Annotated in this window: 100 protein-coding genes; 43 read left to right on the forward strand and 57 right to left on the reverse strand. The window is 56.4% G+C overall.

The genetic code is table 11. From position 1 onward, the window contains the following. The 7 genes from Q334_RS0108415 to Q334_RS18515 form a co-directional block, all read left to right on the forward strand. A partial coding sequence (locus tag Q334_RS0108415) for an amino acid ABC transporter permease (RefSeq protein WP_027312820.1) occupies positions 1-528 on the forward strand: 528 nt, incomplete at its 5' end. A 10-nt stretch (positions 529-538) separates the two neighbouring features. Beyond that, on the forward strand, positions 539-1,288 hold the full coding sequence (locus tag Q334_RS0108420; RefSeq protein WP_035460446.1) for an amino acid ABC transporter ATP-binding protein: 750 nt from the start codon (positions 539-541) through the stop codon (positions 1,286-1,288). A 595-nt stretch (positions 1,289-1,883) separates the two neighbouring features. Beyond that, positions 1,884-2,075: a hypothetical protein gene (locus tag Q334_RS0108425; protein WP_027312821.1), complete on the forward strand. Its 192-nt coding sequence runs from the start codon at positions 1,884-1,886 to the stop codon at positions 2,073-2,075. A gap of 323 nt (positions 2,076-2,398) precedes the next feature. After that, on the forward strand, positions 2,399-2,983 hold the full coding sequence (locus Q334_RS0108430) for a DUF6151 family protein (RefSeq protein WP_027312822.1): 585 nt from the start codon (positions 2,399-2,401) through the stop codon (positions 2,981-2,983). A 148-nt stretch (positions 2,984-3,131) separates the two neighbouring features. Next, entirely contained in the window at positions 3,132-3,491 is a 360-nt protein-coding gene (locus Q334_RS0108435; protein ID WP_027312823.1) for a hypothetical protein, read from the forward strand. 81 nt (positions 3,492-3,572) lie between these two features. Further along, positions 3,573-4,103, forward strand: a complete 531-nt coding sequence (locus Q334_RS0108440; protein ID WP_027312824.1) for an REP-associated tyrosine transposase — start codon at positions 3,573-3,575, stop codon at positions 4,101-4,103. A 652-nt stretch (positions 4,104-4,755) separates the two neighbouring features. Beyond that, entirely contained in the window at positions 4,756-6,030 is a 1,275-nt protein-coding gene (locus tag Q334_RS18515) for a hemolysin family protein (RefSeq protein WP_035461190.1), read from the forward strand. Between the two features lie 26 nt (positions 6,031-6,056). Here Q334_RS18515 and Q334_RS0108455 read toward each other — a convergent pair whose 3' ends face one another. Next, a complete protein-coding gene (locus Q334_RS0108455) occupies positions 6,057-6,974 on the reverse strand; it encodes an MBL fold metallo-hydrolase (RefSeq protein WP_051527647.1) in 918 nt (305 codons plus the stop codon). A 102-nt stretch (positions 6,975-7,076) separates the two neighbouring features. On the opposite strand from Q334_RS0108455, the gene Q334_RS0108460 reads away from it, so the two are divergent. Beyond that, positions 7,077-7,928 carry a LysR family transcriptional regulator gene (locus Q334_RS0108460; protein WP_027312827.1) on the forward strand — a complete coding sequence of 284 codons (852 nt, stop codon included), beginning with the start codon at positions 7,077-7,079 and terminating at the stop codon, positions 7,926-7,928. Here Q334_RS0108460 and Q334_RS0108465 read toward each other — a convergent pair. The 16 genes from Q334_RS0108465 to Q334_RS0108540 form a co-directional block, all read right to left on the reverse strand. After that, positions 7,909-8,631 (reverse strand): DUF4336 domain-containing protein, encoded by a 723-nt coding sequence (locus tag Q334_RS0108465; RefSeq protein ID WP_027312828.1) that lies wholly within the window; start codon positions 8,629-8,631, stop codon positions 7,909-7,911. The two genes, Q334_RS0108460 and Q334_RS0108465, sit on opposite strands and share 20 nt — an antisense overlap. A gap of 13 nt (positions 8,632-8,644) precedes the next feature. Beyond that, entirely contained in the window at positions 8,645-9,691 is a 1,047-nt protein-coding gene (locus Q334_RS18520; RefSeq protein WP_051527648.1) for an OmpA family protein, read from the reverse strand. 153 nt (positions 9,692-9,844) lie between these two features. Further along, complete coding sequence (locus tag Q334_RS0108475) at positions 9,845-10,135, reverse strand: DUF3565 domain-containing protein (protein WP_376836951.1); 291 nt, start codon at positions 10,133-10,135, stop codon at positions 9,845-9,847. Then, complete coding sequence (nudC, locus tag Q334_RS0108480) at positions 10,108-11,064, reverse strand: NAD(+) diphosphatase (RefSeq protein WP_051527649.1); 957 nt, start codon at positions 11,062-11,064, stop codon at positions 10,108-10,110. The genes Q334_RS0108475 and nudC overlap by 28 nt, the downstream gene beginning before the upstream one ends. Beyond that, a complete protein-coding gene (locus Q334_RS0108485; RefSeq protein ID WP_245593672.1) occupies positions 11,057-11,344 on the reverse strand; it encodes a winged helix-turn-helix transcriptional regulator in 288 nt (95 codons plus the stop codon). Before Q334_RS0108485 ends, nudC begins: the two co-directional genes overlap by 8 nt. A 139-nt stretch (positions 11,345-11,483) precedes the next feature. Beyond that, entirely contained in the window at positions 11,484-12,887 is a 1,404-nt protein-coding gene (locus tag Q334_RS0108490) for a tryptophanase (protein WP_027312832.1), read from the reverse strand. 277 nt (positions 12,888-13,164) lie between these two features. After that, positions 13,165-14,640, reverse strand: a complete 1,476-nt coding sequence (xylB, locus tag Q334_RS0108495; protein WP_027312833.1) for a xylulokinase — start codon at positions 14,638-14,640, stop codon at positions 13,165-13,167. Positions 14,641-14,644: 4 nt separating this feature from the next. Beyond that, entirely contained in the window at positions 14,645-15,061 is a 417-nt protein-coding gene (locus Q334_RS0108500) for a GFA family protein (protein WP_035461192.1), read from the reverse strand. Further along, complete coding sequence (locus tag Q334_RS0108505) at positions 15,046-15,585, reverse strand: GNAT family N-acetyltransferase (protein WP_027312835.1); 540 nt, start codon at positions 15,583-15,585, stop codon at positions 15,046-15,048. Before Q334_RS0108505 ends, Q334_RS0108500 begins: the two co-directional genes overlap by 16 nt. Before the next feature lie 102 nt (positions 15,586-15,687). Next, positions 15,688-16,581, reverse strand: coding sequence for a helix-turn-helix domain-containing protein (locus Q334_RS0108510; protein ID WP_027312836.1), 894 nt, complete (start codon positions 16,579-16,581; stop codon positions 15,688-15,690). Positions 16,582-16,596: 15 nt separating this feature from the next. Beyond that, complete coding sequence (locus Q334_RS0108515; protein WP_051527651.1) at positions 16,597-17,409, reverse strand: L-iditol 2-dehydrogenase; 813 nt, start codon at positions 17,407-17,409, stop codon at positions 16,597-16,599. Next, entirely contained in the window at positions 17,406-18,800 is a 1,395-nt protein-coding gene (locus Q334_RS18525; protein ID WP_051527652.1) for a mannitol dehydrogenase family protein, read from the reverse strand. Before Q334_RS18525 ends, Q334_RS0108515 begins: the two co-directional genes overlap by 4 nt. Then, positions 18,793-19,896, reverse strand: coding sequence for an ABC transporter ATP-binding protein (locus tag Q334_RS0108525; RefSeq protein WP_027312838.1), 1,104 nt, complete (start codon positions 19,894-19,896; stop codon positions 18,793-18,795). The genes Q334_RS18525 and Q334_RS0108525 overlap by 8 nt, the downstream gene beginning before the upstream one ends. Before the next feature lie 12 nt (positions 19,897-19,908). After that, positions 19,909-20,739 (reverse strand): carbohydrate ABC transporter permease, encoded by an 831-nt coding sequence (locus Q334_RS0108530; RefSeq protein ID WP_027312839.1) that lies wholly within the window; start codon positions 20,737-20,739, stop codon positions 19,909-19,911. Between the two features lie 7 nt (positions 20,740-20,746). Continuing rightward, positions 20,747-21,607, reverse strand: a complete 861-nt coding sequence (locus Q334_RS0108535) for a carbohydrate ABC transporter permease (protein ID WP_027312840.1) — start codon at positions 21,605-21,607, stop codon at positions 20,747-20,749. A gap of 100 nt (positions 21,608-21,707) precedes the next feature. Further along, a complete protein-coding gene (locus Q334_RS0108540) occupies positions 21,708-23,015 on the reverse strand; it encodes an ABC transporter substrate-binding protein (RefSeq protein ID WP_051527653.1) in 1,308 nt (435 codons plus the stop codon). Positions 23,016-23,334: 319 nt separating this feature from the next. On the opposite strand from Q334_RS0108540, the gene ahpC reads away from it, so the two are divergent. The 4 genes from ahpC to Q334_RS0108560 all read left to right on the forward strand — a co-directional run bounded on the left by ahpC (position 23,335) and on the right by Q334_RS0108560 (position 32,361). Further along, the gene (gene ahpC, locus Q334_RS0108545) at positions 23,335-23,904 is read left to right on the forward strand and encodes an alkyl hydroperoxide reductase subunit C (protein WP_027312842.1); all 570 of its coding nucleotides are present in this window, start codon (positions 23,335-23,337) and stop codon (positions 23,902-23,904) included. A 171-nt stretch (positions 23,905-24,075) separates the two neighbouring features. Beyond that, positions 24,076-25,656, forward strand: a complete 1,581-nt coding sequence (gene ahpF / locus Q334_RS0108550; protein ID WP_027312843.1) for an alkyl hydroperoxide reductase subunit F — start codon at positions 24,076-24,078, stop codon at positions 25,654-25,656. A 403-nt stretch (positions 25,657-26,059) separates the two neighbouring features. After that, positions 26,060-30,889, forward strand: a complete 4,830-nt coding sequence (locus Q334_RS0108555) for an NAD-glutamate dehydrogenase (RefSeq protein WP_027312844.1) — start codon at positions 26,060-26,062, stop codon at positions 30,887-30,889. Between the two features lie 263 nt (positions 30,890-31,152). Beyond that, positions 31,153-32,361 (forward strand): aspartate aminotransferase family protein, encoded by a 1,209-nt coding sequence (locus Q334_RS0108560; RefSeq protein WP_027312845.1) that lies wholly within the window; start codon positions 31,153-31,155, stop codon positions 32,359-32,361. A gap of 74 nt (positions 32,362-32,435) precedes the next feature. Here Q334_RS0108560 and Q334_RS0108565 read toward each other — a convergent pair whose 3' ends face one another. Beyond that, entirely contained in the window at positions 32,436-33,239 is an 804-nt protein-coding gene (locus Q334_RS0108565) for a substrate-binding periplasmic protein (protein WP_051527654.1), read from the reverse strand. 167 nt (positions 33,240-33,406) lie between these two features. Here Q334_RS0108565 and Q334_RS0108570 point away from each other — a divergent pair, with 167 nt between their 5' ends. The 5 genes from Q334_RS0108570 (at position 33,407) to Q334_RS0108590 (ending at position 41,029) form a co-directional block, all read left to right on the forward strand. Then, the gene (locus tag Q334_RS0108570) at positions 33,407-34,450 is read left to right on the forward strand and encodes an acyltransferase family protein (RefSeq protein WP_051527655.1); all 1,044 of its coding nucleotides are present in this window, start codon (positions 33,407-33,409) and stop codon (positions 34,448-34,450) included. 256 nt (positions 34,451-34,706) lie between these two features. After that, entirely contained in the window at positions 34,707-36,284 is a 1,578-nt protein-coding gene (locus Q334_RS0108575) for a glucan biosynthesis protein (RefSeq protein WP_027312848.1), read from the forward strand. After that, complete coding sequence (gene mdoH / locus Q334_RS0108580) at positions 36,272-38,452, forward strand: glucans biosynthesis glucosyltransferase MdoH (RefSeq protein ID WP_051527656.1); 2,181 nt, start codon at positions 36,272-36,274, stop codon at positions 38,450-38,452. Before Q334_RS0108575 ends, mdoH begins: the two co-directional genes overlap by 13 nt. Before the next feature lie 155 nt (positions 38,453-38,607). Continuing rightward, entirely contained in the window at positions 38,608-38,907 is a 300-nt protein-coding gene (locus Q334_RS0108585; protein ID WP_027312850.1) for a DUF1244 domain-containing protein, read from the forward strand. Positions 38,908-39,019: 112 nt separating this feature from the next. Next, positions 39,020-41,029 carry a putative bifunctional diguanylate cyclase/phosphodiesterase gene (locus Q334_RS0108590; protein ID WP_027312851.1) on the forward strand — a complete coding sequence of 670 codons (2,010 nt, stop codon included), beginning with the start codon at positions 39,020-39,022 and terminating at the stop codon, positions 41,027-41,029. Positions 41,030-41,048: 19 nt separating this feature from the next. Here the strand turns inward: Q334_RS0108590 and Q334_RS0108595 are convergent, their stop codons facing one another. Beyond that, complete coding sequence (locus Q334_RS0108595; protein ID WP_211249520.1) at positions 41,049-42,332, reverse strand: NAD(P)/FAD-dependent oxidoreductase; 1,284 nt, start codon at positions 42,330-42,332, stop codon at positions 41,049-41,051. Positions 42,333-42,637: 305 nt separating this feature from the next. Between Q334_RS0108595 and Q334_RS0108600 the strand changes: the two genes are divergently transcribed. The 6 genes from Q334_RS0108600 to guaD all read left to right on the forward strand — a co-directional run bounded on the left by Q334_RS0108600 (position 42,638) and on the right by guaD (position 51,411). Beyond that, the gene (locus Q334_RS0108600) at positions 42,638-43,972 is read left to right on the forward strand and encodes a glutamine synthetase family protein (RefSeq protein ID WP_027312853.1); all 1,335 of its coding nucleotides are present in this window, start codon (positions 42,638-42,640) and stop codon (positions 43,970-43,972) included. 28 nt (positions 43,973-44,000) lie between these two features. Further along, positions 44,001-45,092 (forward strand): polyamine ABC transporter substrate-binding protein, encoded by a 1,092-nt coding sequence (locus Q334_RS0108605; protein ID WP_245593673.1) that lies wholly within the window; start codon positions 44,001-44,003, stop codon positions 45,090-45,092. A gap of 261 nt (positions 45,093-45,353) precedes the next feature. After that, the gene (xdhA, locus tag Q334_RS0108610; protein ID WP_027312855.1) at positions 45,354-46,793 is read left to right on the forward strand and encodes a xanthine dehydrogenase small subunit; all 1,440 of its coding nucleotides are present in this window, start codon (positions 45,354-45,356) and stop codon (positions 46,791-46,793) included. Then, positions 46,786-49,176: a xanthine dehydrogenase molybdopterin binding subunit gene (xdhB, locus tag Q334_RS0108615; protein WP_027312856.1), complete on the forward strand. Its 2,391-nt coding sequence runs from the start codon at positions 46,786-46,788 to the stop codon at positions 49,174-49,176. Before xdhA ends, xdhB begins: the two co-directional genes overlap by 8 nt. An 11-nt stretch (positions 49,177-49,187) precedes the next feature. Beyond that, positions 49,188-50,036, forward strand: a complete 849-nt coding sequence (gene xdhC, locus Q334_RS0108620) for a xanthine dehydrogenase accessory protein XdhC (protein ID WP_027312857.1) — start codon at positions 49,188-49,190, stop codon at positions 50,034-50,036. A gap of 70 nt (positions 50,037-50,106) precedes the next feature. Next, complete coding sequence (guaD, locus tag Q334_RS0108625) at positions 50,107-51,411, forward strand: guanine deaminase (protein ID WP_027312858.1); 1,305 nt, start codon at positions 50,107-50,109, stop codon at positions 51,409-51,411. Positions 51,412-51,458: 47 nt separating this feature from the next. Here guaD and Q334_RS0108630 read toward each other — a convergent pair whose 3' ends face one another. Continuing rightward, the gene (locus tag Q334_RS0108630) at positions 51,459-52,121 is read right to left on the reverse strand and encodes a TVP38/TMEM64 family protein (protein ID WP_027312859.1); all 663 of its coding nucleotides are present in this window, start codon (positions 52,119-52,121) and stop codon (positions 51,459-51,461) included. Between the two features lie 86 nt (positions 52,122-52,207). Between Q334_RS0108630 and Q334_RS0108635 the strand changes: the two genes are divergently transcribed. Next, the gene (locus Q334_RS0108635; RefSeq protein ID WP_027312860.1) at positions 52,208-52,744 is read left to right on the forward strand and encodes a cysteine hydrolase family protein; all 537 of its coding nucleotides are present in this window, start codon (positions 52,208-52,210) and stop codon (positions 52,742-52,744) included. 127 nt (positions 52,745-52,871) lie between these two features. Here Q334_RS0108635 and Q334_RS0108640 read toward each other — a convergent pair whose 3' ends face one another. Beyond that, positions 52,872-54,200 carry a YjiH family protein gene (locus Q334_RS0108640; RefSeq protein WP_035461196.1) on the reverse strand — a complete coding sequence of 443 codons (1,329 nt, stop codon included), beginning with the start codon at positions 54,198-54,200 and terminating at the stop codon, positions 52,872-52,874. Between the two features lie 406 nt (positions 54,201-54,606). Between Q334_RS0108640 and Q334_RS0108645 the strand changes: the two genes are divergently transcribed. The 6 genes from Q334_RS0108645 to Q334_RS0108670 all read left to right on the forward strand — a co-directional run bounded on the left by Q334_RS0108645 (position 54,607) and on the right by Q334_RS0108670 (position 62,795). Further along, complete coding sequence (locus Q334_RS0108645; RefSeq protein WP_035461198.1) at positions 54,607-55,053, forward strand: hypothetical protein; 447 nt, start codon at positions 54,607-54,609, stop codon at positions 55,051-55,053. Beyond that, positions 55,046-56,878 (forward strand): GMC family oxidoreductase, encoded by a 1,833-nt coding sequence (locus tag Q334_RS0108650; RefSeq protein ID WP_027312863.1) that lies wholly within the window; start codon positions 55,046-55,048, stop codon positions 56,876-56,878. Before Q334_RS0108645 ends, Q334_RS0108650 begins: the two co-directional genes overlap by 8 nt. Next, complete coding sequence (locus tag Q334_RS0108655; protein ID WP_027312864.1) at positions 56,871-58,670, forward strand: GMC family oxidoreductase; 1,800 nt, start codon at positions 56,871-56,873, stop codon at positions 58,668-58,670. The genes Q334_RS0108650 and Q334_RS0108655 overlap by 8 nt, the downstream gene beginning before the upstream one ends. A gap of 1 nt (position 58,671) precedes the next feature. Beyond that, the gene (locus Q334_RS19975) at positions 58,672-60,303 is read left to right on the forward strand and encodes a ferritin-like domain-containing protein (RefSeq protein WP_051527657.1); all 1,632 of its coding nucleotides are present in this window, start codon (positions 58,672-58,674) and stop codon (positions 60,301-60,303) included. Between the two features lie 11 nt (positions 60,304-60,314). Continuing rightward, on the forward strand, positions 60,315-61,181 hold the full coding sequence (locus Q334_RS19980) for a hypothetical protein (protein ID WP_051527658.1): 867 nt from the start codon (positions 60,315-60,317) through the stop codon (positions 61,179-61,181). Between the two features lie 66 nt (positions 61,182-61,247). After that, positions 61,248-62,795, forward strand: a complete 1,548-nt coding sequence (locus Q334_RS0108670; protein WP_027312866.1) for a GMC oxidoreductase — start codon at positions 61,248-61,250, stop codon at positions 62,793-62,795. A 51-nt stretch (positions 62,796-62,846) separates the two neighbouring features. Here Q334_RS0108670 and Q334_RS0108675 read toward each other — a convergent pair whose 3' ends face one another. After that, positions 62,847-63,788, reverse strand: coding sequence for a DUF2608 domain-containing protein (locus Q334_RS0108675; protein WP_027312867.1), 942 nt, complete (start codon positions 63,786-63,788; stop codon positions 62,847-62,849). A gap of 102 nt (positions 63,789-63,890) precedes the next feature. Here Q334_RS0108675 and Q334_RS0108680 point away from each other — a divergent pair, with 102 nt between their 5' ends. Then, positions 63,891-65,552 (forward strand): UbiD family decarboxylase, encoded by a 1,662-nt coding sequence (locus Q334_RS0108680; RefSeq protein WP_027312868.1) that lies wholly within the window; start codon positions 63,891-63,893, stop codon positions 65,550-65,552. Here Q334_RS0108680 and Q334_RS0108685 read toward each other — a convergent pair. Further along, complete coding sequence (locus tag Q334_RS0108685; protein WP_027312869.1) at positions 65,549-65,971, reverse strand: bleomycin resistance protein; 423 nt, start codon at positions 65,969-65,971, stop codon at positions 65,549-65,551. The genes Q334_RS0108680 and Q334_RS0108685 overlap by 4 nt on opposite strands. Before the next feature lie 115 nt (positions 65,972-66,086). After that, a complete protein-coding gene (locus Q334_RS0108690; protein WP_027312870.1) occupies positions 66,087-66,701 on the reverse strand; it encodes a LysE/ArgO family amino acid transporter in 615 nt (204 codons plus the stop codon). Positions 66,702-66,800: 99 nt separating this feature from the next. Between Q334_RS0108690 and Q334_RS0108695 the strand changes: the two genes are divergently transcribed. Then, positions 66,801-67,694, forward strand: coding sequence for a LysR family transcriptional regulator ArgP (locus tag Q334_RS0108695; RefSeq protein WP_027312871.1), 894 nt, complete (start codon positions 66,801-66,803; stop codon positions 67,692-67,694). Here the strand turns inward: Q334_RS0108695 and Q334_RS0108700 are convergent. The 5 genes from Q334_RS0108700 to Q334_RS18545 all read right to left on the reverse strand — a co-directional run bounded on the left by Q334_RS0108700 (position 67,691) and on the right by Q334_RS18545 (position 71,975). Further along, positions 67,691-68,179: a GNAT family N-acetyltransferase gene (locus Q334_RS0108700; protein WP_035461202.1), complete on the reverse strand. Its 489-nt coding sequence runs from the start codon at positions 68,177-68,179 to the stop codon at positions 67,691-67,693. The genes Q334_RS0108695 and Q334_RS0108700 overlap by 4 nt on opposite strands. After that, positions 68,169-68,684 (reverse strand): 2TM domain-containing protein, encoded by a 516-nt coding sequence (locus Q334_RS18540; protein ID WP_051527659.1) that lies wholly within the window; start codon positions 68,682-68,684, stop codon positions 68,169-68,171. The genes Q334_RS0108700 and Q334_RS18540 overlap by 11 nt, the downstream gene beginning before the upstream one ends. Before the next feature lie 93 nt (positions 68,685-68,777). Beyond that, on the reverse strand, positions 68,778-69,974 hold the full coding sequence (locus Q334_RS0108710) for a quaternary amine ABC transporter ATP-binding protein (protein ID WP_027312873.1): 1,197 nt from the start codon (positions 69,972-69,974) through the stop codon (positions 68,778-68,780). Then, positions 69,971-70,834: an ABC transporter permease gene (locus Q334_RS0108715; protein ID WP_027312874.1), complete on the reverse strand. Its 864-nt coding sequence runs from the start codon at positions 70,832-70,834 to the stop codon at positions 69,971-69,973. The genes Q334_RS0108710 and Q334_RS0108715 overlap by 4 nt, the downstream gene beginning before the upstream one ends. 112 nt (positions 70,835-70,946) lie before the next feature. Then, positions 70,947-71,975, reverse strand: coding sequence for an ABC transporter substrate-binding protein (locus Q334_RS18545; protein WP_035461204.1), 1,029 nt, complete (start codon positions 71,973-71,975; stop codon positions 70,947-70,949). A 247-nt stretch (positions 71,976-72,222) separates the two neighbouring features. Here Q334_RS18545 and Q334_RS0108725 point away from each other — a divergent pair, with 247 nt between their 5' ends. Both Q334_RS0108725 and Q334_RS0108730 read left to right on the forward strand, forming a co-directional pair. Further along, complete coding sequence (locus tag Q334_RS0108725) at positions 72,223-72,720, forward strand: MarR family winged helix-turn-helix transcriptional regulator (RefSeq protein ID WP_051527660.1); 498 nt, start codon at positions 72,223-72,225, stop codon at positions 72,718-72,720. Positions 72,721-72,982: 262 nt separating this feature from the next. Beyond that, positions 72,983-73,345, forward strand: coding sequence for a response regulator (locus tag Q334_RS0108730; RefSeq protein WP_027312876.1), 363 nt, complete (start codon positions 72,983-72,985; stop codon positions 73,343-73,345). Between the two features lie 35 nt (positions 73,346-73,380). On the opposite strand, the gene cysQ is transcribed toward Q334_RS0108730, so the two are convergent. Beyond that, positions 73,381-74,202 carry a 3'(2'),5'-bisphosphate nucleotidase CysQ gene (cysQ, locus tag Q334_RS0108735; protein WP_027312877.1) on the reverse strand — a complete coding sequence of 274 codons (822 nt, stop codon included), beginning with the start codon at positions 74,200-74,202 and terminating at the stop codon, positions 73,381-73,383. Positions 74,203-74,405: 203 nt separating this feature from the next. On the opposite strand from cysQ, the gene yrfG reads away from it, so the two are divergent. The 5 genes from yrfG to Q334_RS0108760 all read left to right on the forward strand — a co-directional run bounded on the left by yrfG (position 74,406) and on the right by Q334_RS0108760 (position 79,467). Next, positions 74,406-75,059: a GMP/IMP nucleotidase gene (gene yrfG, locus Q334_RS0108740; protein ID WP_027312878.1), complete on the forward strand. Its 654-nt coding sequence runs from the start codon at positions 74,406-74,408 to the stop codon at positions 75,057-75,059. Between the two features lie 5 nt (positions 75,060-75,064). Further along, positions 75,065-75,481, forward strand: coding sequence for a ribosome-associated heat shock protein Hsp15 (gene hslR, locus Q334_RS0108745; RefSeq protein ID WP_027312879.1), 417 nt, complete (start codon positions 75,065-75,067; stop codon positions 75,479-75,481). A gap of 99 nt (positions 75,482-75,580) precedes the next feature. Next, positions 75,581-76,468 (forward strand): Hsp33 family molecular chaperone HslO, encoded by an 888-nt coding sequence (hslO, locus tag Q334_RS0108750; protein WP_027312880.1) that lies wholly within the window; start codon positions 75,581-75,583, stop codon positions 76,466-76,468. Positions 76,469-76,755: 287 nt separating this feature from the next. Then, complete coding sequence (locus tag Q334_RS0108755; RefSeq protein ID WP_035461206.1) at positions 76,756-78,318, forward strand: phosphoenolpyruvate carboxykinase; 1,563 nt, start codon at positions 76,756-76,758, stop codon at positions 78,316-78,318. Positions 78,319-78,462: 144 nt separating this feature from the next. Then, the gene (locus tag Q334_RS0108760; RefSeq protein WP_027312882.1) at positions 78,463-79,467 is read left to right on the forward strand and encodes a hydrolase; all 1,005 of its coding nucleotides are present in this window, start codon (positions 78,463-78,465) and stop codon (positions 79,465-79,467) included. A 51-nt stretch (positions 79,468-79,518) separates the two neighbouring features. On the opposite strand, the gene lhgO is transcribed toward Q334_RS0108760, so the two are convergent. The 9 genes from lhgO to Q334_RS0108805 form a co-directional block, all read right to left on the reverse strand. Continuing rightward, the gene (gene lhgO, locus Q334_RS0108765) at positions 79,519-80,721 is read right to left on the reverse strand and encodes an L-2-hydroxyglutarate oxidase (protein WP_027312883.1); all 1,203 of its coding nucleotides are present in this window, start codon (positions 80,719-80,721) and stop codon (positions 79,519-79,521) included. Positions 80,722-80,726: 5 nt separating this feature from the next. Next, on the reverse strand, positions 80,727-82,880 hold the full coding sequence (locus Q334_RS0108770; RefSeq protein ID WP_027312884.1) for a TRAP transporter permease: 2,154 nt from the start codon (positions 82,878-82,880) through the stop codon (positions 80,727-80,729). A gap of 103 nt (positions 82,881-82,983) precedes the next feature. After that, entirely contained in the window at positions 82,984-84,006 is a 1,023-nt protein-coding gene (locus Q334_RS0108775; RefSeq protein WP_211249521.1) for a TAXI family TRAP transporter solute-binding subunit, read from the reverse strand. A 192-nt stretch (positions 84,007-84,198) separates the two neighbouring features. Beyond that, positions 84,199-85,059: an urea transporter gene (locus tag Q334_RS18550; RefSeq protein WP_051527661.1), complete on the reverse strand. Its 861-nt coding sequence runs from the start codon at positions 85,057-85,059 to the stop codon at positions 84,199-84,201. 98 nt (positions 85,060-85,157) lie between these two features. Beyond that, positions 85,158-85,967 carry an ABC transporter permease gene (locus tag Q334_RS0108785; protein ID WP_027312886.1) on the reverse strand — a complete coding sequence of 270 codons (810 nt, stop codon included), beginning with the start codon at positions 85,965-85,967 and terminating at the stop codon, positions 85,158-85,160. A 10-nt stretch (positions 85,968-85,977) separates the two neighbouring features. Further along, complete coding sequence (locus Q334_RS0108790) at positions 85,978-86,892, reverse strand: ABC transporter permease subunit (protein ID WP_027312887.1); 915 nt, start codon at positions 86,890-86,892, stop codon at positions 85,978-85,980. A gap of 10 nt (positions 86,893-86,902) precedes the next feature. Further along, positions 86,903-88,039 (reverse strand): ABC transporter ATP-binding protein, encoded by a 1,137-nt coding sequence (locus Q334_RS0108795; protein ID WP_027312888.1) that lies wholly within the window; start codon positions 88,037-88,039, stop codon positions 86,903-86,905. 80 nt (positions 88,040-88,119) lie between these two features. Then, positions 88,120-89,505, reverse strand: a complete 1,386-nt coding sequence (locus Q334_RS0108800) for a glutamine synthetase family protein (protein WP_051527662.1) — start codon at positions 89,503-89,505, stop codon at positions 88,120-88,122. Positions 89,506-89,624: 119 nt separating this feature from the next. Further along, on the reverse strand, positions 89,625-90,464 hold the full coding sequence (locus Q334_RS0108805; RefSeq protein WP_245593674.1) for a gamma-glutamyl-gamma-aminobutyrate hydrolase family protein: 840 nt from the start codon (positions 90,462-90,464) through the stop codon (positions 89,625-89,627). A gap of 237 nt (positions 90,465-90,701) precedes the next feature. Here Q334_RS0108805 and Q334_RS0108810 point away from each other — a divergent pair, with 237 nt between their 5' ends. From Q334_RS0108810 to gabT, 3 genes are read left to right on the forward strand one after another with little or no spacing between them, the layout of a single operon-like run. After that, the gene (locus tag Q334_RS0108810) at positions 90,702-92,201 is read left to right on the forward strand and encodes an aldehyde dehydrogenase (RefSeq protein ID WP_211249522.1); all 1,500 of its coding nucleotides are present in this window, start codon (positions 90,702-90,704) and stop codon (positions 92,199-92,201) included. Positions 92,202-92,218: 17 nt separating this feature from the next. Further along, positions 92,219-93,586, forward strand: coding sequence for an aspartate aminotransferase family protein (locus tag Q334_RS0108815; RefSeq protein WP_027312892.1), 1,368 nt, complete (start codon positions 92,219-92,221; stop codon positions 93,584-93,586). A 22-nt stretch (positions 93,587-93,608) separates the two neighbouring features. Next, the gene (gabT, locus tag Q334_RS0108820) at positions 93,609-94,889 is read left to right on the forward strand and encodes a 4-aminobutyrate--2-oxoglutarate transaminase (protein WP_035461210.1); all 1,281 of its coding nucleotides are present in this window, start codon (positions 93,609-93,611) and stop codon (positions 94,887-94,889) included. A 95-nt stretch (positions 94,890-94,984) separates the two neighbouring features. Here gabT and Q334_RS0108825 read toward each other — a convergent pair whose 3' ends face one another. The 7 genes from Q334_RS0108825 to Q334_RS0108855 all read right to left on the reverse strand — a co-directional run bounded on the left by Q334_RS0108825 (position 94,985) and on the right by Q334_RS0108855 (position 100,624). Further along, positions 94,985-95,491 (reverse strand): GNAT family N-acetyltransferase, encoded by a 507-nt coding sequence (locus tag Q334_RS0108825; RefSeq protein WP_035461212.1) that lies wholly within the window; start codon positions 95,489-95,491, stop codon positions 94,985-94,987. Beyond that, positions 95,488-95,760: a type II toxin-antitoxin system TacA family antitoxin gene (locus tag Q334_RS0108830; RefSeq protein WP_035461214.1), complete on the reverse strand. Its 273-nt coding sequence runs from the start codon at positions 95,758-95,760 to the stop codon at positions 95,488-95,490. Before Q334_RS0108830 ends, Q334_RS0108825 begins: the two co-directional genes overlap by 4 nt. A gap of 120 nt (positions 95,761-95,880) precedes the next feature. Continuing rightward, positions 95,881-96,309 (reverse strand): GFA family protein, encoded by a 429-nt coding sequence (locus Q334_RS0108835; protein ID WP_027312896.1) that lies wholly within the window; start codon positions 96,307-96,309, stop codon positions 95,881-95,883. 71 nt (positions 96,310-96,380) lie between these two features. Continuing rightward, a complete protein-coding gene (modC, locus tag Q334_RS0108840) occupies positions 96,381-97,451 on the reverse strand; it encodes a molybdenum ABC transporter ATP-binding protein (RefSeq protein WP_027312897.1) in 1,071 nt (356 codons plus the stop codon). Continuing rightward, positions 97,448-98,119 carry a molybdate ABC transporter permease subunit gene (gene modB, locus Q334_RS0108845; protein WP_027312898.1) on the reverse strand — a complete coding sequence of 224 codons (672 nt, stop codon included), beginning with the start codon at positions 98,117-98,119 and terminating at the stop codon, positions 97,448-97,450. Before modB ends, modC begins: the two co-directional genes overlap by 4 nt. Positions 98,120-98,122: 3 nt before the next feature. Next, positions 98,123-98,875 (reverse strand): molybdate ABC transporter substrate-binding protein, encoded by a 753-nt coding sequence (gene modA / locus Q334_RS0108850; RefSeq protein WP_035461215.1) that lies wholly within the window; start codon positions 98,873-98,875, stop codon positions 98,123-98,125. 126 nt (positions 98,876-99,001) lie between these two features. Further along, complete coding sequence (locus Q334_RS0108855) at positions 99,002-100,624, reverse strand: acyl-CoA synthetase (protein WP_027312900.1); 1,623 nt, start codon at positions 100,622-100,624, stop codon at positions 99,002-99,004. A gap of 255 nt (positions 100,625-100,879) precedes the next feature. Between Q334_RS0108855 and katG the strand changes: the two genes are divergently transcribed. Beyond that, positions 100,880-103,057 (forward strand): catalase/peroxidase HPI, encoded by a 2,178-nt coding sequence (gene katG / locus Q334_RS0108860; RefSeq protein WP_027312901.1) that lies wholly within the window; start codon positions 100,880-100,882, stop codon positions 103,055-103,057. An 87-nt stretch (positions 103,058-103,144) separates the two neighbouring features. On the opposite strand, the gene Q334_RS18555 is transcribed toward katG, so the two are convergent. From Q334_RS18555 to arsN2, 11 genes are all read right to left on the reverse strand, one after another. Next, entirely contained in the window at positions 103,145-103,753 is a 609-nt protein-coding gene (locus tag Q334_RS18555) for a nucleotidyltransferase family protein (protein ID WP_051527663.1), read from the reverse strand. 7 nt (positions 103,754-103,760) lie between these two features. Further along, positions 103,761-104,144, reverse strand: a complete 384-nt coding sequence (locus Q334_RS0108870) for a YciI family protein (protein WP_027312902.1) — start codon at positions 104,142-104,144, stop codon at positions 103,761-103,763. Positions 104,145-104,198: 54 nt separating this feature from the next. Beyond that, on the reverse strand, positions 104,199-104,597 hold the full coding sequence (locus Q334_RS0108875) for a VOC family protein (protein ID WP_027312903.1): 399 nt from the start codon (positions 104,595-104,597) through the stop codon (positions 104,199-104,201). A 115-nt stretch (positions 104,598-104,712) separates the two neighbouring features. Beyond that, the gene (locus tag Q334_RS0108880) at positions 104,713-105,960 is read right to left on the reverse strand and encodes an RNA polymerase sigma factor (protein ID WP_027312904.1); all 1,248 of its coding nucleotides are present in this window, start codon (positions 105,958-105,960) and stop codon (positions 104,713-104,715) included. Between the two features lie 221 nt (positions 105,961-106,181). Continuing rightward, positions 106,182-106,388 (reverse strand): cold-shock protein, encoded by a 207-nt coding sequence (locus Q334_RS0108885; RefSeq protein WP_027312905.1) that lies wholly within the window; start codon positions 106,386-106,388, stop codon positions 106,182-106,184. Positions 106,389-106,768: 380 nt separating this feature from the next. Next, a complete protein-coding gene (locus Q334_RS0108890; protein WP_027312906.1) occupies positions 106,769-107,182 on the reverse strand; it encodes a VOC family protein in 414 nt (137 codons plus the stop codon). Positions 107,183-107,261: 79 nt separating this feature from the next. Then, on the reverse strand, positions 107,262-107,675 hold the full coding sequence (locus Q334_RS0108895) for a helix-turn-helix domain-containing protein (RefSeq protein ID WP_027312907.1): 414 nt from the start codon (positions 107,673-107,675) through the stop codon (positions 107,262-107,264). Positions 107,676-107,771: 96 nt separating this feature from the next. Then, positions 107,772-108,188, reverse strand: a complete 417-nt coding sequence (locus Q334_RS0108900) for a VOC family protein (RefSeq protein ID WP_027312908.1) — start codon at positions 108,186-108,188, stop codon at positions 107,772-107,774. Positions 108,189-108,305: 117 nt separating this feature from the next. Next, entirely contained in the window at positions 108,306-108,683 is a 378-nt protein-coding gene (locus Q334_RS0108905) for a DUF2513 domain-containing protein (protein ID WP_027312909.1), read from the reverse strand. Positions 108,684-108,783: 100 nt separating this feature from the next. After that, positions 108,784-109,224: a hypothetical protein gene (locus tag Q334_RS18560; RefSeq protein WP_051527664.1), complete on the reverse strand. Its 441-nt coding sequence runs from the start codon at positions 109,222-109,224 to the stop codon at positions 108,784-108,786. Positions 109,225-110,023: 799 nt separating this feature from the next. Further along, positions 110,024-110,470 (reverse strand): arsenic resistance N-acetyltransferase ArsN2, encoded by a 447-nt coding sequence (gene arsN2 / locus Q334_RS0108920; protein WP_027312911.1) that lies wholly within the window; start codon positions 110,468-110,470, stop codon positions 110,024-110,026. Positions 110,471-110,770 lie beyond the last annotated feature (300 nt).

Raw genomic sequence — 110,770 nt, forward strand, 5'->3', positions numbered from 1 at the left:
GGCCGTATTGCCCGTAACCCCGCCATCCGTAATCTCTCCATCACCTATATCGAGATTATTCGTGGCACCCCCCTGCTGGTGCAGATTTTCATCTTCTACTTCTTTATCGGCACCGTACTGGAACTGGATCGCTTTACTGCTGGTGTGGCGGCCCTGGCGGTGTTTACCGCGGCCTATGTGGCGGAGATTGTCCGTGCCGGTATTCAGTCGATTCCCCCCGGTCAGATGGAAGCGGCCCGCTCCCTCGGCATGAGCTACGTGCAGGCGATGGTGTACGTCATCCTGCCCCAGGCCTTCAAGCGCACCCTGCCACCGATGGCCGGTCAGTTTATCAACCTGATCAAAGACTCCTCCCTGGTCTCGGTGATCTCCATTACCGATCTGACCAAAGCCGGGCGTGAAGTGGTCTCCGCCACCTTTGCCCCCTTCGAAGTCTGGTTCACCGTCGCCCTGCTCTATCTGGTGCTGACCGGTGGTCTGAGCTGGGCCATCCAGCGTCTGGAAAAGAAACTGGCCGCCAGTGATTAAGGAGCCCGCGATGAAACTTAACAACGCAGACAACATCATCGTTGCCGAAGCCGTCGACAAGATTTACCCCAATGGCTGCCATGCTTTGAAAAAGGTTGGCACCCAAATCAAACGCGGCGAAGTCGTGGTGATTATCGGCCCCTCCGGATCCGGTAAATCCACCTTCCTGCGTACCCTCAACCAACTGGAAACCATCAGCAGCGGCACCATCCACATCGATGGCACCGACATGTACGCCAAAAGCACCAACATCAACAAACTGCGTGAACACGTTGGCATGGTGTTTCAGAGCTTCAACCTCTTCCCGCATAAAACCGCGCTGGAAAACGTCATGCTCGCCCCGCTCAAAGTCTCCAAACGCCAAGCCAGCGAAGTGCGTGAGCACGCCGAAGCCCTGATGAAAAAAGTGGGCCTGGCCGAGCGCATGCACAACTACCCCAGCCAGCTCTCCGGTGGGCAACAACAACGGGTCGCCATTGCCCGCGCCCTGTGCATGAAACCCGCCATCATGCTGTTTGACGAACCCACCTCCGCCCTCGACCCGGAAATGGTCGGTGAAGTACTGGACGTGATGAAAAGCCTGGCCAAAGAAGGCATGACCATGGTGGTGGTCACCCACGAAATGGGCTTTGCCAAAGAAGTGGCAGACCGGGTGCTCTTTATGGAAGACGGCGAACTGCTGGTGGAAGACACCCCCGCCAACTTCTTCGACAACCCCAGCCACCCACGCTTGCAGAAGTTCCTGTCTCAGGTGCTCTAACCCAGCCCCCCCACAGCCTGCTGTGGATAGCGCCCTTAAACACCCCCTGTTGGCTCAGCTAGCAGGGGGTGTTTGGTTAGGGGGGGCTCGTTCCCACGCTCCTGCGTGGGAATGCATACCGAGGCTAGGTAACGAAAGCGGATATTCGATTATGGATAGAAGCTGCCATCACATAAGGGTGACCGTGCTTATCAATTTTGGCAGGAGGGAGTGCATCCAGCGCGGATACAGGGTGAAGCCATGATGCTCAGGCAGTGGAAGCCTTGGTGGTTATGCATTCCCACGCGGGAGCGTGGGAACGAGTGAGAACCATGCTCATTTTCCACTGGCAAAAAGCATAAACATGGACCAATATCAAAACCTTACACCACTACCGCAGTAGGATATTGCGCATCCAGAGCAGCAAAATGCGTAGGCTCGTCTTTCAGGGAGGGAAATATAGATGAATTATTTGATATTTCTTATTAATCAAGCAGTTCACTCGCCAGTTATCCATTGATAGCTGGTGTCTAAACGCATATGCGTAGTATTACAAGGTTATAACTTTAAATTTCAATGAATCACTGTGGTTCTTAGGGAAAAAGGAGTTGCTAAAATGTCTCTATTTGTAGAACTAGATCGAATGGATGAGCTTAATGATAAAATTCACAACCTTAATAGGATAATCGCTATGGTCAATACTACGGAAATCTCTGAAGAGTTGTCTAAAGAATTAGACGATGCCTATCAAGAATTAGATCAAGCTTACAAAAGAATTTTTACTACTAGTCGGACGCGCTCTCAGTAATTTTTACTCGTTCCCACGCTCCTGCGTGGGAATGCATACGGATATTAGGCAATTAAAGCGGATATCATTTTATGAATAGAATCCGCTATTACATAAGGGTGGCCGTGCTTATCAGGCTTGTGGGAGGGTGTAAACCCAGAGCAGATACAGGGTGAAGCCATAATGCTCAGGCAGCGGAAGCCTGGGGGACTCGGTAGGCATTCCCACGCAGGAGCGTGGGAACGAAGGGGCAAGGGTGCGGTGGGCTTTGCGGCTCGGTAGGCATTCTCACACAGGAGCGTGGGCGTGAGGACACTGAATATTCAGAATAGGAGGGTGCACAGATGCATCAGGTAAAATGCCAGTGTGGCGCGGTTCAGGGCCGCCTATTAAAGGGCGCACCCAATAACCGCATCCGCTGTTATTGCTCAGACTGCCAAGCGTTTGCTCGTTACTTTGAGCCAGGGCTTCAGGTGCTTGATGCTCAAGGGGGCACGGAAATAGTGCAGGTTTGCCAGTCCCGCCTTTGCTTTGATCGGGGTCTTGAGAATGTGGCTGCCATTCGACTGACCAATACGGGAATGATTCGTTGGTATGCACAATGTTGCCAAACGCCGATTGGCAATGTGATGGCTGACCCCAAAATGAGCTTTATCGGCTTGATTCACACATGCTTGGATCAGTCCGCACTCGACAAGGATTTTGGGCCTTCTGTTTCTGCGTTTAATACTCAAGATGCTCTTGGTGATCCTAAGCCACAGTCTCGTGGTTTGCTGAGAAGCCTGTTGCGTTTCATGAGGCTTGTTTTGCTGTCTCGGGTCTTCGGGCGTTATAAAAAGTCTCCATTGTTCTCAGCTTCAGGGGCGCCAATCGTTACGCCTAAAATCCTTGCGGCCTCTGAGCTACAGAAGCTGAAAACTGCCGTATAGCCATAGATTGTGTCCAACCGTCTTGATGGGGGTTGGCCACTTGTTCTGCGTAGTTATGCATCAGTCACGCAGTGTCGGTGAGTTCTATATTAGTTGTACGAAGTCTCAGCCTCGGAAAGTGCTGAAAATTCCATTCAAGGAAAGAGTAATGCAAGAAATAATCAAGAAAACCTTTGGCGGTCTTTCCGCTCAATACTATATCCGCCAGTTGTTTTTTGGATCCCTGTTTTCTGCTCTGATATTTTATATGTTTGTTAGTAGTGGGAAGCCCATTCAGTTTAGCATGATTGCATTGCTTGCAATTAATACGCTTCTTTATCCATATTCACGCTTTGTCTATGAGAGTGTTGTTGGTTTTATCATGGGGAATAATGTTTTCTTTGTGAATGCCATGCTTATGATGTTTGTAAAATTACTGACAATGGCACTTTGTTGGGGTTTTGCGATTTTTGTTTCTCCTATTGGCTTGGCGTATCTTTACTATCATCACAGTAAAGCAGCTAGTTAATAGCTTGTTTTGATTAATCTCCCCCACGCTTTTGGGTGGGGGCGTATACCAAGGCTAGGTAATTAAAACGGATGTTCTCTTATGGGTAGAAGCCGCTATCACATTACCAATGCAAGCCAACCCCATTTTGTCACCTTTACTGTGTTGCATTGGATTCCTGTTTTTACTCGTCCAGACACTGTGCATATTTTGCTTGAGGCTTTGCGTTTTTTAAGTAAAGAAGGCCTTAAGGTATATGCTTGGGTGGTGTTGGAAAATCATTGTCACTTTATATTGCAAAGCTCTGCATTGGATAAAGATATTGCCCGCTTGAAGTCTTGGACGGCAAAGCAGCTAATTCAGTATTTCGTCCAGCATAATGTCACGCAGATTTTGGAGCAATTGGCGTTTTATAAGAAAGCGCATAAGGGTGACCGTGCTTATCAGTTTTGGCAAGAGGGGGTGCATCCAGAACAGATTCAGGGTGAGGCGATGATGCGGCAGAAAGTGGAATATATTCATCAAAACCCGGTCAAGCGTGGGTATGTGGATAAGGCTGAGCATTGGCGTTATTCGAGTGCGAGGGATTATGCCAATGTGGCTGGTTTGTTGGAGGTGTGTCGCCAGTGGTAATGGGGCTGGTGTGTATGGGGGGCTCGGTAGGCATTCCCACGCAGGAGCGTGGGCACGAGGAAGCAGGGAGCGGTGGGCTTTGCAGCTTGGTAGGCATTCCCACGCAGGAGCGTGGGAACGAGGAAGCAGGGAGCGGTGGGCTTTGCAGCTTGGTAGGCATTCCCACGCAGGAGCGTGGGCACGAGGAAGCAGGGCGCAGAGGGGTTTGTGGCTTGGTAGGCATTCCCACGCAGGAGCGTGGGAACGAGGGGCAGGGCACGGTGGGCTTTGCGGCTTGGTATGCATTCCCACGCAGGAGCGTGGGAACGAGGGGCAGGGCGCGGTGGGGTTTGTGGCTTGGTAGGCATTCCCACGCAGGAGCGTGGGCACGAGGAAGCAGGGCGTGGTGGATTTTGTGGTTCGGTAGGCATTCCCATGCCGCTCCTAGGTGCTGATAAAGAGTGAAATACCTCCTCCCTTGCTGGGTGCGGGTTCAGGTTCTTAAGATAGTGCTCCCTTTCTAATGAGGAGCCTTTGGCTCTATTGCTATGCCAATTCCCTGTCGAAGGCCTTTGGGCCATCGTCTTGTTCTATGCCCTCCTTCTGTCTGTGATGACTATGCTACCCATATCAGTTGCCGTGCTTGTTTAAGCCTTGGCGGCGGGGAGGGGTGATGGAAGTCTTAATTCTGTTGGGATTGATTGTGCTGAATGGTGTGTTTGCCATGTCGGAGATCGCCCTGGTCACCGCCCGTAAGGCCCGCTTGCACAAGTTGGCCACACGGGGGGATAAGTCGGCTAAAGCGGCTTTGCGTTTGGCGGAGGATCCGACAGCCTTCCTCTCCACGGTGCAAATCGGTATTACCTCCATCGGTATTCTCAACGGCATTGTCGGTGAGGCAGTGCTGGCGGCACCGGTGGCGAAGTGGCTGGTGTCGCTGGGGGTCGCCAGTCAGCACGCCGGGATCAGCGCCACGGTGTTGGTGGTGGTGACCATTACCTATGCCTCCATTGTGATTGGCGAGCTGGTGCCCAAGCGCTTGGGGCAGTTGAATCCGGAGCTGGTGGCACGCTTGGTGGCGCGGCCAATGAAGCTATTGGCCTGGCTAACCCATCCCTTTGTCTGGTTGCTCAGTGCTTCGACCCATGCGGTGATGAAGTTGCTGGGTAACCCTAAGCAAACCAGCACGGTGACGGAGGAGGAAATCCGGGCGGTGTTGGATGAGGGCTCGGAGGCTGGGGTGATCGAGCAAAACCAGCATCTGATTCTGCGTAATTTATTTAAGCTGGATCGGCGTCTATTAAGCTCGCTGATGATTCCCCAGGATCAGGTGGTGTACCTCGACCGTCAGCAGCCTTTGCAGGTTAACCTGCAGCGTATGCTGAGCACGGATTATTCACGCTTTCCGGTCTGTGATGGCAGCCTGCATCAGGTAGTGGGGGTGGTGTACGCCAAGCAGGCCTTGGCTGCCCTGGCCCAGGGGCAGCAGCAGAGCTGGTTGGATAAGCTGCATCCCTGTGTCTATGTACCAGAAGACCTGACGGGGCTGGAGCTGCTGGAGGAGTTTCGCCGCGGTAACACCCAGATGGTGTTTGTGATGGATGAGCAGGGGGAGATTGAGGGCATTCTGACCCTGGAGGATGTGCTGGATGCATTGATGGCGGAGCAGCAGCGTCCCTTGAGCCTGGAGCAGGGCAGTAGCCTGTTGGAGGGCAGCCTGGAAGTACTGGACTTAAAAGAACTGCTGCAGTTGGAGCAGTTACCGGAGGAGTCGGAGCAGGCTTACCATACCCTCGGCGGTATGCTGATGTTATTGCTCAGTCGGGTGCCGCAGGTGGGGGATAGTGTCGACTGGCAGCAGTGGCGTTTTGAAGTGGTGCAGATGGAGCAAAAACGGGTGGCCTTAGTGCGGGTAACGGCGCTGACGGTTGCCAGCGCCGAGGATTAGCCTGCACTTTTCCCGGGTGGTAGGAGTTAGTAGGCCACGGTGGTTCCTTCTGAGATCAGGTCGAGTGCAAATGCCTGGCCCACGCTTTGATTGACGAGGGTGGTAATGGGTTCAAGGTAGAGCGCATAGCTGGAGTGGTGGATGGGCAGCAGCTTGTGTGGTTGGACTGCATCGGCCAGCTTGATCACATCACTGGCGCCCATGCTGATTTGCCCAAGCGGACCAGGGGTGCCCACCCGGCCAAGGTGAGGAATCATCACATCGGGCTGTCCATAGGGGCGCAGCGCGTTTAGCAGCGCAGGGGTGGGTAAGGTGTCACCCGTCCAGTACAGGGTTTTACGCCAGTTCTGCTCTTTGAACTCAATCCAGTAGCCATTGCCCTGGCCGAGCAGTTGCGCTATGTCGGTTTGGTTGGAGTGGTGGGCCGGGACGGCGGTAATGGTAATTTCACCGGCGCCTGCCGCGAAGGAACGGCTCTCTCCCCAGGCCAGGCTTTGCGCCTGTTGAAAACCCTTGTCGTAGAGGTTTTGCAGGTCATGTGCAGGGGTGATTAGCGGTAATGCAGGCGAAAGGCGGCGTTGTGCCTCCTGGTCGAAGTGGTCTTCATGGGCATGACTCAGCAGAATCAGTTGCAGGTCGCTCAAGTCGACTGGGGGCAGAGGAGTCAGACGGCGATGATGTTTAATCTGCGGCCCAGTCGCGAGATCGAAATCTTCATTGGGGTCGCCCATCACAAAGGCCTGTTCACCTTCCCCTAACATAGGGTCGGTAATAAAACGGAAGCCATTAAATTCTACCAGCAGTGTCGGCCCCCCTAGCCAGGTCGCCTTGACTTGCGGGGTTGTCTGGCGCGGCGCAGAGGCATCGTCAGCGCTGGCGGCATGAGTCCAGTGTGGCAGTAGGCTGAGGGTCGTCAGGAGCAGGGTGGTCAAGAGGGGGCGCATTGTATTCTCCAAGGCTGTTTGTCAGTGCCGGTCATGCTAACATCGCCACTTTGTCCTGCTTAGCAGGGTAGTGAAGGATAATCTATCCACTAAAGAGGGATAATGAGCAGCATCGAGCAAATCCAAACCTTTATCGCTGTAGCCAGTCATGGCAGTTTTGCTGAAGCCAGTCGACAGCTGGCTCTTTCAACATCGGCGGTGAGTGCACGGGTGCAGGCGTTGGAGCAACGCTTAGGGGTGCGCTTATTGCAGCGTAATACCCGTAGTTTGCGCCTGACGGACGAAGGGCAGCGTTACTTCGAGCATTGCCGGGATGCTTTGCAGCAGTTGCAGGAAGCAGAGCAGGCGCTGTCACAACAGGGTGTGCCCAGCGGTCTGTTGCGTCTCAGTGTGCCGACTGATCTGGTGATGGCACCCTTTGCTCGGCTGCTGGCTGCCTTCCGCAGGCAATATGCGCAGATTGAGATTGAGGTCCATCTCTCCGATAAAACGGTGGATCTGATACGGGCACCGGTGGATCTGGCGATTCGTGGCCGTGACCCCGGCTCTCCTGAATTGATTGCGCGGCCGCTAGGGCAAGCGGAGCTGGTGATGGTGGTTTGTCCTGCACTTTATCCAGCCAATATGGAGGGAGAGCGGCTGCCGTTGCTGGATCCGTTAAATATACGGCAGCAATTGCCACCCTTGGCCACGTGGCCGCACAGTGAGGTGCGTAGCCAGCACCTGGGCCTGACACGTCAGCTTTGTCTGCAAGGCCAGGGGGCTGCGTTGTTGCCGCTGGCGCTTTGCCGTGAGGACATTGAACAGGGCCGCTTACAGCAAATAGCCACCGACTTTGCTCTGCCCCCTCTGCCTCTGTATCTGGTGTACCCTAATCGACATCAGCAACCGGCACGCTTACGTACCTTTATCAATTTTGTGCTGGAGAATGTGACTAACTATCCCTTGGTTTAGCACGGTGACCCTCCGCTGAGAGAGGGGCCCAGGCCAAGGCCCGGCGCAGAAAGGCCGGAGCATCCTGATCGATCCACTCACCATGGGCGGGGATAATCCGTTGTGGTTGCCAGGCGTGCAGTTGGGCAAACTCCTCGGCCGCCTGGCTTTTGTTAAAGCTCAGGCGCCAGTCCAGCGGGGTTGAACCGGGGGTGAGTATTCCACACAGGCGGGCGATGGGGCGTTGCCAGCAGCGGAAATGCTCAGGGGCAAAGTTCTCAATCAGGTCGGTGACGATCAGGGTGGCGGAGGGGCGATGGAAAAACACCACTTCCTCCATCACTTTCGAGCTTTTAATCGCCTGTTGTGCAATTTCTGCCTGCCAGGGCCAGTCCTGGGGCTCGGACAGGCAACCCTGATAATGCAGCTCTGGCCGCTTCTTTTGCACCCCGCTGGTGGCATAGAGTGCGGCCTCAGGCCATTGCTGTTGCCATTGGGCCAAGTAAAGGTGGTGCAGGGCATTGGGAGCAAGCAGATAGGCCACTGGCCCCAGCTGTGCCAGCTCCTCGGCCAGCGCCGGGCTCCAGACAATCGGACTGTGTAGCCATAGTTCACCACTTGCCAGGCGTACCACCACCATACGGGTGGAATAGGGCATGCCATAAAAGCGCACGGTATCACCCTCGGCTAGCCAAATGTTGTTGGCCAGGGGTTGTAAAAGCATCTTCTGCCTCCTGCTATTGCACCACCATTTCCACCCGTCGGTTCAGGGCACGGCCAGTCTCGCTCTGATTGCTGGCGACCGGTGCCAGGTTGGCGACGCCATGGGCACTGAGCTGGGAGGCAGGGATACCGTAGTCTTGCTGCAGGGCGGCCTGTACGGCTTCAGCCCGTTGCTGGGAGAGCTTGAGGTTGTAGGCCAGCGTACCCTGGTTATCGGTATGACCCACGATATACACCGCCAGTTGTGGCTGTTGGCGCAGCAAGTTAGCCATCTCGGCCAGTTGCGGTTGGGACTCGGCCTTGAGCTGAGCGTTGCCACTATCGAAATAGATGCCATAGAGAGCGATGCGCCCCTCGTTACTGAGGCCCTGGCCAATCGCTTCCGCCGATACCTGCACCTGGCCGCTGGCCATCAGCTGGGGCTCCACGATCTGGATGGCAATGGCGCTTTGCTCGTCACTCTCAGCGGTCTGGTAGTGGTCTTTACTGAAGCTCGAAAGTGGCCCGCTGAGTACCGAGACCGCGACCTCCACCCCATTGCGTTGCAGGGTGGCATAGAGGTACAGGCCCTCACGGTCAAAGGGGCTAATATCTTCGGCAAAGGGTGCGGCCAATTGCAGTTTGGCAAAGTTGCTCCGCCAGTGATCACTAGGTGTCCACCAGGCCCCCCGTCCATCCACTTGGGTGATCAGGTTAAACCCACCCGCGCTGAGTGCCTCGGCAAAGTTGCGCTGTATTTCCAGCGCTGTTTTACCGGCAGGGGCGATGTAGAGCAGGCGGGTGATTTTGCCCTCCCGGATCAGGGGATGGTCGCGATCAAGCTCTTTTTGCGGGTCCATGCCTGCTTCCTGGCTGGCTTGGTAGAAGTGGCCGCGCTCGTATTCCAGCTGTTGATAGCCAACTAATTGAGCGCCACTGAAGCGCGACAGTAGCGGGTGATCTTGACCGCCCGCCAGATCCGGGCCGAGGGCCAACGCGGGCAGGCTGAGCAACAGCAGGAGCAGCGCCAGGCCCCAGTGCTGGGGACGTACGGGTACGTAGAACGTGGCTGACGGGTTCATCTTTTCCTCAATCTGATTAAGTCTGAATAGTACCAAGCCTGCACCGGATGGGCGCGGGGTTGGCGATGGCGGTGGAGCACCGCCTGACGATGAGAAAAAGCAGCGAGGGGATTCGCATTCCCATCCGCGTTCAGCGAATACGCGTGGCTAAATTCAGCGTGAATTAGCCGGCGAGTCAAGTGCCGGATCATCATGCGTAGCTGACCAGTCCCGTGGTGCCTGGGTCACGCACTTTTTACACAGCAACAGGCTGCCCAGCTGCTGACGCCGCCCCTCGGCACTGATGACCCAGGGGCGGTTTTGCCAGGGCGGCTGGTGGCGCACATGCTGGTTATGGCCGCAGGCCAGCCGTGCCACCCAGTCCCCATGTTCATCCTGGTGATAACCGCAGATGGGTTGGGGCAGGGCGTCGCGGGTTAGCGGGGCAGGTTTTCTGCGATCCATTCGTCAATCAACCAGCGGGAAATGGAGTCTTTGCGCGGCAGGCTGTAGGCAGAATTGGGGTCGCCCCATTCACCAAAGCCTTGCAGTTGCTCGGCGCTAAACCAGCGGGCATCTTCCAGCTCATCCTGATCCACCTGAATCGCCAGACTGGCAGCTAAGCCACGGAAACCCAGCATAATCGAGGCTGGAAAGGGCCAGGGCTGGGAGGCGCGATAGTCGGCACGGCTGAGGCGGACACCGGCCTCTTCCCATACCTCCCGTGCCACCGCTTCCTCCAGGCTTTCGCCGGTTTCCACAAAGCCCGCCAGGGTGGAGTAGGTGCCGGGGGGAAAGTGCGGGCTGCGGCCAAGCAGGGCCAGGCGCGGGCCGCCATCGCTGGGGATGTGTTCAACCAGCATGATCACCGCCGGATCGAGGCGGGGGAAATGCTCCTTGCCACAGGCACTGTTGCTGCAGCGGCGCAGATGGCCGCCCTGATCGGCCCGGCTGGGGTGACCGCAAAGGCTGCAAAACTGATGCTGCTGGTGCCAGTGCAGCAGGCCACGGGCACAGGCAAGGATGGCGGCCTCTTCTGCCGGCAGTAGCGGGCCAACTTTGCGAATGTCGGTAAACTGGCCCTGGGGTAGCAGTTGCTGCACTTGCTGTTCCGACAGATGGGAGAGGTCGAGGGCAAACCAGGCATGTTGTTGCTGGCCGAGGAACAGAATCTCCTGGCTGTGTTCGAGCAAAAAGTCGGCCTCAGCGCGGCTAAAGTGCAGGGCCTCGGGGCGCTCGGGATGGAGCAGGTTGCGCCCTTGCCACAGGGGCACCAGGCGGCTATTGGGCTGTTGCAGTTGTTGTTCCAGCCAGGGCCGATCTTTGCGCTGGGCCGAGAGGCGGTCTAAGCGCAGGCCCGCATAGCGCAGCGGCTGAGTGAGGGGGTTAAACATCGCAGGCTCCTTGCTGCAGTTGGCTGGCCCAGTGCTGGGCCCATTGCCCCATGGGCAGAATCAGGTGAAGTAGCTCATGGCCGAGGGGGCTGAGTTGGTAGCCCTGCTCGCCCTTATCGACCAGCTGCGCCTGTTGCAGTTCTTGCAGACGGCGATTGAGCAGGGTGGGGGAGATATGCTCACAGCGTTGTTGCAGCAGGCGAAAGGTGGCAGGGGTGCTGCGCAGGTTCCATAAAATGCCGAGGGCCCAGGTGCGACCGAGGAGGTCGAGCAGGGCCATAATCGGTTTCCCCGTGCGGGAACCCCTTACCGGTTGGCCCGGTAAGGGGCAAAGGGCGCTATCCATTGGCTTATTCGCTACAAAATGTGTAGCAAAACCTTAGCCGCTAATAGCCCACTGAGCAAGCCAGCACGGTGACTCAGCCCGGGCAGGGCTGAAAGCGGGCAGTAAAGTGGCGCAGCACCGGTGGCTCGTAGCTAAAGCGCAGGCCACGGATGGCGCCGGCCCGTTGTTTGACGCTGATCAGGCAGTCCGCAACATAGTCGAGGTGGGCCTGGGTATAGACCCGGCGCGGAATGGTCAGGCGCAGCAGCTCCATCGGTGAGGGTTTCTGCAGACCGCTGTGGGGATCACGGCCAAGCAGTAGCGAGCCGATCTCGACTCCGCGCACGCCACCTTCCAGGTACAGCTCACAGGCCAGGGCATGGGCGGGGAACTGCTCCGCAGGAATATGGGGTAGCAACTGCTGGGCATCGACAAAGACGGCATGGCCGCCGGTGGGGGTTTGAATCGGCACCCCGCCCTGGCGCAGGCGCTCCCCCAGGTAGGCCACCTGGCCGATACGGTAGCGCAGAAAAGCCGGGTCCATGCCCTCTTGCAGGCCGATGGCGAGGGCTTCCATATCCCGTCCGGCCAGGCCGCCATAGGTGACAAAGCCTTCCATCGGCACGCAGCGCACCTGCACTGCCTGAAACAGCGCTTCATCGTCACGGATGCAGCACAGCCCGCCGATATTGACCAAGGCATCCTTCTTCGCCGACATGGTGAGCATATCGCCGTATTGGTACATCTCCCGCACGATCTGCTCGATGCTGTGATCCTGGTAGCCGGGCTCGCGTTGCTGGATAAACCAGGCATTTTCGGCAAAGCGGGCGGAGTCGATCACCACGGCGATGCCATGCTGCTGTGCCAGTTGGTAAACCGCACGCATATTGGCCATCGAGACTGGCTGGCCACCGGCGCTGTTGCAGGTCACGGTGGTGATAATGGCGGCGATATTGTCAGCGCCATGTTCGGCGATGGCTTGCTCCAGTCGGGGCAGGTCAAAATTGCCTTTCCAATCGTAGGGGTGACTGGTGTCGAAGGCTTGTGGGGTGAGCAGGTTGATCGCCTGCGCGCCGTTGAGCTCAACATGGGCGGCGGTGGTATCGAAATGATAGTTGGAGAGAAACACCGGCCGCTGGCCGCCGCCGCGTTGGCGTAGCCGCTCGATCAGACAGGGGAAGAGAATCTGTTCCGCTCCCCGGCCCTGGTGGGTGGGCAGGGTGTAGCGATAGCCGAAAATCCGCTCCACCTGTTGTTCCAGGTGGAAGAAGTTACGGCTACCGGCGTAGGCCTCGTCGCCGAGCATAAGCCCGGCCCACTGGCGGTCACTCATGGCGCCGGTGCCGGAGTCGGTTAACAGGTCGATATAGACTTCATCACTGCGCAGTAAAAAAGGGTTGTAGCCGGCCCGCTGCAGCGCCTGCTGGCGTTGCTCGGCGCTAATCGCGCTAATGGGCTCTACCATCTTGATACGAAAGGGTTCAGGAATGACACGCATGATCAGACTCCATCAATAGCATGGTCGCTCGCAGGAGGTATCCGGCAAGCGCAAACAATCAGGTTAAGGAGAACGAACAGGGGCAGGCGCCCCGGGATCAGGCGTGGGGGAAGTCGTAGGTGAGGACGATGTCGAGGGTATACCAGGCAGTGAGTAAGTAAGCGGCGCTGTTATCCATACTTCATACTCTGGGTGGGTCAAGCGATACCCTATTACTAGGGTGCTACTGGCGGCTTGTCAATTTGCATCCGCAGAGGGGGGTTCCCTCTGCGGGAGGCTAAAGCCACTGCTGGCTGCGCGGTGCTTCATAGTCCTGATAGAGCTGCAGAAAGCGTTGATAGCGGGGCTGGTACTGCGCATGCAGGGCTGGGTCCGGCTGCAAACAGGCCAGCACCGGTGGTGGCGGGCAGTAGTGCGCCGGGTCGGCGGGTTGCCAGGCCAGCATTGCCAGCCGGGCCGCCCCCAGGGCCGGGCCACTCTGGCTGTCCTCATATTGCAGCACTGGTTTGTTCAGCACATTGGCCAGCAGTTGCAGCCAAAAGCGATTACGGGCGCCGCCACCGAGGGCGCCTACTTGCTCCAGCTCGGCACCGGCCTGTGCCAACAGCTGCTGGCATTGGGCCAGGCTAAAACAGATGCCTTCCAGGATGGCCTGGGTCAGCTGTGGCCGCTGGCTGCGGCCATCCATACCGTGGAAGCTTGCGCGGGCAAAGGGATTGTTATGGGGGGTGCGTTCGCCACGTAAATAGGGCAAAAACAGGACGTCATTGGCTGGCTGATAGGCCGCCTCTGCCTCGGCTAAGAGCTGGCCGGGGGATTGCCCGCAAATCTGCGCAAACCACAACAAGGGGCTGGCACCATTGAGCAGGCAGGCCATTTGATACCAGCGCCCTGGCAGGGCATGGGCAAAGGCATGTAACAGGGACTCGGGTTGGGGGCGATAGCCCTCGGTGGCAATCCAGTACTGGGAGGAGGTGCCCAGGGTAATAAAGCCCTGACCGGGGTTGAACGCCCCCAGGGCCAGGGCACCGGTGGCCGCATCGCCCCCGCCGCCGGCAACGATCAAACCGGGTCGCAGCTGCAGCGCCTGTGCCGCCTGGTGGCTGAGCTGGGCGCTGATGGCATCGCCTTCCACCAGACGTGGCAACTGCTGCAGTTGGATGCCACTGGCCTCCACCAGGGCAGGGCTCCATTGGCGTTGTTGCTGATCCAGCCAGAGGCTGCCAGCGGCATCGGAGCAGTCCGTGACGACTTCGCCGGTTAAACGCAGGCGCAGATAATCCTTGGGCAGCATCACCCAACGCAGACGGGCAAACAGCTCAGGCTCATGTTCGGCCACCCACAACAGTTTGGGGGCGGTAAAACCGGGCATGGCCTGGACCCCGGCCAGTTGGCCCAGGGCGGGACAACGCTGCTGCAGGAGTTGGCATTGTTGATGGGCACGGCCATCGTTCCACAGAATCGCCGGGCGCAGGGGTTGCTGGTGTTGATCCACCAGCACCGCGCCGTGCATCTGCCCGGACAGCCCCAGTGCCACCACATCCTGCCAGGCCTGCGGTGCCTGCTGGCGCAGTGCTTGTGCGACCTGCAGACAGGCTTGCCACCAGTCCTCTGGATACTGTTCTGACCAGAGCGGCTGGGGGTGGTGCAGTGGATACTCGCAGAGGTGGCTGGCGATGACCTGACCCCTGTCGTTGACCAAGACGCCCTTGAGTCCTGAAGTGCCTAAATCAAGGCCGAGAAAATGCGCCATAGGGTTAGTCGCTCTCCTGGCGATCACTGGGGTGATGGATGCCGTCTGTCACCTCAACCGGGCCAAGCAGATAGGGGTTCACTCCCTCTAAACAGCCCAGGTTAACGCCGTATTCATGGGGGTTGGAGCGGCGCTGGTGGTGGGTGTAAATGCCACAGTGACGGCAAAAATAGTGTTTGGCGGTGTGGGTGTTGAATTGATAACAGCTCAAAGCCTCTTGCCCCTGCAGCAGGGTTAAATCCGCCAAGGGCACCGAGATTACAATCGCTCCCTTGCGGCGGCAGATTGAGCAGTCGCAGCGGCGCGGGTTTTGAATGCCCTGGGGCAGTCGGAGTGCTAAACGTACTGCACCACAGTGGCAACTGGCGGGGTGCAGGGGCTGAATGCTGGTCGAACCTATCTGGGTTATCCCGGATGCCATTGTTCCTCCTTGATAGCCATGATGACGGTGTCCCACCAGCGCTGACGAAAATAGCGATGTTGAATCAGGTGCCCTTCCTGTTGCATGCCCAGTTGGCGGCACAGGTGCAGGGCGGCGCTGTTTTCGGCGATGGTTTCGGCATAGATGCGATGCACGGCAAACACCTTAAAAGCCAGATTAAACAGGGTCTGCATGGCCTCATAGGCATAGCTGGCCCCCTGGTGGGAGGTGGCAATGCCGCAGCCAATTGATGCCTGGCGGTGATCCTCCAGGCGCAGGCTGCAAACGCCAATCAGCTTATCCTTGCCTTTTTCAGTAATGGCCAGGTGGTAGTGTTGGCGAGGGTGTTGCTTGGTCTCGTTGATAAACTGCTGCACCAGCTGGTGGCAGCGCACTGCGGAGCAGTCTTCTTCACTGTAATAGCGGGCGTAGGTTTCGCTGTCGTACAGCTCGACATAGCTTTCCAGGTCATCCTCGCGGAAGTCACGCAGGTGCAGACGCTGGCTGGTAAGTGAAAAGCCCATACTGAGCCTCCTGTTGTCATGGCATATTCTGACTGTGGTGCTGGTTTGCCATGGCAACAAGTCTAGGCCGAGCTGCGTCTCCTGGCAGCCTGCCATGTCAGTTTATTCCGCACTCTTACCAAAGCGTTGGCGTACCTGCATGCGGTATTCCCGTGGGGTGACGCCCTTCAGTTCCTGAAAGCGCCGGTTAAAGTTGGCGACATTATTAAAGCCCACCTGAAAACAGATGCTGGCGATCTGTTCATCGGTTTCCGCCAGTAGGCTGCACGCGCGGCTGACCCGCAGCCGATTGAGAAATTCGACAAAGCGGTTGCCGGTGGCGCGGCGGAAATAGCGGGAGAAGTGACTCTCACTCATGCCCACCAGGTTGGACATCTGTTGCAGGCTGATCGGCTGGTCGATGTGATTGATCACATACTCCACCACGGTGTTGATCTTGCGCTGCATCAGCTCGTTGGCTTTGGAGTTCATCTGCATGGTGGAGAGCAGGCGATAGTCTTTCCATTCCGCCAGCTCCAGCAAGAATTGCAGGAAGTGGAGCAGGCGCTCCAGCCCCTGGTGGTCACGGATGCGTTCGAAGCGTTGGCGTACCTGGGCCGGGTCGAGGCCGACAAATTCAATGCCGGAGCGGGCCCGCTCTAACAACGGCAGGATCAACTCCAGCTCCGGTATCAGCTTGCTGCCCTGCTCGAAGGTTTCGTGATTAAAGTGGATGGCCATATCACGCAGGGCCACCTCGGATTCGGGCGAGTTCTGGCTGATCCAGTTATGCGGCAGGCGTGGCCCGGTCAGGATCAACTGACCGGGGCCAAAGACGCCGATGTAGTCGCCAACAAATACCTTCCCGGTGGTGGCGACAATAAAGTGCAATTCGTATTCGTCATGCACATGCCAGCGCACCAGCTCACTGGGAAAACCGTGCTGCAGGTAGCGCACCGTGCCACTGCTGCGATCGGTCAGTTCAATTTCCGGGGTGAGTTTGGCCAGGGAAGACATCGGTTATTCTCTCAATCAGCTCATCACATTGCCACCGTCGACATTATAGGTCTGAGCGGTGACGTAGGCCGAGGCATCGGCGGCTAAAAACAGTGCCAGGCCACAGAGGTCAGCGGGGCGTCCCATACGGCCGAGGGGCACAGCCAGCCCTACCTGACGTTTTTTCTCCCCCAGCGGTAACCCCTCATAGCGGGCAAAGAGGGCATCGACCTGATGCCACATGGGGGTGTCGACCACCCCGGGGGCGATGCCGTTAACCCGGATTTGTTCCCCTGCCAGGGCCAGGGCGGCGGACTGGGTATAGCTGATCACCGCCGCTTTGCTGGCGCAGTAGTGGGATACCAGCGCTTCCCCACGCCGCCCCGCCTGGGAGGCCAGGTTAATAATGCTGCCGCCTTGGCCCTGCTTGACCATCTGTGCCGCGACCTTTTGCAGGGTAAAGAAACAGCCTTTGACGTTGACGGCAAACAGGCGCTCGTACATGGCTTCATCTGACTCCAGTAGCGGCGCCATGTCAAAGATGGCGGCGTTATTGAAGAGGATGTCGATGCCCCCCAATAGCTCGCAGCCGTACTCTACCAGTTGCTCGATTTGCGCCAGCTGACTGAGATCGGCGCCGAAGTAGTGGCAGCGCTGCGGATAGCTATTGAGCAGGCTTTGCACCTCAGCATTGGCCTCTGCGAGCAGGTCACAGAGCAGGCAGTGGGCCCCGGCTTCCAAGTAGGTGCGGGCCACGGCCAGGCCAATACCACCGCCTGCGCCGGTGAGCAGGGCACGCTTGCCTGTTAGGCTGAAGGAGGTGAGTGACAGGGCGGGTTGGGGGGTCATGCTTGGGCTCCTTGCTCAATCAGTTCAATCAGGGTGCGGCTAAAGCTGGGGAAGCGATTGGGCAAGCTGCCCCAGAGTTCACTGCTGTGGGCAAAGCGTTGCACCGGCTCGGGCCCGGTCAGCAGTTGTTGTAACCAGTCCAGTTGCACATCTTCACAGCTACCCTGCAGACGGCCTTGTTGCTGGCGCTGCAGGCACAGGTACCAATTGGCCAGAATTTGCAGGCCACGGCGGGGCACTTGGCCCTGGTTGAGCAGGGTTTCCAGGGTGGAGAGCACGAAGATGGGCAGCTTGCTGCTGCCCTCCGCACACAGGCGGCTGACGGTATCGACGATATAGGGGTTGGCAAAGCGGGCACGAATACTCTGCCAGTAACGGGGCAGATCCAGCGGCGAGTCCGGCAGGGAGGCGATCACCTCCTCATGCAGGTAGCTGTCCAGTTGCGCCACCAGTTCGGCATCGGTCATGGCTTCATCCACCCGCTGGTAGCCCTTCAGGGCAGCGCTATAGGCCAGGGCCATATGGCCGCCATTGAGCAGGCGAATCTTGGCTTCTTCATAGCTCAGCACATCGGCGGTAAAGGTCACGCCGACCCGCTCCAGTGGTGGGCGTTGGCCACGGAAATTGTCTTCCACCACCCACTGGCAGAAGGCTTCGGCCTGCACTGGCTGGGCATCCTCGCGCCCAAACAGGCTGCGCACTTCGGCACTGAGGGCCGGGTCAAGGCGGGGGGTGATGCGATCCACCATGGAGTTGGGGAAGCTGACCTGTTGCTCGACCCAGGCGAGCAGATCCTGATCCCCTTTGGCGGCGATAAACTGACTCAGGCCACGGCGCAGCCGTGCACCGTTGTGGCGCAGGTTGTCGCAGCTGAGCAGGGTGAGGGGGCCATGGCCAGCCAGCATCCGTTGGCGCAGGCCCTGATAGAGAAAGCCGTAGAGGCTGTTAAAGCCACCGTTCAGGTCAGCGCTAACCGCCGGCTGGTGGCGATCAAGGTTGCCTTGCTCATCGAGATAGTAGCCCCCTTCGGTGACCGTCAGGGTCACCAGTTGATAAGCCGGGTCTGCCAGGCGTTGGCAGACCGCTTCCGGTCGCTGGGCACCATCGACCAGTTCCACCAGGGAGCGAATCCAGTGGTAGTCGACTTCCCCTGTTGGGCTAAGGGTTTTCAGGCAGTAGTGGCCCTGTTGTGCCGCCAGTTGGGCAAAGGCGGTGCTGTCCTGTGGACGCAGGTTGACCGCACAGATGCCCCAGTGGCGGCTATCCTCCTGCTCCAGTAACTGGTGTAGATACCAGGCCTGATGGGCACGGTGGAAGGCACCAGTGCCGAGGTGCAGAATGCTGGCGCGCAGTCCCTGTTCGGGGTATTGGCCTTGGCGTAACTCAGCCATGCAGGCCTCCTTGCTGACGGTAGACCGCTTGGTGTTCGGGGTTAAAAGCAATCAGGGCATCCTGTTCAAATGCCAGGCCGATGGCTTGGCCATCACTGAGGCCATGTCTGGCCTGGGCTTTGGCAACCAAGCGCTGGCCGCTGTCGAGTTGAATATGGCAGTAGGCTTCGCTGCCCAGGTGTTCGATCAGTTCAACCTGGCCTTGCAGGTTGCCTTGACCGGCAGCGGTCAATTGCAGGTGTTCCGGACGAATGCCGAGCTGCCAGCCGGGGTTGAGCTGCTCCGGCAGGCTGTGACTGGCCTGCAGCCATTCACATTGGCCGGCCCGCAGGCGCAGTTGCGTGCCCTGGTGTTCGACGGCTTCGACGTCGAGCAGGTTCATCTTCGGTGTGCCGATAAACTCGGCGACAAAGCGGTTGGCGGGACGCTGGTATAGCTCCAACGGACTGCCGCATTGTTCGATCTGGCCTTGGTTGAGAATCACCACCCGATCCGCCAGGGTCATCGCCTCGACCTGATCATGGGTGACATAAATCATGGTGGTGCCCAGGCGCTTGTGCAGCCGTGCCAGCTCCAGGCGCATCTGCACCCGCAGTGCGGCATCCAGGTTGGAGAGGGGTTCGTCGAACAGGAAGACCTTGGGCTGGCGCACGATGGCACGGCCAATCGCCACCCGCTGGCGCTGGCCACCGGACAGCTCCTTGGGTTTACGTTGCAGCAGGTGTTCCAGTTGCAGCGAGGCGGCAGCGGCTTTGACCTTGGCGTCGATTTCCGCCTGCGGCCGTTTGGCCAGACGCAGGGCGAAAGAGAGGTTTTCCGCCACGCTCATATGGGGATATAGAGCGTAGGATTGGAACACCATCGCCAGATCCCGCTTGGAGGAGGGCAGTTCGGTGATGTCACGGCCATCCAGCTCAATTTGCCCTTCGCTGACCAGTTCCAGTCCGGCGATCAGGCGTAGCAGGGTGGATTTGCCGCAGCCAGAGGGGCCGACAAAGACGACAAACTCCCCTTCGTCGATATGCAGATTCACGCCGCGAATGGCATGAAAGTGATCGTAGTGTTTATGCAGGGCGCGGATATTCAGATAACTCATGGTGATTCTCGCTTATTTGACGGCGCCGAAGGTGAGGCCCTGTACCAGCTGTTTCTGGCAGAACCAGCCGAACACCAGAATAGGGGCACAGGCCAGGGTGGAGGCGGCGGATAACTTGGCCCAGAACAGTCCTTCGGGGCTGGAGTAGGAGGCAATCATGGCGGTCAGGGGGGCCGCATTCACCGCGGTCAGGTTGAGTGACCAGAAGGCTTCGTTCCAGCACAGCACGATGGACAGCAGGGCGGTGGAGGCAATGCCGCCCCAGGCCAGGGGCAACAGCACGTGGCGGATTTCCCCCAGGGTGCTGGCACCGTCCATGCGACAGGCTTCCAGGATTTCGCGCGGAATGTCGCGGAAGTAGGAGAACAGCATCCAGACGATAATCGGCAGATTCATCAGGGTGTAGATCAGGGTCAGGCCCAGGCGGCTGTCGAGCAGGCCGGCATCACGGAACAGTAAATAGATGGGGACCAATACCCCTACCGCCGGCAGCATCTTGGTCGACAGCATCCACAGCAGCAGGTCTTTGCTGAAGCGGCCAGGGTAAAACGCCAGGCTGTAAGCCGCCGGTACCGCCAGCAACAGCGCCAGCAGGGTAGAGCCAAAGGAGGTGATGATGGAGTTCCAGGCGTGGCCCAGGTAGTCACTGCGCTCCTGCACAATGGCGAAGTTATCCAGGGTAGGTTCAAACACCAGGCTGGGGGGCACAGCAATGGCCTGCAGCTCGGTTTTAAATGAGGTCAGGAACATCCACAGAATCGGGAAGAACAGCAGCAGGGCGACTAGCCAGGCGCTGAGGCCGATCAGCAGGGTGTTAAGACGTTGACGTTGGGCAAGTTTCATAGCGGCCTCACAGATGCAGGTTCTTGCCAATGGCACGAATCAGGAAGAAGGCGACGATATTGGCCAGGATGACCGCGAACAGACCGCCGGCTGAGGCGACACCCACATCGAATTGCAGCAGCGCCTGGGTGTAGATCAGAAACGCCAGGTTGGTGCTGTCATAGCCTGGGCCGCCGCCGGTGGAGACATAAATCTCGGCAAACACCGCCAGCAGGAAAATGGTCTCAATCATGATGACCACGGCGATGGGGCGGGCCAGGTGGGGCAGGGTCAGAAAGCGGAAGATATGCCAGGCATTGGCACCGTCCATCCGCGCCGCTTCTTTTTGCTCCTGATCCTGGGATTGCAGGGCGGTTACCAGCACCAGCACGGCGAAGGGCAGCCATTGCCAGCTCACCATCAGAATAATCGAGGCCAGGGGTGCCTGGGCCAGCCAGTCGATGGGGGTGAAACCGAGGCTGGTGGCCAGCCAGGCAAAGATGCCGTAGACCGGGTTCATCAGCATGTTTTTCCAGATCAGGGCGCTGACGGTGGGCATCACGAAAAACGGCGAAATCATCAGCACCCGCACGATACCGCGCCCCCAGAAGGGTTGGTCGAGCAGCACCGCCAGGGCGACGCCGAGCACCAGGGTAATCAGCAGGACGCTGCCAAGCAGCAACAGGGTATTGCTGACAGCGGGCCAGAAGCCGGGATCGGTCAGGAAGAACTCGTAATTGAGCAGGCCGATAAAGTTATGCTCACCGGGGTAGAGCAGGTTGAAGCGCAGGGTGGAGAAGTACAGCGTCATGGCGAGCGGTACAAGCATCCACAGCAGCAGGGCCGTGACAGCCGGTGTCAGCAAGAGGCGGGGAACAGCAGTACGCATAACAGCATCTCTTTAGCGTTAGCCAGTACCTGGCCAGCAGGTAGGGGCTGATGCTTAGCCAGCGCAGGGGCGCTGACTAGGCATCGAGTTTAAAGCAGTGTTAGTAGTAGCCTGCCTGGCGCATCTGCCGGTCAGCAAAGGTATTGGCCTGTTGCAGGGCCTTTTCTACCGTCATGCTGCCGCTCAGGGCACCGTTGATCATCTGACCTGCGGTGGCGCCGATGGCTTGGAATTCCGGAATGGCAGCAAACTGCACGCCGACATAGGGCGAGGGTTCCAGGGTGCTGTCTTCCGGGTTGGCGGAGTTAATGGCCTTCAGTTCTGCTTCCGCAAACACGGCCGCTTTTTGGAACTCAGGGTTAGCGTAGGTGCTGGTACGGGTACCGGTGGGCACGCTGCCCCAGCCATTTTCTTTGCCAACCAGTTCGATGTATTCCTTCGAAGTCGCCCAGCGGATGAATTTCTGTGCATCCACGTAGTGCTTGGAGGAGGCGGGAATCGCCAGTGACCAGGCCCATAACCAGTTAGCACCCTTGTCGGTTTTGGCCACGGGGGACTGGGCAAAGGCTACCTTGTCTGCCACCTTGCTCTGTTTGGGATCGCTGATGAAGGAGGCGGCGATGGTGGCGTCAATCCACATGCCACATTTACCTTCGTTAAACAGGGCGAGGATTTCGTTGAAGCTGTTGGAGCTGGAGCCGGGGGGGCCGTAGCTGTTGAGCAGATCCACATAGAAGTTGACCGCCTCGGTCCAGGCCGGGCTGGTTAGCTGGGGCTGCCACTTTTCATCGAACCAACGGGCGCCGAAGGAGTTGGCCATGGTGGTGAGGAACGCCATGTTATCGCCCCAACCGGCTTTACCGCGCAAACAGATGCCATACACCCCTTGTTCAGGGTTGTGAATAGCGGCAGCGACGTTGCGGATATGCTCCCAGCTGGGGCGGTCTTCAATACTCAGCCCTGCTTGTTCGACCAGATCCTTGCGGTACATGATCATCGAGCTTTCGCCGTAGAAGGGCGCGGCAAACAGCTTGCCATCCACTGACAGACCCTGACGGATGGCAGGCAGGATGTCATCGGCATCGTAGTCGCCACTGGTGTCGATTTCTTCCAGCCAGCCCAGGGTGCCCCAAATCGGCGTTTCGTACATGCCGATGGTCATCACATCATAGAGACCGCTTTTGTTGGCGATGTCCTGGGTGACGTTCTGACGCAGTACCCCTTCTTCCAGGGTGACCCATTTGAGTTTGATATCGGGATTGGCCTGCTCGAAATGGCTGCTAAGCTTCTGCATCTCGATCATGTGGCCATTATTGACGGTGGCAATGGTGAGTTCGGTTGCGGCCAGGGAGCTGGCGCTGGCCAGAGCCAGGCTAAGGCTCAGGCAAGTGGGCAGGAATGCCTTCATTCGATTATCTCCGAAACTGTTATTGTTATTGTCAAACAGGGCGGGGAGCCGTTCCTGTTTGTCGCAAGATCACTATAGAAAGGGCCGCTCTTCCTCTCTAATCGACTGTTGGGAAAAAATGGTACTTTTTTGATCATTTTGCTTTCTAATTCTGCTTTTGTAGTCAATTAAGTACCTTTTGTGGGTGTTTGTCTTAATAGCTTTAAGCTATCTACTTTATTTGAATAATAAATTTCATTGTTTGGTTGTCCCTGCCTAAGATTGCTCCTGTCTGAACACGCGGCCCCTTGGCCAGTCACTTATGTAACAGGAGATCGACATGACTCAGTCTTTGATCAACACCACCATCAAGCCTTTTAAAGCCACTGCTTTCCATAACGGTGAGTTCATTACCCTGACCGATGAAGATCTCAAGGGTAAGTGGTCGGTGGTGATGTTCTACCCCGCGGATTTCACCTTTGTTTGCCCCACTGAACTGGGTGATATGGCGGATCATTACGCGCAGCTGCAGGAAATGGGCGTTGAGGTGTACTCCGTGTCGACCGACACCCACTTCACCCACAAGGCCTGGCATGACGCTTCCGATACCATTCGTAAGATTCAGTTCCCGATGATTGGCGATCCCACCGGTGTGATCAGCCGTAACTTCGGGGTGATGATTGAAGAAGAGGGTCTGGCACTGCGTGGCACCTTCGTGATCAACCCTGAAGGTCAGATCAAAGTCAGCGAAGTACATGACCTGGGCATTGGCCGTTCCGCCAAAGAGCTGGTACGTAAAATCCAGGCGGCCCAGTACGTGGCTAACCATGACGGCGAAGTCTGCCCCGCTGCCTGGCAGCCCGGTGCCGAGACCTTGGCACCTTCTCTGGATCTGGTCGGCAAAATCTAAGCTGATCAGCTGAGTCGTGGCGGGGGTGGATGCCCCCGCTTGTTATGAACCTCGGTTGGTGGATGTCAGCTTCACAACCTTGGCAGGCAAGCCGTTCGGTTTGCGACAGGATCGTGGCCGGCGGAGAAGCTGCCAACCAACGAGGTTCGCCCGCAATGGCAGGAGACCACCATGTTAGACGCCAATCTTAAGCAGCAACTCGCTACCTATTTACAGAATTTGAAAACGCCTGTGCAGCTGGTGCTCTCGGTGGACGCCAGTGCCAAAGCGCAAGAATTAGCCAAACTGGCTGAGCAGTTAGCGGCATTGTCACCGCTGATCAGCGTCAGTCAGCAAACCTTGCAGCGTACACCCAGCATGCAGGTGCGTGGTGAGCAGGGCAGCCTGATGGAGTTTGCCGGGGTGCCGCTGGGGCATGAGTTTACCTCTCTGGTCCTGGCGCTGTTACACAGTGGCGGTCATCCGCTCAAACTGGATCCCCAGGTGATTGAACAAGTACGGCAGCTGCAAGGGCATTATCGTTTCGAGACCTATATTTCCCTCAGCTGTCAGAACTGCCCGGAAGTGGTGCAGGCGTTAAATATGATGGCGGCACTGAATCCGCAAATTGAGCACGTGATGATTGATGGGGCGCTGTTCCAGGAGGAAGTGAATCAGCGCAATGTGCTGGCGGTGCCTGCTGTGTTCCTCAATGGTCAGCTGTTTGGCCAGGGCCGCATGAGCCTGGGGGAAATTTTAAATAAGGTGGATAGCCAGGCATCTAAGCGTCAGGCGGAGCAATTGCAGCATAAAGCACCTTATGACTTTTTAGTGGTAGGCGGTGGCCCTGCCGGTGCGGCGGCAGCCATTTATGCTGCGCGCAAAGGTATCCGTACCGGGCTGGTAGCCGAGCGTTTCGGTGGTCAGGTGCTGGATACAGTGGGTATCGAAAACTTTATCTCGGTGAAAGCGACCGAGGGCCCCAAGCTGGTGGCCAGTCTGGAGGCCCATGTGCGCGACTATGAGGTGGATATTATCACCGACCAGCGTGCCGCTAAGCTGACCCCGAAGACGCAAAGTCGCAGTGGTTTGGTGGAAGTTGAGCTGGCTTCCGGCGCCACCCTGAAGACCAAAGCGTTACTCCTGGCCACTGGTGCGCGCTGGCGGGAAATGCAGGTGCCGGGTGAGCAGGAATATCGCGGCCGGGGAGTGGCTTACTGCCCACACTGTGATGGCCCGCTGTTTAAGGGCAAGCCGGTGGCGGTGATTGGCGGTGGCAACTCCGGTGTGGAAGCGGCGATTGATTTGGCCGGTATTGTTGAGCACGTTACCTTGCTGGAGTTTGCCTCCAGCCTCAAGGCGGATGAGGTGCTGCAGCGCAAACTGCGTTCGTTGCCGAATGTCACCATTATTACCGATGCGCAAACCACCGCCGTAGTGGGTAATGGTGAGCGTGTCACGGCTTTGCAGTACCGTGATCGCCAAAGTGGTGGGGAACACCAATTAGCTCTGGCAGGTATCTTTGTGCAGATTGGACTCGTGCCTAATAGTGAGTGGCTGAAGGGCGATCTGGAGTTAAGTCGCTTTGGCGAAATTGTCGTGGGTGCCCGCGGTGAAACCTCTGTGCCGGGTGTTTTTGCGGCCGGTGATGTGACCAATGTGCCCTACAAACAGATCATTATCGCGATGGGCTCCGGTGCCAATGCGGCCCTGGGTGCCTTCGATTACCTGATCCGCAGTTCCGTCGAGGAGCAAAGCAGCGCCGCTGCCTAAAGCTCCTTCTGCCCTGGTAGCTTGTGTCGCCAGGGCAGTTCCCTGTTCTTTCCATCCCAACGGATGAACCCTTGCCCCGCCCCCGCGGGGCTTTTTTGTTGCTAAAGATATTGAACACCTGGTCGCAAATTTAGCCACGGAGGAACCCGCATTAGGGGGAAAGGGTGTTCAATTTATTAACCGCTAGTGGCCAACAAAGCACAAAATAGTGGGTGGAAAACGCTAACTGTCCGGTTAAACCAACTCCCTGTCGCTTTTATTCAACTCTTTACCTACCTTTGTCGCCTTGCTTGTTCAATAATTTCACCCTATGTACCAGCAAACCTGCGCAGTCAGGGCGCTGGGCATCGTCCGGCGGAGCCGGGCTGTCAACGAGTCTGCACACAAGCTGAAAATAACGACCATGCCTAATCACAGCAAAAATAATGATGCCATCGAACGGGTCATGTCCCTGATTGATGAGCGTTTGTCTGGCACCCAGCGTGATCAGATTAAAGCACTGGCTGAACTCTACTACGCCGAAAGCAACTCCAAGGAACTCCAGGCCACCTCCGGGGAAGATCTGTACGGAGCGGTACTGTGTTTATGGGATTTCTTGCAGCAGCGCCAGCCCGGCCGTCCACAAATTCGCGCTTATAACCCCAACTATGAAGAGCACTCCTGGCAGTCTACCCACTCGATTCTGGAAGTGGTGTCGGATGATATGCCGTTTCTGGTGGCTTCTTTGTCGATGGAATTTGTGCGCCAGGGCATGACCCTGCACCTGACCACTCACCCGGTCATTGCGGTGGTGCGTGATGACAAAGGTCAGCTGGTATCGCTACATAGCCGTCATCAGGCACCCGAAGGAGCGAAGCTGGAAGCGGTGATGCGCTTTGAGATTGATCGCCAGAGTGAAACCCAGGTGCTGGATCAGCTGAAATCTGATCTGTATCGGGTGTTGGATGATGTCCGCATGACCGTGGAAGACTGGCCCAGCATGCGGGGCAAGATGGAAGAAGTGATCAGCCTGGTTGAGGGGCAAAAGGGTAAGCTGCCGCTGACTGCGGAAGACTTTGATGAGTCCCTGGCCTTTTTGCGTTGGGTGGTGGATAACCACTTTACCTTTATCGGCTACCGTTATTTCAGCCTGGAAGAGCAGCAAGACGGTCTGTGCAAACTGCATCTGGATGATAGCCAGTGTTTGGGTACTTTCCGCGATATCAGCCATCTGAGCGAAGAGCGTCGTCATATCCAGCTTAATGAGCGCCTGTCGCGTCTGGCGCTGGAGCCGAATCTGCTGATTATCACCAAGTCCACCTCGCGCTCTACCGTACATCGCCCGGCGCACTTGGATTACCTTGGCATCAAGCACTTTGACAATAAAGGCAAGGTCATTGGTGAGTTCCGTTTCTTTGGTCTGTACACCTCGGATGCTTACTCACTGCGAGTGAATGAGATTCCGTTGCTGCGGATGAAGGAGCAGCGTCTGCTGGATAAGATGCAGATTTCCCTGACTTCGCACAAAGGACGCCAGCTGCGGCATATCCTTGATAACTATCCCCGTGATGAGATGTTGCAGGCCAGCCAGACTGAGCTGGAAGACACCGTCAAGGGCATCCTGGAGCTGCAAGGCCGTAAACAGCTGCGTATTTTTACCCGTACCGACATCTATGGCCGCTTTGTCACGGCGCAGGTGTATGTGCCGAAAGACCGCTTCAATACCGAGCTGCGCCAGACTTTTGAGCGCATGCTGATGAAGGAGTTCCAGGGTAATTCCCACGAATTCAATGTGCGCCACATGGAAGGCGTCTTAGCCCGTGTGCACTTTACTGTGCATACCGAAATGGCTCACGAGCTGCGCTTTGATGTGGAAGAGCTGGAAGGGCGGATGACCGAAGCCATGTTGTCTTGGGAAGACAAGGTACACGTGGCGCTGAAAACCAAGGCTGGTGAAGAGCAGGCAAACAAGCTTTACCGTGATTACGGTCACGCCTTCCCCTCGGCCTACAAGGAAGACTTCACTCCGCATAAAGGGGTGCAGGATATTCTGCGTCTGGACTCCCTCAGTGATAGCAGCCCGCTGTCGACTTACCTCTATCGTCCGCTGGAAAGCCTGGATGACAACCTGCGTTTCAAGGTGTTTGGCCGTGGCCACATCATGGCGCTGTCTGACGTGCTGCCGGTCTTGGAAAACATGGGCGTGCGAGTGATTGCTGCGCGTCCCTATGAAATCACCCCGGTGAATCACAGTGAGCGTTGGATTCTGGACTTCGATATTGCCGTCGCCGGCGGTTTGGATCTGGATGCGGGTAATGTGCGTGATCGTTTCCAGGATACCTTTGCCCAGACCGTGGCAGGCAAGGTCGAGAACGATGGCTTTAACCGCCTGGTCATCGCCGCTGGCTTGGCTTGGCGTGATGTGGTGGTACTGCGGGCGGTAGCCAAGTACCTGCTGCAAATTCGCGTGCCCTTCTCCCAGGCTTATATGGAAGAAACCCTGGTGCGTAATGCCAGCATCAGTTACATGCTGGCGGAGCTCTTTAATCTGCGCTTTGATCCCTCCCGCGTCAGTGCGGAGCAGGCTCAGGCGGTACAGACCCAGATCGAGCAGGCGCTGGAGCATGTTTCCAACCTGGATGAAGACCGTATTCTGCGCCACTTCCTGTCAGTGATTCTGGCGATGCTGCGGACCAACTTCTTCCAGCCCGATGCTACGGGCGCATACCGCGACTATGTGTCCTTCAAGCTCAATCCCGAAGCGATTCCTGCGGTGCCTTTGCCCCGTCCCATGTTCGAAATTTGGGTTTACAGCCCCTGGGTCGAAGGGGTGCACCTGCGTGGTGGCAAGGTGGCACGCGGTGGTCTGCGCTGGTCTGACCGTCGTGAAGACTTCCGCACCGAAGTGCTGGGCCTGGTGAAAGCACAAATGGTGAAAAACGCGGTCATCGTACCGGTGGGCGCCAAGGGTGGTTTCGTCTGCAAACAGATGCCGGTAAACGCTAACCGTGATGAGACCCTGGCTGAAGGTATCCGCTGCTATCAGACCTTTATCCGCGCACTGTTGGATATCACCGATAACCTGGTACAGGGTGAAGTGGTGGCGCCGAAGTCGGTGGTGCGTTACGACGAAGATGATCCCTACCTGGTAGTGGCTGCTGATAAGGGCACCGCGACCTTCTCTGACATTGCCAACGCTATTTCGTTGGAATACGGCCACTGGTTGGGGGATGCCTTTGCCTCCGGTGGTAGCCAGGGCTATGACCACAAGAAGATGGGCATCACCGCCCGTGGTGGTTGGGAATCAGTCAAGCGATTGTTCCGTGAACTGGGCCATGACACCCAAACTCAAGACTTCACTGTTGTGGGTATCGGGGATATGGCCGGTGACGTGTTCGGTAACGGTATGCTGCTGTCGGAGCACATTCGTCTGGTAGCGGCCTTTAACCACATGCACATCTTTATTGACCCCAATCCTGATGCGGCTAAGACCTTCCCTGAGCGTCAACGCCTGTTCAATCTGCCCCGTTCTTCTTGGGCGGATTACGACACCAGCCTGATCTCCAAGGGCGGTGGTATTTTTGAGCGTAAAGCCAAATCCATTGCGATTACCCCGGAAATGCGTGCAGCCCTGGGTATTGAGGAAGGGGTGACCAGCTTGACGCCTAACGAGTTGATCAGTGCCATTCTTAAGGCGCCGGTTGATCTGTTGTGGAACGGTGGTATCGGTACCTATGTGAAAGCGGCCAGTGAAACCCATGCCGATGTGGGCGACCGTGCCAACGATGCTCTGCGTGTTAATGGCAGTGAGCTGCGCTGTAAAGTAGTGGGCGAGGGCGGTAACCTGGGCCTGACCCAGAAGGGCCGTATTGAGTTTGCCCGCCGTGGTGGCTTGATTAACACCGATGCGATTGATAACTCCGGTGGGGTGGATTCCTCCGACCATGAGGTCAATATCAAGATTCTACTGGGCGGTGTAGTGGGTGCCGGTGACATGACCGAGAAGCAGCGTAATACCCTGCTGGCGGAAATGACCGATGAAGTAGCGGAACTGGTTCTGCGTCACAACCGTGGCCAGAGCAACATCCTCAGCCTCAGCAACCGTATTGCCCGTAGTCGCCTCAATGATCACCAGCGTTTGATGCAGAGCCTGGAAAAAGAAGGCCGCCTCAATCGTGCCTTGGAATACCTGCCGAGCGATGAAGTACTGGCGAAGCGGGCTAAACAAGGCGAGGGCCTGACCCGTCCTGAAATGGCGGTGCTGTTGGCGTACTCCAAAATCAAGTTGTTTGATGAGTTGGTGAAGTCTGATATCGGTCAGGATGAAGCGCTGCAGTCCTCACTGCGTGAGTACTTCCCGCAGCCGCTGCGCGAGCGTTTCAAAGCGCAAATCGCCACGCATCCGCTGCATACCGAGATCCTGGCCACTCACCTGACTAACCAGATGTCGAACCGGATGGGCATTACCTTCTGCAGTTATCTGCAGGAAGAAACCAATGCTCAGGCGGCGGATATTCTGCGTAGCTGGATGGCGGCACGGGAAATTTTCGGTATCAACAAACTCTGGGATGCCTTTGCTGAGCTGCCCCATGTAGTGAATGACGACCTGTTGTCCGGCATGCAGTTGCAGGTGCAGGACGTACTGGAGCAAGCCACCCTGTGGTTGTTACGCAACCGCCGTGCGCCTTACCAGATTGAGCAGCTGGTAGCAGAGTTCCAGCCTGGGGTGCAGGCGCTGAATGCAGCCCTGCCCAGCTTGTTGGATGAAGCTGCCCTGGCGGCCTATCAGGCCAAGGTAGCTGAACTGGAAGCGGCCAAGGTGCCGGCAACGGTTGCGGCCCAGATGGCGGGCCTGTCAACGCTGTTCTATGCACTGGATATCGTTCGTGTGGCGGGCGAGACCGGTGTGGAGGTGACTGCGGCGGCTCCTGCTTACTTCCGTCTGGGGGTCGAGCTGGAATTGAACTGGCTGCGTCAGGCGATTGCCGCTCTGCCGGAGGATGACCTGTGGCAGCGTAAAGCGCGGGCAACCCTGTTGGATGAGTTGGATGCTTCCCTGCGGGTGCTGACGGCGGACTTTATTCGCCATAGCAAGAATCCTGAGGCGCCGCTGGGCTATCTGGATACCTGGCTGCAGGATAACCGTCTGCTGCTGCAACATTGTCAGGATACCTTTGCTGGTCTGCGCAATCAGGCTAAGCATAATCTGGCGATGCTGTCAGTGGCGGTGCGGGAGATCCGTCACCTGCAATAAGCCTGGGTCGTATCCGCTTGTGCCATCAGGCCGCCTTCGGGCGGCCTGATTGTTATGGACTTCGCTATAGGCGTCCTGGCGTGACGCCGGCACAGAAGTTTTGGCTTCTTCGCAAAAAGAGGTCGCGGCCTTGCAATCCCTTTGGCCGTAATATCGTTATAACTGCTATATCGGAACCAGAACAATCTGGTCAGCGGACTGCGAGTCCGGCATGATAAGAATCCGGCCGCCGAGGCCGCACTGAATTGAGCAGAGGAAAGACAATGACTAAGCAGGTTAGCCGTGCCACTTTCGATGAAGTAATGGTTCCCAACTATAGCCCCGCCGCGATTATTCCGGTGCGCGGTGAAGGTTCACGCCTGTGGGATCAGGAAGGTCGAGAGTACATCGATTTTGCCGGTGGGATTGCGGTAACCGCGCTGGGCCACTGTCATCCTGTGATGGTAAAAGCGTTGAAGGAGCAGGCAGACAAACTGTGGCACCTTTCTAACGTGATGACCAACGAACCTGCTTTGCGTCTGGCCTCTAAGCTGGTTGATGCGACCTTTGCTGAGCGGGTGTTCTTCGCTAACTCCGGTGGTGAAGCGAACGAAGCGGCCTTCAAAATGGTACGTAAGTACGCGTACGACAACTTTGGCCCCGAGAAGAACGAGATCATCTCCTTCACTCAGTCTTTCCATGGCCGCACCCTGTTTACCGTGTCTGTGGGCGGTCAGCCCAAATATCGTATCGGCTTTGAGCCTGTTCCCGCCGGTATCACTCATGTGCCCTACAACGATATCGAGGCACTGAAAGCCGCTATTTCTGACAAGACTTGTGCGGTAGTAATGGAGCCGGTACAGGGTGAAGGCGGCATTACCCCCGCTGATCCTGTGTTTGCCAAGCAAGTACGTGAGCTGTGCGACCAATACAATGCCCTGCTGGTATTTGATGAGGTGCAGACTGGTGTAGGCCGTACTGGTTCTCTGTATGCCTATATGAACCTGGGCGTGACTCCTGACGTGCTGACCACCGCGAAAGCATTGGGTGGTGGTTTCCCCATCGGGGCGATGCTGACCACCGCTAAGTGTGCGCAAAGCCTGGGCTTTGGTACCCACGGTTCGACTTACGGCGGTAACCCCCTGGGCTGCGCCGTAGCGGAAGCGGTACTGGATGAAATCAGCCGTCCTTCTGTATTGGAAGGCGTGAAGCAGAAGCACCAGCTGTTCCGTGAGGGTCTGGAAGCCATTAATGCCAAGTACAAGGTATTCAAAGAAGTACGGGGCATGGGCCTGCTGATCGGTGCCGAAGTAGTTGAAGAGTACGCCGGTAATGCGAAAGCCTTCGTTAACGCCGGTCTGGAACAGGGTGTGATGGTCCTGGTTGCTGGCCCTAACGTTGTGCGTTTTGCGCCCTCGTTGGTTATTCCTGACGAAGATATTCGTGAAGGTCTGGCGCGTCTGGAAAAAGCTATCGCCGCTATGCGTGGTTGATGCGCGGTTATTGAAATTGCGTTTGCTCTGTGAGGGTGGCCGATGGCCACCCTTTTTTATTGGTACAGATTGGGTTAACGCTCATCTTGCTCTGGTTGCAGGTGGTCAATGGCGGTATGGCCCAGTTGATAGCGCTGCAGCAATGAATGATAGCTACCATCTGCATGCATTTTGCTTAGCCCTTGGTTAAATAGGGCAATCAACTCTTTATGGCGTGGGTTCTGAAATGAACTGATCACATAGAGGCTGTTTACCGACAGGGGAGGACCGGTAAAGCTCAGCAAAGGACGGAGTTCTGGGGTTTGTCGACGTAGGGTATAAGCAGCGACGGCTTCATCCTCCAGGGTTAAATCGATCCGCCCATAGGCCAGCTTGCGTAAATTGGTGATGAGGTCGGTTGCCTCCTCCCGCTGAAAGTGTTCTGACTGCACGATGCTGGAGCCATACCCATAACCACGAATGGTGCCCAGCTTTTTACCGTGCAGGGAATCGATCCCTTGGTAGTCAAACTCATCACTGCTGCGTTTGATGAAACGAATGCCACTGGCCAGCATGGGGTAGCTGTAGTGAAAGACACGGGCACGCTCAGGTGTCCACCAGGCATCAATCAGGATGTCGTACTCGGCATTCTCTGTCCCTTTGAGTGCCCGTACCCAGGGTACATACTCTATCTCGACTTCTAGCCCGACCCGGGCAAAGGCGGTTTCTACCAGCTCAACCAGAATGCCACCCTGTGGGTGTTCCGGATCAGTATAGGGGGGCCAGCTGTCACTGACGGCTTTGATACTGATCACTTCGGCATAGGCCGGCGAGCCCATGGCCAGGCTAAGGAGCAGGCTGAACAGATAATAACGCCACTGTGGACAACGTTGATTCATGGCAACCCTGTGCGGCGGGGGTGGAGCAATAGTGTAAATAAGTAAGGGGTAAAGATAGTCTTTGTTCCCGGCCGTAATAGTTTCATAATAAGCGCGCCCAGGACTTCCAAGAGCAGGTTATAGCCTGTTAATGGAATGTCAGCAATTTGCTGTTTTTTTGCGAGTTAATGCTAGTGAAAACCCGCCTGCTTGAATTCGACTATCTGCGTGCTCTGGCCATCATTCTGATTGTGTTTGGTCATTCGGTTTATAACACCGAAAAGGGCTTTCCGTTGCTGCTGGAAAACCTGTTGCGCGGCGGCACGGCGGTGTTTGTGTTTATTTCTGGTTTCTTCTTGCATGCGGTGTTTGCGCGTAACTTCGAGTTGCGCAGCTTTATGTGGAAGAAAGTGAAAAACGTGTTGGTGCCATTCTTAGTGGTGTCGGCAGTAGGTTTGGCTTGCCGGTTGTTCGGCTGGATAGTGCTGCTCGACTATCCGGCTGAGAAGGTACTGCTCAACACCTATTACACGGTGAAGAACTTCTACGTGCTTTATCCGCACTGGTATATCCCCTTTATTATGCTGGTGTTCTTGTTGTCGCCGTTGTACCTGGCCTTTTTGCGTTTGCCGGTCGGGCGGCAACTGTTGCTGTTTGCCCTGTTTGTACTGTTATCACTGTTTTTGCATCGTCCACACGGTAATGTGAACCAGATTCAATCCATCCTGTATTACACCCCGTTTTATTTACTGGGGATGCTTTACTCCCAGCATCGGGCCTGGTTTGAGGCTCGGATGGGCAAGGTATTGGTGTTATCGGCGATCCTGGTGGTGGGCGCGTTACTGCTGCAAACCTATGTGTGGGTTTGGATTGGAAACTACCATAAGTGGTTTTTTGAATATAAAGGGGTGGACTTGCAGTTTGTGCAGAAGATGGGGCTGTGCATGTTGCTATTGGGCTGGAGTCGCTACTTGGCAGCCCAACCACTGAATCCCTGGTTAAAAGAAATGGGTGACCTGAGTTTTGCGATCTTTTTCCTCCATCCGCTCTTTACCCTGTTGATGGAGAATATCTTCCCGTGGCTGGGTTGGATGAATGTGCCAGGAGGGGCGTTATTTAGCACCATGATGACGCTGCTGGTGTTTTCGATTCACTTTTTTGGCAGCTTCTACACGGCGCGTATTATCCGTCGACTCTGGCCCGATAAAAGCCGTTGGTTGATCGGTTCTTGATCGATTTTGAGGCGGTGCGCGGGATCTTGTCATGTTTCACGCGCACCCTGCTTTTTTTGATTTCAGCCCTTGCATTCAAGTGAGAAAAGCGTACCCTCAGCGCGCGTTTTAGACTGAAAAAGTCTAATTTTGTCGGCAATTTGCGACAGCTGGCGTGAACTGATCCGCCCTTGAGAACCTCAGCAAAGACCGACATTAACGCAAGCGTTTGTAGAGCTTTTAGCGGATCGTTTTTGGCGGAGTGCAGGTAAGTCTTATGTGGCGTAATGCGGTAAACAAGGCAAGTTGGCGGGCTTGGGTATTGGCCGGTTTGATGGCCCCCGCGCTGGCGGTTAACCCGGTGGTAGCGGCTCCCAAAGCAGGGATAAAAGAAGCAACCAATTACGCAATTAGCGGCAAGTTTAACCGGGATACCGTTGCCGATCTGGCGCGTAAACTGGCTCAGCAGCCCTATCAGCCCTTGGATGCGAGTCTGCCTGAGCAGCTCGAAGGCCTGAATTACGATCAATATCGAGACATTCGCTTTAATTCCGCTTCCTCTATTTGGGCCGGTGAAGAACTACCTTTCCAAATGCAGCTTTTCCACCGTGGTTTCTATTTTAAAGACCCGGTTGAGGTCGCCATTATCGACAATGGCGAGGCTAAACACCTGGCCTATAGCCCGAACCTGTTTAGTACAGGCCAAGTGATGCAACAGCCGTTGCCCAATGAAGACATCGGCTTTGCGGGTTTCCGTCTGCATAACCCGCTCAATCGTGCCGATTACTTCGATGAGTTGGCGGTATTTCAGGGGGCCAGTTATTTCCGCTCGTTAGGCCGTAATCAGGCCTATGGTCTGTCTGCCCGTGGCCTGGCGATCAAAACCGCCGATCCAGAAGGGGAAGAGTTCCCGGCTTTCCGCGCCTTCTGGATTGAAAAGCCCACTAAAGAGAGTAACTCGGTGGTGGTCTATGCCCTGTTGGACAGCCCAAGCACCACGGGTTCTTACCGTTTCACCATCCGCCCCGGCACCAATACGGTAATGGATGTGGAGGCCACCCTGTTTCCCCGGGTTGAGCTGAAGAAGATTGGCCTGGCACCGGGCACCAGTATGTTTATGTTCTCGGCGAATGGCCGTGAGCGCGCGGATGACTTCCGCCCACAGGTGCATGACTCCGATGGTTTGCTGATGCTGAACGGACGGGGTGAGCGTTTGTGGCGGCCCTTGGCGAATCCCAAGGATCTGCAAATCAGTGCCTTTATGGATAACGCTCCCCTGGGCTTTGGCTTGATGCAGCGTAACCGCGATTTCAACAGCTACCAGGATCTGGAAGCCCGTTATGAGCGTCGTCCCAGCTTATGGGTCGAGCCTGTGGGTAACTGGGGTAAAGGGGCGGTGGTATTGGTCGAAATTCCCACCAACTCTGAGGTGCATGACAATATCGTGGCCTTCTGGTCACCCAGTGAGGCGATTCCCGCCGGTTCTGAGTACAGTTTTGCCTATCGTTTAGTCTGGGGGCAGGGGCCTTTGGTCTCCCCGGGAGAAGGGCGAGTTGAGGCTACCCGCAGTGGCCGCGCTGAGATTAGTGGGCCGACTCCCAAGCGTCTGTTTGTGATCGACTATGTTTTCCCCAATCCCTTGCCTGGCATCACTCCCCAGCGCCCTGAGGCTCAGGTGAAAAACTCCGCCGGCGAGGTCAGTAACGTAGTGATTGTGGAAAATCCGGAAACCGGGGGCTATCGAGTGAGCTTCCAGTTAGATCCGCAGGATCAAAAACTGATTGAACTGCGTCTGGATCTGAAATTTAGCGATGGTCGTAAAGCTGAGAGCTGGATGTATCGATGGACACGCTAAGTCCACAAGTATTGGAACAGGCTGGTTTACCCCAGCCGCTGGCAGGCACCCCGACTGAAACCCCGGGGGCAATGCCAGCGCAGAATTTGCGTCAGTTCAGTGCGCAGCAGCGCCGCCAGCCGGTTAACCCGCAAGGGGTTAAATCCGCTTGGTGGCGGCGTTTCCTGGTGCTGGGTTCAGCGCTATTGCTGTCGTTGTGGGGCATCAATGAGATGCGCGCAGTATTGGCAGTGGGCGATCTGACCTTTATCGAATATGTCGTGCTGGCGCTATTTGCCCTGACCTTTAGTTGGATCACGGTGGCCTTCACCGGTGCGATTGCCGGTTTTGTCATGGTGATTCGTCAGCAACGTCGCCCTCCCAGTCGCTTAGATGTGCCGCTGCATACCCGCACGGCGGTGTTGATGCCGACCTATAACGAACAGCCTGAGCGTATTTTTGCCTCGCTGGAGGCAATGGCCTTGGCGGTGGATGCCGCTGGTCAGGGGCAAGCGTTTGATTGGTTTATTATCAGCGATACCACCGATCCGGATGTGGCTATTGCCGAAGAGGCCGCGCTCCTGACTCTGCGTGAGCGCATCGGGGATAAGGCACGGGTGTACTATCGTCGTCGGCGCAAAAATATCGCCCGCAAAGCCGGTAATGTGGCGGACTTCTGCCGCCGTTGGGGTAAGGCTTATGATCACCTGTTGGTGCTGGATGCCGACAGTTTGATGGAGTCCGATACCCTGATTGAGCTGGCGCGGCGGATGCAGCAGGACCCGGATGCGGGCCTGATTCAGACGATTCCACAGTTGATTAATGGCACCACCCTGACCGCTCGTTTGCAGCAGTTTGCTACCCGTGTCTATGGCCCGGTGGTGGGCACTGGCTTAGCCTGGTGGACCCACAAAGAGGGTAACTTCTGGGGCCATAATGCGATTATCCGCACCCAGGCTTTTATGGATGCAGCAGGCTTACCCGATTTACCCGGTAAGCCACCTTTCGGTGGTCATATCCTCAGCCATGACTTTGTCGAGGCGGCTTTGATTCGCCGGGCTGGTTGGAGCGTGATTATTGCTGCCGATCTGGCGGGTTCTTATGAGGAGTGTCCGCCCTCTATTATCGATCTGGCGATTCGTGACCGGCGCTGGTGTCAGGGCAACCTGCAGCACAGTCGGGTGTTGCCGACCAAAGGATTGCACTGGGTCAGCCGTATGCATCTGCTGACCGGGATTATGTCTTACCTGTCGTCACCGCTATGGTTGATGTTGATTCTGGCAGGTTTGGCGTTAGCCCTGCAGGCACAGTTTATTCGCCCGGAATACTTTACCGATCAGTTTGCCCTGTTCCCCTCCTGGCCTCGAATGGACGCGGCGCGGGCGTTGCAGCTCTTTGTGTTCACCATGGTGATTCTGTTTGCCCCCAAGGTGTTGGGCCTGATCTCTTTTGCTTTATATCGCCCCCAGCGACGTCAGGCAGGGGGGGTACTGGGGCTCTTAGCCAGCTTTGTGCTGGAGGTGTTGCTGTCGGCCTTGATCGCGCCGGTGATGATGTTGATTCACAGCGGAGCGGTGATGTCGATCCTGCTGGGGCAGGATTCCGGTTGGAACCCGCAGCGTCGTGACGATGGTAGTCTGCCAATTAAGGATCTGATTTACCGTCACCGTTGGCATATGTTGATTGGGGTGTTTTTGACCTTGGCGGCCTATTTGAACTCCTTGGCTTTGCTGGCCTGGTTGTCACCGGCGATTGCCGGAATGCTGCTCTCGGTCCCCTTATCGATGCTGACCAGCTCCTGGTCGGTTGGGGCGGTGTGCAAGCGTTGGGGCTTGCTGCGTACCCCGGATGAGGTGGAAAAACCGGCTATTCGCGTGGTGATGGAGCAGATTCGTCCTCACTATGAAGAAGCGGTAGCACAACGCCCTGATATGGTTGAGCTGGCCCAGGATCACCATTGGCGTGATGCACATTTGGCTTTAATCGATCGGGTGCAGGTGCGTCCCCGTGGTCAGTTGGAGCCCTTGGAAGCGATGGCGGCGATGAAAATTCGCGAGGCCAACAGCATTGCCGAAGCGGTTTCTTTTTTGGATAACAAAGAGCGGGCCTTGGTCTTGGCGACCCCTGCACTTTTTCATCAGCTTGCCGCTCTGCCTGCCCATACGGAGCTCGAGCAGGTGCTGGTTTAACCTGATTGTCAGCATGGGGTGGAGGCAGGCCTCTACCCCGATGCTGCTGCCTCTCTGCTGCTTGTTAAAGACTTGCCTTGTTTATCTCCGCAATGTTTTCATGCCTGCCACTACTCTAGAGTCGTTCACTGGAGTGGAGTAACAGGAGCCTGAATATGACTGAACAAGAAAAAATTGAATTAGAAGCCGCCGCTTTTCGTCGTTTGTTGGCCCATCTAGATGCCAACAAGGATGTGCAGAATATCGATCTGATGATTCTCGCTGGCTTTTGTCGTAACTGCCTGAGTAAGTGGTTAAAGGCGGCAGCAGATGAGCGCCAGCTTGATTTATCTGATGAGCAGGCGCGTGAATGGGTATATGGCATGCCCTATGCGCAGTGGAAGCAGAATCACCAGCCTGAAGCCACGGCGGAACAACTGGCAGCCTTTGCGGCCCGTCAAAGCCGCCAAGATTAACGCCAGGATAGGCTCTGCGCTTGCAAAGCGCTGGGCCTGCACCTACAAACACTGAGACACTGTTATCCCAGCAGTAAACTGCACACCCTGAAAGGGCCTATAGAGGTAAGCTGTGCAAACCAGACGCATTACTCTTGGCTTGCTGTGGCGCTTAAGCTTGGCCACGATGGTCTTTGTTGTTGCCGCGATCGCGGGCCAGCTTTATTGGTCTATTGGCCCCCTCTATGAACGGCAGTATGTGACCTTAGAGCAGCTCGTACGATCGGTGGAAACACCGATTGCGGAAGCTATTTGGAATTATGATGAGCGCCTGACCCGACGCACGATGCAGGGGCTGATCAAGCTGGATGAGGTGCAGGGGGTCAGCGTCGTGCTGGCCCGCGGCGAGCGCTTTGCCGACATGTATAAGGGGGAAGGTTATTTGCGCCCCTTTTATGAGCGCTGGATTATCAGTGATCAGGTGGAGCTGAGCAGCCAAATTCGTGCTCCCTCGACCAGCCTCGGACGGGAAGGCGAGGTGATTGCCACCCTGCGTATTCAGGGCAGTAATGATTATCTCTTTAGTAAATGGTTAGCCAACGCTCAGGTAGTGGTGCTGACTTATTTGGGTCTGATGATCAGCCTCAGTGCCTGTTTAGCCTGGCTGGTGCATAGTTTTCTCAGTCGCCCGTTGATTCAGCTAAATCAACAGCTGGAAAAACTGGATCCGGAAAATCCGGATCGTTATCTATTACCCACACCCAGTGGTCACCGTGAAGATGAGCTGGGACGCTTGGTGGAAACCTTCAACCATAATTTGACCCGTTTGGCGGTGGCCTATGAAAGCGTCAAGCGGATGGCAACGCGTGACCACCTCACCGGCTTGCCAAACCGTACCTTGGCACTGGAGACCCTGCAGCAACAGGTCAATGCCTCGACCGCGGAAAACAAAGCCTTTGCGTTGTTTGTGTTCGATATTGACCGTTTCAAGTACATGAATGACACCTTAGGCCATCGCGGTGGTGATGACTTCCTGCAGCAGTGTGCCCGCCGTTTACAGAAAGGCTTACAAAAGCGAGGCCTCTTTGTTGCTCGAGTGGGAGGGGATGAATTCATGGTGCTGAGTACCCGTACCAGCACCCCGGAGGAGGCTCATGCCGAAGCGGCTAACATCTTTAAACTGATGAGCTCGCCCTTCTTTATTAATGGACAGGAATTCAAGGTTTCGATCTCACTAGGGGTCACCCTATTCCCGGTGGATGGTAAAGAGGCAGACTTGCTGATGCGCCATGCTGCAATCGCCATGTTCGGGGCAAAAGAAAACGGCGGTAATCAACAATGCTTCTTCAGCGAGGCCTTGACTGAGCAAATCCGCCAACGTTCACAGATTGAGAAAGATCTGGCCCAGGCGATTAAAAATGAAGAGTTCCTGCTGTATTTACAGCCGAAGATGGATTCCCGTAATCAGGAAATGAAAGGCTGCGAAGCCCTGATTCGCTGGCAAAAGGCAGATGGTTCTCTGGTGCCGCCATTGGTGTTTATTCCCGTTGCTGAACAGAGCCGCATGATTGTCGATATTGGTCGCTGGGTGATTGAAGAGGCGTGCCGTATTTTGCAGCGCTGGCAACGCCTGCAGATTGCTCAGCCGATGGCGATCAACGTCTCAGTGGTGCAGATGTTGGAGCCGGGCTTTTTCGAGCATTTACAACGTAGCCTGCAATATCACGGGGTGAATGCCGAGTTGCTGGAGCTGGAAATTACCGAATCGGTGTTGATCGATAACTTTGAAGCCACCGCCCAGGTACTGCAGAAAGTACGGGGGCTGGGTATTCGGGTGGCGATCGATGATTTTGGTACTGGCTATTCCAGTTTGTCGCGCATTGACCAATTACCGGTGGATATTCTGAAAGCCGATAAATGCTTCGTTAACCGGGTGCCGAATGATACGGCCATTCTCAAGCTGATTGGTTCCTTTGGTCGTATCCTCGGCCTGGAAGTGGTGGCAGAAGGGGTGGAGACCGATGAGCAGGCGCGTTGGTTGCGGGATAATGGATTCCCCACCTTGCAGGGATATTTGTTCTCTAAGCCTCTGCCTTTAGAGGAATTTGAACGCATGCTGGATGTGGCGGTAGAGCGGCAATAGCTGCTACCGCCGTTGTCGTTCAGAGCAGATCACGCAAACGGTAGTAGAGCATTCCCAATACCAGTGCGGGTGTACGTAGCCAGGGCCCGCCTGGAAAGTCCAAATGCTTTAAGCGAGCAAAAACATCCAGACGTTCACTGCTGCCTGCAATGGCCTCCGCCATTACTTTACCGGCCAGATTGGTTAGCGCCATGCCGTGGCCGGAAAACCCCTGGGCAAAGTAAATATTATCCTGTCCCAGGCGGCCAAAGTGAGGGGCGCGGTTGACGGTGATATCCACCATGCCGCCCCAGGCATGTTCAATCTTGGCATCTTCTAAACTGGGGAAGACCTTCAACATCCGTCGACGTAAACCACTGGCAAGGTCCGGTGGCTGGATGCCGGAATAGCTGACCCGTCCGCCAAATAACAGCCGGTGATCGCCGGTAGGGCGGAAATAATCCAGAACAAAGTTGGTATCTGCCACCGAATGGTAGCCAGGTAGCAGGGCACGTAAACGCTCTTCACCGAGCACTTCGGTGGCGACGATATAGGTGCCAACCGGCATAATCTTGCGCGCCAACTCAGGCACCAGCCAGCCTAAATAAGCATTGCCACAGAGTACCAGGTGATCACAGCTGATACTGGCCTCACCACAGTGAATGCGGGGCCTGGCACCACGCTCTAAACGATCAACAGGGCTTTGCTCGTAGATCTTCACACCGGCAGCCAAGGCCGCCTTGGCCAGGCCCAGGGTGTAGTTGAGCGGGTGCAGATGCCCTGCCAGTTTATCTTCGACAATAGCCAGATAGCGTTGGCTATTGATCACCTGAGCCATCTCGTCACCCTGATAAAAACGCAGATGAGGATACTGGTATTCCTGCTCCAGGCTGTGTTGCCACTCGCGTAGGCTGTTGACCTGGCGTGGCTTGATGGCGGCGGTAAGGCTGCCTTCATACCAGTCACAGTCAATCTGATGCTGTGCAATATGCTGGCGTACCAGCTGTACCGCCTCCAGTGACATCTCCCATAGATGGCGTGCAGCCTTGTCGCCTAGTTGGGCTTTGAGGGGCTCCATCTCACAGGCATAGCTGGTCAGAATCTGGCCGCCACTGCGTCCGGAGGCCCCCCAGCCGACCCGTTTGGCTTCGATCAGGCTGACCTCATAACCGCGTTGACGTAATTCCAGGGCAGTGGTGAGGCCGCAAATACCGGCGCCCACCACTACGACTTCGCTGTGTGTGCTACCCCGCAACGGTGGTTGTGCCGCCAATAAATGGGCACTGGCACTGTAATAAGACTCGGGGTAGTCAGAGCGTTGCATGGAGCCTCCCATCGCAAAATGTGATTACAAATAAGGCGTTTGTCTCACTCGCTTGAACAGCTGGAATGCTTATCAAGGCTGATTGTTTGGCTTATCGACTGTGCAGCATAGATTATTTTTCTTGAAAAGTGATCACATTATGGCTACTTTTTTTGCTAACCCGTCGAGCACTCTACTCGAAAACCGACCACAACGGGCGGTGGTAGAGCGCGTGGCTGCCTTATTTTGCGCTACTTTAAGACGTTGCAGGCTTGTCTTTGCACGGCATTAGCAGAAGCATGAGGAGGATAGCCCAGGGGGGGTATATGAAGACAATCCAAGACTGGTTTAAAGAACACCGTATTGATGAAGTAGAAGCTATCGTGCCGGATATGTCCGGGGTTGCCCGGGGTAAGATCGTGCCGGCAGAAAAGTATTCACAGGAGCGCAGCATGCGTTTGCCGGAGGGCATCTTCCTGCAGACCATTGCCGGTGATTTTCCGGACGAGTACTACGACGAGACCCTGAAAACCGATGGGGATGTCCTGTTACGTCCGGATATGGATACCCTGTGCTTAGTGCCCTGGGCGCAGGAGCCGACTGCTCAAGTCATTCATGATGCCTTCCATTACGATGGCAGACCGGTTGATATCGCACCGCGCTATGTACTCAAGCGAGTGCTGGAGTTGTATGAAGCGAAGGGTTGGACGCCGGTGGTGGCGCCGGAGTTGGAGTTTTTCCTGGTTAAACCCAATACCGATGCCGACTATCCGTTAGAGGCGCCGGTAGGACGTTCTGGGCGTCCAGAGTCAGGCCGTCAATCCTACAGCATTGATGCGGTGAATGAATTTGAGCCGCTCTTTGAAGATGTTTATGCCTTCTGTGAAAAGCAGGGGCTGGAGATTGATACCCTGATTCACGAATCAGGCATGGCGCAATTAGAAATCAACCTGCTGCACGGCAACCCGTTGTGGTTGGCGGATCAGGCCTTCCGCTTTAAACGCACTATGCGCGAAGCGGCCTTGCGTCATCACATGTATGCCACCTTTATGGCCAAGCCCATGCAGGGCCAGCCTGGCAGTGCCATGCATATTCACCAAAGTGTGGTGGATGCCAAGGGGCATAACCTGTTTAGCGATGCCAATGGTCAGGAGACGCCGCTGTTCCGTCATTATCTCGGTGGTTTGCAGGCATATGTACCAGCGGTAATGGCGATGTTGGCACCTAATGTGAATTCCTACCGTCGCTTGAGCCGTAACTCCGGTGCGCCGGTCAATATCGGCTGGGGTTATGACAACCGTACGGCGGCCCTGCGAGTGCCTATTTCTGATCCGGAAGCTCGTCGGATTGAAAACCGCTTACCCGGTGCAGATGCCAACCCCTATCTGGCGATGGCAGCGACCCTCGCTTGCGGTTATTTGGGGATGGTGAAAGGTCTGGAACCCAGCGCCCCTAATGATGGCAATATCCAGTATGTGCCTGGGGATTTACCTCAGACACTGGTGGAAGCCCTACGCCTGTTCAGTGAGTGTGACGAGCTGAAAGAGGTGTTTGGTGAGCGCTTTGTGGCGGCTTTTACCGCCGTGAAGCAGGCAGAGTTTGATACCTTTACCCACGTTATTAGCTCTTGGGAGCGTGAATACCTACTGTTGAACGTATAACGGGCCAAAGACCCGCGAGGAGAAAATGATGAAGACAGCACTACCTCGATTGACCCTGCTGGCGGCCTCATTGGCCTTCAGTACCAGCCTACTGGCCGCCGAGGACAAGGTTCTCAATGTCTATAACTGGTCAGACTACATCGATGAGTCTGTACTGACTCAGTTTGAAGAGGAAACCGGAATCAAGGTGGTGTATGACGTTTTCGACGCCAACGAAACCCTGGAAAGTAAGTTACTGGCAGGCGCCTCCGGCTATGATGTGGTGGTGCCTTCCTCTAACTTTCTGGCGCGCCAGATCAAGGCTGGTGTGTTCCAGCAGCTGGATAAGTCTAAGCTGCCGAACCTGAGCAATGTGTGGGAGCCAATTCAGGCGCGGATGGATGAAAGTGGTATCAGCGATTATTCCATCAACTATATGTGGGGCACGATCGGCATCGGCTACAACGTCGACAAAATCAAAGAGCGGATGCCTGACGCACCAGTTAACTCCTACGATTTGGTGTTTAACCCGGAAATTGCTGCCAAGTTTGCCGATTGTGGCATCCATATCCTTGATGCCCCCTCTGATGTGGCTCAGTTAGTGCTGAACTATATTGGCAAGAACCCCAATACCACCGATCCGAAAGAGCTTGAAGCAATCGAAGAGCCGCTACTGGCGGTACGCCCGCATATCCGTAAATTCCACTCTTCCGAGTACATTAATGCACTGGCCAATGGCGATATCTGTATTGCGGTGGGTTACTCCGGTGACATTCTGCAGGCCCGTGACCGAGCCGATGAAGCGGGCAATGGCGTGCAGGTCAAATTTGTTATCCCCAAAGAAGGCACCCAGGTATGGTTTGACCAGATGGCCATTCCCAAGAGTGCAGAGCACCCAGACAATGCGCATCAGTTTATGAACTTTATGCTACGTCCTGAGGTGATTGCCAAGGTATCCAATGCAGTGGCTTACGCTAACGGTAACAAGTTTGCCAAAGAGCACATGGACCAGGAAATTGTAAATGACCCAGGCATCTATCCTTCTGATGAAACGATGAACCGCCTGTTCAATGCGACGGTCTTGCCCACCAAGGCAACCCGTGCCCTGACCCGGATTTGGACGCGGGTTAAGAGTAACTAATCCTTTTTTGGTGATAAGTGGTAACGGGCAGGCATTAACCTGACCTGTAGGAACCAACACCCCTGGTGCGATGATGTGCCAGGGGTGTTTTTTTTCTGCTCTGGAGAAGCGTGGGAGTAGGCCTTAAAGACAGAGAAAGTAGCGAAACAGGATTTTTTTAAACCGATGGGTTAGATTTTTATTGACTCAAGAGTCAGGATTTAATTTAAATAGGAGCATTCGAGCCATGCCGTGAATAAGTACAACGATGAGGAGAGCGCCTTGATCAAGTTCTTACTGAATCAGGAACTCAGGGTGGAGACTGAGATAGACCCCAACCTGACCGTACTGCAGTATCTGCGTAATCTGGTCAGAAAGACAGGGACCAAAGAAGGCTGTGCCTCCGGTGACTGTGGTGCCTGCACCGTGGTGATCGGTGAGCCGGATGGCGAGCGGATGCGTTATCGCACCCTCAACTCCTGCCTCACCTTTGTTGCCGCCCTGGATGGTAAACAGCTGATTACCGTCGAAGGCCTGCAAGACGAAGGTGTACTCCATCAGGTGCAGCAGTCGATGGTGGATTGCCATGGTTCCCAGTGCGGTTTTTGCACCCCGGGCTTCATCATGTCGATGTTTGCGCTCTACAAGAATGAAAGCCAGGCTGATCGCCACAAGATCGAAGAAGCCCTGGCCGGCAATCTGTGTCGTTGTACCGGCTACCGTCCGATTGTCGAGGCGGCAGAGCAGATGTACACCAATGCCATGGCGGATAAGTTTGATCGCCTGCAAGGCCAGACCCTGCAGCAGCTGGGTGAGATTCAGCCGCAGCAAACCGCTGAATTGAAGGGGGCAGGGCGGGTTAGCTTCAGCCCCACAACGCTGGATGAACTGGCCGCACTCTATGAGCAGCATCCCGCCGCGCGCCTGCTGGCGGGTGGAACGGACTTGGCCTTGGAGGTCACCCAGTTTCACCGTGAGCTGCCTACCCTGATTTATTTGGGGCAGGTGGCAGAGCTGAAACAAATCCATGAGTTTGACGATCGCATTGAGTTTGGTGCCGCGGCGCCCTTGAGCGATTGCGCCCCTTATCTCAGTCGTGAATACCCCTCCTTTGGCCAGCTATTGCAGCGCTTTGCCTCCCTGCAGATTCGCAACCAGGGCACCCTGGGGGGCAATATTGGTAATGCTTCCCCTATCGGTGATGCCCCGCCGGCGCTGATTGCCCTCAATGCGGAGGTGGTGCTGCGCAAGGGTAGCAAGCGCCGTATCCTGGCGCTGAAAGACTACTTTATCGACTACAAGGTCACCGCCCGTCAGGAGTCGGAGTTTATTGAGAAGATCATCGTGCCTAAGGCCAGCGCCCATGGTGTCGTACGCTTCTACAAGGTCTCCAAGCGTTTGGATGATGACATCTCCGCGGTGCTGGGTGCCTTTAACCTGACCTTGCAGCAGGGCATTGTGACAGAGGCCCGTATTGCCTTTGGCGGCATGGCGGCGATTCCCAAGCGTGCCCGTGCCTGTGAGCAGGTACTGCTGGGTCATCCCCTGGATGAAGCAACCCTGACCCGTGCCCGTCAGGCCCTTAGCCAAGACTTCACCCCGATTTCCGACTTCCGTGCCAGCAAAGAATACCGTCTGCTGGTGGCGCAGAATCTGCTGACTCGCTATGCCCTGGAAATCACCACCCCTGAACTCGCAACCCAGGTGACTGCCCATGTCTAATCATCAGCCCAAACTCAGTTACGAACAGTTGTTGCAGCGGGTGCAGGAGGATATCGTCACCGGCGTGGGCCGTAGTGTGCGTCACGACAGTGCTGCCAAGCAGGTCAGTGGCGAAGCCCAGTACGTCGATGATCGTCTGGAGTTTCCCAACCAGCTGCATCTGTACGCCCGTTTAAGTGAGCGTGCCCATGCCCGTATCAAGCGTATCGATACCGCGCCCTGCTATCAGGTGCCGGGGGTGGTGAAGGTACTGACCGCCGCCGATGTACCGGGACAGTTGGATATCGGTGCGGTACTGCCGGGTGATCCGCTGATGGCCAACGAGGTGGTGGAATATGTTGGCCAGACCATTCTGGCGGTAGCGGCAGACAGCCTGGAAAACGCCCGCAAAGGGGCGATGGCGGCGATTATTGAATACGAAGACTTGGAAGCCATCCTGGATGTAGAAGAGGCGCTGGCTCGCCAGCACTTTGTCAGCCCCAGCCATACCCATAAGCGTGGTGACTCTGCCGCAGCCTTGGCAGCCGCCCCCCACCGGTTGCAGGGCAAGGTGCATATTGGCGGCCAGGAACACTTCTATCTGGAGACGCAAATCTCCTTCGCGATTCCCAATGAAGATGGTGGGGTATTGATTTTTGCCTCCTGCCAGCACCCCTCGGAGATGCAAAAGCTGGTGGCGGAGGTGCTGGGCATTCCCATGCACAAGGTGACGGTGGACATGCGCCGCATGGGCGGTGGTTTTGGCGGTAAAGAGACCCAGTTTGCCGGTCCTGCCTGTCTGGCAGCGTTGGCAGCGGTACTGACCGGACGTCCGGCCAAGATGCGCCTGCCACGGATGGAAGACATGCTGATGACCGGCAAGCGCCATCCGTTCTTCAATCAATACGATGTCGGCTTTGATGACCAGGGCCGTATTGTCGGTATTGAGATGGATTTGGCGGGCAACTGTGGCTATTCCCCCGATCTGTCCAACTCCATTGTTGATCGGGCGATGTTCCACGCCGATAACGCCTACTATCTCGGTGAGGCCACCATTCATGGTCACCGCTGTAAAACCCATACCGCCTCCAACACCGCCTATCGTGGTTTTGGTGGGCCCCAGGGCATGATCATGCCGGAAATTATTCTGGATGATATCGCCCGCTACCTGGGCAAAGACCCGCTGGAAGTCCGTAAGGTCAACTTCTACGGCAAAGAGGAGCGCAACGTCACCCACTACTACCAAAAGGTGGAAGACAATATCGCGCCGGAAATTGTCGCCGAGCTGGAGGCCAGCAGTGATTACCAGGCGCGCCGCCAGGCGATTGCCGCCTTTAACCAGCAGAGTCCGATCCTGAAGAAGGGACTGGCCCTGACCCCGGTCAAGTTTGGCATCTCCTTTACCGCCAGCTTCCTCAACCAGGCCGGTGCCCTGGTACACATCTACACCGACGGCAGCATCCAGCTTAACCATGGCGGCTGTGAAATGGGCCAGGGATTGAATACCAAGGTGGCTCAGGTGGTGGCGCAAGAGTTTCAGGTGGATATCGACCGTATCCAGATTACCGCCACCAACACCGACAAGGTGCCCAATACCTCGCCAACGGCGGCCTCCTCCGGTGCTGACCTGAACGGTAAGGCGGCGCAGAATGCCGCCCGTACCATCAAGCAGCGTCTGGTCGAGTTTGCCGCTAAGCACTTCCGGGTGACGGAAGAGGATGTGGTATTTAAAAATAACCATGTGCTGATTCGTGATGAGATTCTGCCCTTTGCGGACTTTATCCAGCTGGCCTATTTCAACCAGATCTCCCTGTCCAGCACCGGCTTCTATCGCACACCGAAAATTTACTATGACCGTGATCAGGCCCGTGGCCGTCCCTTCTATTACTACGCCTATGGGGCAGCCTGCGCCGAAGTGGTGATCGACACCCTGACCGGTGAATACAAGGTGACCCGGGTGGACATCCTCCATGATGTAGGGGCCTCACTGAACCCCGCCATCGACATTGGTCAGGTGGAAGGCGGCTTTATTCAGGGCATGGGCTGGCTGACCACTGAGGAGCTGGTGTGGAATGACAAGGGCCGCCTGCTCACCTCGGGCCCGGCCAGTTACAAGATTCCTGCGATCGCTGATACCCCGCCGGATTTCCGCGTCAAGCTGGTGGAGAGTCGTCCCAATCAGGAAGATACCGTCTACCACTCCAAAGCAGTGGGCGAACCACCCTTTATGCTGGGGATTGCGGTGTTCTGTGCCCTCAAGGACGCCATTGCCAGTGTGGCGGACTATCGCTATAGCCCGCAGATTGATGCCCCTGCGACCCCGGAGCGGGTACTCTTTGCCTGCCAACAACTACGTCAGCAGGTCAGCGCCAGTCAGGCTGCCAGCAGTCTGCAACCGGCCTAAGCGAGGCAAGTATGCAAAACTGGATCAGCGCCCTCGCCGAGATGCAGCAACAGGGAGAACCCTGCGTGCTGGTGACCATCCTGGCGGATCAGGGTTCCACCCCCCGCGATGCCGGCAGCAAGATGCTGGTCAGCAAGGAGCGCTGCATCGATACCATTGGCGGCGGCCACCTGGAGTACAAGGTAATCGCCCTGGCCCGGCAAATGCTGGAGGAGGGCGCCAGCCAGCTGCGGGTGGAACGCTTTGCCCTGGGGGCTAACCTGGGCCAATGCTGTGGCGGTGCCACCCTGGTGATACTGGAACCGCTTGGCCAAGTGCGTGCGGAGATCGCGTTATTTGGTGCAGGCCATGTGGGGCGGGCGCTGGCCCCCTTGCTGGCCAGCCTGCCCTGCAAGGTGCGTTGGATTGACTCCCGTGCCGAGGAGTTTCCAGAGCAGATACCGGCTGGGGTGAGCCAAATCATCAATGAAGACCCAGTGGAGGAAGTAGCCAACCTACCCAAGGGTGCTTATGTGATAGTGATGACCCACAATCATCAGCTTGATCTGGAGCTGGCCCACGCCATCCTCAGCCGGGATGACTTCGCCTACTTCGGCCTGATCGGCTCGCGCACCAAGCGGATGAAGTTTGAACACCGCCTGCAACAGCGACAGCACAGTGCCGAACGCCTGGCGAAAATGCGCTGCCCCCTGGGGCTGCCAGAGGTGAAGGGCAAACTGCCCGCCGAAATCGCCGTGGCGGTGGCCGCTGAAGTCATCGCCACTTATAGCCAGCAGCAGAGTCAGACTCAGCCTGCTGGGCAACTGGATAAAGAACAGCAACGAGCCCAGCTCAAACTGCTGACTTCACTCGCTTCTTAACCTGAATTCGGGCGGCGTGTTGGTCCCTGTGCGGGACAGCGCCGCCCGCGCTATGTATGGGATATACACCATGGCCACAAGCAAGGCTTTTCGCAGTGCCATCCTGCACTGCCAGGATGACCCCGCCAAGGTTGGCTTTGAACAGGCAATTGAATACTTCGAAGATGGTTTGCTGATCGTTGCGGATGGGCAGATCCAGGCGGTGGGACCGGCCAGCGATCTGTTGCCCGGCCTGGCGGCGGATACCGAGCTGGTGGAATACCCCAATGGCTTGATCGTACCTGGCTTTATCGACACCCATATCCACTATCCGCAAACCGGCATGATTGCTGCCTACGGTGAGCAGCTGCTGGACTGGCTGAATAACTACACCTTCCCCACCGAGCGTCACTTTGCCGATAAAGAGCATGCCCGTGGGGTGGCCAAAGTCTTCCTGCAGGAACTGCTGCGTAACGGCACCACCACCGCCCTGGTGTTTGGCACCATGCACAAGGAATCGGTGGATGCCTTCTTCGAGGAAGCCGCACGCTCCAACCTGCGCATGATTTGCGGCAAGGTGATGATGGATCGCAATGCGCCGGATTACCTGACCGATACGCCGGAATCCAGCTATGCCGACTCCAAAGAGCTGATCGAACGCTGGCATGGCCAGGGCCGTGCCCTCTATGCCGTCACCCCGCGCTTTGCCCCGACCAGTAGCGAGGCCCAGTTAAGCGAGGCGGGTCGCCTGCTGCAGGAGTATCCGGATGTATACCTGCATACCCATCTGTCGGAAAACAAAGCCGAAGTGGAGTGGGTGAAGGCACTCTTCCCCCAGTGCAGTGGCTATCTGGACGTCTATGATCACTTTGGCTTGCTGCGCCCCCGTGCGGTCTATGCCCACGGTATTCATTTGGAGGATGCGGAGTTTAAGCGTCTGGCCGAAACCGACTCCGCCATTGCCTTCTGCCCCACCTCCAACCTGTTCCTGGGCAGTGGGCTGTTTAATCTCAGCAAGGCGGAGCAGTATCAGGTCAAGGTTGGCCTGGGTACCGATGTGGGTGCAGGCACCAGCTTCTCGCTGCTGCAAACTATGAACGAAGCTTACAAAACCCAGCAATTGCAGGGGCGTAAGCTGCATCCCTATAAATCCCTCTACCTGGCCACTTTAGGTGGAGCGCAAGCGCTACATCTGGAGGACAAACTGGGTAACCTCAATCCCGGTAAAGAGGCGGACTTTGTGGTGCTGGACTACCAGGCCACACCTTTGCTCGACTTCCGCCTGCAACAGGCCAAGGACATTGAAGAGCGCCTGTTTGTATTGAGCATTCTTGGCGATGACCGGGCGGTTAAAGCCACCTACGCCGCCGGCGAGTGCGTCCATCAGCGCGACTAAGGCCGCTTATGCTTTACCCCGCGTTGGCGGGGTGAAGCAAGATGAGCCTAACCAATCGCCTCACTGGCCTGGATACGTCGCCTAAACACCAGCCATGCCAGCCATAACCCACCGGTTAATCCCAGGGCGGTATAGAGCGCCGGTTGCGGATTCTCCACACTGCTATAGGCCCCCGCCAGACTGGCAATCAGCACATAGGGCAGGCTGCCCAACAACCAATACAGGGCAAAACGACGCCAGGGCATGGCACAGACCCCAGCCATGCAAGCCGACACCTCCGGCAAAATCGGCAAGGCCCGCGCCAATAACAACACCCCACTGCCATGCTGACGAAACAGCATCATCGCTGCTGCCCGCTCCTCAGCTTGCGGAACCAGGCGGCACAACAACGCCTCACCATAGCGGCGACTCAGCAGATAGCCCAGATGGCCCGCCACCGTTACCCCCAGCATCCCGGTCAGGCTGCCCAACACCGGCCCCAGCCAATAACCACTGAAAATCAACAGCGTCAGGGTGGGTACTGCAATCAGTAAATCGGCGATCAGCAACGCACTGATTAACAGGGCGATATAAAAGGGTGAAATCGCTTTGGCAGCCTGCAAATAAAGTTCTATCTTCTCTAGGCTTAAGAGCCCCGTGCTGCGCAGCAACACAAAGGTGCTGGCAAATACCAGCACCAGGGTCAGCATCATTTTCAGTAAGGGTTTCATCGTGCACCTCCTCTTCTTGCCCTCAGGTTAAGAGGCGCGGTGCTATTTTTCGTTAACCTGGGTTAATTGGCTCAGCAGGAGAGACTATGTCAGCTGCAGTCTTGGTAATTGATGTACAGGCCGTACTTTTTGACGCTTACCCCGCCCCCTTTGAAGGGCAGGAGGTAGTACAACGGATTAACCAGCTGACGGAATGGGCGCGTGCCCAAGGGTTGCCGGTGCTGTTTATCCAACATGAAAAAGCCGATACCGGCATTGCCTACCAAAGCCCTGGTTGGCAATTACAGGCCGGCTTAAGGGTGCAGGAGCAGGATCAGCGCATTCGCAAAACCACGCCGGACTCTTTCTTGCAGACCGATTTGGAGGAAAGCCTGCGTCGCCAGGGTATTGACGAAGTATTGGTGTGTGGTTATGCCAGCGAGTTTTGCGTGGATACCACCGTGCGCCGTGCCGCTGCCCTGGGTTTTACAGTGAAGCTGGTGGCGGATGCCCACACCACTGTGGATAAACCCCATGCCAGTGGGGCCCAGATACGTCAGCACCACAATGCCAGCCTGAGTTGCATCAGCAGCTTTAGCGGCAAGATTAGTGCGCCGACGTTAGCGGAAATCATGCAGGGTTAAGACAACAGCGACGCCAATGCGGAGTGAGCCTCGGCTTGGCGCCGCCGCAACTGCGTACCCGCGTTTCGGGTAGGTATGAAAGGGATGCCCTCGCTGTTACAGGGCATCCCTCGGTCAAATCAAACCCTTAACCCGCGCTACTGGCCAGTTGGCTGGCGGCGTAGTAGGCCAGCGGGGAGGCGAGCAGAATACTGAGTGCCGTCCGCTGGAACCAAATCACCACCATCTGCCGCACGCTGAGGGGGATCTCGGTCGAGAGGACACAGGGAATGGTGGCGGAGAAGAACAGAATCGACGATACCGACACTACCCCGATGACAAAGCGGGAGACGACATCGGCCTGGGCCATCAGCAAGGCAGGCAGGAACATTTCCGCCAGCCCCGTGGCACTGGCTTTGCCAATGGCCAGGGGATCGGGTAACTGGGCCAGCCAGGCAAAGGGATAAAACAGGTAGCCCAGCCAGTCGAACACCGGGGTGTACTTGGCGACCAGCAAGCCCAGCAGACCAATGGAGAGAATGGAGGGCAGGATGGCGATGGCCATCACCACCCCTTCTTTCAGATTGAGTGCCACGCTTTGCCACAGCGGCGGAGCTTTTTCCGCTACCTGCAGGCCTTCACTCATCGCCTGTTGCAGGCGTTGACCGGAGGCTACCTGGGGCTCTGGCTGGCTACTGTGATTGTCCATACCCGCTAGTGGCCAGAGACGTACATGGATGGCGGTCACACTGAAGCTGACCAGCAGGGTCGACCAGAAATACAGGTTCCATATTTCCATCAAACCCAGGGTTTTCGCCACGATCACCATAAAGGTGGCGGATACGGTAGAGAAGCCGGTGGCTATAATGGCGGCCTCTTTGGCGGAGTAGCCGCCAGCCTTGTACACCCGATTGGTAATCAACAGGCCAATGGAGTAGCTGCCGACAAAGGAGGCAACGGCATCAATCGCAGAGCGGCCGGGGGTTTTCCACAGGGGGCGCATGATGGGTTGTACCAGCACCCCGACCAGTTCGAGCAGTCCATAGCTGATTAAAAAAGCCAGAAAAACGGCACCAATAGGAACGATCAACCCCACCGGGATGACCAGCTTATTGAACAGGAAAGGCAGCATGTCTTTGCTGAACAGGAAGTCAGGGCCCACCTCAAAATAGGCCATCAGGCCAACCACTACCCCCGCCAGCTTGAGCAACGAGAAGATACGGCTGGTCATATTGCGTCGCCAGCTACCCTGGATAAAGGGGTAGAGCCCCCCGGCAATGATTAACGCCAGGGCATAGAGGCCGATGCCGGACTGCTGGCGCAACCAGGACACCAGGTGATCAAGGGGGATGGTACTGACTCCATTGAGGGTGACAGGGACGAAAAAGAACAGGATGCCAATCAGGCTGAAGGCGATCAGCTTGACGATGGCAGGGACGCGACGCTCCTCCGGTATGGCTGAACTGGGTGAGGTCATCACAGGGCTCCTTGTTAGATAGATCGGCTTTTTGGCGCGATCGGTGTTGTTTTTATTTAAATGTATATACAAATATAGGCAGTGTTCAGCACAGGTCAACGAGATTTTTATTCCGTGCCCCAGAAAAGTGGCCAAGCCACGAATGGATTGAGCTGTAGAGGAGCTGTGAGAGGGAAGTCCCTACTTTTTATATTGAATTGAGTCGTCTGCCTGGCTTTGACAGATCAAAACGATCTTAAAACTGGCGTGGTTATGAGTTTTGTTTGCCAAAAGCTAAGTTATGTAAAGATGCAGCCTGAGGATGTAGGCAACTTATGTAAGGTTGTATCCAGTTAGTGCGCAGGGTTTTGCATAGGTCTGCTTGGGCGATGGTCGATCGCATGCCAATCAGAACAGGATAATAACTATGCAGGCGCTTCCCACCGGCTCTTCTTTCGAGCATTTCCTTCAGTTATCGGTTTATCTCACTGGTTTTTCCCGCTTTGAATTATTGGGTACGGGGCAGGCCCAGGCCTACTTTGCCTGGTTGGAGGAAAAGGCCGGTGCCCCCTTCCAGCAGTTATTGCAGGGTTATGCCAGTGCCGGGCAGTCCGCCGCGGCGCTGCAACAGCTGCTCTATCAGCCCGGCCAGGCGCAGTTGCAACCCCTGGTGCAGAGCCTGATTAAGCTGTGGTATCTGGGGCAGTGGTTTGATCCACAGGACTCCAGTCAGAGCGAAATTTTAAGCCCTGAATCCTATCAACAGGGCTTGGTCTGGAATGCGATTGACGCCCACCCTCAAGCCGCCAAGCAGCAAGGTTTTGCTGCCTGGGCGATGCCACCCCAGCAGGGTCTGGAGGTGGAGCATGAGTAAGGTCAGCCTGAAGGATGCCCTCAGTCGGGAATACGATGTGGTGATCGTGGGAGGAGGCATAGCCGGTGCCCTGGTTGCCAAGCGCTTAAGCAAAGCGGGGCAGCGCTGCCTGATTCTGGAGGCCGGTCTAGGCCAGGGGGATAGCTATCAGGGCTACCTGGACTTTGTCCAAACCTATTATCAGGCCACGGTAAAAATTCCCAATGCGCCCTATCCGGTTAATCCTAATGCGCCGGAGCCACTGGTCACGGATACCGCACGGATTAAGCCGGGCCACCCGGATGAGAAGGGCTATTTTGTCCAGTTTGGCCCCCTGCCGTTTAGCTCTTCCTATACCCGTTACCTGGGGGGCACCACACTGCACTGGTTGGGCACCTGCCTGCGGATGCTGCCGGATGATTTTCAGCTCTATAGTCGTTATGGGGTGGGGCGTGACTGGCCCTTTGGCTATGAGCAGTTGGAGCCCTGGTACCGCCGCGCCGAATATGAGCTGGGGGTCTCAGCGGAGGTCAGCGAGCAGGCTTACCTGGGGGTGCACTTTAGTCAGGACTATGTCTATCCGATGCATGGCTTACCTGCCAGTTGGAGCGATAACCAGCTAGCAGCGGCGGTCAATGGTATGGCCATTGTGGAGGGGGAGGAGTCTTTCCAGCTCTACGTGCGGGGTACCCCGGCGGCACGTAATGGTATTCCCAATCCGGCTTATGATCAGGGCCGTGGTTATCGCCCGGTTGGCGCGGTGGGAAATCCCGGGGTGGGGCAGCGTTGCATGGGTAACACCGCCTGCGTGCCGATTTGCCCGATCCAAGCCAAGTACAGCGCCCTGAAAACCCTGGCCCAGGCGGATGCCGACTATCTCGATATTCTGCCCCAGGCGGTTGCCACCCGTCTGCAGATTGATCCCCACACCCAGCAGATCAGCGCCATCCATTTCCAACATTACCCGAGTCCGGAACGCCCCCACTATAGCGAGCATCAGGTGCAGGCTAAGCGCTATGTGCTGGCTGCCCATGCGGTGGCCAATGCGGTACTGCTGCTTGCGTCGGGTGCCTGCAAGGGCAATGAAATGGTGGGGGCCAATCTGATGGATCATCCCGAGCTCTTGGCTTGGGGGCTGGCGCCTCAGCCGTTGTGGCCATTACGGGGGCCCCTGGCCACTTCCGGGATTGAGGACATGCGTACCGGTGCATTCCGCCAACGGCGGGCGCCCTTCCGGATGGAAATGGGCAATGATGGTTGGTTGTGGCCAACCAATGCTCCCCAGTCGGATGTGGAGCAATTGTTGGGGGAGGGTCATATCGGCACCGATTTACGCCAGCGTTTGCGGGATCAGGTCAGCCGTCAGTTCCGCTTCGGTATTCTGGTGGAGCAGCTGCCGGAGTTGAGTAATAGAGTCAGTATTGATGAACGCTACAAGGATGCCCTGGGGAATTACCGCCCGGTGATTCACTATGATCTGTCGCCCTATACCCGTGCTGGTTTTGTGCAGGCTTCCCGTACTGCCCAGCAGATTTTCAAGCAGGCGGGGATTGAGGATCGCAGCCAATATACCCCCAATCAGGCCGGTTACTTTGAATACGAAGGGCAGGCGCTGAGTTTCTTTGGCGCTGGCCATTTTGCTGGCACCCATTGCATGGGGGATGATCCCGCCACCTCAGTGGTGAATCCGCAGCAGCGTTGTTGGCAACATCCCAATCTGTACCTGGTGGGATGCGGCAATATGCCGACCCTGGGCACCTCTAACCCTACCTTAACCATGACGGCACTGACTCTTTGGGCGGCGGATAACCTGCTGCAAGACCTGCAAGGTCAGGGTCATGCGTAGCCTGAGCTGGCAGGAGGCCAGCGCTAAGCAGTACGACGTGATTATCGTTGGCAGTGGCTTTGCCGGCAGTATCCTGGCCAAGCAACTGCAGCAGGGAGGTAAGCGGGTGCTGATCCTTGAGGCAGGGGCGGGGGCCGGGGTGGATTACGGCCAGCACCTGAGCTATGTGCGCCACTTTATGAGTGCCACGGCGAAGACGCCCAACTCCCCCTTTCCCGCCAGTGCCAATGCCCCTCAGCCCGAGGTGACCGATGTTGAGAAGATCACCCCGGGCCAACCTTCCTGCAAAGGCTACTTTGTTCAAATGGGGCCGCAACCCTTTGAAAGTAATTACACCCGGCGCTTGGGTGGCACCTCTCTGCACTGGTTTGGTAGCTGTCCGCGCATGCTGCCGCAGGACTTTCGCCTCTATCGTGAGTATGGCGTGGGGGTGGACTGGCCCCTGGATTATGACGAGCTGGAGCCTTACTACCGTCAGGCGGAGGCGGAAATTGGCGTGGCGGCTGAGGTCGAGGAGCAAGCCTACCTGGGGATTCATTTTCCCGCCGACTATGTTTACCCGATGCACCGGATACCGCCCAGTTATCTGGATCAATGGATGCAGCAGGGCCTGCGTGATTATCGCCTGGAGGATGGTCAGCGGCTGCGGATTCAATCGATTCCGCAGGCCCGTAACAGCCTGCCCAATGCCGGCTACAACCAGGGCCGGGGTTACCGGGTTCAGGGTGCAGCGGGCAACCCAGGCCAGGGGCAGCGCTGCATGGGCAACTCCAGCTGTATTCCGATTTGCCCGATTCAGGCGCGCTACAACAGCCTGAAAACCCTGGCGCAAACCGAGGTGGAGGTGTTAACCCAGGCGGTGGCATCACAGTTGGAGCTGGAGCCCGGCAGTGGCCGGGTGACCGCCCTGCAGGTGAAATATTGGGCCACGGAACAGAGCAGCGATTTTATCCCTCTGCGTTTGAGTGCGCCCTGGATCGTCTTGGCGGCCAATGCCATCGAAAACGCCACCCTGCTGCAAGCCTCCGCAGCCTGTGGCCAGAGTGGTGAGCTGGGACGCAATCTGATGGATCATCCGGCGATCCTGTCCTGGGGTCTGGCACCCCAGTCGATTGGTGCCTTCCGTGGTCCGGGGTTGACCTCGACCCTGGTGAACTATCGTGGCGGTGATTTTCGCCGTCAGCGGGCCGCCTTTGTGCTGGAAATCGGCAACTGGGGCTGGAGCTGGCCCTTTAATGAGCCAAACGACAGCAGCATCGCCCTGATTGAGCAGGGTTGCTATGGCCGCGACCTGCGTCAGCGGCTGGGGGCGACACTGCCGCGGCAGATTCGGCTGGACATGATGACCGAGCAATTGCCCAGCCGTTTTAACCGGGTGGAGATCGACCCGCGCTGGCGTGATCGCCTGGGTAACTACCGGCCCGTGCTGCACTATCAGGTCGATCACTACAGCCAGGCGGGGATGGTGTTTGCCCGCCAGCTGGCGGTGCAGTTATTCCGCCAGTTAGGCATCGAGGATTACAGCCAGTATCAGCCCAGCAATCCGGGCTACTTCGAGTTTGGCCAGCAGGGGTATAGCTGGTCCGGGGTCGGCCACGTGGCCGGTACCCATCGTATGGGCAAGCAGGCCGCCAGCTCGGTGGTGAACTCCTATCAGCAAGCCTGGCAACACCCCAACCTCTATGTGATTGGCTGCGGCAGCATGCCCACCCTGGGCACCTCTAACCCCACCCTCACCATGACTGCTCTCACCCTGCGCACAGCCCAGCATTTGCTGGCAAGGAGCTCGTGATATGAAAAGCGTTTCTACCCTGGATGCAGCAACCCTGCAGGCTGAGTTTGCTGCCAAGGGCTATGTCCCCCTGCAGAGCCACAAGTCACTGCAAGATGAACTGGCGGATCTGCGTGAGCTGCTGCAAAGCGCGCTGGCGCTGGAGCACGCCACCATTCCACCCTACCTCACGATGCTCTATACCCTGCCGAGTCAGACCCAGTGGCAGGTGGTGGAAATCATTCGCTCGGTGGTGGTGGAGGAGATGCTGCACTTCTCGCTGGTGGCCAATGTGCTCAATGCCATTGGTGGCGAGCCGCAGATAGCGAGCCCAGGCTTTATGCCGGATTATCCGGCGGCCTTACCCTATGGCATCGATGGCATTCGCGTCAGCCTGTTTGGCTTTAGCCATGAGGGGGTGGAGCAGGGCATGGCGATTGAACGCCCGGCGGCGATTGACCCGTTGAAGGTGGCCTCGTTCCGCCGTAATGAGATGACCATTGGCGAGTTTTATGCCTTTATCGAGGCGCGCTTAAGGGCGGCGGTGGCCCGCTACGGTGAGCAGGCGGTGTTCTGTGGTGATCCGAGTCGGCAAATCCCACCCCATGCGTTCTATTACGATGGTGGTGGCGGCATCCTTGAGGTGCACAATCTCAAACAGGCCCTGCAAGCCCTGCAGCTGATTGTTGATCAGGGGGAAGGGACGCCGGATTCAGAGTGGACCGGCCCCTTAAGTGAAGAGGAAGGGGGCTTTCGTGAAGTCGCCCACTATTACCGCTTCCAGCAGTTACAACTGGGACGGCTGTATCAGCCAGGCGACAAGATCAATCATCCTAGCGGCAGCAAGCTGGAGGTGCCCTGGCAGGGTGCCATCCAGGTGCCGGTGGATATGAAACTGGCGGACTACCCGGAGGGTGAGGTACGCCAAGCGGTGTATCGTTTTAACCAGCGCTATTGCCAATTACTGGCGCAGCTGCAGCTCGCCTTTACCGGCCAGCCTGGGCTGTTGCTGCCGGCGGTCGTGGGCATGTGCAGCCTGCGTGATGATTTTAATGCCATTACCGCCAACCCCCTGCCCGGTTTTGACGAATACCACTGCGTGCCGACCTTTGAATATGTCGCGCCGGATTTAACCCTGATTAAACGGGTGGCGGTGGCCGGTAACGAACCCCGCCGTGGCTGTCCGATGGGCAAAGCACAGGCCATGCAGGCGAGCCCCAGTGGGCAACCGGGGGTGGCGACTACCCTGGCGCAGTTGCAGCAGGCCTATTCCCAGGGGGATTTGCCCCTGGCGTTGAGTTGCCTGGCGGAGTCGGTGATCTGGGATATTTCCGGCCCGGTGGAGGTGCCCTACCTGGGGGTCTTCTACGGTCATCAAGGTTTTAGTCGCTTCTGGACCCTCTTGGGGGACACGGTCAACTTCGGCAGCGCCGGTATTGAGGCGGTGTTTATCGATGGCCTGGCCGCCATGGCCTATGGCGGCGAGCAAGGCAGTACCAAGGCGACGGGTGCTCCCTACCACTACGACTGGGCAATTCGCTACCAGTTTGATGCCAATTTTAAAATTACGCTGATGCGGCAGTATTTCGACCCCGATCCGATAAGGGCCGCACTTAGGGCATCAGCTTATCCCCAACCTCAGCCAAAGAAGTGAAGGAGAAGATGATGTCCAATCTGCCCAGTATTCCCTATCCCTTTACCATGCCGTTTTACTACGCCTCCCTGACCAATGTGGGGGTGTTTTATCTGGTGCCCAAAGAGCGGGTATTGCCCTACCTGCAAGGCAGTGACCTGGCCCCGGCGTTGTTTGATGGCAAAGCGATGGTGAGTTTTAACTTTCAGCTTTATAGCGGCCAGTTTGCCAGTGGGGTGGATACCCCGCCGGAGCAGTGGGCCAGCAGTGGCGCCGCCATTACCCAGGAGTTGGAGCTGAATATTGTCGCCTATCCGCAGCAACGGGCCGCGGAGGTGGAACAGATCGACTACCGCGAATACCTGCAAAGCGGTGATCAGACCAAGGTGTATGGCAATCACCGGGTGTGGGTGCCCTGTGATGCAGATGTGGCGATTGCCGCCGGCAAGGGGTTGTTTGGTGAGCCGAAGTTTAAGACCTCCTTCAAGGTTAATTTGGCTTCCCCCAACCCGGTCCGTCAGAGCCGCGAATGCTATCAGCCGGAGTGGGTCAGTACCTGGGGCTTCCGGGTGGATGATCCGGACAATGCCAACCAGGCCATCTTCACCTGCATCGTTGATACCTGTGGTTTAACCCCGGTGCCGGGCAATTTCTCCCCCATCACCGAGTACGGCAGCCATGAGGGCAAGATGATCGGATGCCGCTGGAATATCCTGCAGGCGATGCCGACCTATTTCCTCGACCCCAGCACCCCCCAGGCGGTCAGCCTGACCCTGGGCACCAGCAACCATCCGATGCGTCAGGACATGGAAAAACTGCTGGCCAATGTCGCGCCGGTGGCGGTGCGTACCTATAACTCCCAGCCCGCGGCAATTCAGAGCCGGGCCTATTACCCCTGAGCCCTGTGCCTTTGCACACCCTGTCGCGATTAGCAGGCCCCGCTGGCCGGGGCCAAGGAGTGAAGCATGAATGAGGTCGATAAGCTGTACTTCTCCACCCTGGATGAGGTGCAACAACAGCAGTTTGATTACATTGTGATTGGTGGTGGCGCCTATGGCTCCAGCTTTGCCCACCGCATGTTAGAGCTGCAGCCGGGAGTGCGGATTCTGGTACTGGATAAGGGCAGCTATCTGATTCCGGATCATATTCAGAACCTGCCCCCCACCTATATCAAGCTCAATACCGAGGTGGGCATTCGGCCCTGGGAATACCGGGGCACACCGAATCTGAACTTTATGCCGCAGATCCCCTATGTCGGTGGCCGGGCATTGTTCTGGAATGCCTGGACACCGCAGCCCGATAGTACTGAAATGCCTGACTGGCCGGAGCAGGCAATTGAGCGACTGAACCCCCAGTGGTATGCCACTGGCCACTACATGGGGCGGCGTTACTCCCTGCGCACTCCTGGTAATGCCAATGCCAGCTTGCATCAGCAGATGGGCGAGCGCTTGTTCAGCCAACTCAGTCAGATTCCCGGTGCCAAACCCCAGGCCAGCCCCAGTGCGCTGGACTCGGCCATGGCCACTGGCCAGGATGTGCCACCGGAAGATTGGGCCAAGTTTGCCCCCATTGCCGTGCTAGTGCAGGATCTGCAGGCCTATCCCCAGCAACTACGGGTGGTGGTGGAAGCCGAGGTGTTGCAGCTGCAGGCCAGCGGTCAGCGAATTGATGCCATTGAGACCGCAGCGGGCACCCTGCAGGTGGGCAATGCGCAGCTGATCCTGGCCTGTAATACCCTGGAGGCAGGCTTTCTGCTGACCCGCTCCTTCCCGCAGATGCCGCTGGTGGGAAAAAACCTCTGTGGTCATATTCGCTCCTGGCTGGCCGCTCGGGTGCCAGCCTCGGCGGTGCCGGGCCTGACGGACAGGCTGCAGGCGGTGGCCTATTATCTGCCGGGGCAGGATAAGGTCACTGGTCGCCTGATGCACACCCATATCAGTGTGGTGCATAACCCTCAGCCCGCGCAGAGCCTGGATGTGCTCTACCGCATCCTGCCGGACGCCTCGACCCCGGCGGCCTTGGCTGCCTACCAGGATCCAAACTATGTGGTCTTTATGCTGCATTCCATGGGGGAATTCTTGGGACAGCGTTCGCAGGATTCCTGGAACTATGTTGGCACCCTGAGCGATGGCACGGCCGAGGTCTGTATTCAGTTACAACCGCAGGATAGCCAGTTCTGGCAGGCGATGGATCAAGCCACCTTTGCCGTGATGGAGGCGCTGGTGGCGGAGGCGCCGGTGGAATACCAGCATACCCAGGCCGATGGCAGCATCTGCTGGCGGGCAATACCACCGCAGTCGATCCGTAATCAGGGCTTGGTGCATGAGGCGGGCACGCTATGGATGGGGGATGACCCCGCCACCTCGGTCACTCGTGCCGATGGACGCATGCATCAGTTTGAGAATGTGTATGGGCTGGGCAGCATGTTGTTCCCTCGCCCAGGCTCCTGGAACCCCACCCTGACCGGCGTCGCCCAGGCTTTTGCCCTGGCGCAGCAGTTTGCGCAAAGCTGAGCAGAGCCATCCTGACATGGCCCCCAGGGAAGGGGGCCGGAGCAGAGTGGTTTAAGGCAGCATGGGTTGTGCCAGGTTGGCCTCCAGGCTCTGCTTCAGGTGTTGCCATTGTTGGCTGGCTTGTCGCTGTAGCTCAGCGGCTTTGGGGCCTTGGGTGAGGGCCGCTTTATGGGCTTGGAGGGCGGTGTAATGCAAAGCGGTGACCTGATAACGGTCATCGTTTTTAAATTGCTGATAAACATCCTCGACATTCGCCAGGGTGTCGTCGATAAAAACAATATGAGTAATAGGCAGGCCTGGATTAGCGGGAACGCTCTGCTCAAATTTAGTTAACAGGCAGGAAAGCATAATGCCTTTATTCTGTCCGGCGACATAATAAATACCATTTTGATAAGCCACCTGACGGCTGCCGGGAATATTACATGGTTGAATAGGGGAGGCATAAGCCGGTAAATCAGCAGCAAGAATAAGACTATTCTGGCTAATTAAACTGAGAAAATTGTTATAGCGGGAAAAGGCCGTAGGCAAGGCAGCAAATTGTTGCTCGGTGGCATTGGCATCACTGGGGCCCCGGGCAGTTTCGACCAACAGGCGGATACCTTTCAGGCTGGCTTGGTTGAGGACGCCAGGGATGTCTTGTTCGGTATAGGGCATGCGGTTCATGGCGAATAACAGGCTGCTGATACTGAGCAGGCCGCTACTGTCCTGGGCGACACGCATGGGGGAGGGGGAGTCGTGCTGGATTAACTGGGACTGCCAGCTGTACCAGGCTGGGCCCCCCAGGTACTGGCAATCACTGGGCAGCTGGCGGCAGGGCATCATGGTGAGGGTGTCGTCATTATCCATCACCAACAGGGTGGTGCTGGGGCTGCCGCTCTGTTGGAGATAGCCGGCAAGCTCGCCAAAGTCAGCGACCCGGTGCTGGCTGGCCGCCCCCCAACTGGCACCGCTGAGGGAAAGGCTAAGGGTAAAAAGGAAAAGAGAAGGTTTCATAGTAGGTATCCTGTGTTAAACACTTTTTAAAAGAGTGGCTACCAACTGCTAAATGGAAAGGTATTGATGGGTATGCTTGGTTAAAAACAAAAGGAGAAAGTAATGGCAAGGCGTAAATTAACAATTGATAAAAACAAAATCCCCCATTCCTATCGGGATTATCTCGAACTAATGCGTCGGCATGAGCAACTGGTGGAAATAAATGAGGAAGTCGATTGGTATTTGGAAATGGGGGCTATATTACGCCATGCCTGTGAAAGCCGCAGTGAAATGCCACTGTTTAATAAGGTGAAAGACGCACCGGGGTTTCGGGCGGCGGAAATGGGGCCAACCGTCAGCTCCACGCCGGGTAAAGCCTGGATGCGCTTGGCCTTAATGCTGGGGCTGCCGGAGGATGCCCAGCCGCTGGAGATCCAGGACGCCTTTATTGAAGTCTTGGGGGGCGAGCCCCATGCGCCGGTTATGGTGGATAAAGCCGAGGCACCCTGTAAGCAGAATATCTGGCAGGGGGAAGAGGTGGACATGACCAAAATCCCGGCGCCGATTTTGCATGATGGCGATGGCGGCCGTTACTTCCAGACTGCCGGTGCCATCATGGTGCGCACGCCGCCAGGGGTGGAGGTGCCCGCCGATGCTTATACCCTGGATAAGGATGCCTGGACCAACTGGTCCTTCAGCCGGGCGATGATTGCGGAAAATCGTCCACAGGCGAACACCCCTCCGCCGCCAGCGCAGGTTAATCCCAGTGGTCGCCATTGGGTACCGGGTCCGCACTATGCCAAGGATAGGGTGGTGGGCCTGTGGCTGCCGTTCCAGCATAACGGCATGATTTACAATATGTGGAAGGATCAGGGTAAGGATTGCCCTTTTGTGATCGCCCTCGGGGTACCGCCGGCGGCGACAATGCTACTCTCGGCGGCGCCTCCCGCCTGGCATGATGAGTATCTCTATGCGTCGGCTTTTCTCGGCAAGGGGCTGGAGATGGTCAAGGCGGAAACCTGTGAAGTGATGGTGCCGGCCCAGTGTGAAATCGTGATTGAGGGGGTGGTGAGTGCCTCGGAGTCGGTGGTGGAAGGCCCCTTTGGTGAGTTCCCGGGTTATCTGTCCAATGAGGCGGGGCTGAAACCCCTGGCCAAAATTACCTGCATTACCTTCCGTGATCAGGCTATTTTGCCGATCTGTATTCCTGGCGTGCCGATCGATTCGACTCTGATCCTGGGGGGCTTTTGTCTCTCCACCACGGCGCGGCTGTTCTTCCAGCAGTCGGGATTGCCGGTGCTGGATTGCTTCAGTCCCTTTGAGGCGTCCTCCCATTGGCTGGTGATTCGGGTGCGGGATGACTGGCATCGCCTGACCGGTTACACCGTGAAGGAGTTTATAGATCAGATTGCCGAGGTGTTCTGGACGCATCATGTTGGCAAAACCACCGCCAAGCTGATCGTGGTGGGGGAGGATATTCCACCAGATGATATCGATAAGGTGGCCTGGGCATTGGCTACCCGTAACAACCCGGTGCAGGGGGTGTATCACTACCCGCAATATGATTCCGATGGTACCGGCTTGCAGATTTATCTGGATGTGGCCACCAAGCTGCGTGGAAGGGGGGGGCTGGTGGTGTATAGCTGCCTGCAGATTCAGTCACAGGTCAATCAGCCCCTGGAGCAGGTACTGAGTTTTGCGACCAATTACCCCTTGCCCTTGCAGCAAAAAATCAAACAGAAATGGCGGGAGTGGGGGTTTAGCCAGGGGGGCGCAGAGGATTAACCGCGTTGACCTAAAAACTGGCTGAAGCGCAGCAGGTAGCCGTCGGGATCGAGCAGGACAAACTCGCGGCTACCGAGCACAGCCTGACCGCAGTCAAACCAATGCTCTTCCAGTTCGGCAAACAGCGGGTAGTTGACCGCCTTCAGGCGCAAGTACAGCGGGTCAATATCGGCCAGTTCAATCTTCAGATTCATGCCACGGCCATAGGGGCGTTGCAGTGGGCCGCTGAGCCAGGAGTCGGGGTGGCGCTCGCTGAGCAACAGCTGGGCGCCTTGCTGATCGAGGTAGGCTACCCGTGGGAGGGGGCGCTGGTGGCGGAGTTCGAAGCCCAGCAGGCTGGTGTAAAAATCGAGGGACTCATCAAACTGGCTGACAATGAGTTCAGGCACCATTGGGTTCCAGAAATGATGGCTGGGCACAGCTTCCTCCTTGATCGGGATGCGCGGCTGAGCGCGCAAAAGCTGTGCATTATCTGTACAGATGAGCCGAATAACAAGAACTAGAAGTTACATAACCTACGATTGGCGTAACAATTTACAGTGGCAGCAGCTGCCAGGCGAGAACCAGCATCAGGCTACCGGTACCGGCATCCAGTGCCTTCCAGGTCCAGCTTTGCTGAAAGTAGGGGGCTAACCAGCGCCCAGCCAGGGTCAGGCTTAAAAACCAGCAAATCGAGATAAACATCGCTCCCAGGGCAAAGGCTGGACGCTCGGCATCGCTGTACTGGGCGCCGAGGCCACCGATCAGCACTACGGTATCAAGCCAAGCATGAGGGTTTAGCCAGGTGACCGCCAGGGTAATCAGCAGCACTTTAGGCCAGGGGGCGCGTTCAATCTGCTGTAGGGTCAGGCGCTGTTCACGGGTCAGGGCGCGATGCCAGGACAGGACGCCATAACCCGCCAGGAACAGCCCCCCCAGCCAGGCCGCCAGGGTGGCAGCATCGGGATACTGCGCCAGTAAACTACCGACCCCCATTACCCCCAAGGCAATCAGAATCCAATCACTAAGGGTGCAGACCAGGGCGATGGCCAAGCCATGCTGACCACGAATGCTCTGGCTAAGTACCCAGGCGTTTTGGGCGCCGATGGCAATAATTAAGGCGGCACTGAGACTCATGCCCTGCCAGAAGGGCGTCCAGCTGATGATCATGGCGCAGATCCTTAGAAAGAGTGGATTTGCTTGGCAGTCTAAAGGGCGCTATAAAGTTAATAAAACTAATATTGTTAAATATAGATTAGAGAAATTTATATGCTCGACTATAAATTGCTGGAGGCGTTAGCGGCCGTCTTGCAGTGGCAAAGCTTTGAGCGGGCAGCGGAACAGTTATGTATTACCCAGTCGGCGGTATCACAACGGATTCGTTTACTGGAAGAGCGCATGGGGCAGCCGGTATTGATTCGGGGTACGCCGCTCAAAGCCACCGCCGAGGGGGAAAAACTGCTCGCCCATGTACAAAAGGTACAGTTGCTGGAGCATAGCTTGCAGCAAGAACTCCAGGCCTTTGCCCAGGACGAGTTCACCCGTATGCGCTTGGCGGTCAATGCCGACAGCCTGACCATCTGGTTATTGCCGGTGTTTGCCCAGCTGTTTGAGCAGCAGCGGGTGCTGGTGGATCTGGTGGTGGAGGATCAGGACTTCACCCTGACCAAACTGAAGAAAGGTGAGGTGATTGGCTGTGTCAGTGCCCAGGAGGCCCAGGTACCAGGCTGTAATCGCACCCTGCTCGGGGTCATGCCCTATGTGATGGTGGCGACCCCGGCCTTTGCCCAGCGTTACTTTCCCAATGGCATGGACAGAGCCAGCCTGAGCCAGGCTCCGGCCATTTTGTTTGGTCCCAACGACCTGATGCAGGATCGCTATCTGAGCCGCTTCCACCAATTGGGGCCAGGGGATTATCCCTACCATGTGGTGCCCTCTGTCGATGGCTTTGTGGGGGCAATCAGCCGCGGTATTGCCTATGGCCTGGTGCCGGAGGTACAGATTCGTGCGGAGCTGGCCGCCGGTACTCTGGTCAATCTGGCTCCGGCTAATCCGCTGCCGGTGGCGCTGTACTGGTATCACTGGCGCCTGCAAACCCCGGCCTTGGCTGCGTTGGGTAAGTTATTGGTAAAAGAGGCTGGCAAGGTGATGGAGCCTGCTTAAACGAGGACTTTGTACATCACATAGCTGTCTACCAATCCCAGGCGTGGGTGGCGATAGGCACCGGGCAAGGTGCCGACGATGCGAAAGCCGAGACGTTGCCAGAGCGCGACGGCGCGGTGGTTGCTGGAGACCACCGAGTTAAATTGCATAGCGTAAAACCCGGCTGCCCGTGCCTGTTGTTGGGAGTGCTGGCAGAGGGCACTGGCTACCCCTTGCCCCTGGGCGGCAGGGTTGACCATGTAGCCACAGTTGCAGACGTGCTTGCCGGGGCCGGCGGCATTGGCCTTGAGGTAGTAGCTACCGAGAATTTGCCCCTCTGCATCCTTGGCGACCCAGCTTTGCAAAGGTAGTTCACACCAGAGTTGATAGGCCTGCTGCTGGGTTAAGTCCGGCTCAAAGGCGTAGGTTTCCTGGGCGGCGATAATGGCCTGAAAGCAGGGCCAGAAGGCAGCAAAATCGGCCTCGGTCATCGGACTAATCTGCATCGGTTTGATCCTGTGTGCTGGTTGCTTCACGTTTGCGCAGTTGTTTGGCCAGTTGGCGTTGTTCCCAATCTCGATTGAATAGATTGAGATGACCAAAGTAGCTCATCGCCTGAATGGCGAGGGCAATGCCCCAACCCAGTGCTGGCCACAGGAACCACAGATACTCCGGTGAGGTAAGCAGATTGATGATGGCCAGCAGCACAATCAAGCCCAGATAGCTGAGTCCCTGCTGATAGAGGCGGCGTTGGGCGCGGATGCGCTTTTGCAGCTGGCGCACCTCCTCATTACTGACTCGCTCTGAACTGGTTGGCTCTTGGCTAGTTGCTTCATCTAGTTGTGGTAGGGGCAAGTCCATGGCTGCTGCTAAGGCTTTGCGGGTATCGAGAGAGGCGCTGGCACCATTTTCCAGGCGTTGAATGGTGCGTACGCTCACACCACTGATGCTGGCCAGTTGTTCCTGTGACCAGCCGCGCTGCAGGCGTAAGGCTTTGATTTCCACGTTCATCGGTGTCCCTCCAGTTGATGCGGCCAGTATGGCAGCCGCGGCCTGCTACAGCCAGGACAGTCAGCCGACAGCAACACGTCAGGCACCCGCCAGTCAGCTGACTGGCGGCTTGGCAGGTTCCTGACAGGGGGTGTCGGTGAGGGCTTTGAGGGCGCTATCTGCCGAGATGAGACCCTGTAACCGTTGCTCGGCATCGACCACCGGTAAGGGATGGCCTGCCTCGGCCAATTGCTGGATGGCTTCTTCCAGAAGGGCATCGGCGGCAATGCTGGGCACACTGGATGTCAGCTGTTGCAGGTTATCACTCTGTTGCTGCTGCAATTGCTGTTGCTCGACCATGCCGAGCAGATGCTGCTCGGCATCCACAACCATGGCCAGCGGGATATCTTGCTGTTGTAGTTGCTGTAGCGCCTGCTGGGGAGAGCTGTCAGCAGCAATACAAGCAACGGGCTGCGCCGCCAGTGCGGCAGTGAGTACCCGGCTGCGATTAATGTCCTGCACAAAGGCATCGACATAGTCATTGGCCGGTTGCAGCAAGATTTGTTGCGGCGTGCCGACTTGCTGAATTTCCCCATCTTTAAGAATGGCAATCTGGTTGCCCAGGCGTAACGCTTCATCCAAATCGTGGGTGATAAACACAATGGTTTTGTGCAGCTGATTTTGAATCTGCATCAGCTGATCTTGCATTTCACGCCGGATCAAAGGGTCAAGGGCGCTAAAAGCTTCGTCCATTAGCAGGATGTCCGGGTTGGTGCAAAGGGCACGGGCCAGGCCAACCCGTTGCTGCATGCCGCCGGAGAGTTGCTCCGGATAGGCATCTTCAAACCCCTGCAGGCCCACCAGTTCTATCCAGCGTTGTGCTTGTTGTTGGCGTTCAGCTTTGCTCACTCCCTGAATCTTCAAACCATAGGCGACGTTCTCCAGCACACAGTGGTGTGGCATCAGGCCAAAGCGTTGGAACACCATGCTGATCTTATGCCGGCGAAAATCCTGCAATTGGGCAGGGCTCATCTGCATCAGACTTTGGCCATCCACCAGAATGTCACCGGCGGTGGGATCAATCAGGCGGTTAAAGTGGCGAATCAGGGTCGACTTGCCGGAGCCGGAGAGTCCCATAATGACGAAGGTTTGCCCGGCAGGAATGCTAAGAGTGATCTCCCTCAAGCCGAGGATATGGCCACTTTGCTGGCGTAGCTGCGCTTTGCTGATGCCGGCTTGCACTGCTGTCAGGGCCTGCTCGGGCCGTTTGCCGAAGATTTTATAGATGTTTTGTACTTCGATTTTGTTCATGCCTTGCCTCCCTGCTCGCGTAACTGGCGACGTTGGCCATAGGCCTGGGTGATACGGTCAAACAGGATGGCGAGCAGGACGATACCGATACCGGCTTCCAGCCCCTTGCCCACATCTAAGCGCTGAATGCCTAACAGCACCTGTTCGCCCAGGCCACGGGCGCCGATCATGGAGGCAATCACCACCATGGATAGGGCCATCATGGTGGTTTGGTTGATACCAGCAAGGATATTAGGCAGCGCCAGGGGTAGCTGTACCCCCCAGAGTTGTTGCCAGCGGTTGGCGCCAAAGGCCCGGCTGGCTTCCATCACCTCTTTATCTACCATGCGGATGCCTAAGTCCGTCAGGCGGATTAAAGGAGGGACGGCATAGATAATGGTGGCAAAAATGGCGGGCACCTTGCCCAAGCCAAACAGCATCAGGGCTGGGATCAAATACACGAAACTCGGCATGGTTTGCATAATGTCGAGGAGCGGCTGTAAGAACAGGCGCAGGCGATCGCTGCTGGCCATGGCAATGCCGATGGGGATGCCAATCACCACCGACAAACCGGTGGCGACCAGCATCAATGCCAGGGTCTGGATACCCTGTTGCCATAGGCCCAACATGCCTAATAACAGCAGCAGGAGGCTGGTGAACAGTGGCAGCTTCCAGTCGCGGCTAGCGGCAAAGGCAATGGCGGCCACCACGCCAATCAGTCCCCACCAGGGCAGCGCATTCATACCCTGTTCCAGGCCGATCAGCACGGTTAATAATGCATTGGAGAGGCTTTCAAAAGCATCGCCATACTCAATCACTAGCCAGTCAACGGCACGATTGACTGGTTTGGCGATGGAAAAAGTCAGGGACTCAGGAAACATACAGACTCCAGAGAGGGGATAACCTATCCCCCCCAGGGCGAGTCACCCTGGAGGGCAAAGATGGCAGACTGCTCCCACTGTGGCAGGTTCAGCCTGTTGTTGGCGGAGGTGCTTATTCAAGCCCCGCTTTGATTTTGCCGGCCACCTCTTCCGGTACCCACTGACGCCAGAGATCTTCCCGTTGCTGCATAAAGTGTAGGGCCGCATCCTTGGGTTCCAGTTCATTGTCATCCATGTACGCCAGGGCGCTGCTGATATCGGCGTTGTTAAAACTCATTTTGCTGTAGAAGTCGATGATGTTGGGGGCCTGTGCAGCAAAGCCTGTATTGACGCCTTTTTTCACCACTGCAATGGGATAGGCCGTTGCGCTGGTGGCTTCGCTTTCCTGAGTAATCAGCTGATCGAAGATGGCTTTGTCGTATTGCGGTTCTTGTAGCTGAATCAGATCATATTTACCCAAGACTTCGGTGGGGCCCCAGTAATAAAACAGAACCGGTTTACCACGCTTATAGTTGGTGGCAATCGCTGCTTTCAGGGCGGCGCCGGTGCCAGGCCGAAAGTTAGTGTAGTGAGCATCTAAGCCATAGGCTTTGAGTTTGTTGGAGTTGACTACCTCACACATCCAGCCGGATGGGCAGTTATAGAAACGTCCTTGCTCGGGGCTTTCAGGGTCTTGGAACAGATCTTTGTATTTGGGTAAGTCGGCGACGGAGCGCAGTTCCGGGGCCAGGGGTTCTATGCCTCGTTCGCTATCCCCTTCTACCAGGTAGCGCGGTACAAACCAGGCTTCCAGTCCACCTTCAAAGCTGTCACCGACTTCTTTCACGCTTTGCTGCTCAATGCCTTTATTCCAGGCTTCGGCTACGGTGTTCATCCACACCTCTGCCATCAGGTCGACATCGCCGCGTACCAGTGCCTGCATCATTGGAATGGTGCCGCCGGGGATAACGTCGGTTTTGCATTCGTAGCCCTTTTCCAGCACCAGACGCGATACTTCGACAATAAACAGATTGCTACCCCAGTTCATGCCAGCAAAACGAACGGGCTTGTCCACTTCACAGGCTGCTAGGCTCACGGGGGTATAGCTTAAAGAGGTGGCGAAAAGAGTGCCGGTTAGCCAGGCGAGATGGCGCTTTTGCATACAGATTTACTCCGCTCTCAGGGTGGGCAGATACATGCAGAGGTGTGCCTGCATGATCTGTTATAGCCCAGATTTGGATGTTTTTTGTTCAAAATTCGCAGCGAGTATAGCAAAAACAACAGGAATATGTTTAGAGTAATAAACTTTATATGGCAAAGTATTTGACGGAAGGCGTCAATCCGATTAAGTTGCCTGCCGCTTGAGCAGGCCTCCACCAGGGGTGGAGACAACGTTGTGTGAGTAGCCTATGTCCATCGAAAACCAAGAAGTCGCCCCGCTTAAATCGGCGGAAGCCCATGAGCAGGTGTTGGTGACATTACGCCGGATTATCCAGGCGATTGATATCCATTCTCGCAGTCTGAAGAAAAAATCCGGGCTGACCACGCCGCAGTTGTTAATCCTGCAGGCGATCAAGCAGTTAGGTGTGGTACCTATTCGTGCTTTGGCGGCTCAGGTCAATTTATCCCAGGCGACGGTGACGACCATCATCGATCGGCTAGAAGTGCAGGGTTTGGTCAGTCGTCAGCGTAGCGCTGAAGATAAACGTAAGGTACATGCGCTTTTAACCGATGCGGGTGATGAGCTGTTAAAGCAGGCCCCGGCTCCTTTGCAGGAGCACTTTATTGCCCGCTTTAAAGATCTGCCAGACTGGGAGAAGGGTATGTTAGTGGCTGCTCTGCAGCGTTTGGCGGAATTGATGAATGCGCCTGAACTGGATGAGTCAGTAGCGGTAGACGAACATTGATTGGGGTTGTAAGGGCATCGCTACACCAATAAATGGACGTAGAGTAACGCGCTGATTGGCGCGTTACTTTTTATTACTGACGCTATCAGTAACCTTGCACTACACTTACACCCCCCGAGTGAGGGTGACTGGGGAGGTCTTGGTAAATGCGATGGCTACCCTTAGTGATAAAAGTGACCAATAGTCTAGGTTGATTCGTCACTCACCACGTCTCTAGCAACTGGACGTCAGTCCTCTTAGCTTGTTCTGCAAGGAGCAGCAGGTGCAGAAAATCCTTATTGTTGATGACGCCTTATCCATTCTTAATTTGCTCGAATTTACCCTGACCCGCGCTGGTTATCAGGTGGAAAAGGCCGAGCAGGCCGCTCAGGCGTTAGCCCTGGCGGAGCAGCAGCAGTTTGATTTGATCATTACTGATCGCAGTATGCCGGGAATGGATGGTATTGAATTGACTCGTGCCCTGCGTGCGCTGCCGAACTGTCAGTTTATTCCTATTCTGATGCTGACCACGGAATCGGCGTTAGAGCGCAAACAGGAAGGCAAAGAGGCGGGTTTGACTGGCTGGATCGTGAAGCCTTTCCAGCCGCAGGGCTTGCTTGATACGGTCAAGCGTTTACTGGGCTAATGTTGCCCTTGCCATTTAAGGGGGGGCACCTCCTGCTAAAACATCCCCTCTAACAGTCCCTGCCAGTTTTGTTGCGCATCCCCTACCGCTAAGAAGCCTGGATTAACCAGGCTTTCCCGCTGGTTATAACCCAGTGGCTGCCAATCTTGATTCCATACCCGTCCGCCAGCGGCTTCCAGTACGGCTTGAGCCGCAGCCGTATCCCACTCGCTGGTGGGTTGGGGGCGCATATAGATGTCTCCCAGACCTTCCGCCAGCAAGCAAAACTTCAGTGAGCTGCCCATCGGCAATAGGGTAACCGGTGCCAGGCGTTCTTCTAAGCGTTCAGCTAAGGCTTGGGCTTGAGGATCTTGATGGCTGCGGCTGGTGAGCAGGGTGACAGGGCGATAGCCCAATACACGGTTGGTTTGCAGCAGCTCTTGCTTACCCTGACGGGTGAGTTTGTAGGCACACTGGCCTGGTACCCCCACATAGGTACTGCCGCTAACAGGGACATGGACAATGCCAAGTACCGGACGATTATGCTGAATCAGGGCAATATTGACGGTGAATTCGTCATTACGCTTGAGGAACTCTTTGGTGCCATCAAGGGGGTCAACCAGCCAGTAGGCGGGCCATTGAGAGCGTACGGCAAGAGGTGGTTGGGGGCTTTCTTCGCTAATCAGCGGAATATCGGGAGTCAGGCGATGGAGGTTAGCTTCAATCAGCTGGTGGGCGGCCAGGTCAGCGGCGGTCACCGGTGAGGTATCAGCTTTGTGCTGGGCTTGAATATGGGGTTGTTGATAAATATCCAGAATCGCCTTGCCAGCATCACGACTAATGCTGGTTAAATGGGGTAACAGCTCAAGTAACTCCATGGCTGGTCCTGTCTCCTCAGGGCCGCTCCATTAGCCTTGTGAGCCTGGGCGGCGGGGTGCTTTATCGTTATGATGGCGGGCATTATCCCATGCGACCAAAGTTGAAAAAAGCCTGTTGTGTCGACAGCGATGCCCGGTGCTCTTGATATGCCCCGCCTGCGGACTCAGATATAGGAAGACAACGCCGTTACCAGGTAGCCGTTATGCTTGATTGGACCACCGTCGACACTGTCATGTTAGACATGGACGGGACGTTGCTGGATTTACACTTTGATAGTTACTTTTGGCTGGAGCACCTGCCCAGGCGTTATGCTGAGCTGAAAAACCTGGAGCCGCTATACGCGATCGATATGCTCAATGAGCGCATTATGGCGCAGCAAGGCACCCTTAACTGGTATTGCCTTGACTACTGGAGTCAGGAACTGGGGGTCGATATCCTCGCCCTGAAACGAGAGGTGCAGGATAAAATCGGCTTTCGCCCGCAGGTGAAGGGTTTTTTGCAGGCACTGCGCAGTGCCGGTATCCGCACTTTGATTGTGACCAATTGCCATCCTGCAGCCGTGACCCTGAAAATGCAGCAGACCAATCTGGATGCCCTGGTGGATGAGGTGATCATCTCCCACAGCCTGGGTAAACCGAAAGAAGAGCCAAGCTTTTGGGTGGATTTGCAGGAGATTGAGCCCTTCAACCCCGCCCGTACCCTGTTTATCGATGATAGCTTGCCGGTACTGCGTTCAGCTCAACGCTTTGGCATTGCCCACCTGCTTTGTATTGCCCAGCCCGATAGCCAGGCCCCTGCGCGTGAACAGCAGGAGTTTCCCAGTTTGCATCACTTCCAAGACTTACTAAAAATCTGATACCCATGAGTAAAACCACATCTTCTGCTGACAGCCTCCAGGTACGCCTGGATAAATGGCTGTGGGCCGCCCGTTTTTTTAAAACCCGTAACCTCGCTAAAGAGGCAATAGAAGGGGGCAAAGTGCACTATAACGGTGCGCGGGGTAAGCCCAGTCGCCATGTTGAGGTCGGTGCTACCCTGGTGATACGTCAGGGCTTTGATGAAAAAACCGTGGTGGTGGAGGGTTTGGCCGAGCAGCGTCGTCCGGCGGTAGAGGCGCAGCAACTGTACCGGGAAACCGAAGACAGTCAGCGCAAGCGTGAGCAGGCGGCGGCTCAACGCAAAACCGGCGGTGTTTTGGTCAGTGATCATCGCCCCAACAAAAAAGAGCGCCGCCAGCTGGTTCGCTTTAAAGGGGATGTCCGTTCAGGTCAGGAATAACCGCCTGAGTTTATGTATAATGCCCGCCCCCGGCACCCTTCTTGCTTAATCAGGCTTGGCGGTGGCGGCCTTAAGATTTGCCAGTGGAGTAGTGTGGGGATGAGTAACCCGGACCAGATTCAACGTTTCGTCTTCGACAATGCCCAGGTGCGTGGCGTGATTACCGGCATACAGGAAAGCTATGCCGAAGTGCTGAGCCGCGACAGCTATCCCCGTCCTGTGCAGATTCTCCTGGGTGAGTTGCTGGCTGCCTGTGCCCTGTTTAGCACTATTTTGAAATTTGAAGGCCGTTTGAGTATTCAGGCTCGTACCGAAGGGGCGCTGAAAATGATTCAGGCCGAGTGCAATCACCAGGCCGATTTGCGTGCGATTGCCCGCTGGGAAGGGGAGATCAGCGACGACGACAGCGCCATCAGCCTGTTGCAACAGGGTGGTCAGATGGCCATTACCATCGAACCGGAGCAGGGACAGCGCTATCAAGGGGTCGTGGCTCTGGAAGGTGACACCCTTGCTGCCTGCTTGCAGGAATACTTTAATCGTTCTGAACAGCTACCTACCCGTATTCACTTGAGCGCCAATGGTATCGATGCGGCGGGAATGATGCTGCAGGTACTGCCAGAGTCGGCGGAATCCAGCCAGCAGGATGAAGACTGCTGGAATCGCTTAGACCACCTGGTCGCGACCCTCAGTGATGAAGAGTTGCTGGGCCTGGATAATGAAACGGTGCTGACGCGCCTGTTCCACGAGGAAGAGGTACGGGTGTTTCCAGTACAGGATTTACGTTTCCACTGTGACTGCAGCCGTGAGCGTTGTGGCTCGGCCCTGGTGTCACTGGCACGGGAAGAGCTAGAGGAGATCCTCAGCGAACAACCGGTGCTGGAAGTCAGCTGCCAGTTCTGCAATGAACGTTATGAATTTGATCGCAGTGATATCGAGGTACTGTTTAACCCAGGTGCGATAGCCGGGGATAACCAGCAGATTCACTGAGCCTAAAAGCCTCTGCGTCTACCCGGATGCAGGGGCTTTTTCGTATAGGCAGTTTCGTTTAGAAATTGCTGATGCCGGAATGGAGACAGGCCATTCCAAGATGGGGCCCCCAGTCCCTCAGGGACAAGCTCAGTTGGGGGGAAACTTTAGCCTAACTTTGCACAAATTATCAGCCGATCAATGCCGTTTGTGGCATAATGGCCGGCCATTGCCCAACCCGCCCGCAGAGGCACCCGCAATAATAAGGGCAACCTGAACAAGGCACTCAACACTGGGAAGTCACTAGCATGTCGAAAACGCTTGACGAGACTACAGAGAACAAAACTCACATTAATTTAACCCTGGCAGAACTGGCTGAATACGCGGTCAAGCGTGGCGAAGGTCGTTTTGCCAGCAACGGCGCTCTGGTGGTCGAAACCGGTAAGCGCACTGGCCGCTCACCGATGGATCGCTTTATCGTCGAAGAAGCCTCCACCAGTGATCTGATCCACTGGGGGCCGGTCAACCGTCCTTTCCCTGCCGACAAGTTTGATGCGCTCTGGGATCGGGTAGAAAACTACCTGGCAGATCGCGAAATCTTTGTATCCAACCTGCACGTCGGTGCGGACCCGCAACACTACCTGCCGGTGAAAATGACCACCCAGACCGCCTGGCAAGGGCTGTTCGGCAACTGCCTGTTTATTCGCCCCAGCGATTACAACCCCAAAGGTAAAGAAGAGTGGCAAATCCTTAACGCAGCAGGTTTTGAGTGTGTACCTGAGCGTGATGGCACTCATTCCGACGGTTGCGTGATCATCAACTTTGCCAAGCGCAAAGTGCTGCTGGCGGGTATGCGCTATGCCGGTGAAATGAAAAAGGCCATGTTCTCAGTGCAAAACTTCCTGTTGCCGGAAAAAGACGTGCTGCCGATGCACTGCTCCGCCAACGTGGGTGAAGAAGGGGATGTGACCCTGTTCTTCGGCCTGTCAGGCACTGGTAAAACCACCCTTTCCGCCGACCCTTCCCGTTACCTGATTGGTGATGATGAGCATGGCTGGGGCGAGGATGTGGTGTTTAACCTCGAAGGCGGCTGCTACGCCAAATGTATCGACCTGTCCGCTAAAAATGAGCCAATCATTTGGGACGCGATCAAGTTCGGCGCGGTACTGGAAAACGTGGTGCTGGATGAAAACCGCACCCCGGATTACACCGATGTCTCCCTGACCCAGAACACCCGTGCGGCTTATCCGCTGGAGCATGTGGAAAAGCGGGTGGAGGCCAACATGGCCGGTGAGCCGAAGAACATCATCTTCCTCACCTGCGATCTGACCGGCGTCTTGCCTCCGGTGGCTATCCTGAGTAAAGAAGCGGCGGCCTATCACTTCCTGTCGGGCTACACTGCCCTGGTTGGCTCCACTGAAATGGGTTCCGGCGGTGGGATTAAATCCACCTTCTCTACCTGCTTTGGTGCGCCCTTCTTCCCCCGTCCGGCGGGTGAATATGCGGCTCTGCTGATGAAGCGGATTGAAGCCTTCGATTCCAAAGTCTACCTGGTTAACACCGGTTGGACGGGCGGCTCCTACGGTACCGGTAAGCGCTTTAGCATCCCCACCACCCGTGCGGTGATTGCGGCGATTCAAAGCGGTGCACTGGAAAATGTGGCCACCCAACATCTACCCGGCATTAACCTGCAAGTGCCGGTTGAAGTACCTGGGGTGGACAGCCAACTGCTGAACCCTCGCGAGACTTGGCAAGACAAGGCGGCGTACGATGCAGCAGCGCAAGAGCTGATTAGCCTCTTTGTGGATAACTTCACCACCAAGGGCTTTGATGTGCCTGAGGCTGTGATTGCCGCTGGCCCTCAGCGTTAATTGATGAGCTAAGCTGCCAGCCCCTGCTGTGTGGGGGATAGCAGAATCCGCTTCAAGCCCTGGCATTGCCGGGGCTTGTGCGTTTTACTGCGCCTACCTTTATTGTGTCCTACTTCTCTTGTGTTAAGTGTCATTGAGGCTCTGATGTCGACTGAGGAACACTTTCACCCCCCGTTCTGGTTAACCAATCCCCATCTGCAAACCCTGCTACCGATGTTGTTGCCGCGGCCTGGGTGCCCCGCGCTGCAGCGCGAGCGCTGGGAACTGGCAGATGGTGACTTTATTGATCTGGACTGGCTACATGAGCCGACAAGCTGTCACCAGCGACCGTCTGACAGCACCCCCTTGGTGGTGATTTTTCATGGCTTGGAGGGCTGCTCAGGCTCCCACTATGTGCGTGGCCTGCTGAGTCAGCTAGCGCCACTGGGCTGGGGAGCTGTGGTGATGCACTTCCGTGGTTGCAGTGGGGAGCCTAATCGGTTGGCGCGGGCTTATCACTCCGGTGAAACCAGCGATGCCGCCCAGCTGCTGACGCTGCTGAGGCAGCGCTATCCGCACCGCCCGCTGTTGGCGGTAGGATACTCACTGGGGGCCAATATGCTGCTCAAATACCTGGGTGAGCAGGGTAGTGATTGCCCATTACAGGGGGCGATAGCCGTGTGTGCGCCTCTGCGCCTGGATTTATGCGCCGAGCAATTACGGCAACCCCAGGCCTGGCTCTACCAGCAGTATCTGCTTCGGCGCATGCGCGCCAGCCTGCGGCGAAAAATGCAGCAGCAACAGCTTCCTCTATCCCTCACGCCAGAGCAGCTGCCACAGCTGCGGGACTTTTTTGCCTACGATAACCAGGTCACGGCCCCCTTACATGGCTTTGCCGATGTCCATCATTACTATCAAGCCTGCTCGGCCCGTCAGTTCCTCAAGGACATTCGCGTACCGACAAGCATGCTGCAGGCCTACGACGATCCCTTTATGACACCGCAGGTATTACCGGCAGCAGCGGAGCTCAGCGCCAGTACCCAGCTGACCATCAGCCGTTACGGTGGCCATATTGGCTTTGTCGACTGGCAGCAGGGGCATTGGCATTTCTGGCTGGATGCTTGGATTCGGCGTCAGCTACAGACGTTGGCATCAATCCAGCCGGGGTGAGGAAGCAACAGGATCTGCCGGCAGACAGATCCTGACCAAGGCTGGACTGCTTTAACCCCTGGCCTGCACCAACTCACTGACCTGACTGACAATATGCTTGCCAATTGGCAGGGCTGAGGTGGCTGCCGGTGAGGGGGCGTTACAGACCACCAGACTGCGTTCGCTTTTGGCAAACAGGAAGTCATCCACCAGGGAGCCATCCTTAGCGACCGCTTGGGCACGAATACCCGCCGGATAGGGCTTTAAGTCACTGAGCTGTAATTGCGGGCAGTACTTGCGCACCAGCTCTAAATAACCCGCTTTGCTCAGGCTGTTTTTCATCTCCTGCAAACCCGGTTTGAGGTTGCGTTTGAGCATCTTCAACAGGCCGGGGTAAGTGAACATCTCCAGGCAGTCGCGCAAGCTGATATCGGTTTTACGATAACCTTCCCGGGCCAAGGCCAGCACCGCATTGGGGCCGACGGTAACGGTGCCATCGATCATGCGGGTCAGGTGCACGCCGAGGAAGGGTAAGTCCGGATCGGGAATGGGGTAAATCAGGTGCTGCACAATCTGGTTATGCTGGGGTGGCAGCAGGAAGTATTCACCGCGGAAGGGGATAATCTTAAAGTCCGGCTGTTGCCCCAGCATGCGCACGATGCGATCGGCATGCAGGCCGGCGCAGGCCACCAGATAACGGCCATGCAGCGGGCCCTGATTGGTGGTCAGGCTCACCTCATGGCCGCCTTCGCTGATATTGAAGACTTGGCATTGGTAGCGCACTTCGCCGCCCCCAGCCTGTACCAGCTCGGCCAGTCTTTCACAGATACGGGTATAGCTGACGATACCGGTGGAGGGCACCAGAATGGCACCCTCACCGACGATATTCGGCTCTTCCTGGCGTAGGGCCTGGCGATCCAGCACTTCAATCGGCAGCTCGTTGGCGCTACAGCGCTCAATCAACCCTTGCATGCGCTGGTGTTCAAGCTCATTGGTGGCGACCAGCAGTTTGCCGCACTCATCGAAGGCAATGCCGTGTTCACGGCAAAAGGCTTTGGTGGCCACATTGCCTTCTTTACAGAAGCGCGCCTTGAGACTGCCGGGTTTGTAATACACCCCGGCATGAATCACCCCTGAGTTATGGCCGGTCTGGTGGCGGGCGGGCCCCGCCTCCTTTTCCAGCACCAGCACCCGCTGACCGGGAAAGGTTTGCTGCAGTTGCCAGGCGGTGGACAGACCGAGAATACCGCCACCGATAATAATGAAGTCATACACCATGGTTATACCCCAGCCAGCGCCCCAACCTGGCGACCCAGGCGGCGGCTATACAGGAAGATCGCCAGGAAGACTAGCAGACCGGCCAGATTGAGAGCCAGCTCATACTCAGCCCAGGGCCACATCATCACGGCGCCGGCAGCGCCAACCAGAAGGCGCAGAAGAGGATTGAGCGGGCCTTCCAGATAGCCTTCCATAAAACCAACCAGCGCGTAGATACCGAATACCGAGAAGATAAAGATGCTGAAGACTTCACTGGGCTCACCGCCGATAAAGTTGGTGTAAGCAAACAGTAACGGCACGATATAGAGCCCCTTGGCCACCTTCCAGGCGGTGAAGCCAGTACGCATTGGCGGGGTTTTGGCAATGGCCGCAGCGGCAAAGGCGGTCAGGCACACCGGTGGGGTGACGTTGGCATCCTGGGATAACCAGAAGATGATCAGGTGAGCGGACAGCAGCACCATGGTCAGCAGTTTGGCATCCAGTGCCTGCTCAATCAGTTTGCCTTTGAACTCATCCGGCACCAGCGCCAGCAGGGCTTCAGCCTCGGCTACCGGCATCGGTGCGGCCAGGGCAGCCAGCTTGTCTGGTGCCACCAGCATAAAGATCGCTTGCGCCGTCTGGGGCAGATTACCGGCGGCCATCACCTGTACCAGTTGGATTTCGGCAATCAGGTTATAGAGCGCCGGGGCAGACAGGGTCGCCAGTACGATATAGGCCGCCGTTACCGGCAGGCCCATCCCCAGCACCAGAGAGGCAATGGCAATCAGCACAATGGTAATAAAGAGGCTATTACCGGCCCATTCCGTCACCATCAAGGAGAAGGTATTACCAATGCCGGTCATCGCCACCACGTTCACCACCAGTCCCACGGCAATCAGCAGCATGGCGGTGGTCGCCATATTCTTCGAGCCCTGGGCCAGGGCATCGAGAATATCCCTGACTCCCATGGGGCGGCTGGATAACCAGGACGACACCACCACCGAAATAATGGCAATACCGGCGGCATAGGTGGGGGTAAAGCCCTGGATCAGCAGGGTGACCAGTACCGCCAGGGGCAACAGGAAGTGCCAGCCTTGCTTGAGCACCTGGCCGATGCTGATACCGCTTTCCTGCACCAGGGTAGCTTGGCTACGCATGGCCTCCACCCGGACGAAATAGCCGACGGAGAGGAAGTACAGAATGGCCGGTAAGACGGAGACCGCTACGATCTCGACGTAAGGAATCTGGGTATAGGAGGCCATGATAAAGGCGCCTGCCCCCATCACCGGTGGCATCAACTGTCCGCCGGTGGAGGCTGCCGCCTCTACCCCTGCGGCGAAGCGGGAAGGAAAACCGGCCTTTTGCATCATCGGGATGGTGATCACCCCGGTGGAAACCGTATTGGCCACCGAGGAACCGGAGACCGAGCCCATCAGGCCTGAGCCCAGCACGGCGACAAAGCCGGGGCCACCGACAAAACGGCCAGCGGCGCAGCGGGCCAGATCAATCATAAAATCGCCGGCACCGGACTTCACCAAAAAGGCACCGAACAGAATAAACATGTAGACGTAGCTCCAGGAGATATTGGCGATTTGGCCAAACATCCCCTCGGTGCTGAAGTAACTGCGAAACATCAAGGTTTCCAGGCTTAAACCACGGAAACCAAAGACCCCATCCAGATACTTGCCCCACCAGAACACGTAGGTGAGGGCCACCAGAATCAGGCAGGGAATAAACCAGCCGGTGGTGCGGCGCGCCATTTCCAGGGCGATGGCCACCGCCGCTAAGGAAAACAGCCAATCGCTGCTGATAAAGCTGACCCCGCGCGCATAGAGGGCATCCTCCGCCAGGATCAAATAGGCAGCACTGGCCAGGGCGAGTAAGCCGATGGCGATATCCAGCAACAGCACCACGCGCTGCCCGGTCTGACCACGGGGGCGGCACAGGGGGTACATCAGCGCACATAGCAGGGCAAAACCACTGAAGTGAATCACCGCAATCCACAGCTGTGGCAGGGTGCTTAGGGTATTGAAGTAAATATGCAGCAGCGCGAATAGCACGCCGCCCCAATAAATCGCCCGCCCCAACAGGGAGTCTTGCGGACGCTGTTGCAGTTCCAGGCTGGCCAGCTTGGCTGCGGTTTCCTGATCAGTTGGTGTGCTGTTGGCAGTGTTCATAAGACAACCCATGGCATCATTAACGGGGCACAGGGCCCGCTAGATTCAGCGAGAACAATGACAGGGTGACGGTCAGACGACCGCCACCCAACCGGCGGGAGGCTTACTTGACTTCCAGGTGGGCTGGAATGGTCAGGCCCATTTCACGGTAGTAACGTGCGGCACCGGGGTGCAGGGGTACGGGCAGACCGTCCATGGCATCCTGCAGGCTCATCGCCTGAGTGGCTTTATGGATGCCATTGAGGAAGGGCAGGTTCTCGTAGATGGCCTTGGTCAGCTGGTACACATCTTCCTCGGACACATCATCACGCACCGCCAGGAAGTTAGGCTGGGCGATGGTCTGTACTTCTTTGCTCTGACCGGGGTAGGTGTTGGCCGGAATCACATAGCGAGTCCAGAGGTTGTAGTAACCGTTGGCTTCCAGCACCTGTTCGTCGGTAAAGTTGAGCAGGGTCAGGTCAGAACCCAGGGCAGCAAAGGCTTGGGTGACTGCGCCTACTGGTACGCCAGCGGGGGTGTTCATGCCATCGATGGTACCGTTTTGCAGGGCATCGGCACCGGCGCTATAGCTCAGATGAGCAAAATCCAGCTTATCCACTGGCAGGCCCAGGTTGGTCAGAATGGTACGGCCAGAGCCTTCGGTACCGGAGTTCTTTTCACCGATGGAGAACTTACCGTCCAGCTGCTCCAGATCCATGATGGTGCCTTCTTTCACCTTAGAGGTGCGCAGGCTGAAGTGTTCGACGTTCTGCCACAGCATGCTGACTGAGCGCAGGTGCTTTTGCGGGCCGGCTTGCGCGAAGCCTGCCTCACCATTCCAAGCCCAGGCACCGTAGAGGCCCTGCAGGATGGCAAACTGAGCTTCGTTTTCGCGCAGCAGCTTGATGTTTTCACCGGAGCCAGCGGAGTTGATCGCTGACATAGCCATATTGAACTTGGGTTCCAGCTTGACGGTGGTCAGGGTCGCCAGAGCCACGCCAACTGGATAGTAGGTGCCGCCAGTGCTGGCGGTGGCCAGAATGTAGGAACGCTTATCTTCCGCCGCTTGCACGGGCAGGCTAACCAGGGAAGAACACAGCAGGGTGGCACCCATGGCTTGTAACAGGCGGCGCTTGGACATTTGCATGATCGAACTACCTCTAGATGTTGTTGTTATCAGCGCCTTAGCTATTACAAGATTGGGGCCAACTTTTTGAATTTATTTAACTTGTTGTTTTTAAAGGAATTTAAATTTTATTGTCAGGCTCAAGTCTCGCCTTAGGCAATTTTTTGCTAAGGCTAGGCAGGCTTGAATAAGCAAAATTTTGCTTATGGTGGGTCAGCTGCGCCCCTGTTGCCAATATCGCCAGCCATGGTAACTCAGCAACACCAGCCAACTGCTGATGACGAAGGGGGAGGTGAGCATCGGCCAGGATTGCTGCAGACCCCAGGCGGAACCCAGAGCGGCTAACACGATGGCCAGTATTGTCCAGCCGGGCCCAAGACTCTGTACCGCCAGGGCGGCCAGCACCGGATTGTAACCCGCCAGCCCTTGGCTGATCTGGGCTGGGTTGACCTCCAATAGGGTGGCGATGCCTGCCCCCAGGCAGGAAGCCAGTAAGGCATAGAGCGGCAGCCGCCAGTGTTGCCAGCCCAGCAGTCCCAGCAACAGCAGTGCCATCAGCGGACTGGCAACAAAAAAGACCTGACTGATACCGAGCAGAATACCCGCCAGCCAGCTGGCAGCGGCAGGGAGGGGCGCCGCCTCCGGCAGGCCCAGGGGCAGCAATAACACCAGCCAGGTCAGCAGAATAAAGGGACTGGTGAAGATCGGTAGAGGGCGATAAGCATTCAGTCCCAGCTGGATAAAGGTCACCAGGGCGGCAGCGAGGATCTGTACCCAGGGTAATAACGGGCTCCAGCCAAAATAGAGCTGTAATACCAGTCCGACCAGGGCGCCGTTAAAGCCGTAGACTCCCTGCCGCCAGGCCGCTGCCGGGGCACCCAGGGCGGCGGCGCTCAGGCTGGCACTGATGACCCCCAAGCTCAGGCCGAGGGCGTACAGCGGCGTTAGCCAAGATAGGGCCAACAGACACAATAGGCCGGCCCAGGGTGAGGGGAGGAAGATGATCTGGGCGATGCCGGCAAGGCTGGCCAGGGGCAGGTGATAACTGATAAAACGCAGCGATAACAGCAGCATAGCGGGTCCGACTAACAGGCTAGGGAAGCTGCCGGGGAGGAGGTCAGCGGGGGAAAATCCTTTTCGTCCCGCTATTTAAGTCAGAGCTGACTCGGCGGTCAAGCCTGTTGATTGACGGCAAAGGTCTGGCTGCGCTGCCGTTTTTGCAGATAGGAGGCAACCACCACGCCGGTGGCGACAATGCCGATCAGAATCGTCGAGATGGCATTGATCTCCGGCGTGACCCCCAAGCGCACCTGGGAATAGATTTGCATCGGCAGAGTGGTGGCACCGGGGCCGGTGGCAAAGCTGGCAATCACCAGGTCATCCATCGACAGGGCAAAGGACAGCAGCCAGCCGGAGATAATCGCCGGCAAAATCAGCGGCAGGGTGATGATCATAAAGGTCTTGAACGGACGACAGCCTAAGTCCAGGGCCGCCTCTTCTAGCGAGATATCAAAGTCTGCCAGACGGGACTGCACGATTACCGCGACAAAGCAGAAGCTGAAGGAGGCATGGGCCAGGGTCACCGTCAGCTGACCACGATCAATCCCCAAGGCGACAAAGGTCAGCAGCAGGGCCAGACCGGTAATGATTTCCGGCATGACCATCGGCGCGAAAATCATACCGGAGAACAGGGTGCGCCCCGGGAACTGGCGAAAGCGCGCCATCACAAAGCCCGCCAGGGTACCGAGGATGGTGGCCAGGGTGGAGGCGGCAATCGCCACCTTCACCGACAGCCAGGCAGCATTGAGCAGGCGCTCATTGTTGAACATCTCGCCATACCATTTCAGCGAGAAGCCGCCCCACACCGTGACCAGTTTGGACTCGTTAAAGCTGTACAGAATCAGAATCAGGATCGGCAGATAGAGAAAGCCGAGGCCGACGGCCAGTGAGCACCAGTTAAAGCGGGTTAAACCTAATTGCATGCTGGTCTCCTTAGCTCAGTTGTTTGGCTTGATGACGCTGGAACCAGACCACCGGGCCAACCAGCAGGATTAACAGTATCACCGCTACCGCCGAGGCCAGGGGCCAGTCGAGGTTGGTGAAGAACTCTGACCACAGCACCTTACCGATCATCAGGGTATCGGAACCGCCGAGCAGATCGGGCACCACAAACTCGCCCACCGCCGGGATAAACACCAGGGCACAGCCGGCGATGATGCCGGGCACCGCCTGGGGTACCACCACCAGCCAGAAGGCTTTAATCGGTCGGCAGCCAAGGTCGTAGGCGGCCTCCAGCAGGCTCATGTCGAGTTTTTCCAGGGTGGCGTACAGCGGTAGCACCATAAAGGGCAGATAGGAATAGACGATGCCGATATAGACGGCGATCTCGCTGCCATGGATCAGTAACGGCTCATCGATGATGCCAAGATTGAGCAATAGCAGATTCAGCAGCCCCTCTTGCTTGAGGATGCCGATCCAGGCGTAAACGCGGATCAGGAAGGAGGTCCAGAACGGCAGGATGATCAACATCAGCAGGCTGGCACGCCAGTGCTTGGGGGCACGGGACATGGCATAGGCGAGGGGAAAGCCGATCGCCAGGGCTAGCAGGGTGGAAATCGCCGCTATCTTCAAGCTGCCGAGATAAGCACGCAGATAGGTGGAGTCTTCCCACAGCAGGAAATAGTTCTGCAGGTTGAGGCTAATGGTGAGATAGGCATCTTCCCACTCGACTAACCAGCGGTAGGGAGGTACCGCCAGAATGGTTTCTGAGAAGCTGATCAGTACCACCATGGAGAAGGGCAGCAGGAAGAACAGCAACGACCACAGGTAAGGGATGCCGATAACGGTCTGGCGGCCTAACTTAAAACCGCCATTTCTATGCCGGCCGGAGGGGTATTCGCTTGCCATGACAGCCTCCTTAATTAGCCAGGACGACGGCGGCCTCAGGCTGCCAACTCAGGTAGACCCGATCATTCCAGCGGATATTCATATCCAGCTGACGGAAGCGGTTGGCCTGACTGGTGGTGATGATTTTGCCGTTATCGAGTTTGACGTGATACACCGACAAATTGCCCAAATAACCGATGTCCCAGACGATGCCGCTGACGCAGTTGCGGGCCTGGCTGGGGGCTTCGGTGTGCAGGTCAATTTTTTCCGGGCGAATGGCCAGGGCCACTGGGGTGCCGGTGGGCAGGCGTTGCTCGGTTTCGGCATAGAGACGGTTGCCGGTGTCTTTGCAGTCCAGTTCCAGTTGGGCGTCCTGCTGGTGGCTGATGCGGGCATCGAGCAGGTTGACGTCTCCGAGGAAGGAGGCGACATAGCGGCTGCCGGGTTGTTCATACAGCTGGGCCGGGGTGCCGACCTGTTCGATCTGGCCGTGATCCATCACTGCGATGCGGGAGGACATGGTCATCGCCTCGGACTGGTCATGGGTGACGATAATGAAGGTCAGGCCGAGCTTTTCCTGGATATCCATTAATTCGAACTGGGTACGCTCACGCAGGTTTTTGTCCAGGGCCCCCAGGGGCTCATCCAAGAGCAGTAGTTTGGGACGCTTCACCAGTGAACGGGCCAGGGCAACCCGCTGGCGTTGGCCGCCGGACAGTTGTGCTGGGCGACGGCGGGCATAGGGGGTAATTTGCACCAGCTCCATCACCTCTTCGACCCGTTGTTTGATTTCCGCCTTGGGGCAGCCTTCCTGCTTGAGGCCAAAGGCAATGTTGGCCTCGACGCTCATGTGCGGGAACAGCGCATAAGACTGGAACATCATATTGACCGGGCGATCATAGGGCGGCACCTGGGCCACATCTTCACCATCAAGCAGAATGCGCCCTTCGGTCGGACGCTCAAAGCCCGCCAGCATGCGCAGCAAGGTGGTTTTGCCACAGCCGGATGGGCCGAGCAGGGAGAAAAACTCGCGTTGATAGATATCCAGGGAAAGGTCGGTTAAGGCGGTAAAGTCACCGAATTTCTTGGTGACATGCTGGATGCTGACATAGGGTTTGGCAGTGGCATCCAACCAGGGGGCAAAAACCTCTTTAGCGGCTTGGTTCACAGGCGGTCCTCCGGTCCTTTACTGCAAAGGATCTTTTTATTACGTAGGGAGCGGGCCAGCAGGGCTGGCCCGTTGCTGGCTTAGACGGTACGCAGGAAGGAGTCATACTCCAGCGGGGTCACCTGGCCATCAAAGGTGGCCAGTTCCTGCCATTTCACCGCGGCGTAGAGCTTCTGATAGTTTTCGCCAAACTGTTCGCGAATAAAGTCAGAGTTCTCGAAGGCAATCAGCGCGTCGGCCAGGTTGTCCGGCAGCGAGGCTTCATGCTGGGTATAGGCATTACCTACGGTGGGAGGCTGAGGCTCCAGTTTGTTGACGATGCCGTAGTAAGCACCGGCCAACATGGCGGCCATCGCCAGGAAGGGGTTGGAATCGGCACCGCCGACCCGGTGTTCAATCCGCATCGCCTGACGCTCACCGGAGGGAATACGTAGCGCCACCGAGCGGTTGTCATAACCCCAGGAGGGAGTGGTGGGGGCATGGCTGCCGGACTGGAAGCGGCGATAAGAGTTGATGTTCGGGGCAAACAAGGCCATGCAGTCAGCCATGCTGGCGCTCATACCGGCCACGGCGTGGCGCAGAATATCACTACCATGCAGACTGCCATCATCGAATACGTTTTTGCCGTCTTTATCCACCAGACTGAAGTGAATATGCATGCCGTTACCGGCCAGGTCACCATAGGGCTTGGCCATAAAGGTGGCATTCATTTCATGGGCCTGGGCCACGCCCTTGATGGCGCGTTTGAGCAGAATGGCGTGCTCGGCGGCTTTGACTGCGTCGGGGACGTGAATCAGGTTGATTTCGTACTGGTTAGGCGCCTGTTCCGCTACCGTGGTATCCACCGGCAAGTCCTGCAGGGTGGCGGCACGGGAGAGGCTGTCGAAGAAGTCTTCGAACTCGTGCAGCTCTTCAATGCCGTAGACCTGGTTAGTGAACTGGCGACGGCCGGTGGTGGGGGAAAGCGGGGGCTGTGGACGGCCATCCTGACCGGGGTCGCGGTCGAGCAGATAAAACTCCAGCTCAGTGGCGGTAACCGGCGTCAGGCCGATTTCGCTGAATTTATCCACAATCTTCTGCAGCACACTTCGGGGATCGCCGAAGAAGGGCGTGCCATCGGGCTCAATCATGGTCATGATCAGCTGGGCGGTACGGCGCTTTAACCAGGGCACTTCCTTCAGGGCACCATCCACCGGCAGGCAGAGGGCATCGCGGTCACCGGTTTCAAATACCAGGCCGCTTTCCAGTACATCGTTGCCCCATACATCCAGGGCAAACATGGAGCTGGGCAGGCGGATACCATTGGATAAGGCTTTGTCGACGGCGTTACGGGGCACCCACTTACCCCGCACGATGCCGTTGGTATCCGGAATCAATAACTCGAATACCTCAATGTCTGGATTACGCTTTAAAAATTCATGGGCGTTGTCCAGGGTGGCTTGGGTGTCATGCACTCGGCTGACCATGATCATCTCCTTTTGTGAGCCTTGGCTCATCCACTCGGGGCCAGCCTGGCTGGCCACCGTTAAACTTGCACTTGTATATAGACCTTCATCTTGAGCTTGGGTACCTGCCTGCAGCGGCGCTAGGTGGGGCCGCCTCGGGCGCGATAGGCGCGTGCTGCTTCGGCAAAGCGGGCAAACAGGGCGCGGGAAAGGGCGTCATCCTGCCATTGCCATTCAGGGTGCCATTGCACCCCGACCATAAATTGGTTGGCGTCATTCAGTCGCACCGCTTCGATCAAACCATCATGGGCGCGGGCTTCAACGATTAAATCGTCAGCCAGTCGGTCAATCCCCTGGGCATGCAGGGAGTTGACCTGCCACTGCTCAGCACCATCCAGCCACTGGCTGAACCAGCCGCCCTGGCTCAGGTGAATGCTATGGGCAGGGCGGTACTGCTGGGCGCGGGGGGCGTCTTTATCTTCGCGGTGATCCTGGTAACCACTGACTTCATGCACCCGTTGATGCAGGGTGCCGCCGAGGGCCACGTTCAATTCCTGGAAACCCCGACAGACAGCCAGCACCGGCATACCCCGCTGGCGGGCGGCGCGAATCAAGGCCAGGCTGCTGGCATCGCGCTGGGGGTCATGTTGAGTGCCAGGGAGCGAAGGGCTGCCTTGGTAGTGGTGAGGTTCAATGTTAGAAGGGCTACCCGGTAGAAAGAGGCCATCAAGGCGATCTAACCAGGCATCCAACGGATGGGAGCCATCCAGGGGGGCGAGTTCAAGGCCAGCACCCCGGCCGGGGAGGAGCACAGGCAGGGCGGGACCGCCGTGGGCCACAGCGTTGATGTATTTCTCACCAACCGCATGGAAGGGGGCCTCGCCCTGACGTATCACGTCCGCCTGTATCCCGATTAAGGGTAATGAGGTTGTCATGATGTTACGCAGTTCAGGTTGTTCTTGTTGCCTAATAGTGATCACTTTTGTCCTGCTAAAAGTCAAGGGTAATGTGATCATATTTTTATAAATATTTTTGTTCTATTAAGCTATCTGTTGCATTTTCTAGTTGCAACTCGGTCAGAGTATGCACTATCTTGTGATCACATTATTCGATATTGCACTGTGCTGGGGCATGGCCACAGCCAGACAAAACAGCGGTCTAGCAGGGGTTGCCATGGTATCCAAAGGCCCGCTGTCACGACGTTAAGGGAGGTTAACATGGCGGACATGATCGATCTGGCGGGCTGGCAGGCGCGTGCGCTTGAGCTGCGCATTCCCACCCAGGCGCTGATCAATGGTGAACAGCGTGCAGCCTTAAGTGGCAAAACCTTTGCGGCGCTCAACCCCGCCACTGGCCAGGTGTTAGGTCAGGTTGCCGAGTGTGATAGTGCCGATGTGGAGTTGGCAGTACAAAGTGCCCGTGCTGCCTTTGAGGATGGCCGCTGGTCGCGTCAATCCCCCGCTGCCCGTAAGAAGGTGCTGCAACGCTTTGCCGCGTTAATTGAAGCTCATAAAGAAGAGCTGGCACTGCTGGAAACCCTTAATGTCGGCAAACCGATTCGTGACAGTCTGGCGATTGATGTGCCCGCCACCGCCCGCTGTATTGCCTGGTACGGTGAAGCAATCGACAAAATTTATGACGAAGTGGCGCCCACGGCGGCCAATTCCCTTGCCACCATTACCCGGGAGCCGGTGGGGGTGGTAGCGGCCGTTGTGCCCTGGAACTTCCCGATGATTATGGCGGCCTGGAAGCTGGGCCCGGCCTTGGCTGCGGGCAACTCGGTGATTTTAAAACCCGCCGAACAGTCGCCGCTGACGGCTATCCGTCTGGGTGAACTGGCGCTGGAAGCCGGCATTCCTGCTGGCGTCTTTAATGTGTTGCCGGGCTTTGGCCCCACGGCGGGCAAGGCGCTGGGCTTGCATATGGATGTGGATTGCCTGGCGTTCACCGGCTCTACCCAGGTTGGCAAGATGTTTATGCAGTATGCCGGCCAGTCCAACCTCAAGCATGTGGGCCTGGAGTGTGGCGGTAAGTCACCCCATATCATTCTGGATGACGTTGAAGATGTAGAAGCGGCTGCCACGGCCGCCGCCTGGGGGATTTATTTCAACCAGGGGGAAATGTGTACCGCCGGTTCCCGCCTGATTGTGCAGGAAGGCATTGAAGAGCAAGTGCTGGCCAAGATTAGCGAAGTCGTTAAGGGCTTGCAGCCGGGTAACCCGCTTGATCCCAACACCAGCATGGGGGCCATTATCGACAAAGGCCAGATGAACCGTGTGCTGGACTACATTCAGATTGGTCAGGATGAGGGCGCACAGCTGCATTTTGGTGGCCGTCAGGTACTGCAGGAAAGCGGCGGCAACTTTATCGAGCCGACCCTGTTCCGTGGTGTCGGTAATCAGATGCGTATCGCCCAGGAAGAAATCTTCGGCCCGGTATTGTCGGTAATCCGTGTGAAGGATGCCGAAGAGGCGCTGAAGGTGGCCAACGATACCTGCTATGGCCTGGGAGCGGCGGTGTGGAGCAGCAATATCAACACCGTGCATAAGATCAGCCGAGGCCTGCGTGCCGGGGTGGTCTACGTCAATTGCTATGACGCCGATGACATCACTGTTCCCTTCGGCGGCTACAAGATGTCGGGGCTGGGCCGGGATAAATCCCTGCATGCCTTCGACAAATACACTGAACTGAAAACCACCTGGATTCGCCTGAGCTAAGGCTGGGGAGCAAGCAGATGACTATTACTCGCAGCAAACAAGAATGGCAGGCGCTCGACGGCCAACATCACCTGCATCCTTTTACCGATTTTAAAGAGATGGCAGAGAAGGGCTCGCGCATTATTACCCGTGCTGAGGGGGCCTATCTGTGGGATGCCGATGGCAACAAGATTCTCGATGGTATGGCCGGACTCTGGTGCATGAACATCGGTTATGGCCGCAAAGAGATTGCCGATGTGGCCTACAAGCAGATGTTGGAGCTGCCTTACTACAACAACTTCTTCCAGACTGCCCATCCTCCGGCGATTGAGCTGTCCAAGGCGCTGGCGGAAGTGGCGCCGGCGGGTTTTGAGCATGTGTTCTTTACCGGCTCAGGTTCGGAAGCCAACGATACCGTGATCCGTATGGTATGGCGCTACTGGCAGCTGCTCGACCAACCCCAGCGTCGGGTGATTATCTCGCGCAAAAACGGTTATCACGGCAGCACCCTGGGTGGTGCCAGCCTGAGTGGCATGAAGGTGGTGCACGAGCAGATGGGCAAACTGGTGCCGGATATCGTCCACATCAATCAGCCTTACTGGTTTGGCGAAGGCGCCGACATGAGTCCGGAGGAGTTTGGTCTGGCCCGTGCCCGTGAGCTGCGTGCCAAGATTGAAGAAATCGGTGCCGATCAAGTGGCGGCCTTTATTGCCGAGCCGATCCAGGGTGCCGGTGGTGTCATCATTCCGCCGGAAAGCTACTGGCCGGAAATTCAGAAAATCTGTGATGAGTACGGCATCCTGCTGATTGCTGACGAAGTTATCAGTGGCTTTGGCCGTACCGGCAAGTGGTTTGGCTCCGACTACTACGGCATCAAGCCTGATCTGATTCCGGTGGCCAAGGGCATTACCTCTGGCTATGTGCCCCTAGGGGGCGTGCTGGTGGGCGAGCGTGTCGGCAAGGTGCTCTGTGCCGATGGCGGCGAGTTCTACCACGGCTTTACCTATTCCGGCCATCCGGTGGCCTGTGCGGTGGCGCTGGAGAATCTGCGCATCCTCAAGGAAGAGAAACTGATCGAACGCATCGACACTGACCTTGGCCCCTACTTCAAAGAGAAGCTCGGTAGCCTGCAGGCCCATCCTATCGTCGGCGAAGTCCGTACCCTGGGTATGTTTGGCGCGATTGAGATGGTAGCGGATAAAACCAGTCGTCAGCGTTTCCCCAGTGAGCGTCATGCCGGCCTGGTGTGCCGTGAGCATTGCTTTAACAATGGCCTGGTGATGCGTGGCGTAGGTGACACCATGATCATTGCGCCGCCCTTTATCCTCAGTCATGCCCAGGTTGATGAACTGGTGGAAAAAGCCTGGCGCTGTCTCGACCTGACCGCCGCTAGTTTGAAAGCCTGAGTCTGAGCCGAAGGAGTTTGTGATGACAACCAACCAAGAATTGATGCAGCGTCGCCAGGCGGCGCTGCCCAAGGGCATCGGTCAGGCTTTCCCGGTATTTATCGAAAAAGCCAAGGGCGCGGAGCTCTGGGACGTTGAAGGGCGCCGTTATATCGATTTTGCCGGCGGTATCGCGGTAATGAATGCCGGCCACAGCCACCCCAAGGTGGTGGCGGCGGTGCAGAAGCAAGCAGCGGAAGTGGCCCACACCTGTTTTATGGTGACTGGCTATGAAAGCTACGTTGCAGTCTGTGAGCGCCTGAACCAGCTGGCACCGATCTCAGGAGCGGTGAAAAGCTTCCTGGTCACCACCGGTGCAGAAGCGGTAGAAAACGCCATCAAGGTGGCCCGTGCCTATACCAAGCGCAGCGGTGTGATTGCCTTTGGCGGTGGTTTCCATGGCCGCACCCTGCTCGGCATGGGGCTGACTGGTAAGGTCGCCCCCTATAAGGCGGGTTTTGGCCCCTTCCCGGCGGGCATCTTCCACGCGGCCTTCCCCACCGAGTTGCATGGCATCAGCACCGAAAAAGCGCTGGCTTCGGTGGAGAAAATCCTCAAGTTTGATATCGACCCCAGTGATGTGGCGGCGATTATTATCGAGCCGGTACAGGGTGAAGGTGGCTTCTATGTTGCCCCGCCTGAGCTGATGGTGGGGCTGCGCAAGCTCTGTGATCAGCACGGCATTCTGTTGATTGCCGATGAAATTCAAACCGGTGCAGGCCGTACAGGCACCTGGTTGGCGATGGAGCAGTATCCGGTCGAGGCGGATCTGATCACCATGGCCAAGTCCATGGGCTCGGGCTACCCAGTCGCCGCCCTGATTGGTCGTGCAGAGGTGATGGATGCCGCCAACCCCGGTGGTTTGGGTGGCACCTATGCCGGTAACCCGGTCGCCTGTGCCGCCGCCTTGGCTACCCTGGAAGTGTTCGAGGAAGAGCGGGTGCTGGAACAGGGCCGTGCCCTGGGTGAGCATCTGCAGGCCAAGCTGGGTGAGCTGAAAAATCGCTTTAGCAGCATCGGTGAAGTCCGTGGCCTGGGGGCGATGGTGGCTATTGAGCTGTTTGAAGGGGGCGATCTGAACAAGCCCGCCGCCGAGCTGACCAAAAAGCTGACCACTCTGGCTGGTGAAAAAGGGCTGGTGTTACTGGGTTGCGGCATTTACGCCAATGTGATCCGTATTCTGGTGCCCCTCACCGCGCCTTTGGCGCTGGTGGACGAAGGCCTGGCGATCTTGGAACAGTGCCTGAGCGAGTTAAATGCTTAAGTGAGTGGCGGTAGGCGCTGGCCTGCCATGCTAGTGAAAACTTTCTGTTTGTCTGAGCACCGCCAGTCTCCCGTCAATGGGAACTGGCGGCTTTTTTATGGCAGTTCAGCCACTCGCTTAGGGAGTGACGGTAAGCACAACATCAGGGTCATCGGCTGAATGGGGGATGGCTGAAAACCATAGTGGAGGTAGAACTGTTTGGCGGGTTCATCCAGAGCATGCACGAGTAAGGCGCGTACCCCGGTGTCATCGGCGACCTTCAGCGCACGTTTGACGGCATCTTGCAGTAAGGCAGCGCCTAGCTGCATGCCTTGCATCCGTTTATCAACGGCTAACCTGGCTAAGATAAGCACCGGAATGGGGTCTGGCATATTGCGGCGAGTAGGGTTGGTCGCCAGTTTATGGCAGACTGCTCCGGCTGCTAATGCATAGTAGCCGAGTACCTGTGTGCTAGGGTTGCTGACGACAAAGGTACGGCTGGCACCACTGAGTTGATTGCTTAAAGCGCGCCGTTTTAGCCAGTCATTGAGTGTGGACTCCCCACAGTCAAAGTCCTGAAGCTGATGGTGGCTATCCAGGGGATGGGGAGCGGTCAGTGTCATACAGAGTCTGCTTCCCAAGGGGCTTTGACTGCCATTAAGCGGGTGATGCCTGGGTTGTCCTGGACGGGAGCATCCAGCATGGCGATAAAGTGCTGCATGTTGACTTCATCGAGTTGGAAGAGGGTTTGATCCAGTAAAACGGCTTTCGCCTGTGCGCAGGCCGCTTCTAACATAAAGTCAGAGCGGTTTTTACCCAGTAAGGTGGCCGCTGTGTCAATCAGATCCCGTTGCTCGGGCAGTGCACGGATATTGATGGATGCATCACGCATAACTTGATCCCATGTAAATACAATAGCTACACAAAACCCTAGGCTTCTGTATAGCTATTGTCAATACAGGGTTGAGGTTGCCCACTGTCCTTTATTCACAACCCTGGCTATCGCCACCTGTCATTCTGGCGCATAGCGGGCAAAGACCTCCGCTTCCGTCAGGTTGGTGGTGACATTGGCAAAATCATAGAAGCTGGGCTTTTTATCGATAAAGATCTGGTGATCCAGTACGGGTTGCTGCAGATCGTTAATGAGGCCGACTGGAATAAAGTGAGTCTGTTGCTCTTTCAGGCGGTAGAACAAGTGGGTACCGCAGCTTTTGCAGAAACCACGCTCTGCCCATTCCGATGAGGCATAGAGGCCAATCTGCTCTTGTCCCTGGAAGGTTACCTGGGTTCCCGCTTCCACTGCGAGAAAAGGCCCGCCGCCCCAGCGGCGGCAGATGCCGCAGTGACAAACGCCCACCTCGGCACAAACCTGGCTGGCTTGAAAAGTGACGGCTCCGCACAGGCATTGCCCCTCAACTTGCTGGTTGGAAGTCGCTGACATCCTGGCCTCCTTTGCTGTTGGCAAATGTTATGAACAGCCTAGTTGTAGTTGGCTACCTCCCATTTGGCCAGTTATAGCAGTGCCACCCCCTTCACCTGGGCATAAATCGGCATCCCCGCTTGTAGCAGTAAGTCATCGGCGGATTTACGGGTAATCCGTGCCAGTAGGCTTTGCTCTTTCAAGCGCAGCCGCACCAGCGCAAAGGGACCCTCATCCGCACTGACACTTTCCACCTGGGTGGGTAACACATTGAGAAAACTATTGCTGCCGGTGTTATCCCGGGCGAGGCTGACATCTTTGGCCAATACCTGTACCCGTACCTCCGCGCCGATGGGGCGATCCAGCTTGGGCAGCAGCAAATCTTCACCCCCGTGGCAGCGTACCCGGGTGAGCTGATAGTGGTGATCGTGAGCCAGGACCCGGGCTTGCAGCAGGCTTTCGGCATCGGCACGTCGGGCCAGGGGCAAATCGGTACGGGTAAGCAGTTCCGCTACCGGGCCCTGAGCCAACACCTGGCCTTGATCGAGCAATACCAGATGGTCGGCCAAGCGCGCCACTTCCCGTGGAGAGTGAGTGACATAGAGCCAGGGCAGGGCAAATTGGCGTTGAATCTGCTCGAAGTAGTGGAGGATGGCGTCCTGGGAGTCATGGTCGAGGGCTGACAGCGGCTCATCACAGAGCAATAAGCGTGGACTGCGCAACAGGGCGCGGCCAAGGGCTACCCGCTGGCGCTCGCCACCGGACAGCTGATGGGGACGGCGTTTGAGCAATTTGCTCAAGCCGAGGCTATCCACCACCTGATCAAATGCGATATGGCGTTGTTCCGGCGCTAGCAAACGATAGCCAAAGCGCAGGTTGGCGGCGGTATCCAGGTGCTCAAACAGACTGGCCTCCTGAAATACATAACCAAGGGGGCGCTGGTGGGTTGGCAGGCAGTAGCCACGGCTGGAGTCGTGCCAGCACTCCCCCCCCAGACTCATCTGTGCCTGCTGGCAGGACTCCAGCCCGGCAATAGCGCGCAGCAGGGTGGTTTTGCCGCAGCCGGAAGGGCCGAAGATGGCAGTAATGCCCTGGCTGGGGAGTTGCAGATCCAGCGCCAGCTTGAACTCGGCCCGCTGCAATTGAAACTGGGCGTGAATCATCCCTGACTCCTTTGATTGAGGCGGTACAGCAGCCACAACAGGCTGAATGACAACACCAGCATCACCAGTGACAGGCTATGGGCGCTGGCATAGTCGAGGCGCTCCACATAATCGTAGATGGCAATCGACACCACCTTGGTTTGGCCAGGGATATTGCCGCCAACCATCAGCACCACGCCGAATTCCCCCAGGGTGTGGGCAAAACCCAGCACCGCACCGCTGACAATACCGGGACGGGCCAGGGGCAGGGCGACCGCGAAAAAACCACGCAGCGGGCTGTAACCCAGGGTGGCGGCTACCTCCATTGGTCGTGCTCCCTGGCTGGCAAAGGCATTCTGAATCGGCTGTACCACAAAGGGCAGGGAATACAGGCAGGAGGCCAGCACCAAACCGGCAAAGCTAAAGGGCAATAAACCTAATCCCAGGCTTTGGGTAAGCTGGCCGACCCAGCCCTGGGGGCCGAGGATCAGCAGTAAATAAAAACCCAGCACCGTGGGCGGTAGCACCAAGGGCAGGGCGATAATCGCCTCCCAGAAAGGTTTGGCGCGGCTTCGGCTGCGGGCCAGACACCAGGCCAGCGGGGTGCCTAATAGCAGCAGTAATAATGTGGTGACGGCAGCCAGCTCCAGGGTGAGCCAGAGGGGCTGCCAGTTCAGCGTACTCAGCAAGGCTTAGTCCTCCACCCGATAGCCATGAGCCTGGATCAGGGCTTTGGCGGCGGGTTGGCGCAGGTAGTGCAAAAAATCTTGCGCAGCCTGGTTGTGTTCGCCCTGTTTAAGCAGCACGGCCTGTTGCACGATGGGTTGATACCAGTCCTGGGGAGGCAGCCAATACTGCTCAGCCGTTATCCCCTCAGCCTGGCGCAATTGCGCCAGGGCGACAAAGCCCAGCTCGGCATTGCCACTGGCGACAAACTGATAGGTTTGCGCAATGTTCTCCCCTTGCACCAGCCGTCCTTGCAGGGCGTTGCTCAGTTGCAGCCGCTCGATCACCTCTAGTGCCGCCTGACCGTAGGGGGCGGTGGCAGGATTAGCCAGGGCGAGAAAGCGGAAATCCGCCTGGGCCAGCTCGGTGGCAGGGTCCTGCAGGTTGAGATGGGGGAACCACAGTGCCAGCTGTCCCTGGGCATAGCTGAAACGGTTGCCGGCCAGGGCTAATCCTTCTTGCTCCGCCAGTTGCGGATGGCTGCTATCGGCAGCGAGAAAGGCGGCGAAGGGTGCCCCTTGGCGGATTTGGGTGTAGAGCTTGCCGGTGGAGGCATAGCTGGCCTGCACCTGATGCTGGGGGTACTGCTGATGAAAGCCAACCAGCAGTGCTTCCAGCGTACCGGTAAAGTTTGAGGCCACCGCCAGGGTGGCCTGTTCGGCACGGGCCAAGGTGGCGACAATACTGAGAAATAGTGCAGGCAAAACCAAGCGCAACATGGGCGCAGCTCCTTATGGAATCTGTGCCCAGTTTTAGCATGGCGGCCTGGGAGCGTCCATCCACCCCAGGAGGTAGCGCCTAGCCGAGTTGGCTTGCGCGCTGGCTAGCCATTGCCTGATTGGTTGTTATTGGTTGGCTAGGTCACGCAGCACAAATTTTTGGATTTTGCCGGTGGAGGTTTTCGGCAGTTCGCCAAAGATAACTTTTTTCGGGGCTTTAAAGTGGGCCAGGTGCTGACGGCAGAAGGCGATGATATCGGCTTCAGTGGTGTCCGCCCCCGCTTTGAGGGTGATGCAGGCACAGGGCACCTCACCCCATTTTTCATCGTATTTTGCCACGACTGCCGCCTCCATCACCGCCGGATGACGATAGAGTACATCCTCGACCTCAATGCTGGAGATGTTCTCGCCGCCGGAGATGATGATGTCCTTGCTGCGATCCTTGATCTCGATATAGCCGTCCGGGTGCCATACTGCCAAGTCGCCGGAGTGGAACCAGCCGCCCTGAAAGGATTTATCCGTGGTGCTGGGGTTTTTCAGGTAGCCCTTCATCACCAGATTACCGCGAATCATGATCTCCCCCAGGGTTTGCCCATCTTGGGCGACCGGCTCCAGGGTATTGGGGTTAGCCACCATTAAGCCTTCCTGCATCGGTGCTTTTACCCCCTGACGGGCTTTGAGGCGGGCACGCTGCTCCAGCGGTTGCTCGTCCCATTCGTCATGCCAGGCACAGACCACGCAGGGGCCGTAGGTTTCGGTCAGACCATAGACATGGGTGACGCTGAAGCCCATGGCTTCCATTCCGGCAATCACCGATGCAGGGGGCGCGGCGCCGGCAGTCATTACCTTGACTTGATGGTCGATACCGGCTTTCAGACTGGTATCGGCGTTATTGAGCATATTGAGGACGATGGGGGCGCCACAGAAATGGCTGACTTTTTCTTCGCGAATCAGTTGATAGACCGGCTCTGCCCGTACTTGGCGCAGGCAGACGCTGACCCCGGCACTGGCGGCAATGGACCAGGGAAAACACCAGCCATTGCAATGGAACATCGGCAGGGTCCAGAGATAGACCGGATGCAGGCCCATTTCCCAGGAAATCAGATTGCTCAACGCATTGAGGTAGGCGCCCCGGTGGTGATAGACCACCCCTTTGGGGTCGCCGGTGGTGCCGGAGGTGTAGTTAAGGGAAATCGCATCCCATTCGTTCTCGGGCAGCTGCCAGGCAAAGTCCACATCCCCTTCTGCCAGGAGGGCTTCATAACTGAGGGGGGAGATCGGCTCGCCGCCGCTATAACTGGCATCCTCAATATCCACCAATAACGGCGGCTCGGGCAGGCGGGCAACCGCTTGACGGATTACCTCAGTAAATTCGCGATCAACCAGCACCACCTTGGCTTCACCGTGGGCGAGGATAAAGCCCAGGGCCTCGGCATCCAGACGGATATTGAGGGCGTTGAGCACCGCACCGGCCATCGGAATGGCAAAGTGGGCCTCGAACATTTCCGGAATATTCGGTGCCATCACCGCCACCGTATCACCCTTGCCAATACCGCGTCGTTGCAGAGCGCTGGCCAACTGCTTGCAGCGGCGATAGGTATCCCGCCAGTTACGTCTTACTTGCTGGTGAATCACTGCGACCCGCTCGGGGTATACCTCGGCACTACGCGCCAGGAAACTCAGGGGGCTGAGGGCGGTGTAATTGGCGGGATTGGGATCCAGTCCCAGGGCAAAGGGGTGGGCGGTCATAGTCTCCCTCCTGACGATCAGCGTCGTGCGGCGATATTGTTATTGGTTTTAAGGGTTTTCCCTAATTGGTTCAGAGTAGGGTAGGGACAGGCGGGCTGCCATTAGGCAAAGGTTGTAGATCAGGGTGGAGCTATCAAAGACTAGGACAGCGATAAAGTTTCACTATAGATGCGATCAACAGGCTCAATTGGGCAGTGACAGAGGGCTCTACTAGTCTTTCTTCTACCGCTTCAATGCACTTAGCTTGGGAGAGAGATGATGAGTTCACAACACAACACAGGGGGCCAATGCCCCGTGATGCACGGCAGCCTGACTAATAATGCTCAGGGTAATCCGGCCTGGTGGCCGGAGGCGTTGAACCTGGACATTCTCCATCAGCATGACAGCAAAACTAACCCTTATGCGGCGGACTTTAACTACCGCGAAGCCCTGAAAAGCCTGGATGTGGCGGCGCTGAAACAAGACCTTAAAGATCTGATGACCGCCAGCCAACCCTGGTGGCCTGCGGACTGGGGCCATTACGGTGGCCTGATGATCCGCATGGCCTGGCACTCGGCCGGCTCTTACCGGGTGGCGGATGGCCGCGGTGGGGCTGGCACGGGCAACCAACGCTTTGCCCCGCTGAATTCCTGGCCAGATAACGCCAATCTGGATAAAGCCCGCCGTTTACTCTGGCCGATCAAGAAAAAGTACGGCAACAAAATCAGCTGGGCAGACTTGATGATTCTGGCAGGCAATATGGCCTACGAATCGATGGGGCTGAAAACCTTTGGCTTTGCCTTTGGCCGTGAAGATATCTGGCATCCGGAAAAAGACACCTACTGGGGCTCCGAGAAAGAGTGGTTGGCCCCCACGGGTAGCGAAGGTAGCCGTTACTCCGGCCAGCGCGAGCTGGAAAACCCGCTGGCAGCGGTGATGATGGGGTTGATCTACGTGAACCCGGAAGGGGTGGATGGCAACCCTGACCCTCTGAAAACTGCCGCCGATATGCGCGTCACCTTTGCCCGCATGGCCATGAATGATGAAGAAACCGTCGCCCTGACTGCCGGTGGCCATACCGTTGGTAAAGCCCATGGCAATGGTAATCCGGCGGACTTGAGCCCGGCTCCTGAAGGCGCCGAGTTGGACGAGCAGGGACTGGGCTGGAATAACCACAAAGCCCGTGGCATTGGCCGCGATACGGTGACCAGTGGCCTTGAGGGGGCCTGGACGACTCATCCTACCCAATGGGATAACGGCTACTTCTATCTGCTGCTCAACTATGACTGGGAACTGCACAAGAGCCCGGCGGGGGCTTGGCAATGGCAGCCAATCAACATCAAGGAAGAAGACAAGCCGGTGGACGTGGAAGACCCCAGCATTCGCCACAGTCCGATTATGACTGATGCCGATATGGCGCTGAAGATGGACCCGGCCTACCGTGCCATCTCCGAGCGTTTCTATCAGGATCCGGATTACTTTGCCGAGGTATTTGCCCGGGCCTGGTTCAAACTGACTCACCGCGACATGGGGCCGAAGAGTCGCTACTTTGGTCCCGATGTACCGGCAGAAGATCTGCTCTGGCAGGACCCTATCCCAGCCGGGCGCCGTGACTACGATGTGGCGGCGGTGAAAGCCAAGATTGCCGCCTGCGGACTCAGTATTGCCGAGTTGGTCAGCACCGCCTGGGACAGTGCCCGCACCTATCGGGACTCCGACAAACGTGGTGGCGCTAATGGCGCACGGATTCGCCTTGCACCCCAGAAGGACTGGGCAGCCAATGAACCGGAGCGACTGGCCAAGGTGCTGGCGTGCTATCAGCCGATTGCCGCTGAGACCGGGGTTAGCCTGGCGGATATTATCGTGCTGGGGGGCAATCTGGGGATTGAACAGGCCGCGCAAGCCGCAGGTTTTAACGTCAGCGTGCCCTTCGCCCCTGGCCGTGGTGATGCCAGCCAGGAAATGACGGATATCGACTCCTTCGCCGTGCTGGAGCCGCTGGCGGATGGCTTCCGTAATTGGCAAAAGCAGCACTATCAGGTCAAGCCGGAAGAACTGCTGCTCGACCGTGCCCAGCTGCTCGGTCTCAGTGCTAAGGAAATGACCGTGTTGCTCGGTGGCATGCGGGTGCTGGGTACCAATCATGGCGGCAGTCAAGAAGGGGTATTTACCGATCGGGTGGGTGCCCTGACCCCTGACTTCTTTATCAACCTGACCGACATGAACTACCGCTGGGTACCGGTTGGCCGTAATCGTTATGAAATTCGTGAACGCGCCTCGGACCAGTTGAAGTGGACGGCCACCCGGGTTGATCTGGTGTTTGGTTCCAACTCTATTCTGCGCGCCTATGCCGAGGTATATGCCCAGGACGATAACCGGGAGAAGTTTGTCCACGACTTTATCGCCGTCTGGAATAAGGTGATGAATGCGGACCGCTTTGACCTGTTAGCTTGATCAAGGGGACCTGACAAGAGGAAGGTTACACACAGGGCAAAGGCTACCTTAGCCCCAGTGTTCAGAGCCAACAGCCCGGATGGTTAATCACCACCGGGCTGTTTTTTGTGGCGATAACAATGGCATTGGCATGATGCGTAAGTGCGGCCAGATGTGTAGCCATCTCTTACTTTGCAGTCGTTGAGCAAATAGAGCATAAGGGCGTTGGGGATTCGGAGTGAGTTGCCCTGCCATCACTGAAGTGATTCCGAAGGGGGCGGCCAGTTCAATCTGTCCCTGTTGATTGAGTCTGGCCGCCAGTGCTGTTTCTAGCTCTGGCCAATAGCGCATCGCATCGCAGCTGCTGAAATAGGGAGGATCACCATTGCGCAGATGCATGTTGGCCTGATTTTTTACCTGCCAGGGACAAGTTGGTAGGAGGCGGCTGAGTTGATGCTGAATGTCTGGTGCGGCATCCAGTGTGTGGCGATCAAAGTAGATGACATCGACATCCAGCAAAGGGGTAGAGGAATAACCGTGTAGGTAGTCCCAGATCAGATTGCGCACAAAGCCGGCAGCAATAAAGGCATCGGGCAAGGCTAACTCAGCCAATGCCTGTAAGGCTTCCAGCCGCCATGGGTCAGCCCGTAACAGGGTCGTAATAGTGGCAGCATCCGCAGCTTCGTGAACATGATGGAGTGGTGTGTCAGTGTACATGGGGCAGTTAGTCAGCTGTGGTGTAGCTAATATTATTCTGCGGTTGCAGCTCCCGCACCGGCCGTACTTCCACCGAGCCATAACGGGCAGGCGGAATTTGACTGGCCAGTTGCAGAGCGGCATTCAGATCCCGGGCTTCAAGTAAGTAGAAGCCGGCCAGTTGCTCTTTGGTTTCGGCAAAGGGGCCGTCCGTGATGGTGAGCTTGCCGTCACGCACCCGTAGCGTGGTGGCGGTCTGAGTCGGCAGCAAGGCTTCTCCGGCAAGCAGGTGGCCACCAGCCTGCAAACCTTCGCCACAGCCCATGCATTCGCGGTTGAGGGCATCCCAATCGCTTTGACTGAGCTGACTCATCTGGGCCTCCGAGTAATAGACCAGACATAGGTATTTCATGGTGTTCCCTCCCAGTTTAAGTGGCCCCGGCCAGTTGCTGACCGGGGCAGGGGATTAGCTTGGCATGGCACGCAGATGCACCAATTCCCAGATATGGCCATCCAGATCCTCAAAACCATGGCCATACATAAAGCCATAGTCATCGGCCTCCTTATAGGTGCGCCCGCCCGCTGCCACCGCCTTGCGAACCAGCTGATCCACTTCCGCATCACTGTCACAGGAGAGGCAAATCAGCACTTCGCTGTGCTGCTTGGCATCGACCAATGGCTTCGGGGTAAAACTCTGAAATTTGGCTTCGGTCAGCAGCATCACATAGATATTGTCCGCCACGATCATGCAGGTGGCGGTGTCATCAGTGAACTGGGGGTTAAAGCTGAAACCAAGGGCGCCAAAAAACTCAATGGATTTGGGCAAGTCTTTAACCGGCAGATTGACGAAGATTTGCTTAGACATGGTGATTCCTTAGGTTGGCAGAATGATCCCTGAGCTTGCGCCCGGTATGGCAGGACGACGGCCTTCAGTCCTGCGTACCTCTTAGTCGAATCGGCTGAAGCGTTTTCGACAGTAGTCAGAAAAATTTTTCTAATTCAGCCAAACGACGTTGCAGAAAGCGTTGTTCCGGGGCCTGTTGGGTCAGTGTCAGCGCCTGCTGGTAGGCTTGGCGAGCGGCGTCCAGCTGGCCGAGACGGCGATACAGATCGGCGCGGGCAGCGTGGAGTAGATGGTAGTGGCTGAGCTGGCCCGCCGCTAATAACCCTTCCACGGCGGCCAAGCCTGCGGCCGGGCCATCGCGCATCGATAAGGCAACCGCCCGATTCAGCGCCACCACCGGGCTGGGCTGAAGCTGCCAGAGGGCATCATAGAGGCCGACAATCTGGGCCCAATCGGTCTCTGCGTAGGTGACGGCCTCCGCATGCACGGCGGCGATTGCGGCCTGCAAAGTGTAAGGGCCAAAGCGTCCCGAACGCAGCGCGGTGAGGGTGAGTTCGACCCCGCTGGCGATCTGTGCCTGATTCCACAGGCTGCGATCCTGTTGCTCCAGGGTGAGTAGTTCCCCCTCTGCACTAGTGCGTGCCAAGCGGCGGGCATCATGTAACAACATCAGCGCCAGTAGCCCCTGAGCTTCGGTGGCGTGTTCAGCGGGTAGCAACTCCAGCAATAAATGCGCGAGGCGAAGGGCCTCGCTACTCAAATCCGTCTGTAACAGGCTGCTGCCGGAAGAGGCGGAATAGCCTTCATTAAAGACCAGATAAATTACCTGTAAGACGGCGGCAAGGCGCGTGGGCCACTCCTGTGGGGCAGGCACCTCAAAGGGAATCCGTGCATCGCGAATCTTGGCCTTGGCCCGCACAATACGCTGGGCCAGGGTGCTGGGCGGGCAAAGAAAGGCTTGGGCGATCTGTTCAGTGGTGAGGTCACAAAGCTCACGCAGGGTGAGGGCCACCTGTGCCTCTGTCGCCAGACTGGGGTGGCAGCAGACGAAGATCAGGCGCAGACGATCATCTTCAATCTCGTTGTGCTCCTCCTCTGCACTGACCAGGGTATCGAGCACCTCATCCAGGGAATGATCAAAGCGGGCACGACGGCGCAGTTGATCTATCGCTTTGAAGCGTCCGGTGGAGATCAGCCAGGCGCGTGGGTTGTCCGGCATGGCGGTGGGCCACTGCTGCAAGGCGGCGCTAAAGGCCTCATGCATGGCCTCTTCGGCCAGCTCGAAGTTGCCCCCCAATAAACGAATCAAGGTGGCCAACACCCGCCGCGACTCCTGACGGTACAGCTGTTCAACAGCGCTTTGCAGGTAAGGATCGACGGACATGAAGCCTCCATGGCAAAAGGAACCTGACTAGGGCGTGTGAGCCATCGAAGGTTAGTCTAGCGTGTCCAATGCAGATAGGGAGGGTCGTGTTGGCAGAGAGTGGTCGCCATTCGCCAATCAACGGGCAATAAAAACGCCCGCGAACACAGAGGTTGGCGGGCGTCTTAGCAATGCAGGAAGAGACTCCCTGCACTGTCGTTGCTCAGCAGAGCATCAAGGGCTTACAGCACCTGGATGTTTTCTGCCTGCAGACCTTTCTGGCCTTTAACAACGGTAAACTGAACTTGCTGGCCTTCAACCAGAGTCTTGAAGCCAGAGCTAACGATGGCGCTAAAGTGAGCAAACACGTCAGGACCATTTTCCTGAGCGATGAAGCCAAAACCTTTAGTTTCGTTAAACCATTTTACGGTGCCAGTTTGAGTAGACATAGTAAGTTCTCTCGTATACGAAGATGCATTAAAACCCTGACGAAGTGTCTGAAGGGTCAAGGATGCTTAGGTAAAGCCGGTATTTATGATTACTACACGAGGTACTTACTCAGGAAGGACTACGCAGTGGCATAAAAGGAGGAGTTACTCTTAAGCCCGGTTACTGTATACGAGGTTGGCGCGATTACCTAGCGTTTTTTTAAATTTTGTTTATTTAGTGAGCAGAAAGGGGGCGTGCTTGGGCTGGTACACCCATGGCTGGTTGCCAACCAGCTAGGACAGGGCCTGCCACGAGCTAGTTGGAGGGGCGATAATTGGGTGCGAGTTGAGTGGTTCTCTGTTTTACCCGGAGCGGATCGGGCTCAGCGTCAGCGCGATATTCAAGCTTTACGTTGAACCAAACTAAACCAGTTGCCGGAGTTGTCTATCCCCATCGCTTCGATGCCATACAGCTGTTCAGTCGGTGGCTGGACAAACTCTACCCCTTTGGCTACCAGCTCCTCGTAAGTTCTTTGGCAGTTTTCAGTTTCGAAAACCCCTGCTCCAAAGGCACCTTCCTTGATTAAGCTGCGTATTTTTTCGGCAGCGTCTTGGCTGAACATCGGCCCTTCTTTGGGTTCTGCTAAGACCAACTGAAGTTGTGAATTAGGCTTCGGATATACCGTTAGCCATCGGAAACCTCCTTCTACTTGCATGTCGTCACCGACCGCAAAACCAAGCTTGTTTTTATAAAAATCAAGCGCTTCGTCCTGATTCAGTACGTATATTGTTGCATGGGCTATGGCAGTGATCATCTAGGTGCTCCTTGTGGTTAGTTCACCTTGAGCTTATCGAAAAACTCAGCACGATATTTCTCCAATATTGCTCACTTTGCTATCTCTTGCCCAAAAAATGGTAGGCAAAACAGGCGGGAATCACCTGCGCGGGAAAGCGAAACGCTTCAGAAGACAAGCTCCAAAGCTTGCGGCGATATAGAGTAGGTGTCATACCCACTTTTTTTAAAAATAATGAAGAAAAGCTGCCAAGGCTTGTGTAACCCACATACTCGCAAACTTCGGAGACGCTAAAGTTTTCTGTAATAAGCATTCTCTTGGCTTGTTCGACTCTCAGCCGAATCAAAAATTCTTTAGGAGTTTCGCCGTAAGTATCCTTGAAAGTACGCAAAAAGTGATAAAGCGACATATTTGAGCACTGTGCTATCGCTGATAAGCTGAGTTCGGCTTGAAAGTGGTCAGCAATATAGTCCCTGCTAGCATTTAATCTTTTTAATTTATAGTTAGCAGTCATAGAGGCTCTCTTGATTCAGTTGAGATGGACTCTGCCCATATAAAGTAGCACTTTGGCCATGCACTCACACTTGAATGGGCTTAAATAGCCCAAGCCTCACGATGACCACTGAGGATTCCACACGACCTCCCACAGATGTTGGTCTGGATCCTGGAAATAGCCCGAGTATCCACCCCAAAAAGTGTCATGGGCAGGCTTGATGATGGTCGCCCCCGCCGCAGCTGCCCTGGCCATGACTGCATCGACCTCTGCTTTTGAGGATACATTGTGGCCCAGCGTCATTTCGGTAGGGCTGGCGGGGCTGACTGCCAGGCCGGTGTCATGGGCGATGCTCTTGCGTGGCCAGAGCGCCAAGCGAAGGCCGGGTTGCAGGTCAATAAATACAACCGCCCCGTACTCGAACTCCTCGCCGACAATGCCTTCTGTCGGAAAACCCAGCCCATCACGATAGAAGCGCAAAGAGGCTGCTAAATTATCCACACCAATAGTGATAACAGTGATGCTTGGTTTCATATTGCTAATAGGTGTCTATGGTTTGTGGGTAGGTCGGGTTTATAACGTTTGAGGTGCTAGGCAGCGACCGAAAGGAGAGAGCTCAGCAGAATGCTGGGCGTCCTCTCGATCTCATTATTAGCCACCGATCTCTCCTTTGAGGGCGGAGTTTGTAAGTTCGGTGGCCACAGATTTGACAAGATCTACAGTCATTTCAATACCCTTAGACGCGAAAACGTTCTTCGTTTTTTTCCAGATGCTATCACTACGGATGCTGTCGAGAAATTCATGGCCGCTCCAAGTAAGACGGCGAAGGAAAAAGCCATGTGGGCCATGATTAATGGTCTTCGACATCTGCCCATCAATCAGACCGGCTTCTAGCAGTAGTTCAGCGTGATAGGAGATTTCAGCAGCGCGTTCAGTGTCAAAGCTCGACAAACTCAGTGTGTCGCCAGGAGAGGAGCACTCCTCCATTTTTGTCAATATTTCTCGAACAATGTCCCAGTTGCGCTTCATATGCAGAGTTCCCGGATGATAATGTCTAACGATAGACAAAAGCGTATTTTTTACTGCCCTGCGAACTAAGTGAGCGACAGTAAAGCGCATTGTTATGCGCTTATATGAATTCACATTCTGATATTCCTGTGTTCTCTGAGCCTGTGAGGAAGCGTACAAATAGTGTGTGCTGGTAGCCTAGTTGCTCTCTAAATGCCCTGAGTTTTGATCGATCCTTGAAGCTTTGTTCTTGGTTCGTGGATTTTTTCACTTCAATAGCTATTAGATTGTCATTAGTCATCCGTCGATGAATGATTATGTCAGGAACAACATTGCGCTCAGAGGCTGAACCGTTTGGCGAAATGGCATAAATTAGGCGTTTTATTTTCTCAATGTCTCGATTGTACTCGCAGTCAACATGGTAGTCTGAAAATGCTTCAGCCAACTTCCTTGCAAGTTGATGAGAGATGGATTGCTCACTAGAGTCGTTTGCTAATAGCTGATGCTGTTCTGTAACGAATTCGTGAAGCAGGGTTTCAAGGTCAATGTCTTGGATTAACACTTTACTCTCCTAGGGGGCATAATGCCGCGCTAAAAGGTGGTCTTGGTTGTCCCGTGGAGACCCGTAAGACTGCAATGTAGTATAGGTTACCGGCACCTGGTATATCCGCTCACATATGTACCATTTTTACGGCGATAGCCACTTACATAATGGCAGTTGGAACCAGATGCACTTGGGTATGCGGACTTTTCGCTAATTTTGCACCGCATATGGCTACTTACATATGTGCCATCTGCCTTGACGTAACTATCAACCCAAGTGCAATTGTTAGCGGCTTTAAAATGTCCAGGAATAGAGTTAGGGCAGTTGTATTCGCTGTCAGATGTGTATTGGCAGCCATATTTTGATGCAGCTGAATGAGGATAAAGTGAGTCATAGTGGCTGGCACACCCTGCAAGAAAAAAGACAAATAAGGCTGAAATCCATATTTTCATTTTATGTCCTATATCATTTTATCCTGTGCATACTTATTTTCTCTGCTAAACGCAATGGAGAAAAGCTAAGTGGTTTAAATAAAATTAGGAAAAACGACTTCAAGACAGACTTTCTTCATTAAAAACGCGCATGCACGTTTTTCTGCAAAACATTACGCATTATCTTGCAGCTCGCTTTCCCTAACGGGTTGATATTCGTCCAGTTTTGCCAAAAATTCCAGATCAAAATAAGCACACTTTGGTAGCAATACACGCACGTTGAAACGTCACCAAACTGTTGGGCCTCTTACATCCTCGCCGAGCTGTACGACGTCAAATTTGTCTGCTCTCTATCTAAAGGATGTGTAGGGTTAGGGGGCTGGCCGCTACGGGCGGTCTGGGTTCGCTCTTAGCTGCTTGATGAGCAGCGTTGAGGATGCCGGACACAGTGCGGAGAACTGAGAGGTTGCTTGAATAGCGCTTGGCGCCTGATGGCGTGTCATTGCATCGTAGCCTCGTCGACGGAAGTAAGCCTCCGCAGTGGTGGTGAGCAGATACATCTGGGCGACACCCTGTTGTGTGGCAAAAGATTCGAGATAGTCAACCAGCTCGCTACCGATACCGGTGTGTCGATACGGCGGCAAGACAGCTAACGAGCGTAGGAGGGCGACTTCATCATAGAGTTCGATTCCCGCGACGGCGACCAGCGACCCTTGCGCCATACCGCAAAAGAATTTGGCCTGGGGTAAGGCATCCAGATCAGCGACGGGAAGCTCGCAGGCGCTGAGTACCTGCTTGAGTGGCTCAATGGAGAGAAGGGGTTTTATTTGCATCGGCAGTAAGCACTTTATGTTGGGTTGATCGGTTCACTCGTTCCCACGCTCCTGCGTGGGAATGCATATAGCATCAATGCTACGCTTTATTCACATACCTAGGTTGCACAAATTTTGGTGAATAGATTCCGCTTTCTGAGCATTATGGCTTTTACACCCTTCCATCAAAGCTGATAAGCACGGTCACTCTTATGTGATGGCAGCTTTTATCCATCCCTAGCCTTGGTATGCCTTCCCACGCAGGGATGTGGGGACGAGCAATAAGCGAATATTCGCTTTCGTTACCTAGCATCGGTATGC

The organism is Balneatrix alpica DSM 16621 (genome assembly GCF_000619885.1).
Taxonomy (GTDB): domain Bacteria; phylum Pseudomonadota; class Gammaproteobacteria; order Pseudomonadales; family Balneatricaceae; genus Balneatrix; species Balneatrix alpica.

Coding starts and splice junctions, on each gene's coding strand:
- Q334_RS0108420 (WP_035460446.1), top strand. CDS start 539: ATGAAACTTAACAACGCAGACAACATCATCGTTGCCGAAGCCGTCGAC.
- Q334_RS0108425 (WP_027312821.1), top strand. CDS start 1,884: ATGTCTCTATTTGTAGAACTAGATCGAATGGATGAGCTTAATGATAAA.
- Q334_RS0108430 (WP_027312822.1), top strand. CDS start 2,399: ATGCATCAGGTAAAATGCCAGTGTGGCGCGGTTCAGGGCCGCCTATTA.
- Q334_RS0108435 (WP_027312823.1), top strand. CDS start 3,132: ATGCAAGAAATAATCAAGAAAACCTTTGGCGGTCTTTCCGCTCAATAC.
- Q334_RS0108440 (WP_027312824.1), top strand. CDS start 3,573: ATGGGTAGAAGCCGCTATCACATTACCAATGCAAGCCAACCCCATTTT.
- Q334_RS18515 (WP_035461190.1), top strand. CDS start 4,756: ATGGAAGTCTTAATTCTGTTGGGATTGATTGTGCTGAATGGTGTGTTT.
- Q334_RS0108455 (WP_051527647.1), bottom strand. CDS start 6,974: ATGCGCCCCCTCTTGACCACCCTGCTCCTGACGACCCTCAGCCTACTG.
- Q334_RS0108460 (WP_027312827.1), top strand. CDS start 7,077: ATGAGCAGCATCGAGCAAATCCAAACCTTTATCGCTGTAGCCAGTCAT.
- Q334_RS0108465 (WP_027312828.1), bottom strand. CDS start 8,631: ATGCTTTTACAACCCCTGGCCAACAACATTTGGCTAGCCGAGGGTGAT.
- Q334_RS18520 (WP_051527648.1), bottom strand. CDS start 9,691: ATGAACCCGTCAGCCACGTTCTACGTACCCGTACGTCCCCAGCACTGG.
- Q334_RS0108475 (WP_376836951.1), bottom strand. CDS start 10,135: ATGGATCGCAGAAAACCTGCCCCGCTAACCCGCGACGCCCTGCCCCAA.
- nudC (WP_051527649.1), bottom strand. CDS start 11,064: ATGTTTAACCCCCTCACTCAGCCGCTGCGCTATGCGGGCCTGCGCTTA.
- Q334_RS0108485 (WP_245593672.1), bottom strand. CDS start 11,344: ATGGCCCTGCTCGACCTCCTCGGTCGCACCTGGGCCCTCGGCATTTTA.
- Q334_RS0108490 (WP_027312832.1), bottom strand. CDS start 12,887: ATGCGTGTCATTCCTGAACCCTTTCGTATCAAGATGGTAGAGCCCATT.
- xylB (WP_027312833.1), bottom strand. CDS start 14,640: ATGGCGCATTTTCTCGGCCTTGATTTAGGCACTTCAGGACTCAAGGGC.
- Q334_RS0108500 (WP_035461192.1), bottom strand. CDS start 15,061: ATGGCATCCGGGATAACCCAGATAGGTTCGACCAGCATTCAGCCCCTG.
- Q334_RS0108505 (WP_027312835.1), bottom strand. CDS start 15,585: ATGGGCTTTTCACTTACCAGCCAGCGTCTGCACCTGCGTGACTTCCGC.
- Q334_RS0108510 (WP_027312836.1), bottom strand. CDS start 16,581: ATGTCTTCCCTGGCCAAACTCACCCCGGAAATTGAACTGACCGATCGC.
- Q334_RS0108515 (WP_051527651.1), bottom strand. CDS start 17,409: ATGACCCCCCAACCCGCCCTGTCACTCACCTCCTTCAGCCTAACAGGC.
- Q334_RS18525 (WP_051527652.1), bottom strand. CDS start 18,800: ATGGCTGAGTTACGCCAAGGCCAATACCCCGAACAGGGACTGCGCGCC.
- Q334_RS0108525 (WP_027312838.1), bottom strand. CDS start 19,896: ATGAGTTATCTGAATATCCGCGCCCTGCATAAACACTACGATCACTTT.
- Q334_RS0108530 (WP_027312839.1), bottom strand. CDS start 20,739: ATGAAACTTGCCCAACGTCAACGTCTTAACACCCTGCTGATCGGCCTC.
- Q334_RS0108535 (WP_027312840.1), bottom strand. CDS start 21,607: ATGCGTACTGCTGTTCCCCGCCTCTTGCTGACACCGGCTGTCACGGCC.
- Q334_RS0108540 (WP_051527653.1), bottom strand. CDS start 23,015: ATGAAGGCATTCCTGCCCACTTGCCTGAGCCTTAGCCTGGCTCTGGCC.
- ahpC (WP_027312842.1), top strand. CDS start 23,335: ATGACTCAGTCTTTGATCAACACCACCATCAAGCCTTTTAAAGCCACT.
- ahpF (WP_027312843.1), top strand. CDS start 24,076: ATGTTAGACGCCAATCTTAAGCAGCAACTCGCTACCTATTTACAGAAT.
- Q334_RS0108555 (WP_027312844.1), top strand. CDS start 26,060: ATGCCTAATCACAGCAAAAATAATGATGCCATCGAACGGGTCATGTCC.
- Q334_RS0108560 (WP_027312845.1), top strand. CDS start 31,153: ATGACTAAGCAGGTTAGCCGTGCCACTTTCGATGAAGTAATGGTTCCC.
- Q334_RS0108565 (WP_051527654.1), bottom strand. CDS start 33,239: ATGAATCAACGTTGTCCACAGTGGCGTTATTATCTGTTCAGCCTGCTC.
- Q334_RS0108570 (WP_051527655.1), top strand. CDS start 33,407: ATGCTAGTGAAAACCCGCCTGCTTGAATTCGACTATCTGCGTGCTCTG.
- Q334_RS0108575 (WP_027312848.1), top strand. CDS start 34,707: ATGTGGCGTAATGCGGTAAACAAGGCAAGTTGGCGGGCTTGGGTATTG.
- mdoH (WP_051527656.1), top strand. CDS start 36,272: ATGGACACGCTAAGTCCACAAGTATTGGAACAGGCTGGTTTACCCCAG.
- Q334_RS0108585 (WP_027312850.1), top strand. CDS start 38,608: ATGACTGAACAAGAAAAAATTGAATTAGAAGCCGCCGCTTTTCGTCGT.
- Q334_RS0108595 (WP_211249520.1), bottom strand. CDS start 42,332: ATGCAACGCTCTGACTACCCCGAGTCTTATTACAGTGCCAGTGCCCAT.
- Q334_RS0108600 (WP_027312853.1), top strand. CDS start 42,638: ATGAAGACAATCCAAGACTGGTTTAAAGAACACCGTATTGATGAAGTA.
- Q334_RS0108605 (WP_245593673.1), top strand. CDS start 44,001: ATGAAGACAGCACTACCTCGATTGACCCTGCTGGCGGCCTCATTGGCC.
- xdhB (WP_027312856.1), top strand. CDS start 46,786: ATGTCTAATCATCAGCCCAAACTCAGTTACGAACAGTTGTTGCAGCGG.
- xdhC (WP_027312857.1), top strand. CDS start 49,188: ATGCAAAACTGGATCAGCGCCCTCGCCGAGATGCAGCAACAGGGAGAA.
- guaD (WP_027312858.1), top strand. CDS start 50,107: ATGGCCACAAGCAAGGCTTTTCGCAGTGCCATCCTGCACTGCCAGGAT.
- Q334_RS0108630 (WP_027312859.1), bottom strand. CDS start 52,121: ATGAAACCCTTACTGAAAATGATGCTGACCCTGGTGCTGGTATTTGCC.
- Q334_RS0108635 (WP_027312860.1), top strand. CDS start 52,208: ATGTCAGCTGCAGTCTTGGTAATTGATGTACAGGCCGTACTTTTTGAC.
- Q334_RS0108640 (WP_035461196.1), bottom strand. CDS start 54,200: ATGACCTCACCCAGTTCAGCCATACCGGAGGAGCGTCGCGTCCCTGCC.
- Q334_RS0108645 (WP_035461198.1), top strand. CDS start 54,607: ATGCAGGCGCTTCCCACCGGCTCTTCTTTCGAGCATTTCCTTCAGTTA.
- Q334_RS0108650 (WP_027312863.1), top strand. CDS start 55,046: ATGAGTAAGGTCAGCCTGAAGGATGCCCTCAGTCGGGAATACGATGTG.
- Q334_RS0108655 (WP_027312864.1), top strand. CDS start 56,871: ATGCGTAGCCTGAGCTGGCAGGAGGCCAGCGCTAAGCAGTACGACGTG.
- Q334_RS19975 (WP_051527657.1), top strand. CDS start 58,672: ATGAAAAGCGTTTCTACCCTGGATGCAGCAACCCTGCAGGCTGAGTTT.
- Q334_RS19980 (WP_051527658.1), top strand. CDS start 60,315: ATGTCCAATCTGCCCAGTATTCCCTATCCCTTTACCATGCCGTTTTAC.
- Q334_RS0108670 (WP_027312866.1), top strand. CDS start 61,248: ATGAATGAGGTCGATAAGCTGTACTTCTCCACCCTGGATGAGGTGCAA.
- Q334_RS0108675 (WP_027312867.1), bottom strand. CDS start 63,788: ATGAAACCTTCTCTTTTCCTTTTTACCCTTAGCCTTTCCCTCAGCGGT.
- Q334_RS0108680 (WP_027312868.1), top strand. CDS start 63,891: ATGGCAAGGCGTAAATTAACAATTGATAAAAACAAAATCCCCCATTCC.
- Q334_RS0108690 (WP_027312870.1), bottom strand. CDS start 66,701: ATGATCATCAGCTGGACGCCCTTCTGGCAGGGCATGAGTCTCAGTGCC.
- Q334_RS0108695 (WP_027312871.1), top strand. CDS start 66,801: ATGCTCGACTATAAATTGCTGGAGGCGTTAGCGGCCGTCTTGCAGTGG.
- Q334_RS0108700 (WP_035461202.1), bottom strand. CDS start 68,179: ATGCAGATTAGTCCGATGACCGAGGCCGATTTTGCTGCCTTCTGGCCC.
- Q334_RS18540 (WP_051527659.1), bottom strand. CDS start 68,684: ATGAACGTGGAAATCAAAGCCTTACGCCTGCAGCGCGGCTGGTCACAG.
- Q334_RS0108710 (WP_027312873.1), bottom strand. CDS start 69,974: ATGAACAAAATCGAAGTACAAAACATCTATAAAATCTTCGGCAAACGG.
- Q334_RS0108715 (WP_027312874.1), bottom strand. CDS start 70,834: ATGTTTCCTGAGTCCCTGACTTTTTCCATCGCCAAACCAGTCAATCGT.
- Q334_RS18545 (WP_035461204.1), bottom strand. CDS start 71,975: ATGCAAAAGCGCCATCTCGCCTGGCTAACCGGCACTCTTTTCGCCACC.
- Q334_RS0108725 (WP_051527660.1), top strand. CDS start 72,223: ATGTCCATCGAAAACCAAGAAGTCGCCCCGCTTAAATCGGCGGAAGCC.
- cysQ (WP_027312877.1), bottom strand. CDS start 74,202: ATGGAGTTACTTGAGCTGTTACCCCATTTAACCAGCATTAGTCGTGAT.
- yrfG (WP_027312878.1), top strand. CDS start 74,406: ATGCTTGATTGGACCACCGTCGACACTGTCATGTTAGACATGGACGGG.
- hslR (WP_027312879.1), top strand. CDS start 75,065: ATGAGTAAAACCACATCTTCTGCTGACAGCCTCCAGGTACGCCTGGAT.
- hslO (WP_027312880.1), top strand. CDS start 75,581: ATGAGTAACCCGGACCAGATTCAACGTTTCGTCTTCGACAATGCCCAG.
- Q334_RS0108755 (WP_035461206.1), top strand. CDS start 76,756: ATGTCGAAAACGCTTGACGAGACTACAGAGAACAAAACTCACATTAAT.
- Q334_RS0108760 (WP_027312882.1), top strand. CDS start 78,463: ATGTCGACTGAGGAACACTTTCACCCCCCGTTCTGGTTAACCAATCCC.
- Q334_RS0108770 (WP_027312884.1), bottom strand. CDS start 82,880: ATGAACACTGCCAACAGCACACCAACTGATCAGGAAACCGCAGCCAAG.
- Q334_RS0108775 (WP_211249521.1), bottom strand. CDS start 84,006: ATGCAAATGTCCAAGCGCCGCCTGTTACAAGCCATGGGTGCCACCCTG.
- Q334_RS18550 (WP_051527661.1), bottom strand. CDS start 85,059: ATGCTGCTGTTATCGCTGCGTTTTATCAGTTATCACCTGCCCCTGGCC.
- Q334_RS0108785 (WP_027312886.1), bottom strand. CDS start 85,967: ATGCAATTAGGTTTAACCCGCTTTAACTGGTGCTCACTGGCCGTCGGC.
- Q334_RS0108790 (WP_027312887.1), bottom strand. CDS start 86,892: ATGGCAAGCGAATACCCCTCCGGCCGGCATAGAAATGGCGGTTTTAAG.
- Q334_RS0108800 (WP_051527662.1), bottom strand. CDS start 89,505: ATGGTCAGCCGAGTGCATGACACCCAAGCCACCCTGGACAACGCCCAT.
- Q334_RS0108810 (WP_211249522.1), top strand. CDS start 90,702: ATGGCGGACATGATCGATCTGGCGGGCTGGCAGGCGCGTGCGCTTGAG.
- Q334_RS0108815 (WP_027312892.1), top strand. CDS start 92,219: ATGACTATTACTCGCAGCAAACAAGAATGGCAGGCGCTCGACGGCCAA.
- gabT (WP_035461210.1), top strand. CDS start 93,609: ATGACAACCAACCAAGAATTGATGCAGCGTCGCCAGGCGGCGCTGCCC.
- Q334_RS0108825 (WP_035461212.1), bottom strand. CDS start 95,491: ATGACACTGACCGCTCCCCATCCCCTGGATAGCCACCATCAGCTTCAG.
- Q334_RS0108830 (WP_035461214.1), bottom strand. CDS start 95,760: ATGCGTGATGCATCCATCAATATCCGTGCACTGCCCGAGCAACGGGAT.
- Q334_RS0108835 (WP_027312896.1), bottom strand. CDS start 96,309: ATGTCAGCGACTTCCAACCAGCAAGTTGAGGGGCAATGCCTGTGCGGA.
- modC (WP_027312897.1), bottom strand. CDS start 97,451: ATGATTCACGCCCAGTTTCAATTGCAGCGGGCCGAGTTCAAGCTGGCG.
- modA (WP_035461215.1), bottom strand. CDS start 98,875: ATGTTGCGCTTGGTTTTGCCTGCACTATTTCTCAGTATTGTCGCCACC.
- Q334_RS0108855 (WP_027312900.1), bottom strand. CDS start 100,624: ATGACCGCCCACCCCTTTGCCCTGGGACTGGATCCCAATCCCGCCAAT.
- katG (WP_027312901.1), top strand. CDS start 100,880: ATGATGAGTTCACAACACAACACAGGGGGCCAATGCCCCGTGATGCAC.
- Q334_RS18555 (WP_051527663.1), bottom strand. CDS start 103,753: ATGTACACTGACACACCACTCCATCATGTTCACGAAGCTGCGGATGCT.
- Q334_RS0108870 (WP_027312902.1), bottom strand. CDS start 104,144: ATGAAATACCTATGTCTGGTCTATTACTCGGAGGCCCAGATGAGTCAG.
- Q334_RS0108875 (WP_027312903.1), bottom strand. CDS start 104,597: ATGTCTAAGCAAATCTTCGTCAATCTGCCGGTTAAAGACTTGCCCAAA.
- Q334_RS0108880 (WP_027312904.1), bottom strand. CDS start 105,960: ATGTCCGTCGATCCTTACCTGCAAAGCGCTGTTGAACAGCTGTACCGT.
- Q334_RS0108885 (WP_027312905.1), bottom strand. CDS start 106,388: ATGTCTACTCAAACTGGCACCGTAAAATGGTTTAACGAAACTAAAGGT.
- Q334_RS0108890 (WP_027312906.1), bottom strand. CDS start 107,182: ATGATCACTGCCATAGCCCATGCAACAATATACGTACTGAATCAGGAC.
- Q334_RS0108895 (WP_027312907.1), bottom strand. CDS start 107,675: ATGACTGCTAACTATAAATTAAAAAGATTAAATGCTAGCAGGGACTAT.
- Q334_RS0108900 (WP_027312908.1), bottom strand. CDS start 108,188: ATGAAACCAAGCATCACTGTTATCACTATTGGTGTGGATAATTTAGCA.
- Q334_RS0108905 (WP_027312909.1), bottom strand. CDS start 108,683: ATGAAGCGCAACTGGGACATTGTTCGAGAAATATTGACAAAAATGGAG.
- arsN2 (WP_027312911.1), bottom strand. CDS start 110,470: ATGCAAATAAAACCCCTTCTCTCCATTGAGCCACTCAAGCAGGTACTC.